At 43.7% G+C, this 115,343-nt stretch carries 109 protein-coding genes; 61 read left to right on the top strand and 48 right to left on the bottom strand.

The window, feature by feature from the left end:
- Nucleotides 1-140: 140 nt before the first annotated feature.
- The 3 genes from BG260_RS07275 to BG260_RS07265 are packed head-to-tail and all read right to left on the bottom strand — an operon-like array spanning nt 141 to nt 6,162.
- Nucleotides 141-1,196: a SusE domain-containing protein gene (locus BG260_RS07275; protein ID WP_069131293.1), complete on the bottom strand. Its 1,056-nt coding sequence runs from the start codon at nt 1,194-1,196 to the stop codon at nt 141-143.
- A gap of 30 nt (nt 1,197-1,226) precedes the next feature.
- Nucleotides 1,227-3,146: a RagB/SusD family nutrient uptake outer membrane protein gene (locus tag BG260_RS07270; protein WP_069131292.1), complete on the bottom strand. Its 1,920-nt coding sequence runs from the start codon at nt 3,144-3,146 to the stop codon at nt 1,227-1,229.
- Between the two features lie 25 nt (nt 3,147-3,171).
- Complete coding sequence (locus BG260_RS07265) at nt 3,172-6,162, bottom strand: SusC/RagA family TonB-linked outer membrane protein (RefSeq protein WP_069131291.1); 2,991 nt, start codon at nt 6,160-6,162, stop codon at nt 3,172-3,174.
- Nucleotides 6,163-6,732: 570 nt separating this feature from the next.
- Here BG260_RS07265 and BG260_RS07260 point away from each other — a divergent pair.
- On the top strand, nt 6,733-7,737 hold the full coding sequence (locus BG260_RS07260; protein WP_069131316.1) for a PTS transporter subunit IIC: 1,005 nt from the start codon (nt 6,733-6,735) through the stop codon (nt 7,735-7,737).
- Nucleotides 7,738-7,810: 73 nt separating this feature from the next.
- On the opposite strand, the gene BG260_RS07255 is transcribed toward BG260_RS07260, so the two are convergent.
- Genes BG260_RS07255 through BG260_RS07225 form a run of 7 tightly spaced genes read right to left on the bottom strand, consistent with a single transcriptional unit; the run spans nt 7,811 to nt 14,281 of the window.
- Nucleotides 7,811-8,524, bottom strand: coding sequence for an SAM-dependent methyltransferase (locus BG260_RS07255; protein ID WP_069131290.1), 714 nt, complete (start codon nt 8,522-8,524; stop codon nt 7,811-7,813).
- Nucleotides 8,517-9,017, bottom strand: coding sequence for a hypothetical protein (locus BG260_RS07250; protein ID WP_069131289.1), 501 nt, complete (start codon nt 9,015-9,017; stop codon nt 8,517-8,519). The genes BG260_RS07255 and BG260_RS07250 overlap by 8 nt, the downstream gene beginning before the upstream one ends.
- A gap of 11 nt (nt 9,018-9,028) precedes the next feature.
- On the bottom strand, nt 9,029-10,246 hold the full coding sequence (locus BG260_RS07245) for a hypothetical protein (RefSeq protein ID WP_069131288.1): 1,218 nt from the start codon (nt 10,244-10,246) through the stop codon (nt 9,029-9,031).
- Nucleotides 10,247-10,274: 28 nt separating this feature from the next.
- Nucleotides 10,275-11,558: a type IX secretion system plug protein gene (locus tag BG260_RS07240; protein WP_176719454.1), complete on the bottom strand. Its 1,284-nt coding sequence runs from the start codon at nt 11,556-11,558 to the stop codon at nt 10,275-10,277.
- A 4-nt stretch (nt 11,559-11,562) separates the two neighbouring features.
- On the bottom strand, nt 11,563-12,393 hold the full coding sequence (dapF, locus tag BG260_RS07235; protein ID WP_083750158.1) for a diaminopimelate epimerase: 831 nt from the start codon (nt 12,391-12,393) through the stop codon (nt 11,563-11,565).
- 6 nt (nt 12,394-12,399) lie between these two features.
- Nucleotides 12,400-13,599: a DNA polymerase III subunit gene (locus BG260_RS07230; RefSeq protein ID WP_069131286.1), complete on the bottom strand. Its 1,200-nt coding sequence runs from the start codon at nt 13,597-13,599 to the stop codon at nt 12,400-12,402.
- Nucleotides 13,600-13,618: 19 nt separating this feature from the next.
- Entirely contained in the window at nt 13,619-14,281 is a 663-nt protein-coding gene (locus tag BG260_RS07225) for a heme exporter protein CcmB (RefSeq protein WP_069131285.1), read from the bottom strand.
- 205 nt (nt 14,282-14,486) lie between these two features.
- Here BG260_RS07225 and BG260_RS07220 point away from each other — a divergent pair, with 205 nt between their 5' ends.
- The 7 genes from BG260_RS07220 (at nt 14,487) to BG260_RS07185 (ending at nt 21,468) form a co-directional block, all read left to right on the top strand.
- Nucleotides 14,487-14,957: a PTS sugar transporter subunit IIA gene (locus BG260_RS07220; protein ID WP_069131284.1), complete on the top strand. Its 471-nt coding sequence runs from the start codon at nt 14,487-14,489 to the stop codon at nt 14,955-14,957.
- An 11-nt stretch (nt 14,958-14,968) separates the two neighbouring features.
- Nucleotides 14,969-16,426, top strand: coding sequence for a D-alanyl-D-alanine carboxypeptidase/D-alanyl-D-alanine endopeptidase (gene dacB, locus BG260_RS07215; RefSeq protein WP_069131283.1), 1,458 nt, complete (start codon nt 14,969-14,971; stop codon nt 16,424-16,426).
- Between the two features lie 8 nt (nt 16,427-16,434).
- The gene (locus tag BG260_RS07210) at nt 16,435-17,805 is read left to right on the top strand and encodes a sigma-54-dependent transcriptional regulator (RefSeq protein ID WP_069131282.1); all 1,371 of its coding nucleotides are present in this window, start codon (nt 16,435-16,437) and stop codon (nt 17,803-17,805) included.
- Nucleotides 17,806-17,852: 47 nt separating this feature from the next.
- Nucleotides 17,853-18,743, top strand: a complete 891-nt coding sequence (folD, locus tag BG260_RS07205) for a bifunctional methylenetetrahydrofolate dehydrogenase/methenyltetrahydrofolate cyclohydrolase FolD (RefSeq protein ID WP_069131281.1) — start codon at nt 17,853-17,855, stop codon at nt 18,741-18,743.
- 9 nt (nt 18,744-18,752) lie between these two features.
- Nucleotides 18,753-19,673: a hypothetical protein gene (locus BG260_RS07200; RefSeq protein ID WP_083750157.1), complete on the top strand. Its 921-nt coding sequence runs from the start codon at nt 18,753-18,755 to the stop codon at nt 19,671-19,673.
- Nucleotides 19,674-19,681: 8 nt separating this feature from the next.
- Nucleotides 19,682-20,428 (top strand): tRNA pseudouridine(38-40) synthase TruA, encoded by a 747-nt coding sequence (gene truA, locus BG260_RS07195; protein WP_069131280.1) that lies wholly within the window; start codon nt 19,682-19,684, stop codon nt 20,426-20,428.
- A gap of 473 nt (nt 20,429-20,901) precedes the next feature.
- On the top strand, nt 20,902-21,468 hold the full coding sequence (locus BG260_RS07185; protein WP_069131278.1) for a DUF4168 domain-containing protein: 567 nt from the start codon (nt 20,902-20,904) through the stop codon (nt 21,466-21,468).
- A 64-nt stretch (nt 21,469-21,532) separates the two neighbouring features.
- On the opposite strand, the gene BG260_RS07180 is transcribed toward BG260_RS07185, so the two are convergent.
- The 6 genes from BG260_RS07180 to BG260_RS07155 all read right to left on the bottom strand — a co-directional run bounded on the left by BG260_RS07180 (nt 21,533) and on the right by BG260_RS07155 (nt 29,114).
- A complete protein-coding gene (locus BG260_RS07180; protein WP_069131277.1) occupies nt 21,533-23,659 on the bottom strand; it encodes a hypothetical protein in 2,127 nt (708 codons plus the stop codon).
- A gap of 39 nt (nt 23,660-23,698) precedes the next feature.
- Nucleotides 23,699-24,694 carry an AAA family ATPase gene (locus BG260_RS07175; RefSeq protein ID WP_069131276.1) on the bottom strand — a complete coding sequence of 332 codons (996 nt, stop codon included), beginning with the start codon at nt 24,692-24,694 and terminating at the stop codon, nt 23,699-23,701.
- Nucleotides 24,691-26,112 carry a peptidylprolyl isomerase gene (locus tag BG260_RS07170; protein WP_069131275.1) on the bottom strand — a complete coding sequence of 474 codons (1,422 nt, stop codon included), beginning with the start codon at nt 26,110-26,112 and terminating at the stop codon, nt 24,691-24,693. Before BG260_RS07170 ends, BG260_RS07175 begins: the two co-directional genes overlap by 4 nt.
- A gap of 29 nt (nt 26,113-26,141) precedes the next feature.
- Nucleotides 26,142-27,029 carry a peptidylprolyl isomerase gene (locus BG260_RS07165; RefSeq protein ID WP_176719453.1) on the bottom strand — a complete coding sequence of 296 codons (888 nt, stop codon included), beginning with the start codon at nt 27,027-27,029 and terminating at the stop codon, nt 26,142-26,144.
- 112 nt (nt 27,030-27,141) lie between these two features.
- Nucleotides 27,142-28,473 carry a NupC/NupG family nucleoside CNT transporter gene (locus tag BG260_RS07160; protein WP_069131273.1) on the bottom strand — a complete coding sequence of 444 codons (1,332 nt, stop codon included), beginning with the start codon at nt 28,471-28,473 and terminating at the stop codon, nt 27,142-27,144.
- A 5-nt stretch (nt 28,474-28,478) separates the two neighbouring features.
- On the bottom strand, nt 28,479-29,114 hold the full coding sequence (locus BG260_RS07155) for a thymidine kinase (protein WP_069131272.1): 636 nt from the start codon (nt 29,112-29,114) through the stop codon (nt 28,479-28,481).
- A gap of 274 nt (nt 29,115-29,388) precedes the next feature.
- Between BG260_RS07155 and BG260_RS07150 the strand changes: the two genes are divergently transcribed.
- A complete protein-coding gene (locus BG260_RS07150) occupies nt 29,389-31,896 on the top strand; it encodes a choice-of-anchor D domain-containing protein (RefSeq protein WP_176719452.1) in 2,508 nt (835 codons plus the stop codon).
- Nucleotides 31,897-32,120: 224 nt separating this feature from the next.
- Nucleotides 32,121-34,562 carry an SLBB domain-containing protein gene (locus BG260_RS07145; protein ID WP_069131270.1) on the top strand — a complete coding sequence of 814 codons (2,442 nt, stop codon included), beginning with the start codon at nt 32,121-32,123 and terminating at the stop codon, nt 34,560-34,562.
- A gap of 85 nt (nt 34,563-34,647) precedes the next feature.
- Here the strand turns inward: BG260_RS07145 and BG260_RS07140 are convergent, their stop codons facing one another.
- Nucleotides 34,648-35,685 (bottom strand): glycosyltransferase family 2 protein, encoded by a 1,038-nt coding sequence (locus BG260_RS07140; RefSeq protein WP_069131269.1) that lies wholly within the window; start codon nt 35,683-35,685, stop codon nt 34,648-34,650.
- Nucleotides 35,686-35,779: 94 nt separating this feature from the next.
- Here BG260_RS07140 and BG260_RS07135 point away from each other — a divergent pair, with 94 nt between their 5' ends.
- Together BG260_RS07135 and BG260_RS07130 are read left to right on the top strand one after the other, a co-directional pair.
- Complete coding sequence (locus tag BG260_RS07135; RefSeq protein WP_069131313.1) at nt 35,780-36,283, top strand: metallophosphoesterase family protein; 504 nt, start codon at nt 35,780-35,782, stop codon at nt 36,281-36,283.
- A gap of 131 nt (nt 36,284-36,414) precedes the next feature.
- Nucleotides 36,415-37,896 carry a phytoene desaturase family protein gene (locus BG260_RS07130; RefSeq protein WP_069131268.1) on the top strand — a complete coding sequence of 494 codons (1,482 nt, stop codon included), beginning with the start codon at nt 36,415-36,417 and terminating at the stop codon, nt 37,894-37,896.
- Between the two features lie 80 nt (nt 37,897-37,976).
- Here BG260_RS07130 and rlmD read toward each other — a convergent pair whose 3' ends face one another.
- The 4 genes from rlmD to BG260_RS07110 all read right to left on the bottom strand — a co-directional run bounded on the left by rlmD (nt 37,977) and on the right by BG260_RS07110 (nt 42,941).
- Nucleotides 37,977-39,383 (bottom strand): 23S rRNA (uracil(1939)-C(5))-methyltransferase RlmD, encoded by a 1,407-nt coding sequence (gene rlmD / locus BG260_RS07125; protein ID WP_069131267.1) that lies wholly within the window; start codon nt 39,381-39,383, stop codon nt 37,977-37,979.
- 81 nt (nt 39,384-39,464) lie between these two features.
- Nucleotides 39,465-39,995, bottom strand: a complete 531-nt coding sequence (locus tag BG260_RS07120; protein WP_245683921.1) for a cyclic nucleotide-binding domain-containing protein — start codon at nt 39,993-39,995, stop codon at nt 39,465-39,467.
- A 41-nt stretch (nt 39,996-40,036) separates the two neighbouring features.
- Entirely contained in the window at nt 40,037-42,406 is a 2,370-nt protein-coding gene (locus BG260_RS07115) for a BamA/TamA family outer membrane protein (RefSeq protein ID WP_245683920.1), read from the bottom strand.
- Nucleotides 42,407-42,686: 280 nt separating this feature from the next.
- Nucleotides 42,687-42,941 carry a DUF2795 domain-containing protein gene (locus tag BG260_RS07110; protein WP_069131265.1) on the bottom strand — a complete coding sequence of 85 codons (255 nt, stop codon included), beginning with the start codon at nt 42,939-42,941 and terminating at the stop codon, nt 42,687-42,689.
- A gap of 312 nt (nt 42,942-43,253) precedes the next feature.
- Here BG260_RS07110 and BG260_RS07105 point away from each other — a divergent pair, with 312 nt between their 5' ends.
- The 3 genes from BG260_RS07105 to BG260_RS07095 all read left to right on the top strand — a co-directional run bounded on the left by BG260_RS07105 (nt 43,254) and on the right by BG260_RS07095 (nt 45,691).
- Nucleotides 43,254-43,958 (top strand): PIG-L deacetylase family protein, encoded by a 705-nt coding sequence (locus BG260_RS07105; protein ID WP_069131264.1) that lies wholly within the window; start codon nt 43,254-43,256, stop codon nt 43,956-43,958.
- 78 nt (nt 43,959-44,036) lie between these two features.
- On the top strand, nt 44,037-44,753 hold the full coding sequence (locus BG260_RS07100) for an alpha/beta hydrolase (protein WP_245683919.1): 717 nt from the start codon (nt 44,037-44,039) through the stop codon (nt 44,751-44,753).
- 224 nt (nt 44,754-44,977) lie between these two features.
- The gene (locus BG260_RS07095; RefSeq protein WP_245683918.1) at nt 44,978-45,691 is read left to right on the top strand and encodes a response regulator transcription factor; all 714 of its coding nucleotides are present in this window, start codon (nt 44,978-44,980) and stop codon (nt 45,689-45,691) included.
- Nucleotides 45,692-45,730: 39 nt separating this feature from the next.
- On the opposite strand, the gene ftsE is transcribed toward BG260_RS07095, so the two are convergent.
- From ftsE to BG260_RS07075, 4 genes are read right to left on the bottom strand one after another with little or no spacing between them, the layout of a single operon-like run.
- Nucleotides 45,731-46,408: a cell division ATP-binding protein FtsE gene (gene ftsE, locus BG260_RS07090; protein ID WP_069131263.1), complete on the bottom strand. Its 678-nt coding sequence runs from the start codon at nt 46,406-46,408 to the stop codon at nt 45,731-45,733.
- Nucleotides 46,405-47,184, bottom strand: a complete 780-nt coding sequence (locus BG260_RS07085; protein ID WP_069131262.1) for a class I SAM-dependent DNA methyltransferase — start codon at nt 47,182-47,184, stop codon at nt 46,405-46,407. The genes ftsE and BG260_RS07085 overlap by 4 nt, the downstream gene beginning before the upstream one ends.
- Nucleotides 47,174-48,184 carry a 4-hydroxythreonine-4-phosphate dehydrogenase PdxA gene (pdxA, locus tag BG260_RS07080; protein WP_069131261.1) on the bottom strand — a complete coding sequence of 337 codons (1,011 nt, stop codon included), beginning with the start codon at nt 48,182-48,184 and terminating at the stop codon, nt 47,174-47,176. Before pdxA ends, BG260_RS07085 begins: the two co-directional genes overlap by 11 nt.
- Nucleotides 48,185-48,225: 41 nt before the next feature.
- The gene (locus BG260_RS07075) at nt 48,226-49,617 is read right to left on the bottom strand and encodes a GWxTD domain-containing protein (protein ID WP_069131260.1); all 1,392 of its coding nucleotides are present in this window, start codon (nt 49,615-49,617) and stop codon (nt 48,226-48,228) included.
- A 120-nt stretch (nt 49,618-49,737) separates the two neighbouring features.
- Between BG260_RS07075 and BG260_RS07070 the strand changes: the two genes are divergently transcribed.
- The 10 genes from BG260_RS07070 (at nt 49,738) to fbp (ending at nt 62,323) form a co-directional block, all read left to right on the top strand.
- Nucleotides 49,738-51,345: an acyl-CoA carboxylase subunit beta gene (locus BG260_RS07070; RefSeq protein WP_069131259.1), complete on the top strand. Its 1,608-nt coding sequence runs from the start codon at nt 49,738-49,740 to the stop codon at nt 51,343-51,345.
- A 99-nt stretch (nt 51,346-51,444) separates the two neighbouring features.
- Entirely contained in the window at nt 51,445-52,812 is a 1,368-nt protein-coding gene (locus tag BG260_RS07065) for an acyclic terpene utilization AtuA family protein (protein ID WP_069131258.1), read from the top strand.
- A gap of 248 nt (nt 52,813-53,060) precedes the next feature.
- Nucleotides 53,061-54,104, top strand: coding sequence for an NAD(P)/FAD-dependent oxidoreductase (locus tag BG260_RS07060; RefSeq protein WP_069131257.1), 1,044 nt, complete (start codon nt 53,061-53,063; stop codon nt 54,102-54,104).
- A 54-nt stretch (nt 54,105-54,158) separates the two neighbouring features.
- On the top strand, nt 54,159-55,961 hold the full coding sequence (locus tag BG260_RS07055) for an ABC transporter ATP-binding protein (protein WP_069131256.1): 1,803 nt from the start codon (nt 54,159-54,161) through the stop codon (nt 55,959-55,961).
- Between the two features lie 67 nt (nt 55,962-56,028).
- Entirely contained in the window at nt 56,029-57,285 is a 1,257-nt protein-coding gene (gene rnz, locus BG260_RS07050) for a ribonuclease Z (RefSeq protein ID WP_069131309.1), read from the top strand.
- 12 nt (nt 57,286-57,297) lie between these two features.
- On the top strand, nt 57,298-59,079 hold the full coding sequence (locus tag BG260_RS07045) for an ABC transporter ATP-binding protein (RefSeq protein ID WP_069131255.1): 1,782 nt from the start codon (nt 57,298-57,300) through the stop codon (nt 59,077-59,079).
- A gap of 166 nt (nt 59,080-59,245) precedes the next feature.
- Nucleotides 59,246-59,497: a hypothetical protein gene (locus BG260_RS07040; RefSeq protein ID WP_069131254.1), complete on the top strand. Its 252-nt coding sequence runs from the start codon at nt 59,246-59,248 to the stop codon at nt 59,495-59,497.
- Nucleotides 59,498-59,505: 8 nt separating this feature from the next.
- A protein-coding gene (gene prfB, locus BG260_RS07035) for a peptide chain release factor 2 (RefSeq protein WP_176719451.1) occupies nt 59,506-60,631 on the top strand; the annotation gives its coding sequence in 2 pieces (ribosomal slippage) (nt 59,506-59,574 and nt 59,576-60,631; 1,125 coding nt in all).
- Nucleotides 60,628-61,236, top strand: coding sequence for a dephospho-CoA kinase (coaE, locus tag BG260_RS07030; protein WP_069131253.1), 609 nt, complete (start codon nt 60,628-60,630; stop codon nt 61,234-61,236). The genes prfB and coaE overlap by 4 nt, the downstream gene beginning before the upstream one ends.
- Before the next feature lie 55 nt (nt 61,237-61,291).
- Nucleotides 61,292-62,323 (top strand): class 1 fructose-bisphosphatase, encoded by a 1,032-nt coding sequence (fbp, locus tag BG260_RS07025; RefSeq protein WP_069131252.1) that lies wholly within the window; start codon nt 61,292-61,294, stop codon nt 62,321-62,323.
- A gap of 2 nt (nt 62,324-62,325) precedes the next feature.
- On the opposite strand, the gene BG260_RS07020 is transcribed toward fbp, so the two are convergent.
- Nucleotides 62,326-62,808, bottom strand: coding sequence for a DUF192 domain-containing protein (locus BG260_RS07020; RefSeq protein WP_069131251.1), 483 nt, complete (start codon nt 62,806-62,808; stop codon nt 62,326-62,328).
- Nucleotides 62,809-63,030: 222 nt separating this feature from the next.
- Between BG260_RS07020 and BG260_RS07015 the strand changes: the two genes are divergently transcribed.
- From BG260_RS07015 to BG260_RS06945, 16 genes are all read left to right on the top strand, one after another.
- Nucleotides 63,031-63,489, top strand: a complete 459-nt coding sequence (locus BG260_RS07015; protein ID WP_069131250.1) for a ribosome maturation factor RimP — start codon at nt 63,031-63,033, stop codon at nt 63,487-63,489.
- A 30-nt stretch (nt 63,490-63,519) separates the two neighbouring features.
- On the top strand, nt 63,520-64,773 hold the full coding sequence (gene nusA / locus BG260_RS07010; protein ID WP_069131249.1) for a transcription termination factor NusA: 1,254 nt from the start codon (nt 63,520-63,522) through the stop codon (nt 64,771-64,773).
- A 68-nt stretch (nt 64,774-64,841) separates the two neighbouring features.
- Nucleotides 64,842-67,658 (top strand): translation initiation factor IF-2, encoded by a 2,817-nt coding sequence (gene infB / locus BG260_RS07005; protein WP_069131248.1) that lies wholly within the window; start codon nt 64,842-64,844, stop codon nt 67,656-67,658.
- Nucleotides 67,659-67,749: 91 nt separating this feature from the next.
- Nucleotides 67,750-68,121: a 30S ribosome-binding factor RbfA gene (gene rbfA / locus BG260_RS07000; RefSeq protein ID WP_069131247.1), complete on the top strand. Its 372-nt coding sequence runs from the start codon at nt 67,750-67,752 to the stop codon at nt 68,119-68,121.
- Between the two features lies 1 nt (nt 68,122).
- Complete coding sequence (gene truB / locus BG260_RS06995; protein ID WP_083750155.1) at nt 68,123-68,869, top strand: tRNA pseudouridine(55) synthase TruB; 747 nt, start codon at nt 68,123-68,125, stop codon at nt 68,867-68,869.
- A gap of 53 nt (nt 68,870-68,922) precedes the next feature.
- Nucleotides 68,923-69,885: a bifunctional riboflavin kinase/FAD synthetase gene (locus BG260_RS06990; protein WP_069131246.1), complete on the top strand. Its 963-nt coding sequence runs from the start codon at nt 68,923-68,925 to the stop codon at nt 69,883-69,885.
- A gap of 50 nt (nt 69,886-69,935) precedes the next feature.
- A complete protein-coding gene (gene rpsO, locus BG260_RS06985) occupies nt 69,936-70,205 on the top strand; it encodes a 30S ribosomal protein S15 (protein WP_069131245.1) in 270 nt (89 codons plus the stop codon).
- Between the two features lie 142 nt (nt 70,206-70,347).
- Nucleotides 70,348-72,465: a polyribonucleotide nucleotidyltransferase gene (gene pnp, locus BG260_RS06980; RefSeq protein ID WP_069131244.1), complete on the top strand. Its 2,118-nt coding sequence runs from the start codon at nt 70,348-70,350 to the stop codon at nt 72,463-72,465.
- Between the two features lie 115 nt (nt 72,466-72,580).
- Complete coding sequence (locus tag BG260_RS06975) at nt 72,581-73,834, top strand: M16 family metallopeptidase (protein WP_069131243.1); 1,254 nt, start codon at nt 72,581-72,583, stop codon at nt 73,832-73,834.
- Nucleotides 73,835-73,980: 146 nt separating this feature from the next.
- Complete coding sequence (locus tag BG260_RS06970) at nt 73,981-75,477, top strand: asparagine--tRNA ligase (protein WP_069131242.1); 1,497 nt, start codon at nt 73,981-73,983, stop codon at nt 75,475-75,477.
- Between the two features lie 130 nt (nt 75,478-75,607).
- The gene (locus BG260_RS06965) at nt 75,608-77,476 is read left to right on the top strand and encodes an LpqB family beta-propeller domain-containing protein (RefSeq protein WP_218089742.1); all 1,869 of its coding nucleotides are present in this window, start codon (nt 75,608-75,610) and stop codon (nt 77,474-77,476) included.
- The gene (locus BG260_RS14350) at nt 77,373-77,591 is read left to right on the top strand and encodes an alpha/beta hydrolase family protein (RefSeq protein ID WP_408005553.1); all 219 of its coding nucleotides are present in this window, start codon (nt 77,373-77,375) and stop codon (nt 77,589-77,591) included. Before BG260_RS06965 ends, BG260_RS14350 begins: the two co-directional genes overlap by 104 nt.
- 194 nt (nt 77,592-77,785) lie before the next feature.
- Nucleotides 77,786-78,010 carry a Sec-independent protein translocase subunit TatA/TatB gene (locus BG260_RS06960; RefSeq protein ID WP_069131241.1) on the top strand — a complete coding sequence of 75 codons (225 nt, stop codon included), beginning with the start codon at nt 77,786-77,788 and terminating at the stop codon, nt 78,008-78,010.
- A 12-nt stretch (nt 78,011-78,022) separates the two neighbouring features.
- A complete protein-coding gene (locus BG260_RS06955; protein WP_069131240.1) occupies nt 78,023-79,552 on the top strand; it encodes an amidase family protein in 1,530 nt (509 codons plus the stop codon).
- A gap of 3 nt (nt 79,553-79,555) precedes the next feature.
- Nucleotides 79,556-80,326 carry an SDR family oxidoreductase gene (locus BG260_RS06950; RefSeq protein ID WP_069131239.1) on the top strand — a complete coding sequence of 257 codons (771 nt, stop codon included), beginning with the start codon at nt 79,556-79,558 and terminating at the stop codon, nt 80,324-80,326.
- A gap of 1 nt (nt 80,327) precedes the next feature.
- Nucleotides 80,328-81,308: a M28 family peptidase gene (locus tag BG260_RS06945; protein WP_069131238.1), complete on the top strand. Its 981-nt coding sequence runs from the start codon at nt 80,328-80,330 to the stop codon at nt 81,306-81,308.
- Between the two features lie 41 nt (nt 81,309-81,349).
- Here BG260_RS06945 and BG260_RS06940 read toward each other — a convergent pair whose 3' ends face one another.
- Nucleotides 81,350-81,904: a hypothetical protein gene (locus tag BG260_RS06940; protein ID WP_069131237.1), complete on the bottom strand. Its 555-nt coding sequence runs from the start codon at nt 81,902-81,904 to the stop codon at nt 81,350-81,352.
- A gap of 56 nt (nt 81,905-81,960) precedes the next feature.
- Nucleotides 81,961-83,232: an acetyl-CoA hydrolase/transferase family protein gene (locus tag BG260_RS06935; RefSeq protein WP_069131236.1), complete on the bottom strand. Its 1,272-nt coding sequence runs from the start codon at nt 83,230-83,232 to the stop codon at nt 81,961-81,963.
- 267 nt (nt 83,233-83,499) lie between these two features.
- Here BG260_RS06935 and BG260_RS06930 point away from each other — a divergent pair, with 267 nt between their 5' ends.
- The 4 genes from BG260_RS06930 (at nt 83,500) to BG260_RS06915 (ending at nt 86,792) form a co-directional block, all read left to right on the top strand.
- Entirely contained in the window at nt 83,500-84,306 is an 807-nt protein-coding gene (locus tag BG260_RS06930; RefSeq protein ID WP_069131235.1) for a hypothetical protein, read from the top strand.
- Between the two features lie 161 nt (nt 84,307-84,467).
- Nucleotides 84,468-84,962 (top strand): putative metallopeptidase, encoded by a 495-nt coding sequence (locus BG260_RS06925; RefSeq protein WP_069131234.1) that lies wholly within the window; start codon nt 84,468-84,470, stop codon nt 84,960-84,962.
- Between the two features lie 64 nt (nt 84,963-85,026).
- Nucleotides 85,027-85,869 (top strand): 50S ribosomal protein L11 methyltransferase, encoded by an 843-nt coding sequence (gene prmA / locus BG260_RS06920; RefSeq protein ID WP_069131233.1) that lies wholly within the window; start codon nt 85,027-85,029, stop codon nt 85,867-85,869.
- 5 nt (nt 85,870-85,874) lie between these two features.
- Nucleotides 85,875-86,792, top strand: a complete 918-nt coding sequence (locus BG260_RS06915; RefSeq protein WP_069131307.1) for a Ppx/GppA phosphatase family protein — start codon at nt 85,875-85,877, stop codon at nt 86,790-86,792.
- Nucleotides 86,793-86,847: 55 nt separating this feature from the next.
- On the opposite strand, the gene BG260_RS06910 is transcribed toward BG260_RS06915, so the two are convergent.
- Entirely contained in the window at nt 86,848-87,375 is a 528-nt protein-coding gene (locus BG260_RS06910; protein ID WP_069131232.1) for an outer membrane beta-barrel protein, read from the bottom strand.
- Between the two features lie 129 nt (nt 87,376-87,504).
- On the opposite strand from BG260_RS06910, the gene BG260_RS06905 reads away from it, so the two are divergent.
- Complete coding sequence (locus BG260_RS06905) at nt 87,505-88,140, top strand: RNA polymerase sigma factor (RefSeq protein WP_069131231.1); 636 nt, start codon at nt 87,505-87,507, stop codon at nt 88,138-88,140.
- An 11-nt stretch (nt 88,141-88,151) separates the two neighbouring features.
- Here the strand turns inward: BG260_RS06905 and BG260_RS06900 are convergent, their stop codons facing one another.
- Complete coding sequence (locus tag BG260_RS06900) at nt 88,152-90,209, bottom strand: acetate--CoA ligase family protein (RefSeq protein ID WP_069131230.1); 2,058 nt, start codon at nt 90,207-90,209, stop codon at nt 88,152-88,154.
- Nucleotides 90,210-90,399: 190 nt separating this feature from the next.
- On the opposite strand from BG260_RS06900, the gene BG260_RS06895 reads away from it, so the two are divergent.
- The 3 genes from BG260_RS06895 (at nt 90,400) to BG260_RS14150 (ending at nt 93,503) form a co-directional block, all read left to right on the top strand.
- Nucleotides 90,400-91,794, top strand: a complete 1,395-nt coding sequence (locus BG260_RS06895; RefSeq protein WP_069131229.1) for a tryptophanase — start codon at nt 90,400-90,402, stop codon at nt 91,792-91,794.
- 93 nt (nt 91,795-91,887) lie between these two features.
- Entirely contained in the window at nt 91,888-93,252 is a 1,365-nt protein-coding gene (locus tag BG260_RS06890) for an aldehyde dehydrogenase family protein (protein WP_069131306.1), read from the top strand.
- Between the two features lie 110 nt (nt 93,253-93,362).
- Nucleotides 93,363-93,503: a hypothetical protein gene (locus BG260_RS14150; RefSeq protein WP_176719450.1), complete on the top strand. Its 141-nt coding sequence runs from the start codon at nt 93,363-93,365 to the stop codon at nt 93,501-93,503.
- Nucleotides 93,504-93,509: 6 nt separating this feature from the next.
- Here the strand turns inward: BG260_RS14150 and BG260_RS06885 are convergent, their stop codons facing one another.
- The 18 genes from BG260_RS06885 to BG260_RS06800 all read right to left on the bottom strand — a co-directional run bounded on the left by BG260_RS06885 (nt 93,510) and on the right by BG260_RS06800 (nt 107,822).
- The gene (locus BG260_RS06885; RefSeq protein WP_069131228.1) at nt 93,510-93,926 is read right to left on the bottom strand and encodes a hypothetical protein; all 417 of its coding nucleotides are present in this window, start codon (nt 93,924-93,926) and stop codon (nt 93,510-93,512) included.
- Nucleotides 93,923-94,372, bottom strand: a complete 450-nt coding sequence (locus BG260_RS06880) for a heme-copper oxidase family protein (RefSeq protein WP_069131227.1) — start codon at nt 94,370-94,372, stop codon at nt 93,923-93,925. Before BG260_RS06880 ends, BG260_RS06885 begins: the two co-directional genes overlap by 4 nt.
- A gap of 50 nt (nt 94,373-94,422) precedes the next feature.
- Entirely contained in the window at nt 94,423-94,911 is a 489-nt protein-coding gene (locus BG260_RS06875; protein WP_069131226.1) for a CopD family protein, read from the bottom strand.
- Between the two features lie 82 nt (nt 94,912-94,993).
- The gene (gene ric, locus BG260_RS06870) at nt 94,994-95,716 is read right to left on the bottom strand and encodes an iron-sulfur cluster repair di-iron protein (RefSeq protein WP_069131225.1); all 723 of its coding nucleotides are present in this window, start codon (nt 95,714-95,716) and stop codon (nt 94,994-94,996) included.
- Between the two features lie 6 nt (nt 95,717-95,722).
- Nucleotides 95,723-96,154: an RrF2 family transcriptional regulator gene (locus BG260_RS06865; protein WP_069131224.1), complete on the bottom strand. Its 432-nt coding sequence runs from the start codon at nt 96,152-96,154 to the stop codon at nt 95,723-95,725.
- A gap of 31 nt (nt 96,155-96,185) precedes the next feature.
- Entirely contained in the window at nt 96,186-96,653 is a 468-nt protein-coding gene (locus BG260_RS06860) for a plastocyanin/azurin family copper-binding protein (protein ID WP_069131223.1), read from the bottom strand.
- 49 nt (nt 96,654-96,702) lie between these two features.
- Nucleotides 96,703-97,089: a cupredoxin domain-containing protein gene (locus BG260_RS06855; protein WP_069131222.1), complete on the bottom strand. Its 387-nt coding sequence runs from the start codon at nt 97,087-97,089 to the stop codon at nt 96,703-96,705.
- A complete protein-coding gene (locus BG260_RS06850) occupies nt 97,086-97,718 on the bottom strand; it encodes an SCO family protein (protein WP_069131221.1) in 633 nt (210 codons plus the stop codon). The genes BG260_RS06855 and BG260_RS06850 overlap by 4 nt, the downstream gene beginning before the upstream one ends.
- 1 nt (nt 97,719) lies before the next feature.
- Nucleotides 97,720-98,511 carry a formylglycine-generating enzyme family protein gene (locus BG260_RS06845; RefSeq protein WP_069131220.1) on the bottom strand — a complete coding sequence of 264 codons (792 nt, stop codon included), beginning with the start codon at nt 98,509-98,511 and terminating at the stop codon, nt 97,720-97,722.
- A 4-nt stretch (nt 98,512-98,515) separates the two neighbouring features.
- A complete protein-coding gene (locus tag BG260_RS06840) occupies nt 98,516-99,730 on the bottom strand; it encodes a multicopper oxidase domain-containing protein (RefSeq protein ID WP_069131219.1) in 1,215 nt (404 codons plus the stop codon).
- A 58-nt stretch (nt 99,731-99,788) separates the two neighbouring features.
- Nucleotides 99,789-100,163 carry a hypothetical protein gene (locus tag BG260_RS06835; RefSeq protein WP_141691536.1) on the bottom strand — a complete coding sequence of 125 codons (375 nt, stop codon included), beginning with the start codon at nt 100,161-100,163 and terminating at the stop codon, nt 99,789-99,791.
- Nucleotides 100,164-100,631: 468 nt separating this feature from the next.
- Nucleotides 100,632-102,911, bottom strand: a complete 2,280-nt coding sequence (locus BG260_RS06830; RefSeq protein ID WP_069131217.1) for a hydroxymethylglutaryl-CoA reductase, degradative — start codon at nt 102,909-102,911, stop codon at nt 100,632-100,634.
- Nucleotides 102,912-102,982: 71 nt separating this feature from the next.
- Nucleotides 102,983-104,059 (bottom strand): mevalonate kinase family protein, encoded by a 1,077-nt coding sequence (locus tag BG260_RS06825; protein WP_069131216.1) that lies wholly within the window; start codon nt 104,057-104,059, stop codon nt 102,983-102,985.
- Between the two features lie 4 nt (nt 104,060-104,063).
- Nucleotides 104,064-105,110 carry a diphosphomevalonate decarboxylase gene (mvaD, locus tag BG260_RS06820; protein WP_218089741.1) on the bottom strand — a complete coding sequence of 349 codons (1,047 nt, stop codon included), beginning with the start codon at nt 105,108-105,110 and terminating at the stop codon, nt 104,064-104,066.
- A 193-nt stretch (nt 105,111-105,303) separates the two neighbouring features.
- Complete coding sequence (locus BG260_RS06815; RefSeq protein ID WP_069131215.1) at nt 105,304-106,053, bottom strand: DUF2249 domain-containing protein; 750 nt, start codon at nt 106,051-106,053, stop codon at nt 105,304-105,306.
- A 34-nt stretch (nt 106,054-106,087) separates the two neighbouring features.
- Nucleotides 106,088-106,363 (bottom strand): hexameric tyrosine-coordinated heme protein, encoded by a 276-nt coding sequence (locus tag BG260_RS06810; RefSeq protein ID WP_069131304.1) that lies wholly within the window; start codon nt 106,361-106,363, stop codon nt 106,088-106,090.
- A gap of 89 nt (nt 106,364-106,452) precedes the next feature.
- Nucleotides 106,453-107,073, bottom strand: a complete 621-nt coding sequence (locus BG260_RS06805) for a helix-turn-helix transcriptional regulator (RefSeq protein ID WP_069131214.1) — start codon at nt 107,071-107,073, stop codon at nt 106,453-106,455.
- An 11-nt stretch (nt 107,074-107,084) separates the two neighbouring features.
- A complete protein-coding gene (locus BG260_RS06800) occupies nt 107,085-107,822 on the bottom strand; it encodes a hypothetical protein (protein ID WP_069131213.1) in 738 nt (245 codons plus the stop codon).
- Nucleotides 107,823-108,033: 211 nt separating this feature from the next.
- On the opposite strand from BG260_RS06800, the gene BG260_RS06795 reads away from it, so the two are divergent.
- From BG260_RS06795 to BG260_RS06740, 12 genes are all read left to right on the top strand, one after another.
- Nucleotides 108,034-108,279, top strand: coding sequence for a DUF2249 domain-containing protein (locus BG260_RS06795; protein WP_069131212.1), 246 nt, complete (start codon nt 108,034-108,036; stop codon nt 108,277-108,279).
- Between the two features lie 51 nt (nt 108,280-108,330).
- Nucleotides 108,331-108,669 carry a metal-sulfur cluster assembly factor gene (locus BG260_RS06790; RefSeq protein WP_069131211.1) on the top strand — a complete coding sequence of 113 codons (339 nt, stop codon included), beginning with the start codon at nt 108,331-108,333 and terminating at the stop codon, nt 108,667-108,669.
- Between the two features lie 128 nt (nt 108,670-108,797).
- Nucleotides 108,798-109,877, top strand: coding sequence for a hypothetical protein (locus BG260_RS06785; protein WP_069131210.1), 1,080 nt, complete (start codon nt 108,798-108,800; stop codon nt 109,875-109,877).
- 59 nt (nt 109,878-109,936) lie between these two features.
- Nucleotides 109,937-110,320, top strand: coding sequence for a group III truncated hemoglobin (locus BG260_RS06780; RefSeq protein ID WP_069131209.1), 384 nt, complete (start codon nt 109,937-109,939; stop codon nt 110,318-110,320).
- Between the two features lie 17 nt (nt 110,321-110,337).
- The gene (locus tag BG260_RS06775) at nt 110,338-110,796 is read left to right on the top strand and encodes a hypothetical protein (protein ID WP_069131208.1); all 459 of its coding nucleotides are present in this window, start codon (nt 110,338-110,340) and stop codon (nt 110,794-110,796) included.
- A 65-nt stretch (nt 110,797-110,861) separates the two neighbouring features.
- Nucleotides 110,862-111,440: a Crp/Fnr family transcriptional regulator gene (locus BG260_RS06770; protein ID WP_069131207.1), complete on the top strand. Its 579-nt coding sequence runs from the start codon at nt 110,862-110,864 to the stop codon at nt 111,438-111,440.
- 91 nt (nt 111,441-111,531) lie between these two features.
- Nucleotides 111,532-112,038, top strand: a complete 507-nt coding sequence (locus BG260_RS06765; RefSeq protein ID WP_069131206.1) for an NAD(P)-binding domain-containing protein — start codon at nt 111,532-111,534, stop codon at nt 112,036-112,038.
- Between the two features lie 77 nt (nt 112,039-112,115).
- Nucleotides 112,116-112,748, top strand: coding sequence for an NAD(P)H-dependent oxidoreductase (locus BG260_RS06760; protein ID WP_069131205.1), 633 nt, complete (start codon nt 112,116-112,118; stop codon nt 112,746-112,748).
- A 130-nt stretch (nt 112,749-112,878) separates the two neighbouring features.
- Nucleotides 112,879-113,454: a YceI family protein gene (locus tag BG260_RS06755; RefSeq protein WP_069131204.1), complete on the top strand. Its 576-nt coding sequence runs from the start codon at nt 112,879-112,881 to the stop codon at nt 113,452-113,454.
- Nucleotides 113,455-113,568: 114 nt separating this feature from the next.
- Nucleotides 113,569-113,994: a MauE/DoxX family redox-associated membrane protein gene (locus tag BG260_RS06750; RefSeq protein ID WP_069131203.1), complete on the top strand. Its 426-nt coding sequence runs from the start codon at nt 113,569-113,571 to the stop codon at nt 113,992-113,994.
- The gene (locus BG260_RS06745) at nt 113,987-114,721 is read left to right on the top strand and encodes a DsbA family oxidoreductase (RefSeq protein WP_218089740.1); all 735 of its coding nucleotides are present in this window, start codon (nt 113,987-113,989) and stop codon (nt 114,719-114,721) included. Before BG260_RS06750 ends, BG260_RS06745 begins: the two co-directional genes overlap by 8 nt.
- Before the next feature lie 93 nt (nt 114,722-114,814).
- Nucleotides 114,815-115,309: a VOC family protein gene (locus BG260_RS06740; RefSeq protein ID WP_069131202.1), complete on the top strand. Its 495-nt coding sequence runs from the start codon at nt 114,815-114,817 to the stop codon at nt 115,307-115,309.
- Nucleotides 115,310-115,343 lie beyond the last annotated feature (34 nt).

Genomic DNA, 115,343 nt, shown 5'->3' with positions numbered 1-115,343 from the left:
AGAGATACGCGGATTTATCAGATTTAAGGATTACACAGAATACTCGTGGCACGACTCTAAGGCTTGCCACGAGTGGTAAAAAAAAGCCCGTCCAGCTTTCGCCGGACGGGCTTTCAGGTATCATTACTTAACTACACTACTCAGTTAAGTTCTAACGAGTATCTGTAAATTGGACCTGTAAGATCAAGCTCAATTGTATAGTTTCCTGCAGTTTCAACAGGAATGTTTCCACCGCCCGGTTGCAGTGTGCCATTTGCGTCGTCAGAACCATAATTCAGATCCCAGGCATCATTTGCTCGGAACTTCATTTCACCTTCGTTAAGGTTAATGGTTATTCTCCAGACCTTATCGTCTACATCATAGGTCATATCTGTATCAGCATCCCAGCCACCCGGAGTTGCATCACCGATAATTCCCCAATCAGTAGAAAGCAGAGTATAAGTGAAGTTGTTGAGGTCTACATTAACCTTATAGTATCCTGCATTTTCCATTACGATATTCGCGCCGTTTTCTTGCAGAGTACCATCGGCACCGTCATCACCCCAGTTCAGATCCCAGGATCTGTCTGCTGTGAATTTGAACTCTTGGTTATCATTAGCATAGTAGACATATCCCTCATAGCGGTCATTGCTATTGATAGAGTAAAGGGCAGGTGCGTCTTCAGGAGTCCAATCATTTCCGTAACCGCTCGCCGACTGGTATCCACCCGGTACATAAATTTCGGGATAAGTTACTTCAAATTCATAGGGAGTAATTCCCACTTGAACCGGCTGTGAGTATACTGCACGTACATTGCTGCTCACTTCTGCTTTGATTCGAAAATGAACTAAAGACTCTGTTCCAAACGGAAGACCTGCTGCCAGTAACTTGGTATTCAAATCTCCAACAGTAGGAGAGTATTTGTTCCCTCGTACTTTGGCAATTTCAACAGGCTCTTCAAATGAATTTCCTTCCATGTCCATTTGGATGGTGTATTCAACAGCAGCACTAAATCCAAAATCTGCTGCTGACCACTCCATCATGTCCATTTCTACGTCCATGTCCTCTTCGTTTAATACAAAGGAAGAACCGGAAGTTGGCTCAGTAATTTCGGGTGCTTCGGGAGCCCCTTCCATCACCGGTCCCGCTGTATCTTCACACGAGGTGAAGACCAGCAGTCCGAAAATCGCTAATAACGATATAATTGATTTTTTCATGACTATAATACTTTAAAATGTTTGTTACGATTAGTAACCCGGATTCTGGGTCAGGTTCAGATTTGAGTTGATATCTGAAGATGGAATCGGGAATATTTCGTAGTGGTTGCTAGTTCCACTTCCTTCCTGAGATGAACCTTTCCATGACCACACATAATCGCTGCCTGTGTATAGACCGAATCGTCTGAGGTCCGTACGTCTGTGTGCTTCCCAATAGAGCTCTCTGGTACGTTCTTGAAAAATCAGGTCCAGATCGAGATCGGATGACGTGATGTTTGCAATATCACTTCCGTAAGCTCTTTCACGCAGTTCATTAATGTAGTTAGCTGCAGTTGTTGAACTTCCGCCTGATGCACCGCGTACAGTTGCTTCTGCGTAGATCAAATACACATCAGCTAAACGGAACATTGGAAAATCGGTGTCGGCAAATTCAAGACGCTTACCCGGTTGTCCGGTAGAAGTGATGTTCTTCCACTTGGTTACTGCGTAACCATTGGTAAATTCACCGAGTTCATCAATTTCAAGTGACTGCCCATCTGTGTAGAACATAGCACGTCCTTCTGAAGCGGATATCTCGAGTTGGTACGTCATGTTGTTAAGATCAACAGTGATTTCATATAGGCCGGCCTCACTTACGGTTATATTGTCACCACCGTTCGTTAAGGTTCCATTTGATCCACCATAATCACCATCGTCCCAAGAAGGAGATGGGGTGAACTTGAATTCAGAACCGGGGTTTGCAAAATAAACCAAACCGGTGTAAACATCATTGCTGTTTTCAGAAATCAGAGCCGGTGCATCTCCAGGTGACCAATCACCTCCATAACCACTGGCAGCCTGGTAGCCACCCGGAACATAGATTTCAGGGTATCCTCCGGTATTCTCTGTTTGAGTACCTTCAAAAAGGTCTGAATCATCAAAGAGTGACACAAATTCAGGAGTTACTCTGTGACCGGCCCAACCACCGTCCATACCAAAAGCAGATGCACTCATATTACCACCAATCGCTGCGTGGATAATGAAGTTTGTTCCACCGAAAGTCTGAAGGTTATCTCCATCAAAACGGATAGGGAAGATGATTTCATTTGTTCCCTGATTTGTATCGTTGTCAGCAAGAAAGAGATGCTCATAATTGTCAGCTAATTCGTAGCCGCCTTCATTTATGACTCTTTCGGCATAGGTGAGGGCATCACTGTTGCGATCCTGGCCTATATAAACTTCAGCGTTTAAGTAGAGTTTTGCAAGAAGTGTCCAGGCAGCACCGCGATCGGCACGACCATACTCATTCTGGCCGGGTGCTGCAAGTTCATCCTGAATTTCAAGCAACTCACTTTCAATATAGTTGAATAGATCCTGTGAATTGGTTGGTTCAGGCATGTAAGCTCCAATCGGATCTTCTTCTGTTACAAACGGAACATTGCCGCCAAAGAGATCCAGAGCATGCCAGTAACTGAGTGCACGAAGGAAGCGAGCTTCAGCTTCCATCTCTTTGATGATATTCTCATCACGTTGTTGTGCTTCCCTTATAAACTCGTTGGTAAGAGTTACTTCGTAAAAAATACGAGAGTACATTCCCATCACGAAGTCGTTGGAGGGGGTCCAGGTGTGGTAATTGAATTCCGGTAAACCTTCATCATTCCAGCCAACAACTGCTTCATCAGTTGTAATGGTTTGGTGGACCCAAAGCTGACGAATGTAACTTGAGAAACCTTCGTCAATTCCCTGGATATCGGCATTACCGGCCGGTCCTTCTTGGCCGGTAGCTGCAAACCCTGCATATAGTTTTGCTAAAACCTGGCGGAAATCGTCAGGAGTATCATACACATTAGCAGATGTGACAACATTGTCGTCAATCGGCGATGTGTTCAGATCGTTTACACATGACGTGGCGAACGCAACCGTTAGCCCGACAAGTGCGAGTATTAAGAATCTAAATTTGTTAATCAACATAATCGTCAAGATTAAGGTGTTTCAATTAAAAGTTGAGATTGAGTCCCAACAAAAAGGTGCGTGGCCGTGGATAGAGGTTGAAGTCAATTCCACCAAATACCTCCGGATCCTGCCCGCTGTACTCCGTAATTGTAAATACATTTTGTACCGTAGCAGATACTCTCATTGAAGAAACCAGATCAAACAGACTGTCAAATGTGTATCCTACTGAAACGTTGTCCAGTTTTACAAAAGATGCATTTTCAACATAGTGGTCGGATCTGTATTGAGCCGTTCTGAACCCTGTTTCATAAATGTACTCAGTAGGATTCATCGTGTATCCTGCAGTGTTATACACTGAATTGTAGAAGCCTCGGTCAGACGCTACATTGTTATAAACGTAGTTCCCAACGTTTGCTCGTGCAGAAAAAGATGCATCCCACTGCTTGTATTCAAAACGGGAGGAGAGGCCAAATGTTAAGTCCGGATTAGGGCTCTTGTATCGATATTTGTCTGCTTCATCAATAACGCCGTCTCCGTTTCTATCTACATACAGCCCTTCAATTGGAGCACCTGTTTGATCATATACCTGCTCATAAACGAAGAATGAATTTCTTGGATAGCCTACACTGTGTACCTGTACCATGTTACCGGTACCGCCGGCAATTCCACCAACTTCCACACCCACATATGTTGGATCGTCAGCTGTTGTAAGCTTGGTGATCTCATCAATTGTATAAGATGTGTTGAACGTTACCTGCCAGAAGGTGTTCTCGGTTGATAACAGTCTAGTTGTAATGTCAAACTCCAAACCCTGTACCTCAAGTGAACCTACGTTTGAAAGAATTCGGTTCGTAAAGTTTGTACCTGCAGGTACAGGAATCACGTTAAGCAGATCATCTGTTTCACGGAGGTAGTACTCAATAGAACCGAAAACCTGCTCGTTGTTGAAACTGTAATCAAGAGCTACGTTGTATGTGGTTGTCTCCTCCCACTTCAGCTCAGAATTGTATCCTTCTGGTCGCAGTGTTGTAATAAATTCAGTGCCAAAAGGATAGCGAGCAGTATTCTGTCCGTATGTGTACTGCGGCAGGTAAGGGTAGTTACCCTGTCCAATTCGCTGCTGACCGGTAACACCGTAACCTAATCGTAATTTCAATTCACTCAGGTTGTCATACTGCTCCAAAAAGCTCTCTTTATGCATCTGCCATGCAAATGCAAAAGATGGGAAGAGTCCCCAGCGATTATCTTCAGAAAAACGTGAGGTACCATCATAACGCAACGTACCTGTAAACAGATACTTGTCCATCAGCGTGTAGTTGGCACGACCAAAGAATGATGTGATGTAGTACTCAGTTTTGTATTGAGTATCTGAGTCTACACGTACAGCCTGGGAGCGGTCGAAGTTTGTTGAGTAGTTTGAACCCTCCTCATAGTGGTGTTCCCATGAATAACCGGCCGTTAAATCCAGACGACTTTCAATGGAAGGCAGATCTGTATTGTAGTTCAGGTAAAAGTCGAGAAGTTCATTCTCCTTTTTCTGATCATAATCGGTCTGAACACCGGAAAGTCCTTGTCCGTCAAAAGCATAGGCTGCTTCATCACTTACCAATACTTTCCCATCTCCAACATCAGAGTAGTCCATTCCAAGGTTAAGAGTTGCTGTCAGATCTTCAAAGAAAGAAGGATTGTAATCCAGTTTCACGTTACCGATTAATCGGTAAACAGTAGACTCATCTCTGCGCTGGTCAATCAGTGCAACCGGATTGGCCGGTGCAATTGGAATTGGATTTCCATCACCGTCTAACCAAGCGGTATACCCGCCATACTGGCTGTTACCGGACATTACAGGTTGAGTCGGGTCGTAGTTGATAGCAGTGTTAATGGCACCCTGATCAGCAAATCTGTTGTCAACTCGTGTTCCTCTGGCGTTCAGTTCGATGGAGAATTGGTCATCAAACAGAGTCGGATTCAATGCAATGGATCCTGTTAATCGATCATTATAAGAGGTTTTAAGTACACCTTGATTTCCTGAAAATCCTAAAGATGCACGATAAGGAAGATCTCCGACTGCACCACTTACACTAATGTTATGATCCTGGCTGAAAGTGTTTCGGAAAATTTCATCCTGCCAATCAGTTTGGCTGTTGCCCAATGTGTTCAGAGCACCTGATGGAATATTGCCGTTATTAACACCAATTTCTACAAACTGCCGGAACCTTTCAGCACTTAGTGCATCAATTCGATCAGAGTTTGTCTGATATGAGTACCGTCCGGTGTAATTCACTTGAATATCCTGTCCGGTTTGTCCTCTCTTGGTGGTAATGATAATCACACCGTTTGACGCACGAGAACCGTAAATGGCGGTTGCAGAAGCATCCTTCAGTACGGTGATTGACTCAATGTCGTTCGGGTTAATGGAGTTCAAAGGACTTCTCATACCGGAAATGCCGCCGTCATCCAGAGGAATGCCGTCTACAACGTAGAGAGGGTCGTTACTGGCTGAGAGGGAAGAGCCACCGCGAATACGGATCGTTGCTCCGGCACCGGGTGCACCGCTGTTTGTTGTAACCTGAACACCGGCTGCACGACCCTGGAATAGTTCTTCCGGAGAGGTGATAGCGCCCTGATTAAAGTCTCTGGAGCTAACTACCCGTACGGAACCGGTATTATCACCACGTTCCTGAACACCATAACCGATAACAACCAGTTCTGACAGTGCTTGAACATCCGTGCTCATTTGAACATCAATTTGTTCCCGACCGTCAACCGGTATTTCGCGAGTTACGAAACCTATATATGAAAAGACCAATACTTCATCGGCTCCCACTCTAAGTGAGTATTCACCATCGAGGTTTGTTGTTGTACCCCGATCCGGCGATCCCTTTACGGTGATGTTCACACCGGGTAAAGGTTCACCCGTTTCTAATTCTGTAACCGTACCACTGACCGTAAGTTCAGATTGTGCATGCGCCGGCAGAGCGTATGAACAAAAGAACAGGATCAAAAGCAGGCTGAGTAGCTGTTTTACCTTCATAAAATCTACCTGTTTTTTTAATTAATGGAATAGATTAAAATTTTGATGTTCTTGAAAGCGCTTCAATTCCCGTAATTATCCTTTTTCTATTTGTGATGACTTTTCCAAGCCAATAAAAAATGTGTTAAATGAACGTCAATTCGATGAACTTATGAAAACGCTTACATCATCTGTTATTAAACTAATAATTTTTTGTGAAGAATCCTTAAAGAGTATTTACAAATAATGCTAACTATCGTAAAACAATGAGGTTAAAGTCATCGGTTGAATTGAAATTCGATATTTGGCTAAAATACTCTTAATTACTGTTACTGATAAAGTTACAGAAGAGGTAATGAAAGCAATTTTTACTTCTCAGAATTGTTCCCGGGTGCGGTGAGATATAATCGATGTAAATGGATATAAAATATTTGCGCGCGAAATTATGACTGTGCAGACTGGATCGATAACGGTATATTTGCATGCCTCAACAAATACCCTGTAAGATGGTGTGAAATTTCGGAAAGTGAAGGAAGTAAATTTCTTCAGGATGATCCACAAACTTGAATGCACAAACCTGATCCAAACAGAATGAAATTTTTGAAACAGAAGGGGATTGACTTATCGCTGAAGACGTACGTCATAACTGCATTATCCTACATGGCGCTGGGCTTGTTCTCTTCACTCATCATTGGTTTAATTATCCGAACTGCGGGGCAACAGTTTGAACTGAAGTTTTTGATTGATATTGGCCAGATGGCAATGGATCTGATGGGGCCGGCAATTGGGGTTGCTATTGCCTTTGGATTGAAAGCACCTGCACTGGTTATGTTTTCTTCGGCAATTGCCGGGGCTTTTGGCGCATCTGCCGGAGGTCCTGCGGGAGCCTATATCGCATCTTTACTGGCTGTTGAGTTTGGTAAACTGATTTCAGGTTCAACCAGGGTAGATATTATTGCCACCCCTTTGGTTACGATATTTGTTGGATACTTTGCTGCCGAATATGTAGGGGTATTTATCAACCAGGGGATGCTGGCATTCGGCGAGTTAATCAACTGGTCGGTTGACCAACATCCATTTGTGATGGGAATTCTTGTTGCATCTTTAATGGGACTTGCGCTTACGGCACCTATTTCCAGCGCAGCCATTGCAATCATGCTGGGGCTGGATGGATTGGCAGCAGGTGCCGCAACGGTTGGATGCTCAGCTCAAATGGTGGGATTTGCAGTAAGCAGTTACAGAGAGAATGGCGTGGGTGGGCTGATCGCCCAGGGAATCGGTACATCCATGCTTCAGATTGCCAATGTCATTAAAAGACCGATGATTATTCTGCCGCCAATTATTGCCGGTGCTCTACTTGCTCCGGTATCAACGCTTCTGTTTTACATGGTAAATATACCGGAAGGTGCCGGAATGGGAACAAGTGGTTTTGTAGGTCAGATTTTTACCTTTACTTCAATGGGATTTGAAACAGATGTTCTTCTTAAGGTATTGGTCCTTCATTTCATAGGTCCTGCGGTGATCAGCTGGCCAATTTCCGAGTATTTAAGAAAAAAAGGTTTGATCCGGCATGGTGATATGACACTGCAACGTTGAGTATTCCAAGGTTCTGATAGATTTGTCCATCAACCGATACATTTTTCTCGACAAGCAGTTAACCCATTGAGAATCAGTTTCCAGTGTAAATCAAAAAAAGGCACGGTTTTTTCTGCAGATCTGGCTTCTCTGATTTATTCCAATGATGAACCGTTTTTGTCTGAATAAACTCATCTTTCTGGGTGATATTGGATGCTACGCAGAGTCGGGTTGCCGGCCGAAGTTTTTTCAACAGAAGGTCGAATAGTTGTTCGTTTCTGTGAGGCGTTTCCATGAATATCTGAGTACGGTTTTTTTGAGATGACTCCTGCTCGAGTTCTGAAATCTCCCGGACTCGTTTCCCTTCGTTGATGGATAGATACCCGTGAAATGTGAAGGATTGGCCGTTCATTCCCGAAGCCATCAGAGCCATCAGAATAGATGAGGGACCCACAAGCGGCACAACATCAATATTGTTGTCGTGGGCAAGTCTCACCAGTTTTGCACCCGGATCTGCAACGCCGGGAGCTCCCGCTTCAGACATTAGTCCAACATCCTGTTCTTTGAGTAGCTTCAAAAAGCTATAGATCTCCTGGTCGGGAGTTTTTTTGTTGAGAACCCGCATTGTCATTTCATATGGCGGGGTTGGATGCTCAATCCATTGAAGAAAACTTTGAGATGTCTGCGGTTTTTCAACCACAAAACAGCGGATCTTTTTAATGATATTCAGCGTGTGTTCGGGCAGGGAGATATTCTCTTTTCGCTTGCTGATGGGTGTGGGTATCAGGTAGAGCGTATGCTTACTCATTGTCTGTCTCCGGATCTAATCGTTCAATTTCAATCACCTCTTCTCCATCCCGCAGTTTACGGCCGGCATATCGTGAACCATAAAGTGCGATGATAATGGTTACAATCAATCCAATACCGGTGACGCCAAGGTTCACTTTAATGACACTTTGCTGAAGTTCATAAACGGGCATCAGTACGATGGGTTTGAATGAATCAGCCTTGAAGCGGACAGGTATCAACTCAGACTCCATGAGAACCTGTGCCATCTGGACCGGAAGAGCCAGCTGCTCTTCGATGATTTCATTCGAATTGGTTGTGAACTTAATTACAACATAACCGTTGGTTTGAGCTGCAATCTGCTTCACGTCAAAGTCGGTAACTTCAGATATGTAGCTGTCACCGTTTTCGAACGTATCCTGCAGCCCCAAATAGGTTACAGATTGATAGCCAATTTGATAGAGAAAGTAGGCCGGCAAAAGCCATATGAGATAGATAAATCGATATTTTGTCATAATATAAGTGCTTAATTCGAATCTGAATTGGGGTGGTTATCCGCGACTTTTTCCATCAGTTCAATGAGTGCGGGGTCATAAATGAGTCGCTGTTGAAAATCCTGATGCATATGATTACCCGACATATGAAACCAGAAGCCAACCGGTAGCTGATCAAAAATGATAGCCTGGAATTTGGTTTCACCGGTGTAAATCAGTGTTCCGAAATCGATGCCGTTTAGCAAGCCGATCCGGTTATCGAATAGTGCTCCATAGCGTGTAAAATCTCGCTCAATTTCTGATCTGCCGATGTAAGGAGATTGAAGCCAGTCAAAAATCTGTTTTGCAGCTGCATCTGAAATTTTTTCGCGATTCCAGAGATCCTGCAAAAAGTAGGCAAGCTCTTTGGCAGTACCCCGTGGAAAGAGGTTGAGAGCGTCGCGCTCTTGGATGAAGGAACGGCCAAGCCTGTCATCTTCAAAACGATTGATGATTTCATTTCTGAAAATTGAGTCGGCTTGAAACCGTTCAGCTTTTTCAAAAATCAACTGCCTGTAATTATCCTCAGAAAGATTATTCCGTTCATCAATCAAATCTGCAATGTCCCGGTTTTCTTCGTGTGCAGAGAGATATATGTATAAACCTGAAAAGGGCAGTGGCATCTCGGTTTTTACAAGATTATGTCGTTTCTTGAAATCATTCCAATTAAAGGGCTGAAGTTTCATCCATAAATAATCGGCCAGTGCGGGATCGTTGAAGTGAACCAACAGTTCAAGTGCCCGATGAAGAGGGATTCCGTCACCATTCAGCCAGCCTCTGTTTGAGGCAAAGCGCAACCCGTCGGTATGAAGCGTTCGATTGATCTGTGGCAGCTGATAATTTTCAATTTCATCAACTTGAATGCGTTCGTTCGGATCAAAGCGACCATCATCCATCTCTATTGCGTAAGCAGTGAGCAGAAAGAGATTGGAGATTGTGCCCAGAGTACGGGGTGTTTCTTCTTTGATGAAAAGGGTAGAGTCAGGGTGCTCCAAAACGATACTTGCAACGGAAACCTTGTCAGAATTTTCATCAATATATTCAGTTAATCCGCGAAGAGACTGTGTTTTTGGAACCCATTCGGAGCCCTCTTCAAACGCTTCCCTGTTATTCAGGAATATTTCGAATGACTTCCAATTCCAACCGATGACCAAAGCAAACAGTACAATTCCGGTACCCACAAATGCCAGAATAAACTTAACTATTTTCATATCAGATTCTTTATAAAACTGAGCATTATTAACGATAGAATGTGTTGACCTGAAGTAACCGAGTGTAGAACTCTCTGACGTCCTGAAAGTAAACAAAAGAGTGATACTCCTGCCTAATTTCCCTAAATAGGGTATCAAACCAGAGATCATCTATTTCACCGTTCTCCACCAACACATATTTATATCGGTACGTGCCTTCTTTCATGATTGTCTCTGTTCTCCATCTGCTTGTTGATGAATCAAACTTTAACCGATTATTTTCATGAATCGCCCAGTGATTGAAATCTCCTACAAGATAGATAGCGCTGTCACTATCCGGGGTAATATCCGAATCAAATCTGAATTCAACGTTAAGATAGCGGTTGTTGAGTGATTCAGACGGACCGTTAGTATTCTCTGGAACTGAAGAGGTGGCTGTAAATCCTTCCGCATCATCAAAAAGAGTAATTTGAGTGATACTGTCGGTCTCAATCACATTCAAGGTGTTACTCCGGGTGTCAGACAGGTTTGTCAGATTTAAAACTCTGAACTCGTAATCCCCAATAAAACGATCATGTGAGTCGGTTTCGAAACGAACTTCTGCAGGGTCAGAAAAGTCGAGCTCGGTTGCCTTTCTGCTTCTGCTCCAGAATCGGTTTTGAGTGATATAGAAAGAGAGATCGAACTGAGGCTGATCAACAAAATCGGGAAGTTCGTATCTGTTGACGGGTCGATGAAGAATCCTCAAATCCTGCCTGAAAGCCCGGGTTACTTCTACGGAGGAACGGATGACCCCTCTGTTCTCATGCACAAAGAAGGGCAGTGAAAAAATGGTTTCACCTGTATCGCTGTTTTCAAGGTGAATCATGTAAAATCCGCTAACGCGGAATTGTACATTTTGGTTTGGAATCTGAACCTTAAACTGCCGGTAATATGGATGGCTGCTTCGGCTGACTTCGCCGCCTGTGATAAATGTTGAAGAAAAACCCTCCAGGAATTGATCAGGAGAGAGGCCGGATTCTGTACCATCGGGGTTGTGATGAGTAAATCGGTATCGAAAGGATCGCGACTCAAATCCAAGAGTTTCAAAAATAAGCTCCAGGCGATCAGAGCTATTGTGTTCAATAATCGGTGCGCGGTTTTGGTGTCCTGATGGATAGAGCTGAACAGAATAGACCGGATGAGCCGGAGTTACAGTGTTGGAGAATAGAAATGAATTTTGAGGTTGGTATGATGTGCTGATTCGATCAGGTTGAGATGATGATTGAGTGGTACCGCAGCCCGTGGCAATCAGAATAAAAATGGGAATGAGGCTAAATAGGGATAGATTCAAATCGTCAGTGTAAATAGTATTGGCCTTCAAATACAAAAACAGCAGGTCCTTTCAGTTCGATGCCGGAGTATAATTTATTTGAAGAGTTATAGGTAAACAGTACCTGAAGTGTCCCTCCCCGAACCTTCACAGAGTAATCAAACTCTCCGTTTCCGGCCTGCTGCAGGTAGTGCCAGGAGATGGCCGATGCTATAGCACCGGTTCCGCAGGCAAGGGTTAGGTTCTCTACACCTCGCTCGTAGGTTTGCAGGCACAGTTCGTTCGATTCAACACCTGAAATGAAATTAACATTGGTTCCACCCGGTTGATAGTAATCGTGGTAGCGCAGATAGCGTCCGTCAGTTATCAGCTGCTTCTCATCTTCAAGCTGTTCGCGCTGAACCGGACAGACAATATGCTCGGTGTTAGTGTACACGTTTAAAACTGCTTCAGATCCAACTTTCTCCTCTTTTACTTCTGTTTCGAGGGGAAAGCGGATACTAACCAGTTCTTCACCTACATCGGCCCGGTACACGTTGTCGTGTACACGAAAACTAAACTGACGTGGTGAACCGAGTGTGACGGCGTAAGCAGCAAAACATCGTGCTCCGTTACCGCACATACCGGCATCGCTGCCATCCGGGTTTTTGTAGTTCATTACAAGATCAGCTTTTTTGGATGTGTCATAACAGAGAGCAATGAGCCCGTCACTGCCAATACCAAACTTTCGGTCGCAGAGTGCAGGAGCTATTTTTGACAGCTCATCATCCGATAGTTTCAATGTGCGGTTATCAATCAGGATAAAATCGTTTCCCGCACCCTGCATTTTGATAAAATGTAAACTGTTCTGATTCATATAGATCTACATTTCTGAAAAGGCCGGAAGGTGTTTCCAGCTCTCATCTTCGGGGATTACGGGTTCAACTCCACGCATCAGGCTGCTAAACCGCATGGACAAGACGGAAAAAATATACTTTAATTGTACGTTTTGGTAGAGTAGCTGCTTCAGGTTTTGCAGGTGCTCAATCATATCTATAATTCGGGCATTCTGCATTGAAGCGGTAAATTTTTTGATTACGTCAATCTGATCCACATTGGTGACCAGTTCAGAATCCTGCCGCTCTCTGTAAACCAGAATATCTCTAAGTAGCTGTTCCAGGGAGTTACAGACAGCAATCTGGTTTTCGGTATTCAGTTTTTTGTTCCACTCATTGATTAAGGTAAGCAGTGCCGGTACATCCTGAGTGTACGAATATCGTAAAAAATCGATGATCTCCTCCCGGGTTCGTTTCAATGTTTCTACATCAAAAAAACGGGAGAGTGAGTAGTTACCATCCGCCATTCGTGCCAGGAACGATGCATCCGTTTCTGACTTATGATCATACCGGACCAGGGCGTCTCGGATTTCATCTTCTTCTAATGGATTCAGCCGAATCTGTTGACATCGTGAGATGATGGTTGGCAGTAGCTGATCTGTTTTTGTGGCGGTCAGAACGAATACCAGACGGGAGGATGGTTCTTCCAGAAACTTCAAAAATGCGTTTGCAGCTTCTTTTCGCATAGTATCGATCTCTGTAATGACAACAACCGTACGGCGGCCCTCATTCGGGTTATACTTCATCAATGGCTGAATGTCTGAGCGGTAGTAATCTATCGGGTAAAACGCCCGTCTGTTTTTGGAGACTTTATCGCTGTTCAGAGCAGGACGTACAGCAAAATCAACAATTTCGTAGGGATCTTGTGCCAGCATCTCAATGCGTGGCTGGATTTCATTCTCACCCTTGGATGGAAACGGTATAAACAGATGAATATCGGGGTGTGCAAACCAGCTCGATTTTTTGGATACGCCCGTACCCTTAAGGTCTGTTAGATTATCGATTCCGTTTATGGCTTCTGCCATGGCAAGGGCAAACGCCGTTTTACCGACTCCGGACGGTCCGGTGATCAGATAAGCGTGACTCAGCCTGTTGCTCTTCAGAATTTTTTCAGCTTTGTGTCGTGCGTCGCTTTGCCCAACAATTCTGCGGTCACCAAATGATATGTGGTCTTCGATAAAACTCATGTGTTACATCAAACCTAATTTATTCATCCCAGATGTAGTCAAAAAGCATCACTCCGGCGGCTATGGTTGTTCCACAATAGCCTATCAATGCTGCCAGATCGTTTAATTCTGATCCATCCGGTCCATTTACCAGTGCCATGGTTGTGGTTCGGGTCAAAATCAGCAGTAGGGGGACCAGAAGCGGAATACATAAAACGGAAAAAACAGCACCCTTTCGATCTGCCTTGGCAATCATTGCAGAAACGAGAGTGGTTACGCTCGAAAGCCCCGCAGCCCCAAACAGGATGGAAGCCATCAGATAGAGCGGACTCACAATGCTCATGTTCATCATTACAATGTAGAAGAAAAATGTGAACAGATGGAGAATCAAAAGAAAAAGAAAATTGTAGATCAGTTTACCAACATACACTTCTGTTGCTTCGGAATTGAGGCGTAACAGTTCCCACGTTTTCTTTTCCGTTTCGTGCACAAACGATCGCATCATTCCGGTCATGGCTGCAAAAAGAATGACAATCCAGACCAACCCGCTTTTTGGGGTCGGGTCGAGCTGTTGAGCGCTCAGGGTGAAGAGAATGAGCAGCAAAGCAGCACCGGTAAAAGCAAGCAGCGTGTTGATTGCGTACTTGGTTCGGAGCTCCTGCGTGATCTCTTTTTTTAGTATTGTGAGCGATGAACTGATCATAAAACAGTGGTGATGATTGAACGCATGAAAGGTACAAAAATTTACGTGTGGGAAAGAGGGAAATCTTCGGACAGTTAACACCTCTATTGACCACATTTTTCAATCAAAAAATTATTCTTACAGGTACCGGGAATATTTTTGAAGAGTATGCGATATGCTCCCTATATTCCGACGTACAAAAAATCGCTGAGCTTGAATTAATTTTATGAATATCTATTCACTACTCGATAAGTCAACTATTTTGGCCAATCTGGACGTATCATCTAAAAAAGAACTGCTCGATGAGATGATTGAAGTTTTATCCGGCCGGGTAAGTAGTGAACAGCTTGAAGATATTCGGACAGCGGTTTTTGAACGTGAGGAGATCATGTCAACCGGGGTGGGGAAAAGCCTTGCAATTCCGCACGGAAAAGTTAAGTCGATTGATGAAAATCTTGCCAGTTTTGCAAAGCTTAAACATCCGATCGAATACAATTCTATTGACGGTGAACCTGTGCAGATGGTGTTTCTGCTCGTCGGGCCGGAATCAAAGCACACCGTTCATATTAAATTGCTGAGCAGAATTTCCCGATTGATGAACAGCGTTTCATTCCGTGAATTGCTGAACGACTGCGACAATCCGGAGGATATTTACGAAGCATTTTTACAGGAAGAACAACGCTATTTTGCAACGTGAGCAAAACGCCTATGCAGAAATTTAAATGGTTGATCGGTTTACTCTTTGCCGGAATTTTCTGCTTTTACTTACCTTTTACGGCAACCGGACAGATTGCTGCTGAGATCGATTTTTTGATTGACCGAAGCCGGGCAAACGACGCTTTTTGGGCCATTCAGGTTACCGACAGCACCGGCAAAGTGATTGAAAGCCTGAATGGAGACAAACTGATACGTCCAGCCTCTAACCTGAAATTGATCAGTTCCGGTGCATACCTCGATGAACTTGGAAAAGATTACCGATTTGAGACGAAACTGTACGGCCGCGGAAAAAAGGTTGAAAATCGTTGGGTTGGTGATCTGATTATTGAAGGCAGCGGTGATCCATCAATTAACGGAGAATTTTACGAAGATCCGCTATTCCTATTTGAAGAGTGGTATCAACTTCTCGATTCATTGGGTATCGATCAGATTGACGGCAGCATTATCGGATATGACGGTCTTTTTGATGATGTTCCCTATCCAAAAGGGTGGGAGTGGGATGATCTTTCCTACTATTACGCACCGGAAATAAGTGCACTCTCATTTAATTTTAATGTGGTGGATCTGGAAGTGGTAGCGGATGGGAATATTGGTAGCAAACCAACGATCCGGTGGTTTCCGTTTAATACGCCATATGTAGAATTTGTCAATGAGCAGACCATCACCCCGCCCGGCACAAAGTTTAATGAATCGTACAGAAGAGTGCTTGGTACCAATACAATCATTCTCAGAAGTACACTTCCCCAGGGTTATTATGAAACCGAACCGTTGTCGGTTATGTCTCCAACCGATTACTTTATTGATACATTTGCACGCTATCTTGAACAGAGCGGCATTCGTGTTCGCGGTCAATTGATCACAGAGAGTGACTTTTACACCTGGAGTACCGATAATTTGGAACTGTTTGCCACACATCAATCACCGCCGCTTTATGAACTGATTTACTGGATGAATCGCGAAAGTGATAATCTTTTTGCGGAAATGTTGGCTAAGAAAGTGGCTCAGAAAAAGTATAATACACAGGGTACAACGGAGCTTGGGCTTCAAGTGATTAAAGAGCACATGCACACTGCTGGAATTGACACATCGGTGGTGCGGATGAGGGATGCGTCCGGAATGGCTCCGGCAAACCTGATTCGGGCTTCCGATTTAAATCACTATCTTCAATTTGTGAAGGGAAAACCGTGGTACGATTCGATGGTTGAGTCTCTTTCTGTCAGTGGGTTAAACGGAACGCTGGGTCACCGGTTTCGCAACAGTTCGGTCAATCAGCGCTTTTTTGGAAAATCCGGGTTTATGGCCGGAGTTCGTACACTTAGCGGATATTTAACAACAGAATCAGACAGTCAGTTAACGGTAACCATAGCCACCAACAACTACACGACCTCCACATCGCATGTGGACTGGGTGCATGAGCAGATTCTCGAATTTCTCTACAAAAATTATTAATACGCAGCATGAGCAAGAAACCGCAGATATTGATTACAGATGATGAGAAGAGCATTCGGAATATTTTGCGGGATATTCTTGAGTATGAGTCTTACGGTGTTTTTGAAGCAGAGAGCGGGGCAGACGCACTAAAACAGATCGAGAAAGAGGAGATCGATCTTGTTATCCTGGACATCAAAATGAAGGGGATGGACGGGATTGAAACCCTCGAGAGAATTAAAGAGATGAAACCGGAGTTGCCGGTCATCATGATATCCGGTCACGGCACCATTAAAATTGCAGTAGATGCTACCAAAAAAGGAGCATTTGACTTTCTGGAGAAACCGCCGGATTTGAATCGACTGTTGGTAACGGTTCGTAATGCACTGAATAGCAGTGAACTGGTCCGAGAAAATAAACAGATGCGTACGAAGCTTCATGGCGCATCTGAGATTATTGGTGAAAGTCCTGCAATTCAAAAGATTAAGGACACCATATCGAAGATTTCTGCAACCTCATCCCGTGTATTGATAACCGGTGAAAACGGAACAGGAAAAGAGCTAGTTGCCCGTTCCATCCACAATCAAAGTCGACGTGCTTCCAAACCTTTTGTAGATGTAAATTGTGCGGCAATACCTGCCGATTTGCTGGAGAGCGAACTTTTTGGCCATGAAAAAGGAGCGTTTACCGGGGCGGTGAGTCAGCGAATTGGGAAATTTGAACAGGCAGACGGGGGCACACTCTTCTTGGATGAAATCGGTGATATGAGTCCGGATGCCCAGGCAAAAGTTCTTCGTGCACTTCAGGAGAATAAAATTACCCGCGTTGGCGGTTCTGAGAATATTGAGGTAGATGTACGGGTGATATCGGCTACAAATAAGGATCTGCAGCAGGCAATTGAAAATGGAGAATTTCGTGAAGACCTTTACCACAGATTGAGTGTGATACCGATCCACATCCCATCGCTTCGAGACAGAAAAGAGGATATTCCACTGCTTGCTAAGTTTTTCCTTGAAAAACTTGGGGAAGAAGAAATACTCTATTCCGGAAAATCATTTTCGGGAGAAGCCATAGAGGTTTTGAAAAGTCAACAGTGGACGGGTAATATTCGGGAACTTCAGAATGTGATTGAACGATTGGCAATACTTGCCCCGGAGGATGAAATTACCGGTGAGGACGTGAGCCGGCTTGTTGTGGGTAACCGGAGTTCTAAGAAAGTTGTTTCGGAGCTGATTGAGGATATGGATAGTTTTCAGGAGTTTAAAGAACAGGCCGAACGGATGTTTTTGGTAAAGAAATTGGAAAAGTATGACTGGAATATTTCAGCAACCGCGGAGGCGATTGAGATTCGCAGAAGTCATATCTACAACAAAATGAAAAAGTACGATATTGAACGGTAATGCCTGATGAAGGCAGATATCAATATTTATAAATACGTAAGACTGGCATGGCAGCAAAATTGATAGATGGGAAAAAGGTGGCATCGGAATTGAAGGTTCAAATCCGCGAAGATGTTGAAAACTGGGTGGAAGCGGGACATCGACGGCCGTTTTTGAAAGTTCTTCAGGTTGGGAACGATCCGGCTTCCTCAACCTATATTGCCGCAAAAACACGCGCCTGCAAAGAGGTTGGCATTGACACGGATACCACTCATCTGCCCGATACGGTTTCGGCAAAAGAGCTGAAAAATGTGATACAGAGTTTTAATGAAGATGACTCCATCGATGGAATTTTGGTTCAGCTTCCGTTGCCGTCCCATCTTTCCGCCCACGCTGTCATCGAAAGTATCGATCATCGAAAAGATGTGGATGGTTTTCACCCGATGAATGTGGGGCGCCTGTCGGTCGATCAGCCAACGTTTAAGTCGTGCACACCGGCCGGAATTTTTGAGCTTTTCAAATACTATAGCATTCCTACAAAGGGCAAACACGCTGTGGTGGTGGGAGCAAGCAATATTGTGGGAACACCAATGGCAATTATGCTCTCACGAGAGAACTCATCCGGGAAGGCAACCACTACCATTTGCCATAAATTCACGAAAGATATTACACAGCACACAATTTCTGCAGACATTCTGGTTGTGGCTGCCGGTCAGCCAAATTTGATAAAAGCGGAGATGGTGAAAGAGGGAGCTGTGGTGATTGATGTTGGAATTAATCGTGTTGCAGATGAAACCTCTGAGAAGGGGTATAAACTCACCGGAGATTGTGATTACGAAAGCCTAAAGGAGAAAGTGAGCTGGATCACGCCGGTGCCTGGGGGTGTCGGGCCGATGACGGTAACCATGTTGATGAAAAATACACTGCTGGCCGCTAAAAAATCGATCTATCCTGATTAATCCCGATTTATGAGAAGAGCCTGTACATCGGCGGATAAAAGTGAACATCCCGACAGTTTTGGGATGGTTTCAAACCCATACAGCTTTGACAGTTCATCCGATACATTGTGCAAACCTCTGAAACGAATGGCAAATTGCAAAATCGCTGATTGGAATAACAGAGAGAAAAAGCGGAATCAGGTTTGCCGAGAATCACCAATAACTATTTGTGCCGTCCGGTGGAGCCTTGCAATCCTAACTGTTTTTCTTCTCAATTTGGAAGGTTTAACAGCGCAAAATCTTTATGAAACAGGGTCAACAGCACAGGTTCAAAATAGCAGTAGCGTAACAGTTAAATCACCCTCCGGAGCATTTCTTCGATCGATGCTGGTGCCCGGCTGGGGACATTTCTATGCAGGTGAAGCTCACCGTAATCGAGGTTATATTCACACCGGCTCAGACCTCACCTTACTTGGTGCGATTTTTGGTTTTAACCTCAAAGCTAATCGCATAGAGAACGATTTTGAAACGTATGTGAGCCTAAATGCCGGAGTGGATATCTCATCCAGAAGCCGATCGTTCCGGCTGGCTGTGGCTGACTTTAACTCATTGGAAGAGCATAACGATTATCAGCTTAGAAGCCGTAACTGGAACCGGCTGATTGATGATATTCCCGAAAATCGATGGTTTTGGAATTCAACTGAAGAGAGGGGGCGATACGTAGATATGAGATCAGAGGCTGAGAGTATTCGAAATCAGCTTCCTGCCCTGGCCGGCTTGATGGTCGTGAACCGGATTGTTAGCGGAATCAGTGCCTATAACAGAGTCCGAAAAGATCTGGAATCGAATCGGGTGAACCTCTCATTTCAGCCTGTTACTGTTCGTGGTATCAACTCAAATAGCACCGCAATTTCGGGCGTGACTGCTCAGCTCAATCTCTATTTCAATTAGCATAGTCCATGCAGCGATATCTATTAACATTTGAGTTTGATGGAACGGATTTTAACGGATGGCAGCGTCAGCCGGAGGGCAGAACGGTGGAGGGGGTAATCGAAAATGCCTTGTCCCAAATGTATCAACAGGATGTGAATATTATTGGGCAGGGACGTACCGATGCCGGTGTGCACGCAAAACGACAAACGGCTCATGTTGACCTTCCGGATAGATATACGACTCAGAGAGTAATTTATGCAATGCGGGGACTTCTGCCTCATGATGTTGCATTGATTGATATGCAAGAAGTATCATCTGATTTCCACGCTCGTTTTCATGCAACCAGTCGATCCTACCAGTATAGAATATCAACAAAGCCAATACCGCTGCAGAGGAATACGGTTTGGTTTAATAATGTTGAACCAGACCGGGATTTACTTCAGAGATGTTCCAAATTAATTTTTGGGGAGCATGATTTTATCAATTTCTGTATTCCCAACAACGAAGATTTTGGCACAACACAATGCAACATTATCCGGAGTGAATGGGAAGAGTATGAAGATTTGCTTATTTACAAAATTGAGGGTAACCGATTTTTGAGGCATATGGTAAGGCGCCTTGTTGGAAGTATGATGCAGGTAGCCTCAGGTCGTCTTACATTTGAACAATTTACCCGGTTGTTGAACGAGGAGGAGGTGGATGAGAAAGCTTTTGCAGCACCTCCAACCGGGCTTATTTTAGATGACGTTCGCTATCCGGGCAACGTCGAGTAACAATGAATTAATGTTTAGGTAACCTTTTGATAAGGTGTATTTGGTTTCTTTTGTAAACTCAAATAAACCTTATCGCATGTTAATCGGTTCATCATTTAATAAGAAGTTAGAGCACATCATTCTTACAACTTATAAACTTACTGTTCAGCGTTCATGTAATCGATTACCCGTTGAAGATCTTAACAAAGAGTTATCGTTCGACAAAACGGAACTTAAAAATTACCTTGAGTACCTAAGTGACAAGGATTTCATTAATTTACCTACGATTGGAGGACCATTCTTATATGGACATTTAGAGCTGACTGTGAAAGGTGAGAGAAAAGCTCAGGATCTGCTGTCGAAAAGATGAATAGCCGATATCCGCTTCGTAAATCGAGGTAAATTTGATTTAAATCCTATAAAAGAGGAAACAGTAGATGGTTTATTCTGTTAACACTATACAATTGATCTAATAAATAAAAAAACTCTACAGAATGAAGACATCAGTTTTATCCATGATCATCGTGCCACTTACAATGCTGGCTTGTCAGCCGGATTCGGAAGAAATGTCGATGGATCAGCAGGCACAGCAACAAGACCAAATGCAGGAACAGTTTCAACAGCAACAACCGGCAACAGCAGTCGATGTATCAGATGAGGAATTACGTGAATTTGTTGATGTTTCCATGGTTGCACAGGAAATTCAGATGGGCGCCCAATCAGAGATGATTGCAGTTGTTGAAGAAGAAGGACTGGATGTGGAAACCTACAATTTGATTGCAGAAGCCAGATTTAACGGACAATCTGATGAAGATTTGGATGTAAATCAGGAGGATATTGAAAAGTTTGAATCTGCTTCGGAAGCGGTTAGTGAACTTGAGCAGGAGCTAGATGCACAAATGACCGAAGCCATTGAAGCCGAAGGGATGGAAATGGAGCGATTTATGGAGTTGAATATGGCACTTCAGCAAGATCCTGAAATGCAACAAAGAGTACAAGAGATGATGATGCAATCCCAGATGGAAGAGCAGGGAGCAGCTCCGCAAGGTGAAGGATTCTAAGGAATCTTAACATTAAATGATGTATAAAACCGGTCTGAGTTAAGGCCGGTTTTTTTATTCCCCGCTATAGAAGTGAAAGAGATCTGCGAAGAATCCACTCTGCAGTTAGCAGACCAAGAACCAGTAAAAACCAAATCAACTCAAAGTCCCGTATGTAAGAATTTTGTCGGTTGACACTCTCATCAGCTTCTAATAGATCTCGATCATTTAAAAAAACGTCGAGTTTTGTAAAGTCGCGATCGGAGAGAAAAATACCACCGCTATTTTCTGCCAGTGCACGTAACAGTACATCATTTCGCTGAGTGTTTACAAGCTCAATATTTGATCGACCAACAGTAATTCTAATCTCATCCCGGCCGATCATTCGACCTCCAACTTCTGCGGTGCCCTTAACTTCGTAAACTCCTTCAGGCAGCCGTCCAAGGTCGGAAGTGTAGTTTCCGCCACGGCTGTGTCTCATTCTGTACGAACGACCTTCACCCGTTTGATCCAGACCTTCAACCTCAAGTTGTATGATTGCATTCGTTTCCGGTTCGCTGCGTTCATTGTTTAAAACTGCCCGAACCCGGATATTCTCATTTTCGGTAAACTGATCTTTTGCAGGGGATAGGATTAAATTTCGTTCATCTGGTGCTGTTGATGTCCACGATACAAGGTTAGTGATTAAATCATCATAAAACCCTTGTGTCGATTCTTGCCGGTTTAATTTGTATCGATACCACCCAAAAGCATTGACAGCGGCAATACGGTTGGATCGGGTCTCATCAACCACCAGAAGTGGAATATCTGTTGGAGCACCCTGAAAGTTAGAACGTAATAAAATTTCTGCCGAAGCAGTGGTTGAATACGTGCCAGAGTACGTATGAAGTGCAGGGAGTGTTCTTTCTGAGGGAATATTTAGCTCGAGCAGGGAGTGAGATCTGTTATCAGATTGCAGTACCGGTCTGACCTCAATTGACGATTCAAGGTTTTCGGGTATGACGGGCCTCACGGTTTGAAGGTTACCATTTGCGAAAGAGACGGGCAGTGAAAATAGTAACAGAGGGGTATCTGATATCAACTCTTCGATTCTGTTCAGAATTTCCGAATTGTTTGGCGGCAGTCCATGCAGAATTACCAGGTCAATCTCATCAATTTGCTCATCCGACTCCAGTATATTGTAGCCTGAGAATCGGGTTCCTCCCAACCAATTGGTCTGTGTTAACTCATTTTGGATATCTGTAGCTATATGATTACGGATCGCTGCTACATCGGGATGAATTTCAAACGCGATAGAAAGGATGTCAGTTTTGTCGTCAAGAACCTCAACGGTGTAGGTATATCGGTTATTCTCTTCAGAAAATTCATCGGTCAGCGGAATAGCTTCAAGAGTTACATTGTAAAACCCGGGATCCTCAAATTCACTCGAAAATTCAACGATTTGAGAACCGGAAGCGGATTGAAAAGTGATTGGAACTGTCTCTACGATTTCACCGTCTCTGATGAGTCGAAATTCTGTCTCTTCTCCCTCAACCTGTCTGTGCTGTATCTCTGCAGTTATTCGGTTAATCGTATTCGTATAAACTGGTGAGTTATAACGAACATCGGAGATGGCAATATCTCTGACTGTAGTTGTATCGCCGAGTGGATACGTTATTACTGGAGTAGAGAGTTCCGTTGAGGCAAAAAGTGGATTTCGTCCGCTAGTGTTGATTCCATCGCTGAACAGCACTGCAGCACTAAACTGATACTCATTCTCCAGAAGATGTGTAAAAACTTCATTCAAGCGGGTATCTGCACCGGTTCCGTTAATTGTATCACCTGAAACCACTTCAGAATCAAATGTATGATAAATGTACCGGGCACGATCATCCCTGCTTTGCTTAAATTCATCCAGCAGCAATTGGTACTCTTCCAATCCTCTGTACGTACCTTTTTCAATGGCTACACTTTGGGAATTATCAAGGTAGACGGCAATTTTTGCCCGACTAACTTCAGTCTGTTCAACGGTGAGGTATGGATTAAACAGCAGCAGGAGAAGAATCAGAAGGGAGAGGGATCGAAGAGTAATCAGCGTCCACTTTTTTAACGTTCCGGCCTTGTCGAGAGAACTGTAGCTGTAGTAGGCAACGGCAATAGATAATAGGGCTCCAACAAGAAGCAAGAGAACGGGCAGAACCGGATTTAAACCATTAAATATTGCGAAATTCATACATACGGATTACTGATGTGAATCGCACTAAATTGAATTTTACAGCTCTTTAAGCAGCTTTAGGATAACACCTTCTGTGGTAAACCCATCCGCTTCGGCTGCGTAGTTTGTTACAATACGATGACGTAACACCGGTACAGCCAATGCTTCGATGTCCTGTATCTCCACATTCATCCGGCCTTGGGAGAGCGCGCGAGTTTTGGCTCCTAAAATCAAATATTGTGATGCTCTTGGCCCGGCTCCCCAGCTTAGATAGGAGTTAACCCATTCTTTGGATATTTCTGTATTTGGGCGGGTTTGTGTAACAAGCTTGATGGTCTGATCGAGTACATGCTCCGGTACCGGAACTTCACGGATCAGTTTTTGGAATTCCAGTATTTGTTCTTTTTCAAGTACAGCATTTACTTCCGCCTTTCGGGCAGATGTAGTCTGTTTAACTATCTGTTTCTCTTCATCCGGATTGGGATAATTTAAATGAATCTGGAACATGAACCGGTCGAGCTGAGCCTCCGGTAGAGGATAGGTCCCCTCTTGTTCAATCGGATTCTGTGTAGCCAGAACAAAAAACGGATCGTCTAATTTAAAAGTCTGTCCGGAAGCTGTAACCTTATGCTCCTGCATTCCTTCGAGTAGAGCTGCCTGTGTTTTTGGCGGGGTACGATTGATCTCATCTGCCAATACAATATTGGCAAAAATTGGCCCTTGAATAAACTTAAAATGTTTTTTGCCGGTTTCTTTGTCATCCTCTATGACCTCGGTTCCGGTAATATCACCCGGCATCAGGTCAGGTGTAAATTGAATTCGGCTAAAACTTAGATTTAAGGTTTCAGCAACGGTGTGAATCAGAAGAGTTTTAGCCAGTCCGGGTACTCCTACAAGCACGCAGTGACCCCCTGAAAAAAGTGAAATTAGCAGCTGATCAACTACATCGGCTTGACCAACAACTACTTTTGATATTTCACGTTTGATATCGGAAAATGACTGGCTGAATGTATCCGCAATCACTTCCGGTTCTTCTGACTGGAGTGAACTCATTGCTGAATCTCCATCTCAGCTTCTGTCTCTACCGGTGTGTCCATAAGCGGGTCTTGGAGTGCATCTACATCCGGCATTGGGATTTTAAATTCGATGAAAAATTGATCCCGAAGATTTTCAAGCCAGGTGGAAAACTCCTGCATCTGTTTCTGTTGCAGAGCAATAGCTCTGAGTCTTTCATAATCCTGTTCCAGGTTTGCTTTATGCTCGGGAACATGCCGGTCGAGCCGAACAATTCTAAATGCCCGGTTTACATTCTGCTGGGGTGGATTGAAAGAGCGGGGTTCAGAAATTTGCCCTTCTTCTTCAAGTAAAAGCACAATTCGGTAGAGTGAGGGTTCCAGCTGGTTGATCGGTATGAGGCGCTCACCGGTCTGTGGATTAGAAATCCTTCCGCCCAAATCTTTAGTACGCGGATCTTCAGAATGTGCTCGTGCCATATCACTGAATGTCTTTCCATGGTTGAGTACGCTGTCTCTGATAGCTTCCAGCTTCTCAATTGCCGAATCTTCGTCAACCTGAGTATCGTCAATTTTTATCAGAACGTGACTTGTTGCAATTTGATCCCCTCTTCGTTCATCAAGCCGAATAATGTGATAACCAAACTCTGTTCGCACAATTTCAGAAACTTCACCGGGATTGAGTGCGGTTGCCGCTGCAGAGTAGTTTGCTACCAGGTCATTTATCGGCATGAGTGGGAGAGAGCCGCCACGCTGAGCGGAAACGTCTTCACTATGTCGTCTGGCAATAGCTTCAAACTCTGCACCATGGTTCAGAATTGAATCCCGGAGCGCTTCAGCTTTTCGAAATGCCTGGTTTTGTGCATCCTCGAGGGGTTGGGGGATGATCACAATTTGTGAAATACCAACCTGTTCCGGGATCATGGGAAGTTCGTTGTCGGGAATGCTGTTGAAAAATTCAATTACTTCAGGCCGGGTAATGGTGATTTCTCCCATTTTCTGTTGCTGAACGCGCTGAACGACCATCTGTTCACGAAACTGGTCACGGAAATCTGCTCTTAGCTGAATAATACTTTTTCCAAAAGCCTCTTCGAGTGCTCGTTCACCACCTGCCTGGCGTACAAGTTCATTTATCCTAATGTCCATCTGTCGATTCACCATCTCATCTGAAACGGTGATGGAGTCAACTTCGGCCTGCTCAAGCATTACATAGTTATCGACCATGCTCTGAAGGGCACTATACCAAAGGTCTTCAGAGAACTCTACGTTTTGCCCCTGAGCCTGCGATTGATTCATATAGTTTCGAACTTCATCATCAACATCGGATTTCAGTATAATTCGGTCGTTTACAACAGCCACAATCCGGTCTGCAACTTGTCCCTGTCTGGCGAAAAGAGAGGAGGCGAGAATTGTGATGATAGCCGTTAAAAAGAGGAGTGATTTTAAAAAATGTGTCATTACTTCCTTTTAATATTAACTTATTGAATTCAATTTCGGTTGCCGGATAGTATGTTTTCGATATCGCTAACGTTAGCACGCTCTATTTCATTATTTGAGGAAGCCTCAAGATACAGATTTCGTACGTAACTGTTGGTGATTCTTCGGGCTTTCTCCAGTTTAAGCCACTGCTCTATTTGAGGGATTAGCCAATCGAGATTTGGATTGTCGCCTGCAGGTCTCTCTTCCATAAGCTGTATTAAATGATACTGTCCGCCATGAATAAAGATTGGGGATCGTTCCGAGAGCCCCATTCTGTTCAGGTATCGGCGGATGATGGGAATATCTCCACCGGCAAGTGAAATTGGCCAGAATTGCTGGGACTGACGAAATTGCAGATCCGGATTTATGCTGTATTCATTTACAATATCTCTCCAATCTTCACCACGCATCAACGCACGGTTTGCATTGTCGGCATCTGTTCGTGTATTTGTAGTGATATGGCGGTACCTTACAAACTTCTCATTCAGGGTAAACTGGTCTTTGTAAGTCTGGTAATAGGTCTGCGCTTCTTCGGTAGAGACTTCTATCTGATTCAAATTTTGTTCAATCAGATAATCTTTCAAAGTCTGTTCCAGTAGTTGGTTTTTTTGCCGCTGCAAACGCCTGTTGAACTCATCGGTTCGGTCCAGCCCGATATGCTCGGCATGCTGAACCGTTACGGCTTGGTTAATCCACTGATCAACATAGTTTGAGATCGCTTCGATGCTGTCTTGCTGCAACACAGATTGAGGTATTTCATTCAGAGCCATTTGAAGAGTGAGAGACTGCCCACCGGCTCTGGCCAGCACCGGAGTGTCATCACTTTCCTGCCCGATGCTGCAAGCTGATATGAGGAGCATCAACAGGGCGAGAGTTGTAAGTAAGAATTTATTCATGAGCATAATACCAATTTCAGTTACTCAGCTTTTTTTATACTGAAAACTGTGATATGAGCATCAAAATACCATTTAATAGAGGTATTAGAAAACAATAAAATGAACAGCCTGTTTAGAAAAGAATCCCTGCAATTGTTGCAGTCATCATATTGGCCATAGTACCTGCCAAAACTGCCATCAGCCCAAACCGGGCCAAATCTGATTTTCGATTGGGAGCTAATCCTCCAATTCCGCCTATTTGAATGGCAATAGATGAGAAATTGGCAAATCCACAAAGTGCAAATGTAGCCATGGTAATGGTTTTAGGCGAAAGCATACCTTCAGAAACCATATCGGCCATCTGCAGATAGGCAACAAACTCATTCAACACCACTTTTGTACCCAGTAGGGAGCCCAGGTTTACAGCATCCTCCCAGGGTACTCCCATTAAGAAAGCGATAGGTGCAAGTAACCAGCCGAGCAGGGTCTCAATAGTCAGGTCAAATTCCGGAAAAAGAGAGTTGAACCCGGTGAGTTCTCCAATTTCAAACAGAAAGTAGTTAGCCATGGCCAGCAGTGCAATAAATGCCAAGAGCATAGCCCCCACATTTGCGGCCAACTTTAACCCAACACCGGCTCCGGTTGCGGCGGCATCAATACCGTTGGCATCAGTTTTTTCCACACTCATTTTAACATCCCCCTTGGTGGCAGGTTCAGATGTTTCCGGATAGAGAATTTTTGCAATAACGAGTGCTGCGGGAGCCGCCATCAAACTGGCTCCTAAAAGTTGTTCAGCAAATAACAGCCGTCCCACATCAAGAGGCACATTGTTGGCAAGTGCGTATGAATTGCCAAGCATTTGAACATAGGCGGCCATCACACCGCCGGCAATTGTAGCCATACCGCCGGTCATAACTGTCAGAAGCTCCGACAGCGTCATTTTACTAATGTATGGTTTAATAACGAGGGGAGACTCGGTCTGACCCACAAAAATATTCGCAACAACAGAGAGGGACTCCGCACCGGATGTACCCATTAATTTTTGCATCCCTTTCGACATTAAACTCACAATTTTTTGTAGGATGCCATAGTGGTATAGTATCGCTGTTAAAGAGGCGAAAAAGACAATGGTCGGCAAAACCTGAAAGGCAAAAAAGTTACCCAAACTACCTTCCATTCCCGGACTTTTAGCCAGGTCTCCAAATATGAATTCAGCCCCGGCGGTGGTAAAATCCAGAACAACGACGAAAAAGCTGGATACCCAACTGAAGAAGTCTTTAGGCCAGCCGAGTGGTGTCCAAACTTCTGCCATGTCCGAACCTTTGAGGATGAAGATCGCCAGACCAAACTGAATGGCCAGTCCGGTAGCAACCAGTTTCCAGTTAATCGCCTTACGGTTTTTGCTCAGCATCAGTGCGATTCCGATGATGACAGCCATTCCAATAATTCCACGAAGTATGTTCATGCGATTTACTCGTTAGGTTCTTCTGTTGATTCAACTGGATTCATGCGGGGAATCGGTTTCCCACGTTTTTGATCGACCGGCGGACGAAAGCAGTGGCGTGCACGGGGTTCGTAGGCATCTTTTTCACCAACTAAAACTTTATCCTGATTTTCCACCACTCGTTGCGAAAAGTTGGCAATCATTCCACTCTCCGAACAGATAGCATGAAGCTTGGTTACGAATTCAGCAACAGCCAGCAGTTGTGGCATCGGCTCAAAAGGTTTTCCCTCAAAATCCATATCTAAACCGGCAATTATGACCCGTTTACCGTCATTCGCCAGGGTATTGGCCACATCTACGATCCGGTCATCAAAAAACTGAGCTTCGTCTATACAAACAACTTTTGCCGTAGAGGTAAGTAGGATAATTTGATCAGCCGTATCAACCTGGATTCCGGGGAGAGCATTTTCGTTATGCGAAACCACTTCTGTGTCGCTATATCGGTTGTCAATGGCCGGTTTTACAACCACAACACGCTGACCGGCTATATGAGCGCGTTTGGCTCTTCGAATCAGTTCTTCGGTTTTTCCACTAAACATCCCGCCGCAGATCACTTCTATCCATCCAACCTGATCTGAGACAAAACCGGGTTCGTTTATCATTTTTTTCGATTAGTCGTGCAAATTACTGCGTGGAATATATCCTTGTAGGGATAAAGACAAAAGTTTTCTTTTCATCGGGTTTTACCCTTCAATCCGTTCAGTCGTTTTGTGAATAAATTGCTACCTTTTAATCCATTATCGGGAAGAAGTTCACTTATTATAAAAATCATATACATCAGACTGACTATTCAAAATGTTGCCATCTAACCGTTTCAAAATATCCTTACTCACAATCTTTTTTACATTATTCACTTCAGTAACACTGTTTGCCCAAATGGCCGAAGATTTTGAGTCGGGTTCGAAAGCCGGTTATGCAACGGGTACGGTAGAGCTTAAAACCGGTGAGTGGATGCTGGATGACGCTCTACTCGGAAATCTGGATGGAGATCGTAAAAACGGTGAACAATCAGTAAGGTTGAGAGATGGCAAGCTGGAGATGTTATTTGATTTTGATGACGGAGCCGATGAGGTGAGTTTTGTTGCATCAAATTCGGGATTTACAAATGATACCGGAGGAGTCATAAGCCTTCACTACTCTACAGATGAGGGAGATACGTGGCAGCAGGCAGGAAATAATACCGAAATGACCGATCAGCTTGAGCCGTATTCCATTTCAGTCAATATATCACAGCCGGTTCGGTTTCGTATTGCGAAGGAGGCAGGTGGGCGTATCAATATTGATGACTTTTTTATCACACCGTTCCAAGAGCTTGCAAATCAACCACTGTTAGAAATTACCGTCTCAGGCTCGAGTTTAAGTCCTGGGGATCTCCTGGATTTACCAATTGTGAATCCGAATCAAAGTTCTAAGTTGGATTTACGAATCAGAAATGGAGGGGAGCCTGACCTGAATGTATCTGAAATTATTCTTAGCGGTTCAGATCATTCAGCTTTCACTCTGTCTTCATCATTAGAAGGGGTAATTGAGGGAGGTGAAAGCGTGTTGGGCAGTTTACAGTTTCATCCTTCTGAGGCTGGGGAGTTTTCTGCAGAAATTACATTCAATAGTAATGATCCTGATCAGCCTGAATACAGGTTAATGTTATCTGCTGAGTCAATTGATGAAAATTCAATCATCCCCATTAAAAAAGCATACGACGTTCGTTTTGGTACCCGGGTATCGATTGCCGGACGTGTTTCCGCGGGGGATGAATTTGGCGGCCCTGCTCATTTTCAGGATCAAACCGGGGGATTTGCTGTATTTGAATCCGAATTGACAAGTCAGATTGTTCGAGGCGATTCGATTCGAGTTTCGGGTCCTGTAACGGAATTCAATCCCATTAATGGAACTCCGGGCACATTTCTGAGACAAATTGCTCCTACAGATGACGACAATAAGATTCTTTTCGAAATTTTCGATGTCGATCGTGTTAACCCTCATCCAGAAAATATATCCATAGCGGATTTGAATTCCGGAATGTACGAAAGTAAGCTCGTTCGACTGGAAGGGGTTTCTATAGAAGAACGAGGTCTTTTTTCCGGAGATACCAGCTACACAATTGAGGATGATACCGGTACTGCTCAGCTCCGAATTGACGGAAATGTGGAATCTTTAATTGATGCTCTGATTCCCGGTGACCCCATTGATATAACCGGGGTTGTGGATCGGTTTAATGGAGTTTATCAGATTAAACCGAGGGATAACCAAGACCTAAAGGCAGAATCCTTTACCCCTGAAGGTGAAGATATCGATAAAGATCTTACTTTTGATGTGGTTACGTGGAATATTGAATGGTTTGGCTCGGACGGAAACGGCCCCGCTAATAATGATCTTCAAATGAACAACGTAATTCGGATAATTGAAGAAATTGATGCGGATGTTTATGCTTTTCAGGAGATTGCGAGCCAAACAGAATTCTACTCTCTGGTTGACAGTTTGGAATTGTACAGAGGTTTTACATCAACTTACGGACAGACGCAGCAAACAGCTTATCTGTTTAAACCTACTGTGGTTGACTCTCTCGACTCCGGATTGCTCTTCGACGGGCAAGATAGTTTCGATTGGGCAGGCCGTTTGCCTCTCTATTTTGAAGTAGAAGTTACTGTGGATGGAAGAACCAGGCAGATATTTCTTTATAATATTCATGCAAAAGCATTTGGAGATCAGCCTTCCTACAACAGGCGCTTAAGTGCAGCCAATTCACTCAAGGCATACCTTGATGATGAGCGAATGAATGATCGTGTCATATTTCTGGGTGACTACAATGACGAGCTCACGAAATCAACCTACGAAGGTGCAGATTCATCTCCCTATCGGGTATTTCTTGAAGATGAATTCTACAAAGTGTTAACGCTGCAGCTGGAAGAGCAGGGGTTTGTTAGTTATGTTGGAAGTTCAAACCGGAGTTTTTTGGATCATATAACTATTAATGAGCTAATGGCAGAGTACCATATCGATGGGGCACAGCGAGTTGAATCAGTTTCGTATGTTGATGACTTTTTCAATACCACATCTGATCATGCTCCCGTTTGGACACGATTTCAGTTTACAGGCGAGGCCGTGGAGCTTCCAAATGAAATTGTAGTAGAACCGAACTATCCAAACCCGTTCAACCCATCAACGATCATTCCATTTACCCTGCCTGAGTCAACGGAAGTTAGCTTGGACGTGTTTGATATTTTAGGCAGAAAAGTGGCCTCACCGGTAAGAGCGCAGACTTTTGCGGAAGGTGATCACGAGATCAGTTTTGTTGCAGCGGGTCTCTCGAGCGGTGTCTACATCTACCGGATACGGTTCGGTGATGGGACAGAAGTGACTGAGAAGATGATGCTGGTGAAGTGATAAGAATTCCTGCAGCCTGCAGAGATTATCCAGAAATAATTAATCTGATTTCCCGGTTGCGGAATCATATAAGTCGGGCTTCATTTCCGGACGCAGTAGCCGCAAGGTTCAGAATTTGGGCTGTCAGAGTACCATAATTTTATGTATTTTTCCCGCTTCAAAAAATACGGGATACGATCCCTCAAAAAATTGTGTAAATATATCCGGAGATTATACCTACAGATATGAGATATTTCATCATATTATTGACAAGCCTGTTAATTAGTTTAGCCGCTTCTAACCTATATGCTCAGAGTTTTAACCCATCAAACTTGAGTGGAGTAAATGTTAATGAACTCAGTGAAGAGCAAATTCGTCAGGCGGACAGAGAGATTAGAGACAGAGGTTTAAGTTTAAGCGAATTTCAACAGCTGGCTGTGGCACAGGGGGCATCTCAGGCTCAGGTAAGTCAGCTAATCTCAAGAATCCGGCAGATTCGAAATCAATCTCCACAATCTGAAGGGGTGAGTTCAGATACCGAACGATCGGCCGTAACTGATGATACCTTGAACTTTCAACAGGTTCAGGAACGAACCTCAAGCCGTGAGGAGATTTCCGATTCTCTGAAAGTTTTCGGTATAGATTTATTTAGGAGAACATCACTGAGTTTTGAGCCTTCATTTAATGTTCCCACTCCGATAGATTACACACTTGGATCCGGTGATGAGATTATTATCGATATTTGGGGTGCAGCAGAACAGACTTATAGACTCTCTGTCTCTCCTGAGGGGAATATTCGTATTCCAAATTTGGGACCCATCCACGTTAATGGGCTTCAAATGGCGGAGGCGGAATCGCGTATACTTAACAGGTTAACCGACATCTATTCGGGATTACGTCCAAACAACCCGGAAGATGGCAATACATTTGCCCAGGTAACATTGGGTGACGTCAGAAGCATAAAAGTAACGGTTTTGGGAGAGGTAAGTCAGCCCGGAACTTACTCCATTTCTTCACTTGCAACTGCATTTAATGCTCTATATGCAGCAGGTGGACCGAATCGTAATGGAACCTTTAGAAATATTCAGATTATTCGGGATAAGAAAGTTCACACAGTTCTCGATATCTATGATTTTTTGATTGATGGAAACCAGGAAAGTAATATCAGACTTCGGGATCAGGACGTTATTAAGGTGGATCCGTATGTAAACAGAGTCCATGTTTGGGGAGAAACCAAACGAAACGGTTTTTTTGAAACCCTGGAAGGTGAAACACTTGAAGACCTCGTGAATTTTGCCGCCGGTTTTACGGATGAGGCATACACCCGAAGAGTCACACTCGAAGGTATGACGCCGACAATGCGAAGAGTAACATCTTTGATGTACCCTGAAGAACAGGATGTTGAAATTAAGAATGGTGATAAACTTCGCGTTGGTAAAATTTTAGACAGGTACGAAAATCGCATTACGGTTAGAGGTGCTTTCTTTAGACCCGGCACCTACGAATACGAAGATGGTCTTACCCTTTATGATATTATTGAGCAAGCAGATGGCCTGAAAGAGGATGCATTTCTTGAGCGGGGAGTTATTGAAAGAATTAATGAAAGAAGAGAGCCAATATCGCTTTCATTCAATGTTGAGAGAGTAATGAACGATCCCGCTGCATATGATATACCGCTTCAGCCGGATGACGTTATTAGAGTTTCTAGTATTTTTGACCTTCAGGAAGAGTACACAATTGCAGTTCGGGGTGCGGTAAACAGCTCAGGTTCCTTCCAGTTTAGGGAGGGAATTACTCTGAAGGATGCCATCTTAAGAGCGGATGGTTTCAGGGATAATGCCGCCGCTTACAGAATTGATGTTGCAAGACGAGTTACGGATGGCGGCCAGACCCGTCAAATGCAAACGGCAGAAACATTTCGATTTGATGTTGCCGAAAACCTTGGATTTGACGATCAGGATGAAGATTTTGAGCTCAAGCCATTTGATCAGGTCTATGTTCGAACCAAGCCAAACTATCAAACCCAGCAGACAGTACGAATTGAAGGTGAAGTCCAGTTTCCAGGAACATATGTTTTGAGCAGTCGCAATATGAGATTGTCTGATTTAATTGAGATGGCGGGCGGACTGTCAGATTTCGCCTATCCTACAGGTGCGTCTCTTGAAAGAAGATTAAATGACGAACTGGAAGAAGACCTGGAGTTTTTAGCAGAAGATGAAAGATCAGAAAGTTTAGGGTCAGCAAATACCACATCTGTTGGAATTCGTTTGCAGGATGCTTTGCAGAGACCGAATTCAGCTGTGGATCTAATTTTAGAAGCAGGAGATGTTGTCAGTGTACCTAAAGAGTTGATGACGGTAAGAATTGAAGGGGAGGTTCTCAATCCAACCAGTGTACGCTTCGACTCCGGTAGATCATTTAAATCTTATATAAATGCGGCCGGTGGTGTTACAGATAATGCTAAAGGAAGCCGAGCATATATTGTATATGCAAACGGAGAAGTAGACCGAACCAAACGGTTTCTCTTTTTTAGAAATAACCCCTCGGTTGAACCGGGTGCTACAATCATTATTCCGCGGAAACCTGAAAAACGTGAATTAACGGTTCAGGAAAGAATCAGTATTACGGCAACGCTTGCATCTACAGCCGCAACGATTGCACTGATGATCGATCGATTGAGTAATTAGTAATTTAAAAGTTCAACGGGTCGCTGACCCGTTGAATCTTGATAAATGGATACTTTGAAATTTCACAAACACTTTTGAAATAAGGTTACCGAAATTTCAGCTCTGAAAACCTCTTTTTGCCTTTTAAAAAGTAATCAGCGACGATACTTTTCTGATAGACCAGGTGAGTTGGAGTAGTAGCAGTAAGTTTGGCTTTTAATTCCCGGCGTTTATTTAGGGTAAGGGTTAACGAGCCGTATAAAGCGAAATGAGCGCGAATAATAGCCCATGTATCTTTAAGATTTCCAGATAAAATGGCTTTGATACCGGCAACCCCATCAAGGACGAGCCGTCCAAAAATTCTAAAAAACGGGTTGCCGTCGAGGTTTTTAGTCAGCATCAAAAGATTGTTGCGGTAGTTATAATAGACTTTCCGCGGATTTCCCATCGGCAATGAGCCACCCCCAAGATGGTACACAATACTTTCGGGTTGATACATAACCGTATACCCCGATTTGTGAACCTGCCAGCAGAGATCAATCTCTTCCATATGAAATTCAAAGTCTTCATCAAAGCCGCCTAAACGCTCAAAAAGAGTTTTTCGAATGGCTAAAGCTGCACCCGATGCCCAGAATATTTCAGAAGGTGTGTTGTACTGCCCTTCATCTTTTTCAACATAATCAAAAATTCTACCTCTGCAGAAAGGATAGCCCATCTTGTCCAGGAATCCACCGGCTGCTCCGGCGTATTCAAAGTAGTCGGGTTGTTCCACCGATAGAATTTTGGGCTGAACGACTCCAACTTCTTTTTTCTGAAAAATGCTTTCTAACCCTGCTAACCAGTGAGGATCAGGGTAAGCATCATTGTTTAAAAAAATAAGAATGTCACCCTTTGCCTCTTTAGACGCCCTGTTATTTCCTCCACAATACCCGTAATTCCGGTCAAAAGTAGCAACTCTGACTTCAGGGAACTGTTGTTTTACCCACTCGACCGAACCATCATCCGAAGCGTTATCGGCAATGATAATTTCAAAGTTTGGATAATCAGTTTTTGCAACTTGTGGTAAAAAGCGTTTCAGATGATGCAGTGCATTCCATGTAACGATGATGATGCTGAAAAATGGTCTGTGTTTGGTTTTGGTCACGTCAGGTTAGCCGGTTTAATTTATGATTTCCGATAAAAGATTTTGCGCTAAAACGAAGAGTTCATATACTCAGAAAAAGATCATTGATGACGGCATGACAAAGATAGGATTAATATCCGACACACATAACTATTTTGACCCTCAAATCGAGGAGTACTTTTCAGACAGGGACGAGATATGGCACGCCGGTGATTTTGGAACGATCGAAATAGCTGAAAAATTAAAAAAGATTGCTCCGCTTGTGGGGGTCTATGGAAATATTGACGGACAAGATATTCGGAAGCAATATCCTCTGCATCAGAGATTTACCCGTGATGGCGTGGATGTATGGATGACTCACATTGGCGGAATTCCCGGAAGATACTGTATCCCTATCCGCGAAGAGATCGAAAAGAATACTCCCGATCTGTTTATTTGCGGACATTCCCATATTTTGAAAATTGCACGGGACCAAACACTTGGTAAAATGCTCTATATAAATCCTGGGGCAGCAGGAAAGCAAGGATTCCAGGTGCATCGGACAATGGTTCGATTAACTATCGATGAAGGAAAAGTACACGATGTGGAAGTGATAAACCTTGGGAAACTGGGAGACTAGATTGGTTTAGTATTCAATTTTTCTTCAGCAGAACCTTTAGAATCTCTTTGAGCGAATTCATGCGATGAACAATTTGGCCTCAATTTCAGTTTTCATTGCATGATAGATAGAGACTTTTATAACCTGAAATAATGCGTAAAAAAGCGGTTGTTATTGGAGCCGGACTTGGAGGGCTTGCAGCTGCATCACTACTTGCCAGTCGGGGTTTAAGAGTTACTGTATTTGAAAAAAACGATACAGTAGGTGGGAAGATGCAGGAGTTTAAAAAGGATGGATTTCGGTTTGATACCGGGCCCAGTCTGTTCACGATGCCATTTATTCTTGAAAACCTCTTTGAGCTGTGCGGTGAATCTCTGCAGGATTATTTGACATATGAAGAACTGAGCCCGATCTGTCGGTACTTCTACTCGGATGAGACAGTATTTGATAACTATTCTGACAGAGAAAAGAATTTTGCTGAGATTGAAAAATTTGCTCCGCAAGAAGTAAAACGATATTCAGAATTTTTAGACCGATCTGAGAAGTTATATGATCAAACCGCTGATGCATTTCTATTTAATCCGTTATATGATCTGTCCGATCTGAAGGGTTTGAAACTGACTGATTTCATGGGTATTGACGCATTTTCAACAGTTTCAGATAAGGTGGATGACTATTTTGAATCATCCTACTTAAGGAAGTTTTTTAAACGATTCACAACATATAACGGCTCTTCGCCATACCAGGCTCCGGCAACGTTGAACGTAATACCACATGTAGAGCTGAATCAAGGCGGGTATTATGTGAACGGCGGAATGTATAACATAGCCAGGGCAATGTATCATTTGGCCATCAAACAGGGAGTGTCATTCAAAATGGGTTGCGCGGTTCAATCCATTCAGGCAGACGGTTCAAAAGTAACGGGAATCATAACGGCGTCGGGTGAACAAGTGGATGCCGATCTGTTTATCGCAAACAGTGATGCAACAGATACACTCCTGAATCTCTTAGATAAAAAAGCGATATCGAACCGAAAACGTAATCGACAAAAGAGAATTGAGCCATCCTGCTCAGGATTTGTTTTGATGCTGGGAGTTGAAAAGACGTGGACACACCTCCGGCATCACAACATCTTCTTTTCGGAGGATTATCAAAAAGAGTTTAAACAGATCTTTGAAGAGAAGGTGTTGCCTGATGATCCGACCATCTATGTAACGAATACGTCGTTCACAGATAGCTCTCATGCTCCTGAAGGGTGTTCCAATCTGTTTGTTCTGGTTAACTCACCGTATGTAACGAACGATCAAAACTGGGAGAAACTGTCAGATTCATATTCTACTTTTCTTATTGATGAACTTGAACGCCGTTCTCTTACCGGTCTCAAAGAGGCTGTTTCATTTCAAAAAGTTATCACACCGAAAACGTTTCTGAAGCTTTATGGCTCAAACAAGGGGAGTATATACGGTACATCATCCAACAATCTTTTTTCCGCATTTGTCAGGCCGAGAAACAAATTACGGGGAATTGATAATCTGTTTTTGGTAGGAGGGAGCACTCACCCCGGGGGTGGAATTCCGCTTGTTGTTCAGAGTGCGTTTAATGCAATGAAGTTAATCGAACGCAGTAATATTTGATGTTTTGCAGAAACTGAATCAGATTCTGTAACCTTTAGAGAGATCGATCTCGTTTAATTACATGAATACTGAACCTGAATTTACTTTCTAGTCAGTTTGGCTACGGCTTCAATATGATATGTTTGAGGGAACATATCAACAGGCTGTACAGACTCTACATGGTAGAACTCCTTCAATATTTTCAGATCGCGGGCCATGGTAGATGGATTACAGCTCACATATACGAGTCGATTTACATCCAGTTTGCAAAGCTGATCCACTACATCCGGATGCATTCCGGATCGGGGGGGATCCGTAATAATACAATCCGGCCGTCCATTTTTCTCCAAGAATTCGTCATTGAATGTGTCTTTCATATCCCCCAAAACAAATTCCACATTTTCGACGCCATTCTCTTTTGCGTTAAATTTCGCATTCTCAATTGCGACGTCCACAATTTCAATTCCGGTAACTTTATCAGCTTTATCAGCCATAAAAAGTGAGAGCGTTCCAACTCCGCAGTAGAGATCAAACAGATGTCCGCCGTTGTCTAACTCTGCAAAATCCCTCGCCACGGAGTAGAGTTTTTCTGCCTGGCGCGTATTTGTTTGGAAGAATGCATTGGCATGAATCTTAAACGAGTGGTTGCCTATTTTGTCAACAATGAAACCCGGGCCATGGAGAACATTCTCGTATCGTCCCACTGCCGTCGGGTTGTACTGGTCATTGATGTTGTTGACAACAGTTGTGATGGATAGAAATTCCTCCAAGAGTGCATCTTTCAATGAATTGATGAGCTCTGGACGATCTTCAAACGTTACGATGTTCACCATCAGATCTTCGGTAAAGTGGCTGTTTCGAATGACCAGGTGTCTGATAAATCCCTCTTTTTTAAAAATGTCAAAAGCAGGAATCTCATTTTTGATACAGTAATTACGTACAAAATCGAGAATGTTAAACGATATGGGATCCTGTAAATGGCACTCTTGAAGGTTCAGCAGTTTGTCAAATCTTCCGGGAGCATGCATACCGGCGGTAAATGCGGTGTCATCAACATATTCATCCCTGTTGATCTCTTCCTCGGTCAGCCATCGTTTGGTTCCGAAGCTGTACTCCATCTTGTTTCGGTAATAAAAGTCGTTCTCGCATGCTAAAATAGGCTTTACAAGGCCCGGATCGAGATGGGCAATCCGTTCTATGTGATCCCGCACGTGCTGCTCTTTATGCTTAATCTGCTCGGAGTAGGGCAGATGCTGCCAGGTACAGCCTCCACAAACATTAGCGTGGCGGCATTTGGGCTCAATCCGATCGGGTGAAGGCTTCAGAATTTCAAGCAGTTTAGCCTCTCTCCAGGTTTTCTTTTTTTTGATGATTCGTGCTTTCACAACATCGCCGGGAGCAGTACCTGAAACAAATACTGCTATACCATCTTTTTTTGCGACTCCCTTGCCCTTAAACGCAGTAGATTCAATTTCTAATTCAACTTCTGTTCCTTTTTTTAACGACATGTAAAAATTTTTCCTCTGTGAGAATTAAAATTGAGTCCTATACGATCAGCAGATATTGCTTTTGAAAGTAGATTGATGTTGTTAATCGCTTTCAGCTTTTGATTTGTACTGGGTTTCAAACTGAATCTGAAATGCAGTTTTAACATCAGAGAGTTCAATAATCTTTTGCATCGAGAGATCGAGCTGTTTCATGATTCGGTTTGAAGATGCTTCGAGAAATTTAACAGCGGTTTGAGGGTTTCGTTTTTTCAGTGTTTCAAAGTCCGGTGTAAAAAAACCTAGAAGAGTGCAATCCGTAAGGCACTGAGCAGAGGAGAGTCGTCGCGTTTCATATCCAATGGATACGAGTCCTATTTCCTGAGGAGATTCTACGGTAATGGTATGAGTTTCTTCATTTTCAGAATTTGGGATGCCACCTTGATTTTTTACCTGCAGCTGAATCTGCCCCTCTTCAATAAAATAGAGCCCGCTGGCGGGATCGTTTTGATAATAAACATACTCTCCGCTCTTATAGGTTCGTCTATGGCAAAGTTGCAGCAGTTCGTAACGCTCGGTTGGGGAGAGATTTTTCAGAAGATCTGAATTTTTAACAATGTTACTTTGCTGTTTCATTTTTTGGAGTTTGCTATTATTTCCAAACATAATCGATTGATTTAGAATGAATGTCCGATGCCAAAACTGAAATACATTTGTCGGTTGTTGAACCAGCCCTGTTCCAGATCGTGGGCTCTGAAGGTAAAGTCGAATCGTGCCACGATAAACTCCCAGTCTAAACGAATTCCTAAACCGGATCCAACAGCAACCTGGTTGTAAAATTCATTAAGCCGAAATCGGCCGTCCCGAAGTAAATCGGTATCCTGTTCATCAATAAATGTATTGCCGGGTCCGTACCAAACATTTCCGGCGTCAGTATGCCAGGCAAGATACCAATCTGCGCTTAAAACATTTTTCATAAATGTCTGACGAATTTCCGTAAATGCAGCCAGTTTAACTTCTCCGCCCGGAATGGTCACTTCGTCAGGTGGAATACTTCCCGGCCCTAAACGAAACGGACTCCAGCCGCGGATATCGTTACTGCCACCGGCAAAAAAACGGCGGTTGAGCGGAATATTATCACTTTGTCCGATTGGATGGGCATATCCGCCGAACAACCTGAAGGCAGCTACGGCATCGGGCGACAGACTGATGTAGCGGCGATAATCTGCTGAGAGTTTAAAGAATCGACTGTAAGCCAGGGAGTTAGATGAGATATTTAAAGGGGATGGAAGGGTACCCTCAATATCCCCGGGTGTAACCAGATAGCGGTCAATTAAGTAGGGAATATTACCCCCTAAAGCCACAGAATATTCACTGAAATAGCCGTAATTCCGTTTTATGATATTGGTATTTTGTGCTCGAAATGTATACCGAATGACGGATGAAAACTGCGGTCTGAAATCCTCTTCAATTCGCAGAAGTTCGATTGAATTTTCTCCAAATTCATTAATCAGATTTTGCCGGAACTGAGAGGATGGATCGGTATCAACCACATCCAGTTCAAACATATCGATCAAGCTTTGAAATCGGCGTGAGTGGCGAAGTTCATACCGGAGGTTAAACCGAACATCAGAGTTGATATCAAAGAATAATTGGTTGCTCTGGCTATAGCTGAGTGAGTATCGGGTTCTGGCACTTTCTATCCAAGCTGCATCGCTTAAAGGTGATAGCGGCCAATTTAAACGGGGAAGGGCGTACTCTACCCTGAATTCATAACTTTGGAAAATCGCTGAACCTGTGGTTGTTCGATTGCCATCTTCGTCCCGGGGAGAAATTTCGTTTAACGTGTTGGAGGTAACAAATTCCAGATTTGTATTTAGAGCCACCGTTAAATTCTCGGCTCTTCCCAGCAGGTTGTTGTTATTGTAATTAAGCCCGATTCCCGTACCAAAACCGTACCGTCTCATCCCAAAAATTTCTGTTCGGATTGAGTGTTTGGGAAGGGTTTGAAGATCAAAATAAACGGGAATTTGTTCTTGGCTGTAGTCGGGCAGAGATCCATCTGCACTAAGACCAAACCGATTAATAAGTAGCATACCGAGGTTTTGGTAGGAGTTTACACTCCTCAGATAAGCCGATTGATCGAACGTGTCGCCGGCTCTGAATTGTAACTGTTCCGTTAACAGGTCGAATTTTGTATTGGCGTTTATCTGTTTCTCCATGTTAACAGAGAATCCCTCCTTTACAAATTGAGGGTCAATTTCTGTGAGACTTTCTTCGTACATGCCATTTCCATCAGGTCCGGCCAGCTTAATGTGCACATCACCAAAAGTGTAAAAATCCCCCGGACGTATAGAGTACAGGACATCCATTGTGTAGGTGTCATCCTCGTCACGTTTGATAAGAGCCCGGACAGAATCCCGCTGTGCCGCAGCAAACCCGTGATTCTTTAAGAAATCAATAATTCGACTCTGTTCCTGACGAAGTTTTTGGGCATTATACTGTTCATTGACGGAAAAAGTGGAATCATTCTCGGAATTTCCGGAGTAGAGACTTTCAGAGAAAAAATCCTCTTTCAAATTCTCTTCTGTTCTAAAATCAGGAAGTCCTGTGTAGGAAACAGAGCGTAGACGGGACGGACGGCCCTCCTCAATAATGAAGGAGACTTCAAAACGATTGGGGCGGTATTCAATGATCGTGGTATCAACACGGGTGTCGAAATAGCCCATATTTTCATAGTAGAGCCGAATTCTCTCCATGTCGCTTGCTACAGTTTCTCGATCGAGTAGCGTTGGGGATTCTCCAACTCCCACCAATTGATGAATGTAATACCACGGTGTAAAACGGGGAATACCTAAAAACTCTCGGTTGTTACGGGTACGAACCAGTGTACTCAGGGATCGATTACTCACATTGTCGTTTCCGGTAAAACGAACCAATCGTACAACTTGATCCGAACTCTCCTGAACTTCTTCAGAATTGGAACTGTCATTTTGATTCTGCCCGGACTGCGCCACAGATATCTCGGCGGCAGTTATGCAAAACACCAGTAAGAAAGTCGCCAGAATGGAGTAGCGCACGCAGGATCGAAGTTACAGATTAGAGTATATATTGATCCTGAAAATAGGACTTTTCAGGGAAATAATAAGGAGCAATCCTGTGTGATTGTAAATCAATAAAATGGGTTCTTTTTTCTGTAGCAGGTTAGGATTATTCTTGAATATGTAACGAAAATATGTTGATATGTTGCCCGGAAAAGCAGAAATAAAAAAACGCGGAGCCTCGTAAAAGGTCCGCGTTATTAATAATCGGGAAATTATCAATTTATCATACATCATCGTAATCAAAACCTTCATCTTCTTCACCGTGGAAGAAATCTTCCTTGCGAATATAATCCGGCCAGATATCTTCAATACCTTCATAAATGGTTTCTTCTCCCTCTTCAATTTCGTCTAGTTCGTACAAATTATCAATCGCCTGTTGTGGTAAGCCGTTACGCTCCGCCCATTCGATTAATTCTTCTCTTGTTGCCGGAAAAGGAGCATCATCAAGTGCAGCGGCTAATTCTACAGTCCAAATCATAGTGTTATATCAGTAGGGTTAATTTTAAAATTTCTTGCCTGTTGTCGAATTCTATAAAACGTTTCCTGATGAGAAATGCAAATTATTTCGGTGATAATCGATAAAAAAAATAAAATTCTTAATATTGTTTACTTGCATCCGGTTTTCATTTTTCAATCTGACCGTAGATCATCAAGAAGATGAACTTTAGAAGTAACACAACGATCAAAATGTTCCGTAAATCAAAAAATACCGGTCTGATTGTTTGAACTGATTGAAATTTTCTTTTTACTGAAACCTGTTAATTATTGAACTCATGAAGTAATATCGATTATGAAAATTCTATACATCTTTCCCCATCCCGATGATGAGTCGTTCGGCCCGGCTCCGGCTATGCATGCGCAACTCAGGCAGGGCCACGAAGTATTTCTGTTGACTCTCACCAAAGGTGAAGCCACCAAGCAGCGATTTAGGCTCGGTGTGGATAAGAAGGAGATGGGGGAGATTCGTTTTAAGGAGATGAAGTGTGTAGAACAAACACTGGGATTGACCGGGATGACGGTTTTAGATCTTCCGGACAATGAGTTAAAACAGATGGACCCCATTGAGATTGAAAACACGATAGAAGATCATATTCGTCATATTAAACCGGATGTTTTAGTAACATATGCGGTGCACGGGGTCAGTGGTTTTCATGATCACCTCGTAACACATGCCGTTGTTAAACGGGTATTTTGTAAAATGAGATCTGAAAACGAGAAATTTCCAAAACGTTTGGCTCTGTTTACGAGAATGGGTGAAGTGAAAACAGATGGGAAGTTTCGTCTGGAAGCTTCGTCTGATGATGAAATTGGGTTTGTGGAAGTGTGCAGTGATGAGGATATGGAAAAGTTTTATCAGGCACTCGATTGCTATCAGACCTATCAGCAGGTAATTGAAGACAGTAAGGTGAAAGAAGTAGTTGACAACCGGGTTCCATTTGAAATTTTTGGTGAAAAAGTAACCGGCAGACTGAAATCGATAGTGGAAGACTTGTAAGATTTGTCAGATATCATGTCATAAATTGGCTATTATCAGCCATTGGAATTAACAGACAAAAAATATTGAGTAGAATGAATGATGCAGGATAGAGATGTACTGATTTCGGGAAAAACCTCTTTTAAGGTTGAGGTACCGTATACTTTGATTGAAACCGGAGCAAAAGGTGAAAAGAAACCACTGATTGTCTATCTGCACGGTTTTGGACAAAATATGAAGACTTTCATGCAAAAATGTGATCATTTAATGAGTCTCAAGGCTTATCATCTTTTCATTCAAGGGCCCTATCCAATTTATGATCGAAATCGAAAGAAGAACGTTACGGATTGGGGGAGAGCTTGGTACCTCTATGATGGAAACAGGGGGCAGTTTATCAAATCACTGGAGCTGGCTTCAGAATTTGTTCAGGAGGTGATTGATAAATTGTTACCCATGATTGAAGAGAATGTTAGCAGAATAGGAGTTCTGGGCTATTCGATGGGAGGGTACCTGGCCGGATATTTTGCGTTAACTCGCTGGAAACATGTAAATGATTTGGCAGTGGTGGGAGCGAGGATAAAAACGGAAGTGCTAAATAATAATTGGCAAAATATTCAACATATTAATATTGCAGCATTTCATGGAAAGAAAGATGATCAGGTTTTAGCTGAACCACAAGCAAAAGAGATTGAACGGCTAAAAGAAAAAGGTGTGCAGGCAGAGTTGAATTTATTGAATGAAAATCATTCATTTAGTGAGAAGTATTTGACAGAGATTCTAAACTGGTTTATTCGATTAGGTTATTCCAAAAATTGATGGAATATTGAATTTGCTAATTGGGAATAGTGTAATTTTTTTGTAAACCTTTAAAACAAAACAGTAGTTAGCGGAAGCAATATTCATCATATTGTTACTGGCAGACTGAAGTATCTGATTTATTTTATCAGGTAAAGCTTTAAAAAATTGTACTTTGAATAAAATAAATTTGTAACCTTTAGCAGATTCATCTTTATTATACCATTCATTGAAACGATATCATTATGTCTACAGCATCGACGGATACAAAAAAGAAGATGAAAATATTGGTCGTAGAGGATGACCCAACGGTTAGAACTCTCGTAAAGGCAGTTCTTGAACACAGGGGAAACGACGTTGCCGTTGCTGAAACGGCAGGAGAAGGAGAAGATAAGGCGTTGAACACAAAGTTCGACATGATTATCCTCGACTTACGCCTTCCTGACGGGAATGGTTACGACGTTTGCGCAAAGATCCGCGATGAAGGGGTGACCACGCCGGTTCTTGTTCTTTCGGCCGAGCACGAAACAGATGTAAAAGTAAAAGTGCTAAATGTTGGGGCAGATGACTATCTTACAAAACCGTTTAACAGTGATGAACTTATGGCACGTTTGGATGCCATTGCACGCCGTAGCAACAACAAAGATTCTGAAAAAGAACTTACCTGCGGAAGTTTGACAGTTGACCTGATCTCCAGAAAAATGATCATCAATGAAAATGAGGTTGACCTAACGAATAACGAATTCAACCTGTTGGTCTATTTTGTTCGAAATAAGGGACGAATTATTTCTCAGGAAGAACTGGCAAGCAACGTTTGGGATATTCACTTCGACACTCAAACGAACTACATCAACGTTTATATCAGCTATCTGCGTAAAAAGATGAGAGATCACACGGAGTTTGACTACATTGAGACGGTCCGTAAAAAAGGATTTATGTTTCAATGTGATGAGGAGTAATCATACCGGAATCATCAATACACTGCCTTCGTGTTTTGGTTACAGCACGTGAATTTTGTGTAAGCCGCCATCTCTAATTTGAACCGTACGATGCGGATATTTTCTCACCATGTCGTAATCATGTGTGACCATCAGAACTGCCATTCCGCGATTATTAATTTGTTGTAAAAGCTCCATGATAGAACTGCTGGCTCCCGGGTCTAAATTACCCGTAGGCTCATCGGCAAGCAGAAGTCTCGGCTCGTTGGCAAGTGCCCGGGCGATTACCACCCGCTGCTGCTCTCCGCCGGACAGATCTTTCGGCATAGCTTTGCGCTTATGGCTCAAACCTACCAGTCCCAAGACTTCAAGAACACGATGTTTGATAAACCGCTTATTGTGGCCCGTAACGCGAAGCGCAAACGCTACATTTTCAAATACATTCCGATCCGGTAATAACTGAAAGTCCTGGAATACTATTCCAATTTGGCGGCGAAGCATCGGTACTTTTTTGTCGGGCAAGCTGCTTACACTGTAATCTCCAACCCGGATCATTCCGTGGTTGGGGCGAATATCACTATAAAGAAGTTTCAAAAATGAACTTTTTCCGGCTCCTGTCTTCCCAATTACATAACAGAATTCACCTACCCCGAGAGTAAAGTTTACACTATCCAGCACCGGTGTACGATCATACGCAACCGTAACATCATGCATCTCAATTACATCACTTTCACTCATTGTAGTACCATTGTTATTCTTAAACTTTTTCTGTGAGCAGGCTTCAGTTCAAAGCCATCAAATGAATCTAAAATAGAAAAATCTGTCTTCTTTATGATGCTTTCTATTTCCGGCAGTGTATAGATATGCTGACGATGCTCTTCCCGGAATGTTTCCTGTACGTTTCCATTCTCATTGTCCAGTTTATCTATTGTAAATCTGTTGGTATGAATCCGGTTTTCGGCATCATAACGACTCTCTCGGTGATATCGATAGAGATTGTTTACACGCCGCTTTTCATTGTTCAGATATTTGATGGCAATACGTGAATTCCGAGGCGTTGTAAAATCGTAGATAAAGATTCCACCGGGGTTGAGAACTTTACGCACCTCATCATGAAGTTTCAGAATATCATTTTCATCATGCAGATAGTTTAGGCTGTCAAACACCATAAAAACTACGTCAAATGTTTGATCGAGCCGGAGATCGAGAAAGTTTCGGGAAAGGAATTGAACGTTGGAAAATGTGGCATCTGCTTTTCGTTTTGCTACTTCAATCATCTCAACCGAACCGTCCGTTGCCGTTATTCTGTAATCTGCCAACTCTTCAAGGGAAAGGGCCATGGTTCCGGTGCCGCACGCAAGCTCCAGAACAGTTTCGGCATCAGGGTGAAATTGGTAGATAATCTCATCGATGTAATCCGTCCAGGTCTCATAATCCACTTCAACCATCACATCATCATAAATATCTGCCAGGACAGAGTAGGCTCGATTAAGCTGCTCTTTCTTATGTTGCATGCTGACTAACCTCCTTAAACTTGTTCCGGGCCATTTCAACAGCCAGGGTGTAGGCTGCCTGGAATGAGTCGGAGTTCGCTCTATTTTCACCGGCAATATCGTATGCAGTTCCGTGATCGGGTGATGTTCGAATAATTGGCAGGCCGGCCGTAAAATTAACACCCTTTCCGAAGCTGAGGGATTTAAACGGGATCAAGCCCTGGTCATGGTAGGTAGCTAAAATTGCATCGTATTGATTCTGTTTTTGGCTTCCAAAAAAACCATCGGCAGGGAAGGGGCCGTCAACCTCTATGTTTCTAGCTTTTGCTTCAATCAATGCCGGTTTTATCAACTTATCCTCCTCATCTCCCAACACGCCTCCATCACCGGCGTGGGGATTGAGTCCAAGCATTGCAATTTTAGGTTGTTCAATACCAAAATTATTCATCAGGCTGTGATTCAAAATGACTAATTTCTGAAGAATCAAATCTACAGAAATCGATTTGGAAACAATTTTTAAAGGGATATGACCGGTCAGTAATCCCACACGCAGTCCACCCGAAGCGAGAATCATCATATAGCGTTCGGTATTGGTTTTTTCGGCCAGAAATTCAGTATGGCCGGGGTAACTGTATCCCGCTTTATGAATTGCTTCTTTTGAAATTGGTGCAGTAACAAGCGCGTGGGTTGTACCTGCCATGCAGCTGTTAATTCCATATTCGACTGCCCTCATAGCTGCCTGGCCACCTTTTTTGGTGATTTGGCCTGGCTGAACATCCGTTTCTGCTACAGAGTCAACTTCAAGCAGATTGATTTTGCCTGGCTGAACATCGTTACTTTTTGAAATTCTCCGGATGGTTAAATTTGTTTGATATTTGTTTTGGTAAACATCAAAAACAGATTGTGAACCCAATATCAACGGAGTGGATTTGTTTAGATCTGTCTGTGAGAGATATTTCAGGACCACTTCAGGTCCGATTCCATTGAAATCTCCCATACTTATTGCAATAATTGGTTTCATACCGGAAGATAGCAATGGTTATGCTTCATATAAAAATGCAATCAAGAATTTGAAATTAGGCGGAAATCTCCCAATCCGCTCACCGCTTCAAAGATGAGTTCCCGGTTTGGATATTCCCAAATTTCCCGTGTTGGCTGGTTAGGCAGCAGTCTGCGATCTATACTCACGGGCGGACCGTACAGTATGTAGGCTTTGCCTCGATCCGTATCATACCCGGGTGTTTGCAGAGATGAAAAATTTTGGAATGAAAAATCTATTCGACGATAGTACTCCGCCATTAATTCATTGTATTCCGTATCTGGTGTTGGATCTCTTTGGGCCCAAAACTCTCTGAACTTTCGCTCGCGCTCAGCCTGTGAACCGCTGTTCATTTCCCGAAGCTCCCTGTCACTCAAAATAAAGCGGAGCATGTTGATAGAGACGTCCAGACTGTAGAGTGATACCGGCATGTCTATCCAGCGAGATTGTACAGTTCTCTCAGCAAACGTTGAATCAGATTCTGTATCTACAAACGAGATTTTATAACCGGAGTTCTCAAATTCTGAATTAGGTACCCGAATAAACGCATACTGAGTACCGTTATCTCCCGGATTGAGTCTGAGTTTTATCTCATCATTCTGTTGAAATAACTCTGAAGATCCGGCAGTTATGATCTGATCAGTAGAGATGGATTCAGAAAAAACGGGGGCACTATCCGATTGAGTTTCACCGCTTTTTTGAATGTTTACCTTATATCGGTTCGGTGTACCATTTGCATTCTGTGGCAGCCGAACGAGTAGTGTGTAGTTTTGTCCATAGAGAACATTACTTCCGTAATTCAACAGAGTAGCTTCTGCATGGTTGGAGCCCGATGTCAGCTCATTTAACAGTAAAATTTCTGTCTTTTCGGTTGATCCCACTTCAGGAATAACAATAGTTCTGACTTGAGAGGGGCGTTCACGTTCAGATCCTCCACGTGCAAGCTGCAGTTGATAGTGGTAGGTACCAGGCTGTAGCTCAGTGTTCATAAAACCCTGAACATGATTAAATCGTGATCGGGTATCTTCAAATGTTTCAACCCAAACGGTATCACTCCAGGTATCTCTGAAAATTGAGATGCCGGAAGGCGTGTTGGATCTGCGTCCCTGTCGCGCTTCTCCCTCATAAATTTCGAGCCCCATACGCACGGGGGAGAAATACTCATACGTGTTATCAGGAGCGTCCATATTGGGACGCTTTCTCAAAAACGGTATGAAATCATGCTCAAGCCTGAAAATGACACTGACAGACGAAGTGCCATCCTGCTGCGGAATGATGATGTGATCGCTGTAGCCAGAAGGTTGATCAGATTGGCGAAGAAGAGATTCGTATGTTGTGCCGCCGCGCCGCTGGGCATCTGCATCAAAAAAGGTGAACAGCAAAATAGTAATGAGAAACAGTGCGATTCTTTGCATTTTAACGGGGTCTCAGAAAATTTTATGATTGAACGTACGAAAACATCGTCACATTTGGAACGTGAACGTTACAATCAGTATTATCAATCCGAAAAAAATAACATTTAAATCTACCATAAGATGAATGACTGGCTAAAAGAGTTACTTGACGAATTGAATTCGGAAGAAGAGAAGATAAAACAAGGCGGAGGAAAGAGACGCATAGAAAAAGAGCACAAAAAAGGAAAACTCACAGCTCGCGAACGCATTGAGTTGCTGTTGGATGAGGGTGAAGAGCTCAATGAAATGGGCCTCTGGGCAGCCTATGAGATGTATGAAGATGAAGGCGGGTGCCCGGCTGCCGGTGTTGTGATAGGAACCGGGAAAGTCAGTGGAAAGACATGTATGATTGTTGCAAATGACGCGACGGTAAAAGCGGGAGCCTGGTTCCCTATGACGGCAAAGAAAAACCTTCGAGCCCAGGAGATTGCGATTGAAAACCATTTACCCATTATCTACCTCGTGGATTCTGCAGGAGTTTATCTGCCTATGCAGGATGAAATTTTTCCCGATAAAGAGCACTTTGGACGCATTTTCAGAAACAATGCGGTGATCAGTGCAAAAGGAATTCCTCAAATAGCGGCAATTATGGGAAGTTGTGTTGCCGGAGGCGCCTATCTGCCGATTATGAGTGATGAGGCTCTGATAGTTGACGGAACAGGCAGTGTTTTTCTGGCCGGAAGCTATCTTGTGAAAGCAGCAATAGGTGAGGATGTTGATAATGAAACACTGGGCGGGGCTACCACGCATACGGAAATCAGCGGAGTTACCGATTACAAGATGGAAGATGATTCCGAATGTTTGTTAACCATCCGAGATCTTGTAGATAAACTGGGACCGCAGCAACGGGCCGGTTTCAATAGGAAAGAGTCTGTAAAGCCGGAAATTTCTATTGAAGAGATGCTCGAAGAATTTCCTGCAGATAGAACCAAACCGTATGATATGCACAAAGTGATTGGCAGCATGATAGATGCGGATTCGTTTACAGAATTTAAGAAAGGATATGGAAATACATTAATTACCGGATACGCGCGAATTGATGGTTGGAGTGTGGGGATTGTAGCCAACCAGCGAAAAATCGTGAAAAACAAACAGGGTGAGATGCAGATTGGTGGTGTAATCTACTCCGACAGTGCCGACAAAGCCGCTCGATTTATCATGAACTGCAACCAGAAAAAAATTCCAATAGTATTTTTACAGGATGTAACCGGCTTTATGATTGGCAAGCGGAGTGAACACGGGGGGATTATCAAAGATGGGGCAAAAATGGTGAATGCCGTTGCAAATTCAACCGTTCCAAAAATCACGGTTATAGTTGGTAACAGCTATGGGGCAGGCAATTACGCAATGTGTGGAAAAGCGTACGATCCCCGATTTATTTACGCATGGCCAACGGCTCAGATAGCTGTGATGGGGGGGACTCAGGCTGCTAAAGTTCTTACACAAATACAGGTTTCTTCGTTAGAAAAACGAGGTGAGGAACTTTCGGAGGACGATAAAGCAGAAATTCTTCAACGGATAAAAAGCCGTTACGATAGGCAGACCGATGTGCGTTATGCCGCGGCACGACTTTGGGTGGACGAAATTATTCCCCCCGGTGATACCCGAAAACGAATTTCACACGCCATTGAGTGCGCGGATCATAATCCGGAATTACCTGAGTTTAAAACCGGTGTTATACAGGTATAGAAGCGTTTACCGGACTTGATCTAATTCAATTCCCGTTTCGCAACTTTGGGGAAAATTCCGATATTTTACTACGATGTCTAAATAAAAAATGGAGCTATTTTGAAAGAGTATATACGAATTGCGTCTGGTCAGGGGTTCTGGGGTGATCTGCCCGATGCACCTGTTGAGCAGGTTAAACGAGGCGAAATTGACTACCTGGTGATGGATTACCTCGCCGAGGTGACTATGTCAATCATGCAGAAACAGCGCATGAGAAACGAAAATTTCGGCTACGCCCGGGATTTTGTAACCGTGATTGAACGAACACTGGATGAGATCAGCAATGACGGTGTTAAAGTGATCTCAAATGCAGGCGGTGTAAACCCAAACGCCTGTAAAGATGCCATCCTGAAAGTGGCAAAAGAGAAAGGTGTATCCGGATTGAAAGTGGCTGTGGTAGATGGCGATGATATTCTGCCCGACCTGGATCAGATTATCGGTAATGGCCATGAGCTCAACAATATGGAGACGGGAGAGCCCATCGCAAAAGTGAAAGATGAACTGCTCAGCGCTAATATCTACTTCGGTTGCCGCCCAATTGTTCAGGCCCTTGAGGAGGGTGCAGATATTGTGATTACCGGCCGGGTAACCGATACAGGTTTAACTTTAGCTCCCATGGTGTATGAATTTGGATGGAATTTTGAAGACTATGATTTGATGTCGACCGGTACAATTGCCGGACACATCATTGAGTGTGGGGCACAGGTATCCGGCGGGAATTTCACCGACTGGGAAGAGGTAGAGGATTTTGTGGATATCGGGTTTCCGATTATTGAAGCACATCCGGATGGAACCTTTTATGTGACCAAACACGACAACACAGGCGGGCTGGTTTCTGAAAAGACCGTCAAAGAGCAGCTTTTGTATGAGATTGGAGATCCGTCAAGCTACATTACTCCTGACTGTATCGCCGATTTTACTTCAATCCGGTTAAAACAGGAGGGCAAGAATCGTGTGAAAGTTTGGGGAATTACCGGAAAACCCGCCACACCAACTTATAAAATATCTGCCAGTTACATAGACGGATATAAACTCTCTTCCACATTGGTTTATAGCTGGCCGGATGCCGTGAAAAAGGCCCGGGCTGCAGGAGAAATATTATTGAAGCGAGCTGAAAAAATTGGCATTAAATTCAGGGATACAAATGTAGAATATGTAGGACTTAACGCCTGTAATGAAGATTCGGACCTTCTGAATGATAACTTAAGTGAGATGAATGAAGTGCAGCTCCGGATCTCGGTTCATGGCGATTCCCGCGATGATCTGAATCGTTTTGGAATGGAGATCGCGCCGTTAATTTTAACCGGTCCGAGCGGGGTGACCGGATTTGCAGGCGGTAGACCCAAGGCAAGTGAAGTGGTAGCCTACTGGCCCGCTCTGCTTGATAAAGAGGTTGCAGAACCACGGGTTACAGTTTTTGAAGTCTGATGTTTTGAAAACGGTAAGTTGAGATTCCAATTTCTGATGAATTTTTACTAATACTGCAGGGACTCGGTCTCATCTCATCATGCAGTAAAGGGGGTAACTATTTTAATGTATGATTGGGGCTTTGAAAGCAGGGTACTATTCGACCGGAAAATTTAAAAAATTAGACAAGAAGTAGAGTGAATAGTTCTTTAACTTTAGATTTACATTTTTCTACGATCATTAATTACTAACTGGCATTAAGGATTTTTATGGTTATTGGGATTATCGGAGCAGGAATTGCAGGATTAACAGCCGGGCGAATTCTCTCAAAAGCGGGACATGAAGTGACAATTATTGAGAAGAGCAGTGGATTTGGCGGCAGAATGGCTACCCGTTATGCAGGTAAAGATCTTCAGCTGAAGCTTGATCACGGTATTTCATACTTCACGGCCAAATCGCCTGAATTTCAGAAGTTTACTGCAGAACTTCTCGAAAAGAAAATCATCAAATTATGGGGAGACAACTTTCTTTTTTATGATGGTGAAAAAATTCTTGAACGTAATCCTAATCAGAAAGAGGGTGTTACCTTTACTGCAGCCAGTGGAATGAACAGTATCGGGAAATATTTGAGCCGTTGGGTAGACGTGAAAAATAACACTCAGGCCGGTGGTTTGACTCACATTGGGGAGAATAGGCGAAAGAAACGTTCCTGGATGATCAACCTGCTTTCGAGTGATACCTTTGAAGCGGATGCTGTGATTATCGCGACCCCTGCACCGCAGGCTTACGGGCTTCTTAACACAACTGTTGATGAAGTGTCCACACTGAAAATTATCCGTGAGATTGATGAAATCTCTTACAACCCTTCCATCTCTCTGATGCTGGGGTATGATAAATCCAATACTCCTGATTGGGATGGGATTCACGCTTCAAATAGCTCTATTCGCTTTATCTCCAACGAAACATCCAAGCGTGAAGATCAAGATGAGTGTACTCTAGTCGTGCATTCAACGGCTGATTTTGCCCGGAAACACAGAAAATCAGACGAAGAAACGATTAAGAAAGCTCTGCTGTCTGAATTAGCTGATATTGCCGGCGGCTGGAGCGTAACCCCCAACTGGAGTCAGTTACACTACTGGAAATTCAGTCAGCCGGTTAAATCACTCAACAGGCCTTACTTTGAAATTGAGGTGGAAGAGACGCCGCTTGCACTAATTGGGGACTACTATGAGGGGGATGATATTGATGCGGCTTACCGGTCCGGTTATAAGCTTGGAAAACATTGGGAAGAGAAGTTTAAAGGCTGGGAATGATAACGACATACTGCAGGTTCTTTTAGCATCTGCTAATTATCTAAAAATCCATCAGTGGATTCATTTAAAAAACTGAATCGATATTTACGGGATTACAAGGGCATCATTTTCCTGGGCGCTCTGTTTCTCACAGGTTCCAACTTTTTTCTGATTTGGATACCTGTATTTATCCGTAAAACAATGGATGAAGTTGAGGCTCTCGTCGGAGACTATTCAGGTCAATACTCCTCAATATTTGAAGTTCTCTTTAGCAGTGAGGCAGGTGTTTTACTGGCTTATAATTCTCTTCTGCTAATTGGCACCGTGCTGATGTACGGTATTTTGTTGTTTGCCACTCGCCAGACGTTAATCGTCAGTTCTCGTAAAATTGAATTCGATATACGAAATCGAATTATCGATAAACTGTTTTCGCTTCCTCAGCGCTATTTCGCTTCCAATAAATCCGGAGATGTTTATGTTCGTGCCACGGAAGATGTTGGGCGGGTGAGGGAATATTTTGGCCCTGTTTTGATGTACACCATCAATACATTCACAAGAGCGGGTTTTATCATAACAATGATGGTAATTGTAAGCCCCGAACTAACTTTCTGGGCTTTGGTGCCGCTTCCTTTTTTATCGGCTTTCGCTTATTGGGTGAGCGGTTTCATCAATAAATATCAGCTAATTATTCAGGAGCAGTATTCCGAGGTGGCCGGCAGAGCGCAGGAAACATTTAGCAGCATCCGACTCATCAAAGCCTTTAACAGAGAGGAGTATGAACAGGAGAGATTTGAGGAAATCAGTGACTCCTACAGAAAGAAAAAACTTCGACTCGATTTGGTTGAATCCCTTTTTCATCCAACATTAAATCTCCTGATTGGTGCTTCAATCGTTATTGTTATATGGCAGGGTGGGTTGATGGTCATAGATGGAGCAATTACGATCGGAAATATTGCGGAGTTTGTAATTTACGTAGCCTATCTTACCTGGCCGGTAGCTTCTTTAGGTTACACTGTAAATACACTTCAAAAATCACTTGCATCGTGGGAGAGAATCGATAAGCTCCTTACAGAACCTGTTGAGATCAGAGATACAGAAAAAACTGCAGATAATATAAATGAGAAGGTGAATGGAAGAATCGAGCTTAAAAATGTGAGTTTCAAATATCCGGGTGCTGATGAATATGCTTTAAAGAATATCAATATGACAATTGAACCGGGCAGTAAAATAGCTGTAGTGGGAAGAACCGGTTCAGGTAAAACAACTCTGGTAAATTTGATACCGCGCCTGTTTGATCCGACCAAGGGTGAAGTGATTGTGGACGGTGTAAATATCAAGGAGTGGAATCTGGTTCAGCTCAGGGATATAATCGGTTATGTACCTCAGGAGACATTTCTTTTCTCAACGACCATAAAAGAGAATATAGCGTTTGGCGTTGAGAATGCTTCGATGGAGATGGTTGAAGCGGCGGCAGAAAATGCGCAGGTACTTGAGAATATTTTGGATTTTGAGAAAAAATTTGAGACCATGGTAGGTGAACGGGGTATAACACTTTCCGGCGGACAAAAGCAGCGAATCGCAATTGCAAGGGCGCTCATTAAAGACCCTAAAATTATAGTCTTAGACGACTCTTTAAGCGCTGTAGATACAAATACTGAAGAAGCAATTTTAAATCACCTGAATGAAAAACTGAGCGGCAGAACCACGATTATGATTTCCCATCGGATATCTACTGTTAAAAACGCCGATATAATTTTTTATATTCAGGACGGTTCAATAACCGAAGAAGGTTCTCATGACGAATTACTTGCACGGAAAGGACAATACGCAAGGATGTACGAAAAACAACTACTCGAACAAGAATTAGCTCAAATATAAAGTAAATGCAAAACGGGTACCTTTTGTTTGAATGGCAAAAGGCCTAAAACATACAGCGGGAGATACTATGATCATTGTACCTTTAGGTGTTGCTTCAGCAACCCCAACAGCCACCAGACACCTTTCATCAGTAGCGCTATGGCGCGAAGGCGATGTTCACCTATTCGATTGTGGTGAAAACGCTCAGATGAGAATGCTCCAAGCCGGCTTAAAGCGATCAAAAATTGAAAACATTTTTATATCGCATTTTGATGTGGATCACTATTCCGGTCTCATTGGCCTTATATCCACTCTGCAGCTTCAGCGGCGTGATCGCGACTTAACCATTGTGGGCCCAAAAGGCATTCAGGAATTTATGGAGTGGAACATTCAGTTTGCTAAACTGGAACTCGGATTTGGAATCAATTACGTAGAAGTTGAGGAAGATGCAGAATCTACACGTGTGGTGGATGAAGATGAGTATTATGTTGAGGCTCGTCCATTGAACCATACCAAATTTTGCCTTGGGTATCGCTTTCAGGAGAAAGATAAACCCGGTAAAGTGGATGCAGAAAAAGCTGAACGACTTGGCATTACTGAGGATGAACAGTATAAGGCATTGAAAGCCGGCGAAGACGTTGAACTGGAAGATGGAACGGTTGTAAAGTCTTATGAAATTGTGGGACATCCAAGGCCCGGTGACAGTTTTGCTTACATTACCGACACCAAGTATTGCCCGAACTCTGTGAAACTGGCAATGAACACGAACATCCTGTATCACGAAGCAACATTTAGTGAAAACCTCGCAGATAAAGCGGCGGAGACGGGACACTCCACTTCTGTAGATGCTGCACGTGTAGCCAATGAAGCTCAAACCAAGCTTTTGGTAATCAGTCATTTCTCTGCACGCTATACAAACCCATTTATCTTGCTACGGGAAGCCAGAGAGAAATTCTTCCCGGCATGGCTTGCTACCGAATTACGCCCAATTTTTACCAATCCGTCACAGGAGAAGGGAATTGTTCAGGCCAAAGTTTATCTGAAGGAGATAGATGACAATAAGAGCGGCAGTTCTCGCAGTGGAGGCAGCAGGCGTGGAAATGATAAAGGAAAAAAGAATTTCAGAAAACGAAAGTCTTCCTCCGGAAGGGGACGAAGTTCCGATCGCGGATCCAGCAGCAGGCGAAGCCGAAGTGATCAAGGCAGAAAAAGAAAGGAGCGTCCCAGTCGCGATTACAATGACAATCGTGACAGGCGTGAGCAAAATGACAGTAATCAGGGAACGTCGAGGCCTCCAAAACACATTACACCAAGGACACCCTTCGACGATTTTGACAGATTCTAAAATTAATCTGGTTTGAGTAATAAACAGGACTCTAAAGCCGTCGATTCTGTACTGATTCGACGGCTTTACTACTTTTTTGAACCCTACAAATGGTGGGCGGTATTGGCAATCGTGCTTACGTTGTCTGCCGCCTTCCTTGGCACCATTCGCCCAAAACTTACCCAGATAGCTGTTGATGATTACATAGCAGTTGATGACTACTCAGGTCTTCTCTGGATTATCGCTCTTTTGGGTATGGCACTTATCGGGGAGTTCATCATTCTTGTAGCCAATACCTACCTTACCCGATGGTTCGGACAGGGCGCACTATACCGATTAAGAAATTCGGTGTTTGAAAAAATTCAGTCTCTGCACGTTCAGTTTTTTGACAAGAACCCGATCGGCCGGCTCATTACCCGAACAACCAACGATATAGAAGCACTAAGTGAACTTCTTTCGGACGGGATAGTGAATATGATCGGAGATCTGTTCAGAATCTTCTTCATCCTCTACTTTATGTTGTCGATGAGTTGGGAACTGACCGTGATTGCCATTCTTGTACTTCCTATTCTCTTTTACTCCACTTTCTGGTTTAAAGGTAAGGTTCGTTCCGCATTTTTGGACGTACGCGATCAGATTGCAAGACTAAACTCGTTTGTTCAGGAGCACATAAGCGGTATGTCGGTTGTTCAGCTTTTCAACAGGCAAAATAAGCAGAAGCAGCAGTTTGAATCCTTGAATAAGCAGCACAGGGAAGCCCATATCAGAACCATCTTCTACTTTTCGATTTTCTGGCCGGTGGTTGAGGTTTTGGCAAGTCTGGCAATGGCTCTTGTGGTGTGGTATGGCGGGGCAAGGGCACTGATGGACCAGGTGTCGTTCGGTGTGCTTCTGGCTTTTATTCAATATGTAAGGCAATTTTTTAATCCAATTCGGGGTCTTTCTGAAAAGTATAACACACTTCAATCTGCATTGGCATCCTCAGAACGAATTTTTGATGTACTGGATACCGAAAAAGAGGTTGTTGAATCGGACCAGCCGGTTGAGATTGAGAATGTTAAAGGGAGGATCGATTTTAATCGTGTCTGGTTCTCTTACAATAAGGATGATGAAGTTATTTTGCGAGATGTATCCTTTACTGCAAAACCGGGAGAACTTCTTGCGATAGTGGGAGCTACCGGTGCAGGTAAATCTACAATCATTAATCTGTTGATGCGGTATTATGACATCAATGAAGGAGAAATATTGCTGGATGGTCAAAATATCAAACAGTTATCCCTTAAAGATTTAAGAAAAAATTTCGGTCTTGTTTTGCAGGATAATGCACTTTTTTCAGGGACAGTTCTGGAGAATATCACACTTGGCAATTCTGATATATCCCGTGAAGATGTTATTAAGGCTTCTAAAGAGGTGGATTGCCATCGCTTTATATCAAAATTACCGGGAGGATATGATTACGTCCTGAATGAACGCGGAGCATCCCTTTCGATGGGGCAGCGACAACTGATCTGCTTTGTCCGGGCAATGGTTTACGACCCTAAAATTCTGATACTTGACGAGGCTACTTCCAGTGTCGATTCAGAAACCGAAGAACTGGTTTCTAAAGCGTGTGAAAAAATGATGAAAGGAAGGACTTCTATCGTTATAGCACACCGGCTTTCAACGATTCGCGGTGCCGATAAAATTCTGGTGATGCACAAGGGCAAAATCAGAGAAGAGGGGGCGCATAAAGAGTTGATGGAGAAGCAGGATGGAATCTACCGTAAACTCTATGAGCTGCAGTATCGCGACCAGGATGTAACCACAGCAGACTAATCAGCAGATCTGAGTATTTGTGCTCCCTGCAAGAGGCTGTTGGTGGAGGTAAACTTTTTGAAAGATCGATTTGTTAATTGTAAGAAACTCATGCAGTTTCTTTTGCATAGAAGCTGATAAAAGTAGATTTTTAAACAGAGATAATAACCATTCACGGAGGCCCAATATGGACAACGTAAAAAAGCTTGAGAAAGAACTAAAAGATGTAATTGATAGAGAGAAAGAAGCTCTGAATGAAGCGTATGATGATTTGGTGATCAAACTTCAAAAAGAGCGCGACAGACTTCAAAAGGAGTTGAGGCGTGAATATAAGCAAGCCAAAAAATATGTGAAGAAGAATCCGGAAGTGAGCCTTGGAGCTGCACTTGCAGGCGGACTTGTAGCAGGAATTATAATCGCAAAAATTTTAAACCGATAATTTTACAAATGGAGAACATCCAGTCAGACAAAATCAACGAATTATTTGAGCGCCTGGACACGCTCAGGGGGTATCTTTGACTACGATAAACGAAAAGTCCGAATCATAGAACTTACTGATCAGACTCAGGACCCCAATTTTTGGAATGATCCGGATAAGGCTCAACAAATTATGCAAGAGCTGGACCGGGAAAAAGGATTGGTTGATAAATGGGATGAACTGGATGAACTCCGGGAAAGTATCCGGGTGTTTCAGCAATTTCTGGAGGAGGGGGAAGAGGTTGTAGATGATCTGAAATCAGAACTCTCTTCATTCAGAAAGAAACTGGAAGATCTCGAGCTTCAGAACATGTTAAGCGGTGAGGATGACCATCGTAACGCGATTGTAACGTTTAACCCGGGAGCCGGGGGAACGGAGAGCCAGGATTGGGCATCGATGTTGTACAGAATGTATACACGATGGGCCGAAAAGAAAGGCTATAAAGTTTCTGTTGTGGAGTATCAGGATGGCGATGTTGCAGGCTTAAAAAGTGCAACGATAGAAGTGAGCGGTCCCAATGCCTACGGATATCTGAAATCGGAAAGCGGAACCCACCGTTTGGTTCGAATTTCGCCATTTGACAGTAATTCACGTCGTCACACATCGTTTAGTTCAGTCTTTGTATCGCCTATCATCGATGATACGATAGAAGTGAACCTGAATGATTCGGACATCGAGCTGCAGCGTTTTCATGCCAGCGGTGCGGGTGGTCAGAATGTGAACAAGGTTGAGACCGGTGTCCGACTGATTTGGTCAGGAAAGTTGAGTGACGGATCTGAAGATCGTGTAGTGGCGGAATGCCAGCAGGAGCGGTCTCAGCTTCAGAATCGTGAGAAGGCGATGGTGATGCTGAAATCAAAAGTGTATGAGCTTGAGAAACAGATAAAAGAGCGGGAGAAACAGAAACTCGAAGACTCAAAAAGCAGTAATGAGTGGGGATCACAAATACGTTCCTATGTTTTCCATCCCTACAATATGGTGAAGGATCACCGTACCAATCATGAAACAGGTGATGTTCAAGGAGTAATGGATGGTGACCTGGATGAATTTATGAAGGCGTATCTGCTGGCCACCAATGTTGGAGAGGCCGCATGATTGTAGCCGGGGTTACCGGAGGGATTGGGTCAGGAAAAAGTACACTCTGTAAAGTGTGGGAATCTTTAGGCGCTCAAATTGTATATGCAGACGATCTCGCAAAAAAGTTGATGGTAGAGGATGAGGCTGTTATCAACGAGTTAAAGAGAACATTTGGTGAGAAGACCTACCACCGGGATGGCACTCTAAATAAACAGCATTTAATTCGCGAAGCATTTCAACAGGGAAGAGTTGAAGAGCTGAACCGGATTGTTCATCCGGCTGTTGCAAGAAAATTTAGGGAGATTGCAAGAAAGGCATCCGAAACGGATGTGAAAATTCTTGTTAAAGAGGCTGCTCTTTTGCTGAATAAAGGGCGTCCTGAGGATCTGGATATCGTTATTTTAGTGCTCGCTCCAAAAAATGATCAAATTGAAAGAGTTAAACAGAGAGACGACATTTCTGAGTTGGATGTGATGAGCCGAATGGAGAAGCAACCCGACTTTGAAAATTTAAAAAGTATTGCCGATTATACCGTCGAAAATATTGGTACGCTAAAAGAGTTTAAACAGAAATCAAAGGAGCTTTTTTATAGAGTATTGGAAGACTATCGGGATGCTGTGTAAGCCATAGCAGATAGCCAAGCTTATTAAGGAAGTTGAAAACAACTGAACTGCAGCTATGGAAGCTACGTCTACCGCTAAATCCAGAAAACTGGTAACACTGGATGAGTACATCATTCAGGCACAAAATAAGTTTCCCGGTGCAACCGGAGAACTTTCTCAGCTTTTACGTGATATTGGGCTTGCTGCCAAGATTATCTCTCGTGAGGTAAACAAAGCGGGTATCACAAATTTGTTAGGAGTTGACGGATCAAAGAATGTCCACGGTGAATCTGTAAAACGTCTGGATCTATTTGCAGATCAACAGCTTATTTCTGCATTAGACCGTTCAATGATTACCTGTATGGTGATCTCTGAAGAGAATGACGGTATCGTAAGGCTAAATAGCGAAGGGGGAAAATATATTGTGTATATGGATCCACTTGATGGGTCATCCAACATCGATGTAAATGTTTCGATCGGCAGTATTTTCTCAATTTATATGCGCCAGCCGAGATTTGATAGAAAGCTGGTTGAAGATGATGCACTGCAGCCGGGAATTCGACAAGTTGCAGCCGGTTATGTTCTATATGGATCCAGTACTATCATGGTTTATACAACAGGCTTGGGCGTGAGTTCTTTTACACTTGATCCGAGTATCGGAGAGTTTATTCTTTCTGAAGATAATTTCAAGATCCCCGAGAAAGGAAATATTTACAGCATAAATGAGGGGAGCTACAACTCCTGGCCATTGGGATTGAAGAAGTACATCAAATATTGCCAGGTTGAAGATGAAGAGACTAATCGGCCCTATACTGCACGCTATATCGGCTCGATGGTTGCAGATCTTCACCGTACACTTATTAAAGGGGGGATTTTTATCTATCCAGCCAGTACAAAATACCCAAATGGAAAATTGAGGCTCATGTACGAGTGTAATCCGCTCAGTTTTATTATTGAACAGGCCGGCGGAAAAGCGATTGATGGCAAAGGTCGAATAATGGAGATTCAACCCACGTCCATTCATCAGCGCTGCCCGATCTACATCGGGTCGCCCGAGAATGTGAAAAAGGTTCAGTCCATGTTAGAGGAGTATACCGAAGAGACGTAGCCTTACTGACGTGTGAGTTGAATCATCATCCCTTCAGTGATGTCATGTTCCATTGTATAACCGGCATTTACTTCAACAACATATTTTGCAGGTGCTTCAGAACGAATATTTTCATGAGAATAGGGTGGAGTATTTCTGTGTATCCTCACAATCTCCATCTCTGAATTTACGTAGATGATATCCAGTGAAATTGGTGTATTTGCCATCCAGAAACTTCTGGGTGCATCTTCATCAAAAATAAAAATCATGCCGGCATCTGAAGGTAAGTTGTGTACATTCATTAAACCTTCACTTCGGGAGTGATCATCATCAGCCACTGCAGCTCGAATAGATGTAACTTCTTCACCGGCACTATTTATGAATGCCACATCGGCTGTGTAGTCGAGCTGCCGGGTTTCGGTAGTCTGCTCATTCCGGGGCGATTCTTCACCACATGCTGTAATCAATAGTGATACAAAAAGGATCGAGGTAATAAATTTAAACATGGATTCTGTTATTGCTGTGGTTCAGTACAGTACAAAAAGTTTGTGGTTCTCAATTGGATGTACCTGCTATCTGTGGAAACAGATCTGAATAGTACATCTAAAGAGGTGAATTCTCAAGTTTTATTAGTTGGTTTTTTCAACAATTAGGCTTAATTTTCAGGCCTGAAAAGTGAGCGCCGTAGCAGGCCCTCACTTTTTTTTGTACTTAGATCAAATAGCGATATGAACCAGACCGTTAAAAACAGAATTTTAGAGTTGGTAGAGCCTATTGTAGAGCAGGAAGGGATCTTTCTTGTGGATGTAGAGGTGAAAAATGCCAAGGTGATGGAAGTTTGGGTTCTGGTTGATTCGGAAAAGGGCGGTGTAAACCTGGATACTTGCGGACGTGTGAGCAGGGAGTTAGGCCACTTGTTGGAAGAAGAGGAGGTATTTTCAAAAGCCTACAGGCTGAACGTATCATCTCCCGGTTTGAGCAGGCCGCTTAGCGATAAGAGGCAGTATCCAAAAAATGAAGGGCGTATCGCCAAGGTAAAGTATAAGGATCAGGAAAATTACCTGACGGTGGAAGGCGTGTTGACATCCGTATCGGATACGCAGATTGAAATTACACCGAAAGATGATAAAACGGTTACTATTCCGTTTGATCATATAGTGGAAACTAAAATAGTACCGAAAATTTAGCCGGCAACGAACGTTAAAACCTATTTTCAGATGCAAAACGAAATTTCAAAGCAAATAATCCAGTCGTTTGCAGAAATTGCAAAAGATAAAGGCATTGATAAAGATCTGCTTTTATCGATTCTCGAGGATGTATTCCGAACTATGATTCGGAAGAAGTATGAGTCAGACGAGTCTTTTGAAGTGATTTTAAATGCAGATCGTGGAGAGATTCAGATTCTTCATATTCGTGAGGTTGTACCTGCCGAGGAGTTGACAGATCCGGTAACGGAAATTTCTCTTGAGGAAGCTCAAAAGCACGATCCTGATTTGGAGCTGTATGATGAGTATGCCCAGGAGATTTCCATTACCGATTTTGGTCGGCGAGCAGTATCCATGGCACGTCAGCAGCTTGCCCAGCGTATTCGTGAGATAGAAAAAGATAACGTATTTGAAGAGTACTCCGACAGGGTTGGGGAAATTGTTCTGGGGGATGTATATCAGGTGCGGCATAATAAAGATATTCTTGTAAACCACAATGGCGTGGAACTGCTGCTCCCCAAAAATGAGCAGATTTACAAAGACCGTTATCGAAAAGGAGATACCATTCGTGCGGTTGTATCTGAAGTGAAACGAATTGGTGGAAATCCTACGGTTATTATTTCAAGAACATCCCCGCTGTTTTTGGAGCGACTGTTTGAAAATGAAATTCCGGAAGTATTTGATGGAATTATTGAATTGAAGCGAATTGCTCGTGAGCCGGGAGATCGATCTAAAGTTGCTGTTGTTTCTTACGACGAGCGTGTTGATCCGGTTGGGGCTTGTGTTGGTATGAAGGGAATTCGGATCCATGCCATTGTTCGTGAGCTTCAGAACGAAAATATTGATGTCATTAACTACAGTGATGACAAAATTGAATTTATTAAGCGTGCACTTCAGCCTGCAAAAGTTGTAAAAGTTGAAATCAGCGAAGATGGAAAGCAAGCGAATGTGCTTGTGCCGGCTGATGAAGTTTCCAAGGCTATTGGTAAAGGCGGTGTAAACATCCGGCTGGCTTCTAAGCTTGTTGGGTGCGAAATTGACGTATATCGAGAAGTAGAAGAAGAAGACGATATCGACCTGGCTGAATTTGAGGTTGATTTTGGCAAAGAGACGATCGATCTGCTCTTTGAAATTGGCTGCGACAGTGCTCGCGCAGTTCTCGATCTTGATGAAGATGAAATAGTTCGCCGAACCGAAGGTAAAATCACCAAAGAGGAAGCGGAAAAAATCATCGATATCATCGCTTATGAATTTGAGGACGAATAAGATTGATCGTACCTTTCAGTCTCGATTCTTTTAGTTTATAATTTGACAACCGACGCAAACAGATATATATGACGGACCAAAAACCGAAAAAGCTCTTTAAGGTAGCATCAGAATTTAACGTTGCCACTCAATCTATTGTAGATACATTGAGTGATAACGGCTTCGATGTTGCTAACAGGCCTAACTCCAAGATTACACCTGAAATGTACGATGTACTGGAAGGTGTATATGGTGATGACAAAGCCAAGAGTATGGAGCATGAGAAAGCCAGAGAAGAGTATGAAAGCCGTCGGAATCAAATCCTGTCAAGCAGAAACGAAAGTGTATCGATAGATAGCTTTCTGGAGCCTATAGATGAGACTCTTGAACCTGAAGACGAAGAGCCGGAAGAGGCAGAACAGGACGTTGAAGAAAAATCGCAGGAACCATCTTTAGAGCCACAGGATGAAACTGAGGAAGAGGATCAACAGGAAGAAGAGGCTGAAGAACCCGAAGAGGAGCAAGAACCTGTTGCCAAAAAGGAGTCGCCAGATGAAGCAGAAGATGTTGAAGAGTCTGATGATGACGAAGACGACGAGGAGTTAGAAGAAGACGATTCAGAGGAAGACGAAGATTCTGATGAACAGGATGATGACATCGATGATGAAGATGATGAGGGAGAGGAAGATGATGAAGACATCGATGATGATGAAGATGAGGACGACGAAGAAGAGAGTGAAGAGGACGAATCTGATGAAGAAGAGATTATCCGAGGTCGTTCATCTCGCAAATTGACCGGTACAAAGGTTGTCGGTAAAGTAGAGTTTTCGAAAGAGCCACGTAAAAAACGTAAAACGCGTAAGCGTAAAAAAGATCTTAAGGACGACGGTTCCGATACAAAGAAAAAGTCTCTACCAGCTAAAGAAGAGAAGTCATCCAAGAAAACGAAGAAGAGCAAAAAGAAGGGCCGACGCTCTCGTGTAGATGAGGAGGATGTAGAGAAGAAAATGCGCGAGACGATGCAGAAGATGAAGACCGGTGATACCGTCGGTAGTAAGCGTCAGAAGCGTCGTCGACAGCGAAAAGAGGAGCGCGAAGAGGAGCGTCAGCTTCAGGAAGAGATGGAGCAGCTTGAAGATCAAATTCTTGAAGTTGCTGAGTTTATCACGGTAAGTGACCTTGCTGATGAACTTGATGTGAAGCCAACCGATGTGATTACCACATGTATGAATCTCGGTATGATGGTTTCTATAAATCAGCGCCTGGATGCTTCTACTATAGAGTTGGTGGCTGCAGAGTATGACCACGAAGTGAAATTTGTGGATGCCGAAGAGATGATTGAAGAGGAGATCGAGGTTGAGGAGGACGATCCGGAAGATCTGCTTCCACGAGCTCCGATTATTACCGTAATGGGACACGTAGACCACGGTAAAACATCTCTGCTTGACTACATCCGTAAAGCTAAAGTAGCAGCCGGTGAGGCTGGTGGTATTACCCAGCACGTTGGTGCTTATGAGGTCGTAACCGAAGACAACAAGAAAATTACATTCCTGGATACACCCGGTCACGAAGCATTTACAGCTATGCGTAGTCGTGGTGCCCAAGCTACAGATATTGTAATTCTGGTTGTTGCGGCGGATGATTCTGTGATGCCGCAAACAATTGAGGCGATTAACCACGCCAAGGCTGCAGGTGTTTCTATAGTTGTTGCGATCAACAAAATGGATAAGCCGGAGGCAAACCCGGATAAGATTAAGCAGCAGCTATCTGAGCACGGTGTAATAGTTGAGGAGTATGGTGGAACAAATCAGGCTGCAGAGGTCTCAGCCCATACCGGTCAGGGAATTGATGATCTGCTTGAAAAGGTATTGATTGAAGCTGAACTGCTTGAATTGAAAGCTAACCCCGATCGGCTGGCACAGGGAATTGTACTCGAATCACGGGTAGATAAAGGGAAAGGAACAGTTGCGAATATTCTGGTACAAAACGGTACACTGAAAGTTGGTGATCCATTTGTTGCGGGGCCGGTATTTGGCCGTGTACGAGCGATGGAAAATGAGCATGGTCAACGACTGCAGGAAGCCGGCCCGTCTACTCCTGTTCAGCTTATCGGTTTCGACGGTACACCGCAAGCCGGTGATCGACTGATTGTGCCGCAGGATGAGAAAACAGCCAAAGATGTTGCGAATCAGCGTCAACAGATCAGAAGAGAACAGTCTCTGCGTCGTGTGAAACATATGACACTGGACGATCTCTCCAGAAGAATGGCGCTTGGTGAAGTATCTGAGCTGAACATAATTATCAAAGCGGATGTTGACGGTTCGATTGAAGCACTTTCCGGAGCACTTCAGAAACTGAGTACAGAAGAGGTGTCTGTGAACATTATTCATACAGGTTCCGGTGCGATTACCGAATCTGACGTGCTGCTTGCTTCTGCTTCCGATGGTATTATCATCGGTTTCCAGGTACGGCCATCAGCCGGTGCAAGAAAACTTGCAGAGGCAGAAAGCATTGATATTCGACTCTTTAGTGTGATTTACGATGCTGTAGATGAGGTACATGATGCACTTGAAGGTATGCTGAGCCCTGAAATTTCGGAAGAGATGAAAGCGATGGTTACCGTTCGTGAAGTCTTCAAAGTATCGAAGGTTGGTACTATTGCCGGTTGCTATGTTACAGAAGGAAAACTGAATCGTAACAATCCGGTACGAATTATTCGTGACGGTGTAGTAATCTACGACGGTGAAATTGACTCTCTGAAGAGATTCAAAGATGATGTGAAAGAAGTACAGGCCGGTTACGAATGCGGTATCAGCATCAAAGGATTCAACGACATCAAAGTTGGTGATGAATTTGAAAGCTATGAAGTGGTAGAAGAGAAACGAAGCCTGGATGATGCCCGGTAAACGGTCCATCACATCTGTATCAGTAATTTGAATGACTGAATGTGTGCAATTTGAACCTGCACACATTCATGTAATCTAAGCCATCACTATTATGAGTATTCGAACAGAGAGACTCAGTTCTGTTATTAAAAAGGATCTGGGGCAAATTCTGCAGAGAAACTACCAGCCATCCGGTACATTTATTACGGTAACACAGGTAAGAATGACCGATGACTTGTCGATTGCCAAAGTATATTTGAGTGTATTTTCTCCAAACCGAGAAGTTGAATCGGTGTATAAATATATCGATGATCATCAGGATGAGATTCGATATGAGCTTGCCTCAAAAATCAAGAACCAGGTACGCCGAATTCCGGAACTTCTATTCTACGAAGATGATACGGCTGAGTATGTAAACAAAATTGAGAACCTTTTTAGCAAGGTTCGCAAGCAGAGAGAAGAGAACAACAAAGACGAAGAGTAATATGGCAAAAGCCATCCCACTCTCTGAGTTGCCTGTTGTGGATCGACATACGGATCCGGCAGACTTTTCTAAAGAGAACTTTTCGACAGGAGCGGTTATTTTAATCGATAAACCGCTGGAATGGAGTAGTTTTCATGCTGTGAAATTTGTTCGTTATCGGGTGCCTCCAAAAAAAGTAGGGCATGCCGGCACGCTCGATCCGCTTGCAACGGGCCTTCTTGTTATTTGTACCGGTAAAGCCACAAAGTCTATTGAGCAGGTTCAGAAGATGCCGAAGGAGTACATCGCAAGAATCACGTTTGGTTCATCAACTCCATCGTATGACGGTGCCTTAGAACCCGATGAAACAGCACCATGGCAGCATATCACAAAAGAGAAGATAGAACAGAAGTTGGGTGAGGAGTTTAGCGGAGAGATTATGCAAAAGCCGCCTATCTATTCAGCCATTCGCATTAAAGGGGAGCGACTTTATAAAAAAGCCCGCCGCGGAGAAAAAGTGGAAATTGTAGCCCGGCCTGTTCAAATTTATGAAACAGAGCTTTTGGATGTGAATTTGCCTGAGATTACGCTGCGAGTGAAATGCGGTAAAGGAACATATATTCGTTCTATAGCTCACGATTTAGGGATCTCTTTGAATAGCCGGGCTTATATGTCGGGACTTGAACGGACAGCCATTGGATCGTTTCATGTAGAGGATGCATTTACCACTGATGAGTTTAGGGATTTCATGAAAACGTATGAAACCTGAACTGTGTAAAAATTTATTTGATCATATCTGCCTTAACCAACAGATAAAAAATAATGTCTGATATAGTTTTTTTACAGAATGTTCGTCGAAATCCCAATACGGTTCTAACGGTTGGAACATTTGACGGGGTTCATGCCGGCCACCGGGTTTTGATTGAAACGGTTGTGAATAGAGCCCGAAATGAGGATGCACGAAGTGTAATTGTTACATTTGATCCACACCCGAGAGATATTATCAATCCGGGCAGCGATGGCATTCGTCTGCTGAGTACACTCGAGGAGAGGGCTGAACTTTTGGCCGATCTCGGTGTTGATGAGATGGTGGTCATTCCTTTTGACCGTGATTTTTCGCTTCTCACATCTGAAGAGTTTGTTCGGGATATCATCTGGCAAAAGATTGGGGTGTCAGAGTTTGTAATTGGTTATGATCATCATTTTGGTCGAAACCGGGAAGGAACCATTGAGACGGTTCAGAAACTTGGTAAGGAGCTGGGTTTTGAGTCTAAGGTAGTTTCTAAACAGGAAGTAGGAAACAGGACCGTGAGCAGCACGGCTGTTCGCAACGCTATTCAGAAAGAGGGGGATATGCAGCTGGCATCAACCTTCCTGGAGCGATACTACATATTAAACGGTACTGTTGTACATGGCGATAAACGGGGAAAACAGATTGGCTATCCAACAGCAAATATATCACCTCAAAATTCAAAAAAAATTATTCCAAAACGCGGGGTGTATGCCGTATGGGTTAGGGTGGATGAGAAATACCACGGTGGGATGATGAACATTGGAGTTCGTCCAACGTTTGATGGCGAACAGGAAACACTGGAAGTGAACATTTTTGATTTTGACCGGGATCTATATGGAAAAAGTGTACAAATTCAGTTCGTGGACAGAATCCGTGATGAACGCGGTTTTAGCGGAGTTGAGCAACTTACAGAGCAGTTAAAAAATGATGAGAAGGCCAGTCGCCGGTTACTGAAGAAGCATTCTCCGGATATTGCAAAACAATTTAAATAAGCTTATTTTATCACGCTATAAGAGTTTAATAGAACCTTCATAAACAACAGATGAGTATTACAAAAGAACAAAAAGCAGAAATTATTGAAAAACACGGCAAAGAAGCCGGAGACAGTGGTTCAGTTGAATCGCAAATCGCTATCATGACAGCGAGGATCAACGATCTGACTGAGCACCTCAAAGAGAACAGTAAAGATCACTCTTCGCGAAGGGGCCTTTTGAAATTAGTAGGTAAGAGAAGAAGACTTCTCAATTACCTTATGAAGAACGATATTGTAAAATACCGTGAGCTGATTAAGGAGCTCGGTATTCGTAAATAAGCATTTCTCTATTGGGTACGCTTACCGGCGTACCCTTTTTTATATCCTCAAACAGTGTTGGTAAAATCATATTCTCATTGTTTGTTTGAACTGCTTTACTAAAAGGATAGTCGACGTAAGAAAAACAGAATAGATAGTTATTATGAAAGAAGATTTTAAAAGTGTTGAATTTGCACCCGGTAAAACGATATCGGTAGAGACCGGTCGATTAGCCAAACAAGCGGACGGTGCAGTTGTGGTAAGAATGGGAGATACCATGGTACTCTGTACTGCGGTTAGCGCCAAAGAGGCAAAGCCCGGACAGGACTTTTTTCCACTCGTAGTTGATTTAAGAGAAAGTTTTACAGCCGGTGGTAAATTTCCCGGTGGATTTTTAAAGAGAGAAGGCCGTCCATCTGATGGTGAAACATTGGCCAGCCGATTAATTGACAGAAGTTTACGCCCTCTGTTTCCGGATGGTTACTATAACGATACTCAAATTATCTGTCAGGTATTTTCATCTGACGGACAGAATGAAGCAGATGTTTTAGGTGCCGTAGGAGCATCTGCCGCACTGCACATTTCAGATGTGCCTTTTGACGGACCAATGGCTCAGGTTAAAGTTGGTCGTGTGAACGGCAATATTGTCATCAATCCTACCATTGATGAGCTCAAAGAGAGCGAAATGGACTTGATTGTTGCGGGTACTGCCAGCAGTGTCATTATGATTGAAGGTGAAATGAGTGAAGTGAGCGAAGAAGAGATGCTTGATGCGATCAAGGAAGCTCATAAATCGATTGTGAAACTTTGTGAATTTCAGGAAGAACTTCGAAAAGAATATGGAAAGGAAAAACGCGAGTTTGTTCCTGAGAAGAAGGATGAAACACTTGTACAAAAAGTAGAAGATGCTGCAACTTCGAAAATAAAGGAGATTGTTGAAATGGGCCTCAATAAAGAGGACTACAACGGTAAGCTCCGCGAATTGAAAGACGCAGTTATTGAAGAACTGACCGCAATTGAAGAATACGAAGAACTCGGTGGAGAAATTTCCGACATCTTTGGTAAAATTGAGAAACGTGAACTCCGTAACATGGTTGTTACGAAAAGACGCCGAATTGATGGACGTAATCCGGAAGACATTCGTGATATCTGGACTCAAATCAATTACCTGCCAAGAGCACACGGTTCGTCGGTATTCACACGCGGAGAAACGCAATCTCTTGTATCTGTTACTTTAGGTACCAAGCGTGATGCGCAAAGCGTTGATACACTGTTTTATGAAGAGGATAAAACCTTTATGCTGCACTACAATTTCCCACCGTTTTGTGTAGGTGAAGCAGGTTTTATGCGCGGACCGGGTCGTCGTGAAATTGGTCACGGCCACCTCGCCGAGAGAGCACTGAAGAAGGTAATGCCATCTTTTGAAGACTTTAGCTATGTGATTCGGGTGCGTTCCGACATTCTCGAATCCAACGGTTCTTCGTCCATGGCGTCCGTTTGCGGTGGTTCCATGGCACTGATGGACGCAGGTGTTCCGCTTCCAAAACCGGTTGCAGGAATTGCAATGGGTATGATTGTGGAAGGAGACGACACCGTTGTACTTTCAGATATTCGCGGCGAAGAGGACTTCATGGGCGATATGGATTTCAAAACTGCCGGTACTGCAGACGGAATTACAGCTACCCAGATGGACATGAAAGTTCAGGGTATCAGTTTCGAAGTGATTGAAAAGGCTCTTGCTCAGGCAAAAGAGGGACGAATGCACATTCTTGAAAAAATGGCAGAAACCATCTCCAAGCCAAAAGAGAAACTCTCACAATATGCGCCTCAGTTTATTAAAATGACCATTGACGGCGACAGTATTGGCGCAGTGATTGGACCGGGCGGTAAAGTAATTCAAGCACTTCAAAAAGAGACCGACACAGAAATCTGGATTGAGGAAGATGAACAGGGTAAAGGACAAATTACCATTTCTGCTGACGACCTTGAAAAAGCAGAAGCTGCCAAAAAACGTATTCAGGCAGTTGCCGGTCAGCTCGATGAAGGTGCTACTTACAAAGGAACCGTGAAAGCGATCAAGGAGTACGGAGCGTTTGTTGAAATCGTGCCCGGAAAAGAAGGATTGCTTCACATCTCCGAGCTTGAGCATGGTCATGTGAAAAAAGTGGAAGATGTGATTTCCGTAGGAGATCAGATCGATGTGAAACTGTTGAAAGTTGAGCATGGAGGAAAGCTGAGACTTTCACGAAAGGCACTGCTTCCTAAGCCGGACGAAAACTAAATCTACCGGCTTTAAAAGATTAGCGTCATCGGAATCCGGTGGCGCTTTTTTTGTTTTACATACCAATGTATGATTACAATTTTTCCATAATTAGAAGTTCATCAATTATAAATTTATGCAAACTGAAAAGAGCCTTACCGATATTCAAAAAACCGTTTTGTCCAATGGATTGAAGGTAGTCACAGAAAATATTCCCGGCGTGAAAAGTGTAACGGTTGGTTTTTGGGTGAAAACCGGAAGCCGCCACGAATCGAATGAACTGGCCGGTGTAACGCACTTTTTGGAACACATGCTGTTTAAAGGAACCGAAAAACGATCGTCCTATGACATCGCTCAAAGCATGGAATCGGTTGGCGGTTACCTGAATGCGTTCACATCTACAGAATATACCTGCTACTACTCCCGATGCCTCGATACACAGCTTGATCGCGCAATTGATGTATTAAGCGATATGATACAGAATTCACAATTTCCTGAGGATGAACTACAGAAGGAAAAAAAGGTAGTTCTGGAAGAGATGAAAATGTATAAGGACAGTCCGGATGATTATATCTTCGAAATTTTCAGTGACAATGCGTTTAAAGATCATCCTATTGGCAGGCCAATCATTGGGTTTGAAAATACGGTTTCCAACTATTCCCGAGAGGATTTGTTTGACTATATGGCGGATCGTTATCGGCCGGATAACCTGTTGGTAGCCGTTGCAGGTAATGTGAACCACGACCATGTATTGAAGCTTTTGGATGAAAAGTTAGAGTTGAACGGAGCTGAACCTACTGTTGATGAGGAACAGCCGTTAACCTCATACGAAAAATTTCAAATTAAGGAATCGAAAGCGATTGAACAGACTCACATGGTAATCGGGAAGCGAGCCCTGAACTTCGATCATCCGGATAAATATCTCTTGTTGTTAGCCAATACGGTTTTGGGCGGAGGAATGAGTTCACGTCTGCATCAGAACATTCGGGAGAAATATGGGTACTGTTATGCGATCGGTACATTTAATCAGTCGTATACAGACAGTGGTCTTTTCGGCGTATACATCGGTACAGATAAAGATTATGTAACTCACGTAAGGGATCTGATCAACAAAGAGTTTGAGATAATCCGAAACGAAAAAGTGGGAGAAAAAGAGCTGAGTGAAGCCAAATCTCAATTAAAAGGAAAGTTGCTGCTCTCTCAGGAAAGTACAAGCAACAGAATGAACCGTTTGGCGAAAAGTGAACTTTATTTCAACCGATTTGTCACTCTCGATGAACTGGTGGAGAATATCGATTCTGTGACGGCAGATTCACTGCTATCTTTTTCCCAAGATTTCTTTAATCCAGAAGATTATTCAGAGGCACTACTGCTGCCTGAAAATCGATAGGTTATTATCCGTCTGGCCGCTTCAAGCGGTCTGACGGATATCATTTACCATTCGGATATTTTATGAATTAATCCCGATATTTGGCTTTCTCCAAAACGATTTTTGATAAATAATTTAATCAACATCTAAACTTTACAAAATCAGACATGACCTACATCAAACAGTTAGCTGATCATCAAGATGAAATTGTGACATTAAAGGGTTGGGTGTATAACAGCCGAAGCAGTAAGGCTCTTCACTTTATTGAACTGCGCGACGGGTCCGGACTTTGCCAATGTATTGTCTCACTTGATGAGGTGGGAGAGGAGATATTTGAAGCCGCCGGTACGCTGAAGCAGGAGAGTTCAGTAGAAATTAGCGGGAAGGTTGTAAAGGATGATCGGAGTGTTGGCGGATATGAACTACATGCAACGGATGTAAAGATTCTCCAGGTTGCAGAAAATTATCCTATTACGCCAAAAGATCACGGCGTGGAATTTCTGATGGAAAATCGTCATCTCTGGCTGAGAAGCCAGCGCCAGTGGGCAGCCATGCAGGTACGGAACACCATACAGTTTGCCATACATCAGTTTTTTCAAAAAGAGGGATTTATCCGAATGGACGCCCCGATTTTTACAGGAAACGCGGCAGAGGGAACAACCACTCTTTTTGAAACGGATTACTTTGATGAGAAAGCCTATTTGACACAATCGGGTCAGCTTTATGGTGAAGCGATGGCAATGGCGCATGGTAAAATCTATACCTTCGGACCAACGTTCCGTGCTGAAAAAAGTAAAACCCGCCGACATCTGACGGAATTCTGGATGGTTGAGCCGGAAATGGCGTTTTATGATTTGGACATGAATATGGACCTGGCGGAGAGTTTTATCCGATTTATCGTGAAGAGTGTACTCGATAAACATGAAAACGAATTGAACATCCTGCAGCGTGATACCACGCTTCTGAAAAAAACAGCGGATGAACCTTTCAAACGAATTTCATACACCGAAGCTGTTGAGCAGCTTAAAAGTGATGAGACCAGGAAGCTGCTCGAAACGATGGAGAAAGATCGAAAAGAGGAGCTGGGTTCCATCAAAAATGAGCTGGAAGAGATTAAAAAGGAGCACGGATCTGCCAAAAAATGGCGCAAAGCTCAAATTGATCAGAGAATCAAAGAGATTCATGCCCGAATTGATCAGGTTGAAGAGGATCTGCGAAATATTCCGGTATGGAAAGAATCTGCCGCGAACTTTGAGTGGGGGAACGATTTTGGCGGTAGTGATGAAACCATTCTAACCATGCAGTATGATACACCGGTTCTGGTTCACAGATACCCGGCGGAAGTGAAAGCATTTTACATGAAACGAGATCCGGAAGATGAAAAACTGGCTCTTGCACTCGACGTTCTTGCACCTGAAGGGTACGGTGAGATTGTCGGTGGCAGTCAGCGGGAGGAAGATATCGATGTTCTGAAAGAGAGAATTGCGGAGCACGATCTTCCCGAGGATCTCTTTAGCTGGTATCTGGATCTTCGAAAATATGGTTCTGTACCTCACTCTGGATTTGGCCTTGGAATTGAGAGAACGGTTGCGTGGATTTGCGGATTGTCTCATGTAAGAGAAACCATCCCATTTCCAAGAATGCTAGGACGACTTAGACCTTAATATTTATTTCTTTATTCATTTTGAGCAGAGTGTATGTATGCACTCTGCTTGGAATGATGTTTCTCCCCTTAGCAAATTTCATCAGCATTGTGTAACCTTAAGGGTACTCACAACAAAGTAAAATTTACTGATGAAAATATTACGTTGCTCACTGTTTACCACGCTCATTCTATTTCTCACCTTTTCCACCTTATTTGCTCAAACAGATCAACGGCCGGTTGAAATTGAAGACTATTTTAGTTTAAAATCGGTTGGATCTCCCGCTGTAAGTCCGGATGGCAATTGGATAGCATACACAGTATCCGAAACGGATTATGATGAAGGATCCTCCGAGTCAAGAATCTGGATGGTCTCAAAAGATGGCTCTGTTCGTTTGCCTATGACCGCAAAAGGATACTCAGCAGGCAGCCCGCAGTGGACGCCTGACGGAAACTATCTGACATTCAGTGCTTCCAGAAATGAGAGTAAAACCCAGGTGTGGAAGCTCGATATGCGTGGCGGCGAAGCGCAGCAAGTTACGGACATTGAGCAGGGGATCAACGGGTTTGAGTGGAGCCCTGATGGTTCCAGGCTACTTTTGATGATCCGGGATAAGGATGAAAACGAGAGTGAAGATCCTCAGCCGTATGTGATAGATCGACTTCAGTTTAAACGAGATTATGTCGGCTATCTGGATCGAAGAAGGGTTCACCTATACACCTACACCCCCGGCGACAGCACAGCTACTCAGCTCACATTTGGAGATTATGATCACTCATCCGCAACCTGGAGTCCGGATGGAACAAAGATTGCATTTGTCAGTAACAGAACCGAAGAACCTGACAGTAATGACAACTCAGATATCTGGGTGGTTGATGCCAATCGGGGGGAAGAGGGCGGACTTGTTCAGGTTACAAAAAATGAAGGAAGTGACGGATCGCCTTCCTGGAGTCCTGATGGGCGGCACATTGCATATACCACAGGGATTGAGCCGGAGAAAATCTGGTATGCAACGACACACCTTGCCATCACACGTGCAGATGGCAGCGGTCCTGAACGGTTGATTACACAGGAGCTGGATCGAAATGTGAGCAGCCCCGTTTTTTCAGAGAATGGAAATCAGATCTGGTTCCTGTTTGAGGATGGCGGAGAGCGTCAGCTGGTTACCGTAAACAGAAACGGAACGGGATTTGAGCGAGTGATCCGTGATGAAGTGAGTGTGAGAAGTTTTGATATAAATGGCTCCACCACAGCCATCTTAATGGGACGATTCAACAAGCCACATGAAATTTATGCCGTTAATGGAAACAACCTTTCGCAGCTTACTGATGAAAATGGAGAACTTTTAGCTCAAATTGCATCGCCTGATGTTGAGGAGATCCGGTTTAATAGTAAAGACGGTACAGAAGTTCATGGTTTCTTAGTTAAACCGATCGGATACGAAGAAGGAACGCGCTATCCAACGATTCTATGGATTCACGGTGGACCGGTTGCACAGTTTGAGCACAGTTACGGTTTTGAACCCCAGCTATTTACCTCCAAAGGATATGCTGTGGTGATGGTGAATCCCAGAGGTTCTTCAGGTTATGGACAGGAGTTCTCAGAGGTACTTTTTGCCGATTGGGGCAACAAGGATTTTGAAGATGTGATGGCCGGTGTGGATCATGCAATTGAGATGGGGGTTGCCGATCCCGAAAGATTGGGAGTAGGCGGATGGTCCTATGGTGGAATTCTAACCAATTATGTGATTACAAAAACAGGACGATTCAAAGGAGCCATCTCCGGTGCCAGTGAAACACTCTATCGCTCAAATTATGGGCACGATCACTACCAGCAGTATTGGGAAAAAGAGCTGGGTCTTCCATGGGAAACACCTGAAAAATGGGAGAGAATATCACCGTTTAACGCTGTTGCCAATGTTACCCACACCCACCCTCTGGATAGGCGGTGCAGAAGATTGGAACGTGCCTATTCTTGGTTCAGAGCAGATGTACCAAGCCATGAGACGGCTGGGAATTGAGTCCAAGCTGGTGGTTTACCCCGGCGAACATCATGGAATTCGAAGACCTTCGTTTCAAAAAGATCGTTATGAACGATACCTTGAGTGGTTTGATCACTATGTAAAAGGTGAATAACCACCTTCTTCCTCGGTGTTTACCATAAACGGAAGATTCAATGTTTTAGAAAAGCCCCAAACCGGCGCTGTTTTGTTTTAAAATGCCCAATCCGCTCTTCAAAAGAATTTGGTTTCTGATGCAAATGGGTCATAAATATTTTTTATCTTCAAACAATCAGATAAACAATTTCAAAAACCTAAGTTTTATACCATATGGGTTCTATAGGTGGTTTCGAATGGGTGTTAATCATCCTGGCGATTTTACTTCTTTTTGGCGCAAAACGTATTCCTGAACTTGCTCGTGGAATTGGTCAGGGCATTCAGGAGTTCCGCAAAGCTTCTGACGATATTAAAAAAGAGATTGACCGTGGCAAAGACGACGTAAACAGCTCGGTTCAAGACTCTGGCGAGAAGACAAAAGAAGAATCAAAAAATTAAAGTCAATTCTCAATGAAGAATCTGCTCTCGACTCAAGAGCAACTTAAATCCGGCAAGATTAAACTTCCGGACCTTGCGCAAACTTATCTCGATGTAATCAAATCTAAAAACTCTGACATCAATGCTTTTGTAGCGTATGATGAGGAGTCTGTGCTGAAGCAGGCTGCTGACATTCAGAAAAAGATTGACAGCGGTTCGGCAGGAGACCTTGCCGGTGCAGTAGTCGGTGTGAAGGATGTAATCAGCGAAAAAGGAAAAAAGCTGACCTGCTCAAGCCGGATGCTTGAAAATTTTGAAGCTGTCTATAACGCAACCGTTATTGATAAACTGCACGCGGAAGATGCTCTTTTAATTGGCCGGCTCAACATGGATGAATTTGCCATGGGCTCATCAACGGAGAACTCTATCCACGGTGCTACTAAAAACCCCCACGATACCTCAAAAGTGTCTGGCGGATCGAGCGGTGGAAGTGCGGCAGCTGTTGCAGCGGGAATGTGTAACGTATCCCTGGGGTCAGACACGGGCGGTTCTATTCGTCAGCCTGCTTCCTATTGCGGGGTTGTCGGTTTGAAGCCAACATACAGCCGGGTTTCTCGGTATGGTCTGGTAGCGTTTGCCTCATCATTCGATTGTATCGGTCCCTTTTCAAACAGTGTGGAAGATGCAGCTTTGATGCTTCAACATATTGCAGGTCATGATCCCATGGATAACTCCTCGGCTGATGTGCCGGTTGAAAATTATGCGGAAGCGATCAAAAGTGACAGCGGTAAACTTCGAATCGGAGTTCCTGAAGAGTATTTTGGGGATGGATTGGATGATGAAATCCGCGAGATGATCAATGACCGGTTGAAGGGTATGGAGCGTGATGGGGCGGAACTGGTTCCGATCAACCTTCCTCACAGCAAATATGGAATTGCCACTTATTACATTTTAGCAACTGCCGAGGCGTCCAGTAATCTTGCCCGATATGATGGAGTTCGATACGGGCACCGGGCAGATTTCAAAGAGATTGAAAAGGAGCTGGGTAAAGAGCGCGAAGCAATTGAGAAAGAGATAAAAGTAGCTGTTGGAGCTGATAAAGAGGAGGCGCTTGAGAGACTTGGTAAAGTTGACTCTCCACTGGCACGATTGTATAAAAAATCCCGAACAGAGGGGTTTGGCAGTGAAGTGAAACGACGAATCATGCTGGGTACATACGTTCTCAGTTCCGGTTATTATGACGCTTACTATGCAAAAGCTCAAAAAGTTCGCCGGCTCATCAAGCAGGACTTCGAAAACGCATTTGATAACGTTGATGTAATTGTATCCCCAACAGCACCAACTACAGCGTTTGATCTTGGCTCAAACCAGGACGATCCTGTACAGATGTATCTCAATGATATTTATACTACAACGGCCAATCTGGCCGGAATTTGCGGCATTAGCGTTCCCGCAGGCACGCACTCTAATGGGCTTCCGGTTGGAATTCAATTCCTCGGTAATAGTTTCAGAGAGGCAGATATCTTAAGAGCAGGCAGAAGAATTGAACAGCTAAACGGGTAACAAATGGCACACCAACGGTTGAAGGGGAAATGGGTTCTGATTACAGGAGCAACATCCGGAATCGGAAAAGCGTGTGCCTATCATTTCGCTGAGGCAGGATCAAACCTGATACTGACCGGCAGACGGAAAGACCGACTCAAAGCGATCTCAACAGAGATCAATGAAAAACTTGCTGTTCAAATTAGTACGTTTGCGTTTGATGTTAGAGATAGAGATGCCTGTAAACAGTGTGTAGATTCCATTTCCCAGCCAATTGATATTCTTGTGAATAATGCGGGTTTAGCTTCGGGTAAGGATCCGATTGATCAAGCTGATTTTGACGATTGGGATAAAATGATCGATACCAATATCAAAGGTTTACTCTCGATGACCCGTTTTGTATCTGAAAAAATGAGAGAGCAGAATAGCGGGCATATCATCAATATTGGATCTATAGCCGGGCATGAATCTTACCCGGGCGGCTCTGTATATTGCGGAACCAAACATGCTGTAAAGGCAATTACTGAAGCTACAAAGAAAGATTTGCACGGAACTGAAATTCGCGTTAGTGCAGTTTCTCCCGGGCTGGTCGAAACTGAATTTAGTGAAGTGCGTTTCCATGGGGATAAAGAGGCCGCTGATAAGGTTTATAACAATTTACAGCCTCTTACTGCCGATGATATCGCAGAGATCGTTTTCTTTACCGCATCACGTCCGCCTCATGTAAATATTATGGACACCATTGTTCTGCCCACTGCGCAGTCATCATCAACCATGGTTCACAGGTCGGAATAATATGAAACGAACGTTCAGCTTGATTGTAGTTGCTCTATTTCTATTCTCCTGTTCGGCGTCAGAAGAGAGGCTGGAGTTCAGAGAACAGGGCAACGAAGTGCCGGAGTTTCGTTCTGAAAATACCTTCCAATATATTGAAGAGCAGCTTGCCTTTGGGCCGAGGGTACCGGGAACGGAAGCTCACCGAAATGCAGTAGAATATTTTAGAGATCACTTTCAAGCTACCGCCGGAAGCCGGGCCGTTTATATTCAGCAGTTTGAACAGGAGATCTATGGTGATACACTTCCATTTTACAATGTTCTCGCATCATTTGGAGGAGCCAATCAGGATCGAATCGTATTAGCTGCTCACTGGGATTCCCGACCTCGCGCTGATAAAGACAGCCAAGACCGGGATCAGGCTATTTTGGGGGCTGATGACGGTGGAAGTGGTGTAGCGGTTTTGATGGAGTTGGCAAATATTTTTTCTGAACACGATCTACCCATCGGTGTAGATATCATTCTGTTTGATGGGGAGGACTACGGCGAAGAGGGGGATCTGGCAAATTACTTTATCGGTTCAAGGTACTGGTCGCAAAATCCTCCTGTACCCGGCTACAGTCCACGGTTTGGAATTCTACTGGATATGGTTGGCGGACAGGGTGCACGGTTTCCAAAGGAGGGACACTCCATTTCATTTGCACCAAATTTGGTGGATGAAATTTGGGCAATTGCAGCCAAAAAAGGATTTGAAGATCTGTTTTTAGATGAACGTGGTGGGAGAGTAGCAGATGATCACATTATTGTTGAGCAGTACACCGGAATCCCGATGATCAACATCATTCACCACAATTTAAATGAGAACGGAGTGATTGAGTTTCCACCTTATTGGCATACTCATCGTGATAATATTGATATCATAGACCGTGATGTGCTGCAGGCTGTAGGTGAGGTTATGCTGGAGCTGATCTACAATCGAATTCCGAAAGAGGAGAGTAACTAAAAAAGAAGCTCCACATTGTGGAGCTTCTATTTCGATAGAGTTTATTTTTTGAGAGGCCTCTTATTCTCAAACGTGTGACCATGTACACTTACGTTCTTCAAGTTCCAGAACAGTCTTCCCAATCCACCTTCAGGTGCATGAAAAGTAATAACAGCATCGGATATTCTCTCAAGACGATTGGTTACGTTTGCTTCATCGAGCAGATCTAAAATAAATTTACCCTTACTTTCCTCAATCTTTTTTAGGAGAAATTTCTCTTGAGGAGTGGCATAACGGCGAAAAGAGTATGTGTTTCCGGTATACTCACCGTTCAATACATCGCCATTTTCCAGATAGATCAGATTGTCACCGTCAAAAGAATTGAAAAGTGCTTCGATATTTTCATACGTCTCTTCCTCAACCGTAGATACAATGTCCCGCAAATCGATCTTTTTTACTGATTTACTAAGCTTGTCCACATAACGCTTTTTGTCGGACCTGTTTTTACCGGCAAAAACGAGCAATTTACCGCTGCTGTCGCTCTTAAAGTTGTTGCTAATGTCATTCGCCTCTTTGGAGCCTGCAGGAATTCGTTTTTTATGTTTAGAACTGTTCATGGTTCTATAGAGATTAAAGTTTTTAAAATTCGTTTACCGTTAACCAATATAGTGAATTATAGCGACTTGAACCTCTCGTGCGCACGCTTGTTCAACTCCTCTCTGTGGTCAGGGTGTGCAACCTTAATTAACTCTATGGCACGTTCCTTTAAGCCTTTGCCATATAGGTCTGCCGCACCAAATTCCGTTACAACATAGTGTACGTGAGCACGGGTGGTAACGACACCGGCACCCTCTTTTAAAAAGGGTACAATTCTGGAGATTCCCTTTCGGGTTGTTGACGGGAGGGCGATAATTGGTTTCCCGCCTTTTGAAAGAGATGCTCCGCGGATAAAATCCATCTGTCCGCCCACACCGGAGTACTGTATCGTACCGATTGAATCTGCGCATACTTGTCCGGTCAAATCCACTTCAATTGCACTGTTTACTGCGGTTACTTTATGGTTTCTTCGGATAACGGCCGTATCGTTTACGTAGGCACAGTCGAGCATAGCCAGGTTTGGGTTATCATCCATAAAATCGTACAGTTTACGCGTTCCCACTGCAAATGATGAAACGATACGATTTGGATGAATTTTCTTTTTACTGTTATTAATCACGCCCGATTCAACCAGGTCGATCAAACCATCGGAAAACATTTCGGTGTGAACACCCAAATTTTTATGATTTTTGAGTGATGCGAGAACTGCATCAGGAATACTACCGATTCCCATCTGCAAAACGGCACCATCCTCAATCAGTTCTGCACAGTTCTTTCCTATCTGAAGTTCAATATCAGTTAAATCAGCAGGCTGGTGTTCGGGCAGTGAATCCTTTACTTCTGAGCCAAAATCTATTTCACTTTCATGGATAATACCGTCTCCATGCGTTCTTGGCATATTCGGGTTGATCTGAGCAATGACAGTTTTAGCATTGTTAACGGCCGCCCGCGAAGCATCAACAGAAACCCCGAGAGAGCAGAAACCGTGTTTGTCGGGCGGGCTTACCGAGATCATGGCCACATTCAGCTGAATAATGCCCCGATTAAAGAGATGTGGAACTTCACTTAAAAAGATTGGGATGTAATCTGCATACCCCTCAATGATTGCCTTTCTGACATTAGATCCTACAAAGAAAGCTTTCGTGTTGAATGAGTTTTTGTACTCCGGCTGCACGTACGGTGCCGGTCCCTCGGTGTGTAAATGATAAATGTTTACCTCTCTCAGCTCTTCGTGACGATCAGTCATCGCCTGAATTAGTTTTAAAGGCGCTGCTGCAGCTGTGTGAATATAAACGTTACTCTTTGATTGAATCTGTTTAACAGCCTCTTCTGATGATACTATTTTCATAAAGTCCCCGAAGTTTAGTGTGAGTCTATAAAATTTTCTGAACGTTGATTTTCTCTTGCATGATGTGGCAGATAGTTAAAACAAGCATTCTAAAGATAGTGGCTAACCGTTAAGTATATATGAACTTAATGGATAAACCAATATGAAAGCCGGGGAAAAGGGTGGAACCGATTAAAAATAAAAATTCAATAATATATGACACCTTCCGGAACTGTCTTTCGCATATAAAAACAGAAGACAATCTTTAAGTAAAAATTAACTCAGTAGATGATGAAGTTCACAAATAGATTAATACAACTGTTAGCCATCAGTACAGTTGCCTTTTTGTTGGCAACTGCTTGTTCGGATGACACCTCAACTGGCCCGGATGAATCTGATCCGCCGGAAATTCCTGAAGTGGAGGAGATTACAGTCGATCGATCCTACTTTGAAAGTGCTGATGCAGGCACTTCAGAAGAGTATTACACTTTTAATTCGGCTGATAACTACTCAGCATCAGCAAATTCTGCTTTACAGAGTTATCTGAATTTAGGTGGATTCTACTATCAAATGATTGAGTCTACCGATGACGCCAATTATGAAAATGGAATGTGGGTTTGGGAATACACGTATGATACCATAACCATTCGATACACATTGGAGCAAACCAATGCCGGTTCTGAGTGGAATATGTATTTAGACGGAAGCGATCCTGAAACGGGTGAAAATTATGATAATGTGAGACTTATGTCGGGTTTTACTTCTGCTGATAATGACAATGGGGAGTGGGCGTACTACGATCCCGAAACTTCTCAAACCACTCCGGTTATCTATTATGAATGGAATTACGATTCGGACGATGACTATTGGATGGAATTGACGTTTACAGAAGACGGGGCAAATGAACAGGTTACGTTATCCTATGTTAAAAATGGCCCAAACAACACTGTTGAGTCAAACAATATGTATGGCAGCGGTTTAACGACAGTGTATTGGAACTCAGAAAGTTTAACCGGCTATTTCGACGAAAATGGAGAGCGCACTTGCTGGAACGACAGCTTTGTAACAACAAGTTGCAGTGAACTTGGGTACTAACGGGCATTAGAGTGAACACCTAAAAGTAGGCCGTAAGCGTTGATAGCGTTTACGGCCTTTTTTAATATTCGGAATGTTCGCTACTCTTTTGATCTTTTGATATCTTCGGCATCCAAATAACAGAACGAGATATTTTTAATTTTAAACGATCTATTTGACGTATGGCCGATAACGATTTTTTAAAACCTGAAGGCGAAATCAAACTGACTGATAAACAGTTAATGGAAGCTCCTGAAATTGAGGAGATTGCTAAAGAGGTGATCGAAACACACAAAATTGAATTGGGACCGTCCCAAATAGGATATCTATTGGTTTATCCGAACATCAGTAAGACACGTGCCGCAAAGTGTATGAAGGCGACTCGGGAAGTAAAGCACTACTCCGGCAACGACTATCTGATTGAAATCTCAGGAGACTTATGGGATATGCTCGATAAGGATACAAAAATGATGTTGCTCTATCACCAGCTTCTGCATATCGACCCGGTCTTTAAAGCGAAAAACCAAGAGTGGAAAATGAAAGTTCGAAAGCCTGACTTTTCCGACTTTTATGAAATTAATGACAAGTATGGAAATGAGTGGTACAAAACCATACAGGCCACCGTATCTTCTCTTCACGACCTCGACCCTAAACAGGAGAGTAAAGTAAAAGTTTGATAGAGAAAGATTCTTCTTTAAAAAACCTCTCTTTCTTCGGATCATAAAAAACAAAACAACGACCATGGATTACATCAAACTGGTGTTTAAAATAGATGACCGCTATCAGGAACCGCTGATTGCGGAGCTGATGGAGATGGACTTTTACGGTTTTGAACAGTTTGATGATCGTCTGATTGCTTATGTGCAAAAGCCTCGCTATAACGACTCTAACAGGGAGAAGATAGAGCAGTTAATCGGAATTTATCCGGATGCGGAGTTTATCGAAACCGAGGATGTGGAGGATAGAAACTGGAATGAGCAGTGGGAGCAGACAATCCAACCTCAGGTAATCGGGAAGTTTTTGGTGAGGCCAACCTGGTCTACAGTTTCTCCCTCAAAAGGTCAGACGCTGTTGGAAATTGATCCGAAAATGGCGTTTGGAACCGGGTATCACGCCACAACGCGTTTGATGCTGAATCGATTTAGCTCCATCAATTTTAAAGATAAATTTGTACTCGATGCCGGAACCGGAACCGGAATCCTGGCAATTGCAGCAATCAAACTTGGAGCTACGTATGCCGTTGGATTTGATGTGGATAGCTGGAGTGAAATTAATGCAAAAGAGAATGCATTGATCAACGAGGTAAATGAGAAAGTGGATATTCGCCATGGCAGCGTAGAGACCGTATCGGAGCGTGAGCAATTTGATATCACACTGGCAAATATCAATCGCAACGTAATTCTGGAAATCATTCCGTTTCTTGTAAAGAAGACAAATCCTGGGGGTACAATCTTTCTGACCGGGTTACTCGACACCGATGAAGAGGTTGTTACTAATGCACTGAATGTTCAACCTGTTGAGATTGTGAAAATTACAGGAGAAGATGAGTGGATTTTATTTCATCTTACAAAAAGCGAATCGTGACGGAAATGGAATCGAGAAAAGTAAGGGCTTCCATAGATATCGGAACAAACTCAGTACTTTTACTGGTGGCTGAGATTTCTGAAGGAAAGCTTAAAATTTTGGAAGAAAAACAGGAGATACCGCGTCTTGGCAGAGGAGTGGATCAAGATCGTAAACTTCATCCGGATAGCAGAAATCGTGTTCTGAATGTTTTGTCCGACTATCGCCATTATCTTGAAAAAAACTATCCTTCATCTGTAGACCACACCATGGTTACTGCTACCAGTGCCGTTCGTGATTCCTTAAACCGGGATCAGTTTTTGAATGAGATTATGGAAGCGACAGGCTGGCGGGTAAGACTGCTTAGCGGTGATGCAGAGGCTGAAACAACCTATAAGGGAGCTATCTCGGTATTGAAAGATCGGAGTCACCGTTTTGCTGTGTTAGACATCGGCGGCGGAAGTACTGAAATCGCAATTGGAAGTGGGGAGAAATTTGAAAGGGGACTCTCTCTTGACATGGGAAGTGTCCGATTCTCTGAGCGATATTTGAAACAAAATCCGCCGTTGGAAGTGGAAGTGATGGAAGCCCGAACCGCAGCCCGGAAGTTGATAAAGGAGAACCATCAGGAGCTTAAATCCTATCAATTGGTTGGAGTAGCAGGCACCGTTACATCCATTGCAGCGATTTTGTTAACGTTGGATTTTTATGATGCAGATAGGGTAAACGGTTTCAAGGTAAAGAGAGGTCAGATTTCAAGTTTCATTCAGGAATTTTCAAAGATGATTGCCGAAGACATTGAAACGAAGTACGCACCATTTCTAACCGGTCGAGGAGATGTGATAACCGGCGGATTGATAATCCTGGAGGAATTTATGAGTATCTATGGATTTGATGAACTTACTGTTTCCACAGGTGGAATCCGGCACGGAATATTAATATAAAAAAAGGGCGTTTACCTGCTCGATAAACGCCCGACTCTGCCTTGATTAAAGACCGTTAGTTAATTGGAAATCGCAAACCTGCAGAAAGCACAAACTGATCGGCATTTCCTCCAAGATTTCCTAATTTCGCTTCAGCAAACAGATCTGCAAAATCTAGGTCATACTCTAGGCCGGCTCCTAAATTTAAACCGATTTCTGTGTCACTATCGTCAAATCCACCATCTCCGCTAATATTCAGTCCTGTAATGTTAATACCGGCTAAACCATAAGCCACTAAGTCAGTTTCATTATAAAAAACATAGTTTCCGTTCAAATTAAGCTCCCAAACGGTTACGTCTACTCCACCTTCGCTTTTCGGTAGATAAAAAGTAAAATCACCACCCCCCCGAATTTCATCGGTAAAGGAGTAGTATCCGTCCACTCTAATACCTAAGTCATTATCTAAACCTCCAAAGCCAACGCCTGAGCCAAAGCTTAAACCGGCTCCAAGTTTAAAATCTCCTTCCTGTACCTGCGCAGTTGCTGTCGAGTGAAATCCAAAAGCGAGTGCTATTACGAATAATGCTGTAAGTAATTTTTTCATTGTGGTAATGTTATGTTTATTTTTTCGGTTAGACTTATTCTTCTGTAGATTGAGTCTCTATTATTGTTATGCGTAATGAATTGATATAAACTGTCATCCATCGACCTCATTTTTTTGAAATAATTTTAGATGCCGGACGAAACGAAGAATAACAACCAGCAACTGTCAACCAGGGAAAACGCATCTGCCAGCAGTTTAGAAGACGATAAGCTGGTATTGAGAGCCGTTTCCGGCGATCAAGTGGCATTTCGAACACTCACCGAAAAGTATGAGACACCGCTCTATTTTCATGTGTTGAAAATGGTGAAAGACAAAGAGCAAGTGCGCGACTTAGTTCAGGAAGCTTTCATCAAAGCGTTCGATAATCTTGAGTTATACAATACCAATTACGCATTTTCTACCTGGCTCTATCGTATTACCACAAATCACGCCATCGATTATCTGCGAAAAAAAAAGCTGCAGACGACATCTATTAATGAGCCGGTGAAAACCAAAGACGGTGAGATGAATATTCAGTTGGAGGATGAGCACGCATCATCAGATCAAAAGATCATCCGAAAGCAGCGTAGTGATATTATCCATGAAGCGATTGAAGATCTGCCGGAAAAGTACCGGGTTGTTATAAAACTCCGTCATTTTGAGGAGCTCAGCTATGATGAAATATCCGAACAGCTTGATCTGCCTTTGGGAACCGTCAAAGCGCATATTTTTCGGGCTCGTGAAATGCTCTACAAAGAGCTGAAGGACCGAAGAGGGGAATTTTAAAAACACACCTTTCAGCGGTTGTCCACTCCACGCACATCAATGGCAAACGAACCCTCTCCATCTTTCAATACATAGAGCGGATTGATCTCGAGCTCAGTAATTTCAGGATGATTGACGGCCAGATGGCTCATGTTTATGAGGGCATTGATCACTGAGTCGATATCAGCCTGCCGCAGATTTCGCCATCCTTTTAGCTTTTTACCTGCAATTGTAGATTCGATCATTTCGCGGGCTTCCTGTTCACTTAACGGAGCGAGTGACGTGTAAACATCTTTGTACAGCTCAACGTCGGTTCCCCCTGTTCCGAATATAACCATGGGACCAAATTGTTCATCTCTTTTCATACCTATGATGACTTCCTGTCCGTTTTGGAGCATTTTTTGAACCAGAGCCCCGCTCATTTCTATATTGTTTGATTTGGCGATGTCAATGAATCTATTCCAGCCATTTATGAGCTCATTCTCGTCTGAAATATTGGTAATAACCCCACCGATATCCGATTTATGACTGTGATTGGGAGATAACAACTTTAGAACGACTGGATAGCCGACCTTCTTCGCCGCCTCAATTAAATCTTGTTCAGTGGTAACCGTTTGCTGAGGTGGAAGGTGAATTCCATAAGCTTCTACCAACTCCTCGAAATTGTTGTTAGCTAACAGCCGATCCGTATCCGGAGGCAGATGAGAAGATGATTTCCCCGGCTGTTCACTTACCGAATTCAGCCAATCTTTTCTTTGTACCATTGCAGAGAGAATGGATGCAGCACGCTCGGGGAAAGCCACATTCGGTACTCTTCGCTTATGGAGGATATTCAGAGCTTCATCAACGGATGCTTTCCCCATAATGGAGGCAATGACCGGCTTTTTATGAAGACCGGCCGTTTCCCCGACAACCTCCGCCAGGCTTGCCGGCAAAAACCAGTCTTGTGGAGCCTGAATAACTACAACCGCATCCACTGTTTCATCGGTTAACAGTGCTTCGAGTGCAAGGGTATAAGTTGCGGGACCGGAACCCGCTAATACGTCAACAGGGTTCTTGGAACTGGCCGCTTTTGGAAGACGGCTTTTCAGGTAATCCCGAGTGGTTTGAGTTAGATCGGCGAGCTCCAATCCGGCCTTTTCCAATGCATCAACGGCAAGAATAGCCGGCCCACCCGCATTTGTTAGAACGGCTACGCGTTTTCCCTTTGGAAGAGGCTGCCATGCAAGCGCACGAGCCCAGTCAAACATCTCTTCCATCGTACGGGCTTCCAGCACCCCTGACTTTCGAAACGCTGCGGAGTAGGCTTCTTTGCTGCCCGAGAGTGCACCTGTATGAGATGAGACCGCTTCGGCACCCTTCTCACTTTGACCGCCTTTCAGAATTACAAATGGCTTCTTCCGCGAAATTTTCTCTGAAATATTGAGAAATTTACGGCCATCAGAAATTCCTTCTGCATAGGCTGTGATCACTTCAGTCTGGCGATCGTTTCCAATCAGCTCAATCATTTCCGTTTCGGTAACATCCATTTGATTTCCAAGACTGACAATTCTGGAGAATCCAACACCGGCACCTCGTGCCCAGTCAATTACTGCAGCCACCATTGCACCGGACTGGGATATAAAGCCAATGCCTCCTTGTTCGGGCATACCAACCACAAAAGTGGTATTAACCGGTGTATGCGTATCAATAGAGCCAATACAATTCGGCCCAATAATGCGAATCCCATACTTATTCGCACTCTCTTTGAGTCTTTTTTCAAGTTCGCGGCCATCCTCTCCTGTTTCACTGAACCCGCCACTCACCACTATCGCCGTTTTGATTCTTTTCTCTCCACACTGTTGAATGACTTTTGGTACGTGAACAGCCGGTACCACAACAACTCCTAAATCTATACCCTCAGGTAGTTCATCAATAGATGGGTAACAAGGTAGATTTAGAATTTCCGTTGCACTGCGATTTACAGGGTAGATGTTGCCTTTAAAATTGTATTTCAGAAGATTTCGGATCACTCCGTACCCAAGTTTATGGGGATCTCTTGATGCGCCGATAACCGCTATTTTTTTCGGGGTAAAGAAGGATTCAATCATTGTGAAAAAGTTATTAGGATATTTTTATCTTAAATTAGATAGTGTACGTACAAAAGGCAAAATTTTGATAGCAGTATTAGAAGACTTTGTTAAGTATGCGATTCATTGATTGGAAATGAATTTTTAGTAACGGCACTTTCAAAGAAATTTGTTATTTGAAACATCATTCATCAATAAACTTATATAAAGTATGGAGCTAAACGACTTTACCCCGAATACGATTATCGAACCATTTCGCATCCGGTCGGTTGAACCGATCCGGTTTACCAGCCTTGAACAGAGAAAAGAGCTTCTGCAACAAGCCGGCTATAACCCCTTTTTGCTGAAAGCCAAAGATGTATTGATTGATCTGTTAACGGATAGCGGAACCGGAGCAATGTCATCCAACCAGTGGTCCGGAATGATTAGCAGTGACGAGTCGTATGCGGGCTCGGAATCGTTCTATAAGTTTGAAGCGGCAGTCCGGGATATCACCGGTTTTGAGCACGTTATTCCCACTCACCAGGGAAGAGCGGCTGAAAATATTCTATTTACCACCATCGCCCGGAAAGGGGATGTCATTCCCAGCAACACACATTTTGATACAACCCGTGCTCATGTAGAACACAATGGTGCTGAAGCTCTGGACCTTGTCATTGATGAGGGCAGACAACCGCTCACAATTCACCCTTTTAAAGGGAATATGAATGTTGAAAAATTAAGGGAGACCATTGAATCAATCGGCCGTGAACGAATACCTGTCATTATGCTCACGCTTACCAACAACTCAGGCGGCGGACAGCCGGTTAGCATGCAGAACATCAAGGAGGTCTCTGAGATTGCCAGGGAATTTGATATTCCATTTTTTATTGATGCCTGCCGATTTGCGGAAAATAGTTGGTTTATCAAAACCAGGGAAGATGGATATGCAGACAAGTCTCCCATTGAAATTGCACGGGAAATTTTTAGCTATGCAGACGGTTGCACAATGAGTGCCAAGAAAGATGGAATGGCAAATATCGGTGGATTCTTAGCTCTGAATGATGATCAGATTGCGCAAGAATGTCGCAGTCTCACAATTTTAACGGAAGGTTTCCCGACCTATGGCGGCATGGCCGGTTATGATATGGAAGCGGTAGCAGCAGGTCTGTATGAGGCATTGGATGAAGGGTACCTCAGGTATCGGATTCGTTCAACAGCCTATTTCGGGGAAAAACTGACAGATGCAGGGATCTCAATTGTTCAGCCAACCGGCGGTCATGCCGTATATATTGATGCGAGGGAGATGCTTCCGAATATCAAACCACTGGAGTATCCTGCCTGGAGTTTGACGAATGCTCTATATCTGATTGGCGGTGTTCGTGCCGTAGAGATTGGAAGTGTAATGTTTGGACTACAGCCGGATGGTACAGAGAAGCCCGCTGCGATGGAACTGGTGAGACTTGCTATTCCACGGAGAGTTTATACGCAGAGTCACATCGATTATTTGGCGGAGGTAGTTATCAACACATTTGAGCAAAGGGAGAAACTGAATGGATACAAGATTGTATCAGCCCCTCCGGTATTGAGACATTTTTCTGCAAGGCTTGAACCGTTTGAATCGTGAATGTTGTTTTCAACTTTCCATGAAATGGAGTGACTGAACTGTTACATTTGTTATTAGAAAAATTATCAATCGAAATTCTTAGAGTAAAAAATGATGAAATCCATAAACCCTGCAACCGGAGAAGTAATTGCTGAGTATCAGCCTCACACAAATGCCGAAGTTGATCAAATTCTCAACAACAGTGAAGAGGCTTTCCGGGAATGGCAAAGTGTTCCCTTCAGCGAAAGATCTGATCTGTTAAAAAGAGCAGGGGAGATTCTTAGGAATCGAAAAGCTGAGTTTGCGAAACTCATGACTCTGGAGATGGGAAAGCCGATTGCCGGGGCTGAAGCAGAAGTTGAAAAGTGTGCATGGGTATGCGATTATTACGCAGAAAATGGAGAATCATTTCTTGCGGATCAGATAATTGAAACAGATGCAAAAAAGAGTTTTGTAACGTTCCGGCCTTTGGGCACTGTACTGGCAGTGATGCCCTGGAACTTTCCATTCTGGCAGGTTTTTCGGTTTGCTGTACCCGGAATGATGGCAGGCAATGCAGGAGTTTTAAAGCACGCGTCAAACGTCACCGGATCCGCGCTGGCAATTGAAGAGATATTTAAAGATGCCGGATTTCCTGAAAATCTCTTCAGTACTCTTAAAATAAGCAGCAGTGATGTAGCGCGCGTTATTGAGAGTCCAATCGTGAAGGCTGTAACGCTTACGGGAAGTGTGCCTGCGGGTAAAGCGGTGGCGAAGAAGGCAGGAGCAGAACTCAAGAAAACTGTATTGGAATTGGGCGGTAGTGATCCCTACTTGATTCTGGAAGATGCAGACCTTGAGAAGGCAATTCCAACATGTGTAAACAGCCGGCTCATCAACAACGGGCAGAGCTGCATTGCAGCCAAAAGGTTTATTGTTGTGGAGTCCAAACTGAAAGCGTTTGAAGAACGTTTTGTATCAGAGATGAAAAAAAGAACGATGGGTGATCCGATGAGCCGTGATTATGATTTAGGCCCTCAGGCACGAAATGATCTTCGGGATGAGCTTCATGATCAGGTTAAGCGAAGTGTAGATAAAGGTGCTAAATGCCTGTTGGGTGGAAAGATACCGGATCAAAAAGGTGCCTGGTATCCGCCTACTGTTCTTACAGATGTGAATCCGGGTATGGCTGCCTACGAAGAGGAACTTTTTGGCCCGGTGGCTGCAATCATCAAAGCACGGGATGAAGAGGATGCCGTTCGAATTGCAAACGATTCTATCTTTGGACTGGGGGCTTCTGTCTTCACAGAAGATTTGGAAAAAGGAGAGGAGATCGCATCCAAAAAATTGAATGCCGGAAACTGTTTTGTGAACTCTCTGGTGAAATCAGATTCGAGACTTCCGTTCGGCGGTATTAAAGAGAGTGGTTACGGACGCGAGCTGTCACATTTTGGGATACGGGAATTTGTGAATATTAAGACTGTTTATGTAGCGGAATAGTTCAAAGGCAAGAATCTGATTCTGTTAGATTAGATTCCGGGTACATAGCAATTGTTTTGTAACAGTTCATCCCCTGAAAACTCTTTATTGCTACACAAAACAATTTACTTATGGATTTGCTCACACGCTTACTCGGACTCTATATGTTGATCGACATCATTCGATACATCGCGAAACTTTCGGTTCAGCTGCTGACACTGCGAATCAAAGAGAGAATTCCGGTGCCGATTTTCAGGCAGAATGACCGATGAAGTCTTTCAATGAGAGTGGTTACGGTAGGTAACAACCCGTTTCCAGGTCAGGGTAACAAAAGCAAGAATGCTCAACAAAATCAGACCTCGCCCTAGTTTTGGCAGATAACCAAACTGTGGCAACACAGAACTAATCAGGGAAATCACTCCTGCATTTAGAAGGACGACAACAGACCACGCAGCCCATTCGGGGCCTCTTCTGGTTCCTGTCAGGAATTTGGGGAACATCCAGTAGGCAGTACCGATGATAAATTGAACCATCCATCCCCAAATAGCCAATTCGTAATGAACTGAGAGTAATCCCCAGACAGCCGGAAGAACTCCAGCGGCTTTCTCAATGAGTATCAGTCCTCCTATGAAAATCGAGATAAGAAGCCACATCAGGGAGATTTTCATCATCCATATCGATTGAAGCGGCATCATGCGTTTACCTCTCTTTTCTTTGATTTTTGCCGTCTTTTCTTCCTGGGTTGAAGCCTTGGCCAGATTTCGGCGATGTAACAAAGAAATGCTGTGACCTGGAGAAGAGCAGATAGAATGACAACTCCATTGAGCAGAGTGCTGCCGGGATAGAGGTGCAAGATCGGTTCAGAGATGAAACGTAAAATCAACCCGAGGTTGAGGGACCAGAACGTAGTCCAGACCAGTATAGACTCTCTCTTTTTCTTGTCGCGATATTTTCGAGGAAACATCCAGACGGATACACCAATGATCAACTGTGTAATCCACCCAATCACTAGCATGTGCCAGTAAACGGGCAGGAGTGAGATTTTACTGAAAAGTTCAAACTCACTTAAAAAAGCGAGAATTACTCCAAGCAGAAAATAAACCATTCCGGAACGGACAAACCAGCGCGTGGATGTAGGCATGGGTTAGAAAATTTATTAATAGAATTTGTAAGTATCAGTTGGCATAAAAGTTACCATCTCACCAAAGATACTGCAAAGTACAGGATAACGAGCCCCAGAACTAAATTTATTCTGCCACCCCAGCTGGATGCCTTTCGATATGTTTTGGTGAGGTCACTATCCGGTTTACTATCCATCAGCGTTGCCGCTTTGGGACCTAGCCAGAAATCGTGGATCGCCGTTACAATCAGCATCAGCGAGAATACAGTCAGTTTATTTAGCAGGGTAGTGCCATACATGCTTTTCCAAAAGGACATGGACAGTAGATCCTGGATGGAGTATCCGCGGCCAAGCAGCGCGGTGATTCCCGTAATAAAAAGAATAGGGAAGAGAAGCCAGCTCATTCGGCTAAAACGAGTGCCCAGTTCAGTGAATAGTAGTCCGCGTTGTGAAGCAAGTTTATTTCGGGTGGCCGGAACCAGAATAGCTACCATAAAGAGCATTCCACCGATCCAGAAGCAGGCAATGATGATGTGAATCAGTGCAGACCAAACGTACATTTAGATCGCTTTTGTGATATTAATTGGTAAATCGGACCGGCCTTTCAAATCCGGCCCGATAGTCATTTACAGCAATCGTCTCTTAAGCTGCGGGTATGAACCGTTCAGCCTTCTTGAATAAAATATTGTTCTCGAGATGAACGTGTCGGTGCAGGTCTTCCTCAAACCCTTTCAGGTTCTGATAAAGGATTTGATAAGTGGCACAGGCATCAGCAGGCGGTGTGAAACCGTTGCTGAGCTCATGAATCGCTTTCATCAGATCTCCGGCAGTTTCATGTTCATCTTCCATCAGTTCAAGCTCCTTTTTGAGCTTCTTAATCAACTCCTCGTCCGGAGTTTCTCCACTCTTCAAGCGTTCATGAATATTTTTGATAAGAGGGAAGACTCGCAACTCTTCTGATTCAAGGTGTTCAATCATTTCATTAGCCAGAGTTATAAAGTGCTGGTAAATCTCAATGTTTTCAGGATACCGTTCACCGTGCACTTTGGCTACTTTCGCAGCGTAGGCCGAAATTTCATCCACCTTTTTACGGACATAGGAGTGATGATTATTTATGATGTAATCGATGAGAAAATCGGGTTCCCAAGCTGTGAATTTATGATTTGAATTACGTTCATCTGTAAGATTTACAATTTTGAAGGTAACTTGATCTACATCAGCGCCATTCTTTTCGCAAGCAGTTGCGAGTGGAAGTCCTCCTCCACAGCAAAAGTCAATTCCATACTCTTTTAATACGCCCGCAGCATTGTAATTTTCTGCTACAATATCGCCTACGGTCATTTCTGATAAGTTCTTCTGATTCATAGATATTTAAGGATTTTTAGTGGTTATAGGCAGACCGCCGGAACGGCTATCTGCAAATTCTTTTAAAGTTGTATTTTTGAGGAAATTCTGAACATCATGAACATGGGTAATCAACGATGTGTAAAGTTTGTCGTGTCTATTTTTTAGCACATGGATATCAACCGGGTTTATAATCTCCAAATAAGAGGGGTTTGTCGCTTTGATGATTCGATAAAGCGTAATGGATGCGGCATTCATGTTTAATTGAACACCTCCGGCCGCTCCCTTTTGCGACCGGATAATGCCATTCTTTTTCAGTTTCTGAAATACTTTAACCAGGTATTCATTTGACAAGCCAAGTTGATGACTGATTTTCCGGGTCGGACAGACTTCATCCTCTCCGATGTTGGCCAGATACTCACAGGCTTTTATTGCGTATATACCTGATTCAGCAAGCATAGGTGTTCAGTGTAAAGGAATAATTGAACGGTTACTGTACCCGAAGAATACCTACCATTCCGGCCATATAGTGCCCCGGGAAGGTGCAGACAAAGTCGTAGTCACCTTTGGTTTCGGGCACGGTAAATTCCATCTCTACAGAGTCACCGCCACCAAGCATTGGGGTGTTGAAAATTACCTGATCTTCATAATCTGGCGCGATGAACTCATTGTCACGGGCCGACATGGAAGCTTGTGCAAACGCATCCGTATCTGTTCCAAGATCTACAATAGCTATGTTATGAGACATCGCCTGAGGCGGCATATTGCTCACTGTCTCAAAGATGATTTTAATCGTTTCACCGGGTTTTGCTTCAATCAGTTCCACATCAAATTTCATGTTGTCCTGTCCTTTGATGTGAACAGTTCTGATTTCATCACTTTCACCTGTGGCAAAAGCTGGTAGAGCGATTATAAGTGCTGTAAATAGTGTGATAAGTGTTTTAATTGTACGTTTCATGATTCTGTTAAATTTAGATTTAGTAAACTGTTTCTTTGATTTTGTCCGGTTATCGGACGATAAATTTTCCTTTGTGTCCCATTCGTTCGTGGGGGCGGCAGAAGTAGTTGTATTCTCCGGCTACATTCGGCTGATAAAACCAAACCTCACCTTTTTGAAGAATATCGGAATCAAAGGACTCTGCCTCTTCAGGTATACCAATTGGTCTGCGGTTATCGGGGTGGTAAGCCGTAACAGTATGTACACCTTCCTCCACAATAAACTTTAGCAGGTCTCCTTTACGGATTTCAATTTCAGCCGGTACAAACCTGGAATCTGCCATTGATCCCACAATTCGGATGGTAACGGTATCTGTTTCTGTTGGTTGAATTTGTTGTGCGTTCACTTCGTTAGAGGTCAGAAACATCAGGGCAATATGGAAGATGATCCATCTCACTGAACCAGCGATTCTATAAATTTTAAGTCATCATTCAGATCTCCGATAATTCCTTCAATCCTGCGGCTGATATTTCCAAACTTGTCTAAAACCGTAATCAGGTTTGAGTGATCGAAATGACCGTCGCTGCGTTCACGGTATTGAACTCCCAAAAGGGCGGCAAGCTGACGGATATCCGTCTGGCCGGCGGTTACAAAATTCCATCCGGGCAGATCGAGCTGCTCGTACTCTGCATACTTTTTCAGTGCCTCTGGTGTGTCATTTTTGTAATCAAAGCTGACTGCCAGAACGTGGACTTTCTCCTGAGTCTCTTCACTCAGAGAGGAGTAGAGTTTCCAGGTTCGCTGAATCAACATCGGGCAGGTTTCGGTACACTTACCATAAAACATCACCACGATCAAAGGTTGACCGGCAAAATCCTGAATCTGTACTTCTTCTCCGTTCTGGTTCATCCATAAAGTCGGAACCTGATAGAGTGATTCAGAGTGAAATGTATTGTCAGACTCCATCACTTTAGCGTGATGCGCGGCCTGACCGTGATCGTGCCCGTCTGAGTGACTGTGCTGGGCAGTTACGGCAGTGACCGAAACAAGTAACATCCATATTGAAATGGCTTTTAAAAATTTCATGTTAAATCTCCTTTTCATTGGCGCTCATATCGTAAGCACATCGGAATCCTAACATACCGGTTGTGCTTTTAGGTTTGAAGCTCATACGGGTAATGTACCGGATAGACATGGCGTAACTGTAAACAGTTGGGTCACCCTGCATGCGTCCGACAGTCCCGCAATCGAGAGAGATGTCATCTGCCACCGGAGGGTTAAAATCTTCGACCCACTCCATGATCAAACCGAAGAGATCTTTCACTCCGTATTGATTCTCAATTCCCGTTGATCCCACCTCACTTTTTGAGTTGGTATCCACAGCCGAGTACCACCCAATCAGCTCACTGCTAAATCGGTTGGCTTCGGTTGAGTTTTCAAAGTCCATTGCCTGTGCTGCAAACTCCCACTCATTAAGAGTTGGAAGTCTTCCGCCTTGCCAGCCGCAATAAGCATTAGCTGCAAACCACGAGACACGGGTTACGGGTTGATCCGGACTCTCTTTATCGCCAATCCGAAGATCCTCTTCCCAATGCCGCAAATAGTCGCTGCCTGCAAAGAGGGGAGAAATTTGTGATCGTCTCCATTCAGGGTTGGCTTTCAGAAATTGCAGATACTCTCCATTTGTTACTGCGGTAGTATCGAGTTTGAATGCATCAATCTGATGGGGTTCCCCTTCAACTTCCGGAAGTACTGAGTGAAAACTGCCTTCCGGTATGGTTACCGCGCGTTCCTGTGCCTGTACTCCTGCTGCCAGAATTAGAAGCAGGAGAGTCAGGACAGGTATCAGTCGATGATATGTCTTGAAAGGCAGTTTCATGACTTTACTTCTTAGGGCCGGCAACCAGGGTTCCGGTTGCACCTTTTTCGGCATCGGCGAATTCGTGGTCAATGAGAATATATTTGCCCTCTTCAGGAACTATAAATTCAATCGTAGCTGAATTTGAAGCGCCAAGAAGAACGGTCTGCATTCCGCGCATTTCATTAAATGGATGTCCTTCCATCCAGACGCGATCGAAAATTCCGCCAATTACGTGGAAACTGGACGTAAGGCTAGGGCCGTTATTTGAAAAGTGAATCCGTACTCTTTCTCCTGCATTGGCAGTGAGCGGCTGATCGTGAAGAATGGTTTGGTGACCGTTAAATACAACATGTGACGGTCTTTTATTCTGGGCAGCATCAAAGTCGTATTGGTAGAGATCGCCCGATCCTTTTTTCAGGTAATATTCAGACTGAACAACTACGTACTCTTCGTCTACTTTTTCATCGGTTTCGTAACCGTCTTTTGGTGAAACAACCACAACACCGTGCTGACCCATTGCAGTATGCATCAACACACTGGGAGTTCCGCAGTGATAAATATATGTTCCCGGATAGTTTGCCACCCAGTCAAACTCAATTGTTTCACCCGGAGCAATTGTTCTCCACTTATCATCTTTTGCAACGGTTCCGGAGTGGAAGTCCATGGAGTGGGGCATCGGCATGATTGCAGACTTTGTCCCCATGTAGTTATTCTCACGAATTTGTCGAAGGTAAGGGGATGGGTCGGCAGATTCAGATCCGTTCACACTTGCCTGAACCTCAAGATTTGCACTGGGTCCTCCCTGTCCTTCACTTTGCTGCATCATTTCAGCAATAGGCTGAGTGATTTCAACCATCTCGTCTGAACGGTTTTTCATGGTAAAGGTGATTCGATCACCTTCTTTCACATGAATAACCGGACCCGGCACCATTCCTCCGAATGTCCATGCGCGGTAACGGACTCCGCTGGCTACTTCTATTTCCTGTGTAAATGTGTCGAGACGAACGTGATGATGCTTGTTACCCTCATAATCCAGTTTTGCAAGTTTTGGCAGCATCGTTACATACTCACCCACAACAGGTGGTCCGTCGTAGTCGTCGGTATAGACTTTTGCTTCCGGCATACCAAAGGTCATGCCATCTATTTTGTACTCCTGTGTTTGCGCCTGCAGGTTCATCAAGCCCGCGATAAAAAATAGGATGAACGTTATAATTGATATGTTTTTGAAAAATTTCATAGCTAATATCTTTTGTTATTTCCGCAAAAGCGGATGTTTGTAGTGAAAAGGTTATGTATCAGCTATGATGCCGGGGAGGGGGTGCATTGGGCAGTATGTAATTCGTAAGCAGATTCTCTCCAATTTGAATGTATCTTCCATTTTGACTTGGCAGCAAGCCCAAAGCCGGTGAGTTGCTCATTTTGAGCGGAATCGGATAGTAGTCTACATCCAGTAGTTTTTCATCCTCCTCATGATCCATCTCACACTCTTTCTGAATATTCGTCAGGGCACACTGTAAAGCACAAACAACTCCTTCGCTTTCTGAAAGATCAACTTGTATTAATCTGCTGAAATCGTGGTGATTCAGTATAGACTCAATCATAGGCAAGGCCGGCTGAATTGTGCCCACTGCTATTGAGAGAATTAATATGATTGAGTAAATGCGTTTCATTGTTTGCTGTGAACCATTAAAAGACATCTTTGTCTTAAATATCGCAATTGAATGTTAAGAGATTATAAAGATAAAAGACAATCTTATCTTTTTATTCTAATAAATAAATCATTGAAAGAGTGGAAACAACTATTTGATGTCTTGTAAACATCACTCATTGAAAAGAGTCAATTGGGGTATTATCTACGATATATCAAAAGTCTAATTGAGATAACCCATTGAGAGTGAAAGAAGAGACAGAAAGTGAGAAAATCAAAGGCAGGAAGTTTGATGTGAGACGGGTGAAGTAGGAACTTATAATTAATGTACAGCGTAAACCGGGCACCATTAATATATTACAAGTCTTAAGAGCTGTAGCCGTCGGTGAGGGTTCATTGGCCAAACAAATTTTAAATAGCCCAGATCTGACAGGTTTTCGGTAACTTGTCAGGCCTCCGTTGTATCATAAACTCGTCTGACGAGGGTGGATTAGGGTGTTGATGGTTTGATTTCGGCAATCAGCGCGTCATATCCGGCTTCATGCATCTTCTTCTGAATTTTCTTCTGCATCTTGTCTGAATCACAAAGGGCAATCATGGCTCCGCCGCCACCGCCACCGGTCAGTTTGGCTCCCAGAGCGCCACTGTTTCTGGCGATTTCAATCAAATCCTCAACTTCAGGATAGGAGACACCCAATGTATTGAGATAGCCGTGATTCATATTCATAATCATACCTAATTCATTCAGATCACGTTTCTCAATTGCCAGTTTGGAGGCAAGTGCCAGCTCATCCATCTGCTTAAATATCTTTTCATACCACTGCGGATATTTCTGCGCCTGTTCTCTTACCTGTTTCACCATTTTGGATGTCATACTCTCCACACCGCTCAATCCGATGACGATTGGTATTGGCTCATTCAGGGAGAGTGTCTCCATTTTGGGAGGTGTTCCCTTCTGAAACATGATCAGGTTTCCATAGGTGGAGACGGTGTTGTCTATACCGGATGCGCCGCCATGCACAATATTCTCAGATTCAAACGAGAGTCGGCGAACATCGTCATCACCTAAGCCAAGCTCAAAATGCTTATCCAGTGCCCGGATAATGGCCACAGCAAGTGCTGCCGATCCACCCATACCCATAGCACGGGGTACCTCGGGAAACACCTCTATATTCATTGGTCTGTTTCTCAGATCCAGATGATCCAACATCATCTCCAGGGATTTATAGATTGAGTATTTGTGATCCGCTCCAAATTCTATGGTCTGCTCCACTCCCCATCTTGGAATCAAAAGCCGCACACCCTTATCGTGATCCCAAACCTTTGCCTTCATCTTCAGGGTGATGGGAGCTGCAACAGCGTGTGTACCGTGAACGACTGAGTGCTCACCGGTCAGAATTATTTTTCCATAACCGAAAGACATCTCGCTGTCATCATCAGGCAGGGAAATTTTTCCGGTTGCACCAACTTTCTGCTCTCCCTTCAGCTCTTCAATAATTTCCTTCGCTTTCCAGACTTTGATCTCCCCGCTTTCTACAAGCCGTTCCAATACTTTTTCAAAGAGTTCAGCCGGAGCACCGGCAGTGCTGGCCACACTGCGCGCATGGAGGGTCATGTGTCCGCGCTGGATACCCTCCGTGCCGAGAGAGCGAAGTGCGGAGAAGTTTTGCGCCAGCCCCACAGCTCCCATCACTTCGGCCAGTTCAGTGGCAGATTCAATTCCCAATATTCGATGAGCAATCCCTACAGCCCTATTTGATTTCAGAGACCCGCCAACGGTTCCGACTTTCAGCGGTATATCGATGGTGCCGACCAGATCGCCGTTCTCGTTTTTGTACCAGTTGGTGAGCGATGTGTATCGTCCGCTCCGGGCAGCATAGGCATGAGCTGCCGCTTCAATGGCGCGCCAGTCATTTCCTGTGGCAATGGCCAGCGGATCAATTCCATTCATGATTCCCTTATTGTGGGTCGAAGCCCGGTAGGGATCGATTGCTGCAAATTCTGCAGCACGGATAATTCCATCGCGTACCTCTTTTCCTGAGGAGTCGTTGAAATCCAGATATTGAGTTGGAATTACGCACTTTGACCGAACCATGGCGCGATCGGTCAAATTGGAGAGTATTCTAAGATACACTTTTGATCCCGACGTCTTCTCGATCAGTGGGGCAACTCCCTCACACATACTGTTCACCAAATTGGCTCCCATTGCATCGCGCGTATCCACCAACAGGTGAACCACAACCATGCTGCCCGGATGACGATCCTGCTGATGAATCATCACCTCGAGATCGATTGCGCCACCACCGCGCTTCACCATGTTGGGGTGGAGACTGTTGGCTAGATTCAGAATTTCCTGCTTCTCCTGCAGAATAGCGTGACGAACCTTCATCGGATGCCGAACATCCACAAGCTGAATCTGCCCGATCAGGATCGGATCATCCGATTCTGACTCAAACCCACCGGCATTTCGGACTACTTTTGCAGCAGAGCTTACCGCAGCCAGAATAGAGGGTTCCTCAACAACCATCGGCACCACATAGGGCTTTTCATTAATCAGAAAATTGAGGCCGAGTCCCATCGGCAGGCCGAACACCCCGATTACATTTTCAATCATCTTGTCGGCATCATCTTGAGAGAGAAGATGCATCTGTTCACGGAGAGCTACATAATCTTCCTGGTTCAGAATCTCTTTCTCGCGGAGTACGTCAAGGCGGTTTTCAACACTGTACTTGTAGAACTTGGGGATTCGGGATTTGTCGTTGTTGCTCATTTGTAAATTCAGCCAGGCGTTAAATTTAAATCAATTCGAAAAGGGGAGAGTTAGGTGAATTCAGCGAAGAGTTACTCAATATTCATGGTATGTACAACTTTCATACCGGTCGGATTCATTCGGAGATCCATCACATCAAACATACTTTCACCAATAATCTGTCGGATTTGATCGGCAACAGCTGCACTTTTGCAAAAGGCCACACCGATATCACCGCCACCGGCACCGGACGGCTTGTACACTCCGCCAAAGCGCTGTACCAACCGGCAAATCTCTTGATGAACATCTGAGATGATCTCCGTACCACTCTCTTTACCAAGTAGATACTCCTGATCCTTGAATAGATTTACAATCTCGAGAAAGGAATCCGTATCGCTATTGGCAAATGCCTCAGATCCCCGGTATGAAAGCTCCATCATACTTCTCATAATAGAGTCGTAACGGAGTGGGTTCCGATCGCGAAACTCGTTTACATTGTTTACGAAGCTTCGAGTAGAGGCAGCGTAACCGGCCCAGATTGTAACCATATGAAGATCGTCCGGCCACTCATGCGGTACCACCTGGCCATTCAGTTTATCGATCGATTCCGGCATGGTGTAACTCATCACACCGCCGGTTGCACTGGCTGCAATATCGGTTCCGCTTCCGAGTTTACCCTGGGCATGCCGATGGGCCAAAAAAGCTTCCCTGTAAAGATCCTCAGGTTCAATATGTTGATTCATGTACTCCATCAAAGCTGAAAGGATAGAGACTGTCAGGGCTGCGCTTGAACCGAGGCCGAACTTATGCCCGGTGGTTTTGTGATAAAATGGAACGGTATCTATTTCGATATAAGCACCGGGAATTTTACCGTATCTCTGCGTTACATACTTAATCATCGAGAGTACGAATCGAAGCTGATTCGCCTCTTTTGTTGAGAGTGGATTCCGGAAATGTGCATCACCGTCGGAATCGAGGGTAAACTGAATTTCCGGGAGTTTCAGGTTTTTAGTACGAATCTGAAATGTGCTGTTATAGAGCGGTGCTACTTTTACAATACAATGGCGATCAACAGCGGTAACGAGTGCCGGAGCGTGTTCAAGAACGGCATATTCACCAAGTAGAATTAGCTTGCCGGGTGATTTTACGCAAATGGATGATTCGTGCATTCTGTTAATTATTCTTTACGGTTTGTTGATCATCAGATACAATGGTGGCACCCGGTCCCGGTTTTGCTTCAATAATTTGTTTCACACCTTCAACGGATAACATCGCCTGTTTAACCAGCTCGGCTCGTCCCGGCAGACACAATACTTTCACCTGAGGGCCGGCATCCATTGTTACATAGGCTGCTATACCTTTTTTTCTCAGGTTCCAGATGGTATGAATCATTTTTGTAGTTGCAGCATTCCAATATAGAATGGGGCTTCTTGCAGACATTGCCAGTCCATGCATTTTAAAACAGCTATGTTCGGTTAGTTCTCCAACCTTTTCAAAATCTTTATTGCTGATGGAACGCCGCATCTCGTCCAGATCCTCATTCTGACTCTCCACCCACCCCCGATAAAAAGGGGAAGTTTTTGCAGTTCGAACCATTCCTTCGGTTGAACCGATCTCCTTTTTATTGGCTGATGTGACGGCTATCAGCAGGCGTAAATCCCAGTAAGAGTCGTTATAAAGACCCTGGGCAAAATCATCTGAATCATCGTTGAGGGAGCTACCGCACCTCATTTCAGCAAAACCGCCATAAATTGAACGGGCGGCAGATCCGGAACCCTGCCTGGCCAATTTTGATAACTCCTTATCCGTTAACTGTAAATTCATACCTTGATTGGCCGCGATTGCAAGTGCTGCAAAACCGGATGCTGATGATGCCAGTCCGGCTCCGGTAGGAAAATTATTGGAAGTAGAAATTTTTGCTCGGGGCCGCTTAATGGTACCTGCCGCTAGATCCAGAAAAGTTGAAACCCTCTCCAGCGGTTCACCTGCTACAATACGATGATCCAGTTGCAGGATGTCATTTTCCAGGTGGTCATCAAACTGAAGTGTTGTGGTTGTCTGAAGGGCGTCGAGGGTGAGTGAGATAGAACCGACAGCCGGCAGATTTAAATCAACGGATCGCTTTCCCCAATACTTAATCAGGGCAATATTGGCATGAGCCTTTGCTGTAACCGGATTGTATGTAAAATCTGCGATGATTCGTTTCCTTTTGCTGTTCACAAACGTTGCTTCGTGATATCAAAATAGACTTACTAAGATACGTGATTTTCATCAGCATCGGTAGGACTTTTTGAACATCAATAGGTTTGGAAATCGTTCGGCAGACATTGGAAGAGTATCGTCTAAAAATCATCGTTAATCATTTTGATGACACATGTTCTACTAAATGATGAAAACCTGACAGTTCTGACTTTCACTTATCCTTCAGCTTCATCACTTTCACTTTCCACTCTTCAGGGAGTGTCATCAGGTATTCCCATTTGAAGGGGGTATCGTTCTCAGCCTCCATCTGGTAGTAGAGCGGTTTGGGGTCGTGGTCATTAATAAACACAAATGCTTCTCCCGGTTTCAGTTCCTCAAACGCATCAAATACCATATCGTGCCGTTTAGCGGGAGGGAAGGGGCGAACATCGAACTTGTTTACCACGGTGATATCCGTTGCATCGATATCATTTTCGGCATTCTTTGTGATATGAATAACGGTTTCACTCTCATCCTGTTTTTTGTATTCCCAGCTATGCTCGCCTTCAAATTTCTTTTGAAAGATAGAGTGGATCTCCTCCGGACTTTCAGAAGCCCTGATCTCCATCGTATCACCCGGCAACATCATCCCGTAGCGGTGAAAGATGGTGTATTTCCAATCCTTTTTGTCCGCTTTTTGAAGATCAATCAGAGTTGAAACGTTATCGGATTTGTCTGATTCTGAATCAGCCGTTCGCGTTACTTTAACCTTCCACTCTTCAGGATCTCGTTTAATATACTCCCAGTCTACCACATCGCCGAAAACGGATCTGAATTCGTAATAGAGCGGTTTGGGGTCGTGATCATTGATGAACGTAAAACTCTCTCCCGCAGGTAGTTCAGAAAATAATTTGTGAAGCTTTTCATGTCGTTTGATGGGTACGAGTGTCCGTACATCGAGAACGTCTTTAATTTTGTTCATAGTAAACTGATAATGATGAATAGTTTTGTTTCTGTTACTGATCTTCGTTTTCCTGACGCCAATAGTTATTTGCGGCAGCTACGGTTTGAAAATGGATCGCAATAACCTGGGAACTGGCAATCAATGCATCGGGATCTTTTGAATAGACATCACGCAGCATAAAAAGCACATCTTTATCGGGCTGGGTGGAGGTGACTCCTTTACGGGCTAGTTGTATCGCAACTTCAAATCCCTCTTCAGCTGTTTCTGTAATAAGACTTAACGATTGCTTCTCCTCCTGATTTGGATTTTCTGTCTGTTGAGCGAATATGGAGAATGACGTTCCTAATAAAAAGAGATTAAGCAGGATGACAATTTTCATAACTATCTATATTGTATGTAAGGTTTTAGGATGAATTTCTATCTTATCTTGATGCAGTAGGTACACGAATGGTCACCTTCAGCAATAAATTTTGTCCGTTCCACGGGTCCGTCAAAGAGCTTTTCATAAAACTCAGCTTCAAGCCGGCAGGGCAGGCGGGTCTCTTTAATCACTTCACTAAACGGGCAGTTGCACTCCTTAATCGTAACCTTGTCTTCATTGATTTCATGTTCCGGCATAAACCCCTCTTCACTCAGCATCTCATTCAGCTTTATAAGCTTTGACGCCTGATCCGGTTCGTTCTCCATCAGGTATGAAGCCCGCTGAAATCTCTTGTCCCAAAAACGAGTAAAAAATTGCTCAATCTCCTCATCATTTCCGTTCTCTTTCAGGAACTGAATCAGATCTCGCAGCATGTTAGACTCCTGACTTGGAAAAAGTTGCTGTCCCTTTTGTGAAAGTGAATACTGCAGGCTGGGGCGGCCGGGGCCCGATCGTACAAATTCGCGGATGATGTACCCATCCCGTTCAAGTTGTAAAAAGTGTTCTCTCAACGTCGTTTTCGCAAGATCGGTTAGCTCAACGGCCTCATCAAGCTGAAGTGTGCCCCGTGCTTTTATCAGATTTAAAATCTCCTCTTTTGATCCGGATACCATCATTTTGTCAGGGTTTAATTTTTATTTATTTCACGATTCAGTTTCGGGATAATCCCGGTGCGAAGAAGTCGAAACAGTGCATCCGTTTGTGAGAAAAAGTTCTCCATATCCTGAAATACCGTTTTCATCGTTGCGCATACTCCCTCAACCCGCTCAGGGTGAGAATTTATCTCATTGATTTTTTGGATGTGATCTGTGATCTGATGCTCATCCTGGACGATCAATTCGATGGTTCGATTATAATTTTTTGCATCCCTATCCAGTATGGCACTGTTGCTCGCTTGGATTGAAGTTAATAGTGGATTGATTGTTTTATTCAACATCATAAAAATCAGCTGAATCTTTTGTATGATCTCATTCAGGTGCCAGTGCATCTTTTTGATGATGGGATATTGAATGCCGTGAACTTTGCACACACGGTGAAAGTTTGATTCTAAATCTCGACACTGTTTGATTAAATCCTTCTCGTACCCCCTGAGGGTTGTTTCTAACTCTTTCGGTGACCGTATTTTATAGTCCTTCTCTTGATTCTGATATTGATTTTTGTCTGTCCTGGCCTGTTTTCTTAACCACTTGAGCAATTCCTCCTCATTCCACTGCTTTTCAGAACAGATTTGCAGAAGGGTTTTATTCTCATTCAATTCTGTTTGAATTCCTATGGAGCGAAGTAAATCTTCGGTTGTCTCATGGGCAGAGATAATCTCCTGAAGGGTAGAGTGTGTTTTTAGTTGGTGTAAAGCTCTTGTTTTCATAGTGCAGAAAGATTTCGTCTTTTTTCACTCACATAAAATAAGAGGAGATTCAGGTAAAATCAATAAAAACGTAAAAAACCGATTTTAAAGTTGAAAATATCTGAAGCTCTCAATACCTTTCATTTGGATATAAAAGTAGGGGCGGGTTGGATCCAAAGATGGAGCTGGCCGAGAGTTTCAAGCAAGAAATACCAAATTTTAAATTCGAATTATGGCAGAAACAGAACAGATCCTTGATGTAACAAAAATTGCTCCTCCCAAAAAGCATTCAACCATTTTTCAGACTTTTGATGAATTGAATCCGGGAGATGCATTTATCATCAAAAATGATCACGATCCCAGACCACTGAAATTTCAATTTAAATTTGAAAGGGAGGGGCAGTTTGAATGGGATTATCTCCAAGAGGGTCCTGAGAAATGGAGAGTGAGAATCAGTAAAATTATATCTTATAAGTAATAGACCTTACAGGTTTTGAAAACTTGTCAGGTCTCAATTGGTAATAAAAAAATGTCCATTCAAACAGGACACATACGACGCAGGGTGGTCCGGAAACTGAGGAGTGTCATCGATCCGGAGCTGGGTGTCAACATCGTTGACCTGGGGTTGGTATACCAGATCCGCTTCGATGATCAAAAGATCGCGGTTGAGTTCACAACCACGACGCCGGGCTGCCCTATGCGTCGTTATCTGCAACAGCAGGTTGAAAAAGCCGTTAAGGAGATCATCCAGGAAGAAGAACAGCTATCTTCATTCGAAGTGAACATGGTCATGAAACCGGACTGGAAAGTTGAAATGATTAAACCCGGCGTGGAGTTTTTTGCCGTACCGCCTCCGCCAAGGGGATGATCTGACAGCGTGGTTCTGTGCCTTTTTTGAACCTCCTGTCAGCGTCAGAAATTTTTGATTTTAATTCCAACGCTCACAGATCCTCCGGATGCTTTCAGGTTGATTGAACCACAGTAATTTTATCCAAAATGAACAAAACAACGGTACTGAATACGCTTTTCGGAGTTCTTCTTTTTACGGCCGGTATCGGGCTGCTGCTGGGACTCTATGCCGGATTGATCAGGCTGGGAATTCTGCTTCCATCGGCTCTTGAGATCGGCGCGATGGCACACGGTCCGCTCATGATAAACGGATTTTTGGGAACGCTGATCTCCCTGGAACGGGGCGCAGCCCTGGAAAAACTGTGGACCTACATCGCTCCAATGTCATTTGCACTCTCCACCATTTTATTGATGGTCGGGTTTGCACCACTCGGTGGTTATTTTCTCATCCTTGGCACCATCACACTTTTTCTGATAATGGGCTATCTCTGTTACATACAGAGCGTCAACCACCACTACATTATGGCCGGCGGTGCACTGGCTCTGCTAATTGGTAATCTGCTCTTCATTTTTCAAGTGCCAATTTATGGATTGATCGGTTGGTGGATTGCTTTTCCGCTCCTCACCATTTTTGGTGAACGGCTGGAATTAAACCGGATCATGCGTCCGCCACAGAAAGCCGTAAATCTATTCTCTATTCTCATTATCGGCTGGTTCCTGACATTGGCAGGTGTTCATTTTCAAAGAAACCTGTTCTGGATGATCGGCTCGCTCTTTTTAATTGGAATTGCCGCCTGGCTGATCCGGTATGATGTTGCCCGAAAAACAATCAAAATGTCGGGATGGACAAAATACAGTGCCTGGAGCCTGCTTACTGGCTACGGATGGATTATTGTCGGTGGCATGATTGGGATTGTTATTGGAATGCCCAAAGCCGGGGCTTTATATGATGCGATTCTGCACATCTATTTTGTAGGATTTGTATTTAGTATGATCTTTGCCCATGCGGCCGTGATCATCCCTTCATTAACCGGAAAAATTGTACCCTATAGCCGATATTTCTATCTGCCGCTGATTCTGCTGCACGGCTGTTTGATTCTGCGAATTGCCGGTGACCTGTTCTTTTGGGATATGATTAGGAAAATCGGTAGCTACGGAAATATTGCGGCAATACTGCTGTTCCTGGGAGGAATTATGATTCAACTGATCCGAAGTCGATATGAATGAAATAATGAGTAATCAAAAATCTCCCCTCGAGGGGAGATTTTTAACTGAAAACAAATCACATGAATAAAACAGACATCCGCAACAAGGAAGATATCCGAACGATGGTCTATGCATTTTACGGAAAAGTAAGAGAGGATGAACGCCTCGGATATATTTTCAACGATGTGGCAAATGTTGATTGGGGTTCTCACCTGCCGAAGATGGTTGAATTCTGGTCTAAAATGCTGTTTCAAACGGAGGGTTATCGTGGACGGCCGTTCAGGAAACATATGCCGTTACCGATTAAACCGGCGGATTTTTCCATTTGGTATGGGCTGTTTCGGGAGACGGTGGATGAATATTTTGAAGGAGAAAAAGCTGAATTTGCCAAAGATCTGGCGGGACGCATCGCCGCGTCTTTTTCAGTGCGAATGGACATGGCGGGCAAGTTTAATCAAGATTAATATTAAAAAAGGAGAAGATGATGAATAATCGAATGGGAATAATTGGGGTTGTCACAGTTATCATTTCAATTTTTATGGGAATGTCGCTCTATGAATCGAACGAATCAGAGAAGGCAGAACCTGAATCCCAGGAGTTGCACAACATTATGCGGCTGCTGATGCTGGATATCCACACAATTAATGAAGGAATCTATACTCAAAATTTTGATCTGATCGAGACCGGTGCTGCAAATATTAATCAGCATGCGCCCCTCTCTGACCAAAGCAGGCAGCTGGTCATGGACACCCTGGGCGAGCGCATGGCACAGTTTGGAGAGTTCGATGATGTGGTCCATAGCTACGCTGATTCTATCCGTGATGCCGCGATTGAAAAGAATATGGGGCGTGTACTTGAACAGTACAGAATTGTGGAGCAGGGTTGTGTGAGCTGCCATGCGGCGTTTCAGAACGAAATACGTCAGGCCAGAATTCAGTAATTGTACTGTGATTCCATACCGCAAACTGATATTTTCAGGTTGATTTTTGAACCTGATGGACCCGCATGTACGAACAGCTCTATAATAGTATTCATGAACACGTTACACTGAGCGAGGAGGAGTGGGAGCTCTGTAAGGCGAGTTTTATTCCCAAAAGAATGCGAAAGCGCCAGTTTCTGCTCCAGAGCGGTGATGTTTGCCGTCGGCTTGCTTTTATCGAAAAAGGGGCGCTTTTTTCCTACTCGCTGGATGAGAATGGGAATCAAAATGTGATACAGTTTGGGTTTGAAGGGTGGTGGATAGCCGATCTCTACAGCTTTTTAACGGATGAACCTTCTGAACTGAACATTGAAGTACTTGAAGAGAGCGAGCTGCTGATGATTGACCGGGATCAGAATAATGAACTGATGGAGAAGGTGCCGGCTTTTGCAAATTACAACCGAATTCTATTTCAGAATGCATTTGTGGCCCTACAGCGCAGAATCAAAAACACCATTGGTCTCTCGGCTGAAGAGAAATACACTCGTTTTCTTGAAGACTATCCTCAAACAAAAGAGAGAGTACCCCAGCATTTAATTGCATCATTCCTTGGCATGACACCGGAAACCCTAAGTCGTGTGCGCCGCAGTCTTACTAAATCTTGACATAGATCAATACAATTTCTTGATCTGTATCAATGTCGCCTCACTGCATGGTTTTTATCATAAGTTAGATTAAAAAAAGACTCAACAAATCATGCCAATTACAAAACAGACCGTTGCTATTATAGGCAGTAAATCGATACTGGGTGTGTCCATTGCAAAAGGGTTATGCAGTGAAAATTACAAGCTGCTCCTCTTCGATGAAGATGATACATTTGCAGGTCAACTATCTGATCAGATATGTGCTGAAATTGAAGGGGCAGAAGTAGAAGTGATTGAGTGCCAGCATATGGCATGCTGGGAAGCTGATGTTGTTGTTATTGCAAACCCCGTCAATGATATAAACAGATTGTCTGAAAAAATTCGAGAGGTAGCAACCCAGAAAATTGTTGCAGTTCTATTGAAAGAAACCGACTTGCAGCAGCTTGAGTTGGTGGAGCGTGGTTTTCCCCATTCAAAAGTGGTAGGAGTTATTCCGTCCGATTACGATAAAGAGTCTGTTCAACTGATGACAAAGCACACAAGGGCTCTGCGAACCGTTAAGGAGATGGTAGAGAAAGCCGGTTTCAAGCCCCTTCTAAAAGAATTAAAGCCTCACTAAGGAATTGGTAAGAAAAAGATTAGACAAGAATATTTACAGTACAAAGATTCAACATTAAAAAATATATCATAGAAACAATGAACTTAATAGATGCACTGAACTGGCGATACGCCACAAAACGCATGAACGGTCAACAGGTTCCTGAAGAGAAAATTGAAAAAATTTTAGATTCCATTCGGCTTTCAGCTTCTTCGATGGGACTTCAGCCGTATACCATTTTTACGGTGACAAACGAAGAGTTGAAAAAGAAACTTCAACCGGCTGCATACAACCAGCCGCAGATTGTTGAAGGTTCCCATCTGATTGTATTTGCGGCCTGGGATGACATCAGCGAGCAGCAGATTGACGAATACATGCAAAATATCGCCGATGTGCGCGGTGTAACCCTCGATTCGCTGACAGATTTCAGAAATTCATTGATCAACACAGTGCAGAGCCGAACACCTGAAGAGAGATATGAATGGGCAGCGCGGCAGGTTTATATCGCATTGGGTACCGCTTTGACCGCTGCCGCCGTGGAGCAGGTGGACGCCACGCCAATGGAGGGGTTCATTCCGGAAAAAGTGGATGAGATTTTAAATCTGCGTGAAAAAGGATTGCGCAGCGTCGCAATGATGGCATTAGGGTACCGGGATGAAGAGAATGACTTCCTGGCCGGTGCAAAAAAAGTCCGCCGAGAGAAAGAGAAACTGATTCTGCATCTGAATTAATGTATGATTTCGTCTCCAATCTTGTATGAAATATGATAAAGTCTCCCCTAACAAGGGGAGATTTAGAGGGGTGTACAAAAGCTTTTAAAAAACTAACAATCAAACAAACAACACAAACCAAAAACCAATAATGAAGAAGATAACAGCACTTTTAACATTTTTAATTCTACCATTAACGATCATCGCTCAGGATACCTGGGTTGAAGATCCGGCACACTCTGCTCTTGGATTTACAGTAACCCACCTGGGTATTGCAGATGTTCCGGGCACTTTTGATGATTTTGACGTAGTCATCACCGCATCTGAAGCTGATTTTAGCGATGCACAGGTTGAGCTGACGGTTCAAACCGCATCGGTAAACACGCGGGTACAGGATCGTGATGATCACTTGAGAAGCGACGATTTCTTCCACGTAGAGCAGTATCCGGAGATGACCTTCAAAAGTCACTCAATCAGAGAAGTGGAAGAGGGAGTCTATGAACTGACCGGAGACCTGACACTGCTGGAAACCACACTTGAGGTAACCGTAACGATGGTGCATCGCGGAACGATTGAGAATCCAATGGCCGATGGAGCACCGGTAGCCGGTATCCAAATCACGGGTGTGATTGACCGTTCCGACTTCAACCTTGGAAACGGATTTCCACCGCCAATGATCAGCAATCGCGTTGAGATCAAGGCAGACGGCGAATTTATGATTCAGTAAGAGAATCAGTTAATCTCAAGCTGATTAGATATTAGCCACGGAAGCACGGAGTAGATCTACATTTCCGTGCTTCCGTGGCATTACTTTTATTCACAAAAATCAAATAAAATTACATTGAATCAACCGATTAAGACACCACAAAAAATTGCTTATTTCATTTTCAGAGTAACCCTCGGCGTTACGTTTGCAGCATTCGGAGCATCCAAGATATTTATTCAGGGAACCGGTAATTTTGCCGAGTATATGATGAATCAATTTTCGGGACTGTTACCTGAATTTCTACTGATTCCGTTTGTATACACATTGCCTTATGCTGAGCTACTGCTTGGTCTGATGTTAATCGCGGGCCTTTTTAGTGTGTTCACATTAACCGCTACCGGTTTATTGGTTGTTGCGCTGACTTTTGGCGCTGTAATCGGTGTGGATCCCGCTACCACGGCAAACAACCTGATTTATGCAATCATCATATTTTTTCTGCTCTGGAATATGGATGCAAATTTCTGGAGCATCGACAACAAAATAGGACGCACGTATGAATAACTTGAAAAGCCTGAATCCCGAAACAAAAAATGAGCCGATCTACGTAGATATCTGGTCGGATATTGTCTGCCCGTTCTGCTACATCGGCAAGCGAAACTTTGAAAACGCAGTGGAACAGTCCGGATTGAAGGATTCGGTGAAAGTCGTGTGGCACAGTTTTGAGCTGGCGCCCGATGCAGAGACCAATCCGGATGCTTCAATCTATAAAGAGCTTGCCAAACGAAAAGGATGGAATATGGAGCAGTCGAAGCAGATTCACAAACAGATGGAGCAGCGGGCAAAGGAGTCGGGATTGGATTATAACTTCGATAAAACGATCCCCGCTAACAGCTTTAAAGCACACCGGCTGCTGCACCTGGCAAAGATACACGATGTCCAGAATGAGGTGAAGGAGTTACTCTTTAAAGGATATTTCACAGATGGAAAAAATATAGATGATGATATCTATCTGATTGAAGTCGGAGAAGAAGCCGGTTTGAAAGAGAAAGAGATCCGATCGGCTATGAATCGTGATGACATTGAAAAAGAGATTGAAGAGGATATCCAACATGCCCGGAAACTGGGAATACAGGGGGTTCCGTTTTTTGTGCTGGATCAGAAGTATGCCGTTTCCGGAGCTCAGCCGGTTGAAGCGTTTGTTCAGGCTCTTGAAAAAGTAAAAGAGGAGAGAAAGGAAGCAGATTCTACCATAGAAGGTGAAGTCTGCGGCCCTGACGGGAACTGCTGAAAAATAGTGAACAAATAAGCTCCCCTCCTTATAAAGGAGGGGAATCGTTAAATAAATTATCATAGACTACTATTTAATTTTCGATTACTAATCATGAAAACACCATACAAAGCCCCGGCCGGAACATCGGTCGGGCACATACACCTGAAAGTGACCGATTTGGATCGTGCACTGAAATTTTACCGTGATCTGCTCGGTTTTGAACTGACTACCATGTACGGGGATCAGGCGGCCTTTTTATCGGCCGGCGGTTATCATCACCATATTGGACTGAATACGTGGCACAGCAAGGGAGGTCCACCGTCACCGCAGCGTGCGGCAGGACTCTATCATACCGCTTTTCTCTATCCAACACGAAAAGATCTGGCCGTTATTGTAAAGCGGTTGATAGATGAAGGATACCCGATTTCGGGCGCGAGTGATCACGGTGTCTCGGAAGCGATCTATCTGAATGATCCGGATGGAAACGGAGTGGAGCTCTATCGCGACCGGCCCAAAGAGGAGTGGCACTATCGGGATGATGGCTCCATTAAGATGGTTACTGAACCGCTTGATTTGGCAGATTTGTTGAATGAATTGGATAACTAATTATTTAGATTTTTAAAACCCTCCAAGGGTTTGG

It is taken from the genome of Rhodohalobacter halophilus (genome assembly GCF_001715195.1).
GTDB lineage: Bacteria > Bacteroidota > Rhodothermia > Balneolales > Balneolaceae > Rhodohalobacter > Rhodohalobacter halophilus.
The sequence above is the reverse complement of the archived record's forward strand: the minus strand, read 5'-3'. Positions and strand labels throughout refer to the sequence as shown.

What these genes read in the sequence shown, in the direction of transcription:
- BG260_RS07275 (WP_069131293.1), bottom strand. Translation starts at nt 1,196, where the DNA reads ATGAAAAAATCAATTATATCGTTATTAGCGATTTTCGGACTGCTGGTC.
- BG260_RS07270 (WP_069131292.1), bottom strand. Translation starts at nt 3,146, where the DNA reads ATGTTGATTAACAAATTTAGATTCTTAATACTCGCACTTGTCGGGCTA.
- BG260_RS07265 (WP_069131291.1), bottom strand. Translation starts at nt 6,162, where the DNA reads ATGAAGGTAAAACAGCTACTCAGCCTGCTTTTGATCCTGTTCTTTTGT.
- BG260_RS07260 (WP_069131316.1), top strand. Translation starts at nt 6,733, where the DNA reads ATGAAATTTTTGAAACAGAAGGGGATTGACTTATCGCTGAAGACGTAC.
- BG260_RS07255 (WP_069131290.1), bottom strand. Translation starts at nt 8,524, where the DNA reads ATGAGTAAGCATACGCTCTACCTGATACCCACACCCATCAGCAAGCGA.
- BG260_RS07250 (WP_069131289.1), bottom strand. Translation starts at nt 9,017, where the DNA reads ATGACAAAATATCGATTTATCTATCTCATATGGCTTTTGCCGGCCTAC.
- BG260_RS07245 (WP_069131288.1), bottom strand. Translation starts at nt 10,246, where the DNA reads ATGAAAATAGTTAAGTTTATTCTGGCATTTGTGGGTACCGGAATTGTA.
- dapF (WP_083750158.1), bottom strand. Translation starts at nt 12,393, where the DNA reads ATGAATCAGAACAGTTTACATTTTATCAAAATGCAGGGTGCGGGAAAC.
- BG260_RS07230 (WP_069131286.1), bottom strand. Translation starts at nt 13,599, where the DNA reads ATGAGTTTTATCGAAGACCACATATCATTTGGTGACCGCAGAATTGTT.
- BG260_RS07225 (WP_069131285.1), bottom strand. Translation starts at nt 14,281, where the DNA reads ATGATCAGTTCATCGCTCACAATACTAAAAAAAGAGATCACGCAGGAG.
- BG260_RS07220 (WP_069131284.1), top strand. Translation starts at nt 14,487, where the DNA reads ATGAATATCTATTCACTACTCGATAAGTCAACTATTTTGGCCAATCTG.
- dacB (WP_069131283.1), top strand. Translation starts at nt 14,969, where the DNA reads ATGCAGAAATTTAAATGGTTGATCGGTTTACTCTTTGCCGGAATTTTC.
- BG260_RS07210 (WP_069131282.1), top strand. Translation starts at nt 16,435, where the DNA reads ATGAGCAAGAAACCGCAGATATTGATTACAGATGATGAGAAGAGCATT.
- folD (WP_069131281.1), top strand. Translation starts at nt 17,853, where the DNA reads ATGGCAGCAAAATTGATAGATGGGAAAAAGGTGGCATCGGAATTGAAG.
- BG260_RS07200 (WP_083750157.1), top strand. Translation starts at nt 18,753, where the DNA reads ATGAGAAGAGCCTGTACATCGGCGGATAAAAGTGAACATCCCGACAGT.
- truA (WP_069131280.1), top strand. Translation starts at nt 19,682, where the DNA reads ATGCAGCGATATCTATTAACATTTGAGTTTGATGGAACGGATTTTAAC.
- BG260_RS07185 (WP_069131278.1), top strand. Translation starts at nt 20,902, where the DNA reads ATGAAGACATCAGTTTTATCCATGATCATCGTGCCACTTACAATGCTG.
- BG260_RS07180 (WP_069131277.1), bottom strand. Translation starts at nt 23,659, where the DNA reads ATGAATTTCGCAATATTTAATGGTTTAAATCCGGTTCTGCCCGTTCTC.
- BG260_RS07175 (WP_069131276.1), bottom strand. Translation starts at nt 24,694, where the DNA reads ATGAGTTCACTCCAGTCAGAAGAACCGGAAGTGATTGCGGATACATTC.
- BG260_RS07170 (WP_069131275.1), bottom strand. Translation starts at nt 26,112, where the DNA reads ATGACACATTTTTTAAAATCACTCCTCTTTTTAACGGCTATCATCACA.
- BG260_RS07165 (WP_176719453.1), bottom strand. Translation starts at nt 27,029, where the DNA reads ATGAATAAATTCTTACTTACAACTCTCGCCCTGTTGATGCTCCTCATA.
- BG260_RS07160 (WP_069131273.1), bottom strand. Translation starts at nt 28,473, where the DNA reads ATGAACATACTTCGTGGAATTATTGGAATGGCTGTCATCATCGGAATC.
- BG260_RS07155 (WP_069131272.1), bottom strand. Translation starts at nt 29,114, where the DNA reads ATGATAAACGAACCCGGTTTTGTCTCAGATCAGGTTGGATGGATAGAA.
- BG260_RS07150 (WP_176719452.1), top strand. Translation starts at nt 29,389, where the DNA reads ATGGCCGAAGATTTTGAGTCGGGTTCGAAAGCCGGTTATGCAACGGGT.
- BG260_RS07145 (WP_069131270.1), top strand. Translation starts at nt 32,121, where the DNA reads ATGAGATATTTCATCATATTATTGACAAGCCTGTTAATTAGTTTAGCC.
- BG260_RS07135 (WP_069131313.1), top strand. Translation starts at nt 35,780, where the DNA reads ATGACAAAGATAGGATTAATATCCGACACACATAACTATTTTGACCCT.
- BG260_RS07130 (WP_069131268.1), top strand. Translation starts at nt 36,415, where the DNA reads ATGCGTAAAAAAGCGGTTGTTATTGGAGCCGGACTTGGAGGGCTTGCA.
- rlmD (WP_069131267.1), bottom strand. Translation starts at nt 39,383, where the DNA reads ATGTCGTTAAAAAAAGGAACAGAAGTTGAATTAGAAATTGAATCTACT.
- BG260_RS07120 (WP_245683921.1), bottom strand. Translation starts at nt 39,995, where the DNA reads ATGAAACAGCAAAGTAACATTGTTAAAAATTCAGATCTTCTGAAAAAT.
- BG260_RS07110 (WP_069131265.1), bottom strand. Translation starts at nt 42,941, where the DNA reads ATGATTTGGACTGTAGAATTAGCCGCTGCACTTGATGATGCTCCTTTT.
- BG260_RS07105 (WP_069131264.1), top strand. Translation starts at nt 43,254, where the DNA reads ATGAAAATTCTATACATCTTTCCCCATCCCGATGATGAGTCGTTCGGC.
- BG260_RS07100 (WP_245683919.1), top strand. Translation starts at nt 44,037, where the DNA reads ATGATGCAGGATAGAGATGTACTGATTTCGGGAAAAACCTCTTTTAAG.
- BG260_RS07095 (WP_245683918.1), top strand. Translation starts at nt 44,978, where the DNA reads ATGTCTACAGCATCGACGGATACAAAAAAGAAGATGAAAATATTGGTC.
- ftsE (WP_069131263.1), bottom strand. Translation starts at nt 46,408, where the DNA reads ATGAGTGAAAGTGATGTAATTGAGATGCATGATGTTACGGTTGCGTAT.
- BG260_RS07085 (WP_069131262.1), bottom strand. Translation starts at nt 47,184, where the DNA reads ATGCAACATAAGAAAGAGCAGCTTAATCGAGCCTACTCTGTCCTGGCA.
- pdxA (WP_069131261.1), bottom strand. Translation starts at nt 48,184, where the DNA reads ATGAAACCAATTATTGCAATAAGTATGGGAGATTTCAATGGAATCGGA.
- BG260_RS07075 (WP_069131260.1), bottom strand. Translation starts at nt 49,617, where the DNA reads ATGCAAAGAATCGCACTGTTTCTCATTACTATTTTGCTGTTCACCTTT.
- BG260_RS07070 (WP_069131259.1), top strand. Translation starts at nt 49,738, where the DNA reads ATGAATGACTGGCTAAAAGAGTTACTTGACGAATTGAATTCGGAAGAA.
- BG260_RS07060 (WP_069131257.1), top strand. Translation starts at nt 53,061, where the DNA reads ATGGTTATTGGGATTATCGGAGCAGGAATTGCAGGATTAACAGCCGGG.
- rnz (WP_069131309.1), top strand. Translation starts at nt 56,029, where the DNA reads ATGATCATTGTACCTTTAGGTGTTGCTTCAGCAACCCCAACAGCCACC.
- BG260_RS07040 (WP_069131254.1), top strand. Translation starts at nt 59,246, where the DNA reads ATGGACAACGTAAAAAAGCTTGAGAAAGAACTAAAAGATGTAATTGAT.
- coaE (WP_069131253.1), top strand. Translation starts at nt 60,628, where the DNA reads ATGATTGTAGCCGGGGTTACCGGAGGGATTGGGTCAGGAAAAAGTACA.
- fbp (WP_069131252.1), top strand. Translation starts at nt 61,292, where the DNA reads ATGGAAGCTACGTCTACCGCTAAATCCAGAAAACTGGTAACACTGGAT.
- BG260_RS07020 (WP_069131251.1), bottom strand. Translation starts at nt 62,808, where the DNA reads ATGTTTAAATTTATTACCTCGATCCTTTTTGTATCACTATTGATTACA.
- BG260_RS07015 (WP_069131250.1), top strand. Translation starts at nt 63,031, where the DNA reads ATGAACCAGACCGTTAAAAACAGAATTTTAGAGTTGGTAGAGCCTATT.
- nusA (WP_069131249.1), top strand. Translation starts at nt 63,520, where the DNA reads ATGCAAAACGAAATTTCAAAGCAAATAATCCAGTCGTTTGCAGAAATT.
- infB (WP_069131248.1), top strand. Translation starts at nt 64,842, where the DNA reads ATGACGGACCAAAAACCGAAAAAGCTCTTTAAGGTAGCATCAGAATTT.
- rbfA (WP_069131247.1), top strand. Translation starts at nt 67,750, where the DNA reads ATGAGTATTCGAACAGAGAGACTCAGTTCTGTTATTAAAAAGGATCTG.
- truB (WP_083750155.1), top strand. Translation starts at nt 68,123, where the DNA reads ATGGCAAAAGCCATCCCACTCTCTGAGTTGCCTGTTGTGGATCGACAT.
- BG260_RS06990 (WP_069131246.1), top strand. Translation starts at nt 68,923, where the DNA reads ATGTCTGATATAGTTTTTTTACAGAATGTTCGTCGAAATCCCAATACG.
- rpsO (WP_069131245.1), top strand. Translation starts at nt 69,936, where the DNA reads ATGAGTATTACAAAAGAACAAAAAGCAGAAATTATTGAAAAACACGGC.
- pnp (WP_069131244.1), top strand. Translation starts at nt 70,348, where the DNA reads ATGAAAGAAGATTTTAAAAGTGTTGAATTTGCACCCGGTAAAACGATA.
- BG260_RS06975 (WP_069131243.1), top strand. Translation starts at nt 72,581, where the DNA reads ATGCAAACTGAAAAGAGCCTTACCGATATTCAAAAAACCGTTTTGTCC.
- BG260_RS06970 (WP_069131242.1), top strand. Translation starts at nt 73,981, where the DNA reads ATGACCTACATCAAACAGTTAGCTGATCATCAAGATGAAATTGTGACA.
- BG260_RS06965 (WP_218089742.1), top strand. Translation starts at nt 75,608, where the DNA reads ATGAAAATATTACGTTGCTCACTGTTTACCACGCTCATTCTATTTCTC.
- BG260_RS14350 (WP_408005553.1), top strand. Translation starts at nt 77,373, where the DNA reads ATGTTACCCACACCCACCCTCTGGATAGGCGGTGCAGAAGATTGGAAC.
- BG260_RS06960 (WP_069131241.1), top strand. Translation starts at nt 77,786, where the DNA reads ATGGGTTCTATAGGTGGTTTCGAATGGGTGTTAATCATCCTGGCGATT.
- BG260_RS06955 (WP_069131240.1), top strand. Translation starts at nt 78,023, where the DNA reads ATGAAGAATCTGCTCTCGACTCAAGAGCAACTTAAATCCGGCAAGATT.
- BG260_RS06950 (WP_069131239.1), top strand. Translation starts at nt 79,556, where the DNA reads ATGGCACACCAACGGTTGAAGGGGAAATGGGTTCTGATTACAGGAGCA.
- BG260_RS06945 (WP_069131238.1), top strand. Translation starts at nt 80,328, where the DNA reads ATGAAACGAACGTTCAGCTTGATTGTAGTTGCTCTATTTCTATTCTCC.
- BG260_RS06940 (WP_069131237.1), bottom strand. Translation starts at nt 81,904, where the DNA reads ATGAACAGTTCTAAACATAAAAAACGAATTCCTGCAGGCTCCAAAGAG.
- BG260_RS06935 (WP_069131236.1), bottom strand. Translation starts at nt 83,232, where the DNA reads ATGAAAATAGTATCATCAGAAGAGGCTGTTAAACAGATTCAATCAAAG.
- BG260_RS06930 (WP_069131235.1), top strand. Translation starts at nt 83,500, where the DNA reads ATGATGAAGTTCACAAATAGATTAATACAACTGTTAGCCATCAGTACA.
- BG260_RS06925 (WP_069131234.1), top strand. Translation starts at nt 84,468, where the DNA reads ATGGCCGATAACGATTTTTTAAAACCTGAAGGCGAAATCAAACTGACT.
- prmA (WP_069131233.1), top strand. Translation starts at nt 85,027, where the DNA reads ATGGATTACATCAAACTGGTGTTTAAAATAGATGACCGCTATCAGGAA.
- BG260_RS06915 (WP_069131307.1), top strand. Translation starts at nt 85,875, where the DNA reads ATGGAATCGAGAAAAGTAAGGGCTTCCATAGATATCGGAACAAACTCA.
- BG260_RS06910 (WP_069131232.1), bottom strand. Translation starts at nt 87,375, where the DNA reads ATGAAAAAATTACTTACAGCATTATTCGTAATAGCACTCGCTTTTGGA.
- BG260_RS06905 (WP_069131231.1), top strand. Translation starts at nt 87,505, where the DNA reads ATGCCGGACGAAACGAAGAATAACAACCAGCAACTGTCAACCAGGGAA.
- BG260_RS06900 (WP_069131230.1), bottom strand. Translation starts at nt 90,209, where the DNA reads ATGATTGAATCCTTCTTTACCCCGAAAAAAATAGCGGTTATCGGCGCA.
- BG260_RS06895 (WP_069131229.1), top strand. Translation starts at nt 90,400, where the DNA reads ATGGAGCTAAACGACTTTACCCCGAATACGATTATCGAACCATTTCGC.
- BG260_RS06890 (WP_069131306.1), top strand. Translation starts at nt 91,888, where the DNA reads ATGAAATCCATAAACCCTGCAACCGGAGAAGTAATTGCTGAGTATCAG.
- BG260_RS14150 (WP_176719450.1), top strand. Translation starts at nt 93,363, where the DNA reads ATGGATTTGCTCACACGCTTACTCGGACTCTATATGTTGATCGACATC.
- BG260_RS06885 (WP_069131228.1), bottom strand. Translation starts at nt 93,926, where the DNA reads ATGATGCCGCTTCAATCGATATGGATGATGAAAATCTCCCTGATGTGG.
- BG260_RS06880 (WP_069131227.1), bottom strand. Translation starts at nt 94,372, where the DNA reads ATGCCTACATCCACGCGCTGGTTTGTCCGTTCCGGAATGGTTTATTTT.
- BG260_RS06875 (WP_069131226.1), bottom strand. Translation starts at nt 94,911, where the DNA reads ATGTACGTTTGGTCTGCACTGATTCACATCATCATTGCCTGCTTCTGG.
- ric (WP_069131225.1), bottom strand. Translation starts at nt 95,716, where the DNA reads ATGAATCAGAAGAACTTATCAGAAATGACCGTAGGCGATATTGTAGCA.
- BG260_RS06865 (WP_069131224.1), bottom strand. Translation starts at nt 96,154, where the DNA reads ATGCTTGCTGAATCAGGTATATACGCAATAAAAGCCTGTGAGTATCTG.
- BG260_RS06860 (WP_069131223.1), bottom strand. Translation starts at nt 96,653, where the DNA reads ATGAAACGTACAATTAAAACACTTATCACACTATTTACAGCACTTATA.
- BG260_RS06850 (WP_069131221.1), bottom strand. Translation starts at nt 97,718, where the DNA reads ATGAAATTTTTAAAAGCCATTTCAATATGGATGTTACTTGTTTCGGTC.
- BG260_RS06845 (WP_069131220.1), bottom strand. Translation starts at nt 98,511, where the DNA reads ATGAAACTGCCTTTCAAGACATATCATCGACTGATACCTGTCCTGACT.
- BG260_RS06840 (WP_069131219.1), bottom strand. Translation starts at nt 99,730, where the DNA reads ATGAAATTTTTCAAAAACATATCAATTATAACGTTCATCCTATTTTTT.
- BG260_RS06835 (WP_141691536.1), bottom strand. Translation starts at nt 100,163, where the DNA reads ATGAAACGCATTTACTCAATCATATTAATTCTCTCAATAGCAGTGGGC.
- BG260_RS06830 (WP_069131217.1), bottom strand. Translation starts at nt 102,911, where the DNA reads ATGAGCAACAACGACAAATCCCGAATCCCCAAGTTCTACAAGTACAGT.
- BG260_RS06825 (WP_069131216.1), bottom strand. Translation starts at nt 104,059, where the DNA reads ATGCACGAATCATCCATTTGCGTAAAATCACCCGGCAAGCTAATTCTA.
- BG260_RS06815 (WP_069131215.1), bottom strand. Translation starts at nt 106,053, where the DNA reads ATGAACAAAATTAAAGACGTTCTCGATGTACGGACACTCGTACCCATC.
- BG260_RS06805 (WP_069131214.1), bottom strand. Translation starts at nt 107,073, where the DNA reads ATGATGGTATCCGGATCAAAAGAGGAGATTTTAAATCTGATAAAAGCA.
- BG260_RS06800 (WP_069131213.1), bottom strand. Translation starts at nt 107,822, where the DNA reads ATGAAAACAAGAGCTTTACACCAACTAAAAACACACTCTACCCTTCAG.
- BG260_RS06795 (WP_069131212.1), top strand. Translation starts at nt 108,034, where the DNA reads ATGGCAGAAACAGAACAGATCCTTGATGTAACAAAAATTGCTCCTCCC.
- BG260_RS06790 (WP_069131211.1), top strand. Translation starts at nt 108,331, where the DNA reads ATGTCCATTCAAACAGGACACATACGACGCAGGGTGGTCCGGAAACTG.
- BG260_RS06785 (WP_069131210.1), top strand. Translation starts at nt 108,798, where the DNA reads ATGAACAAAACAACGGTACTGAATACGCTTTTCGGAGTTCTTCTTTTT.
- BG260_RS06780 (WP_069131209.1), top strand. Translation starts at nt 109,937, where the DNA reads ATGAATAAAACAGACATCCGCAACAAGGAAGATATCCGAACGATGGTC.
- BG260_RS06775 (WP_069131208.1), top strand. Translation starts at nt 110,338, where the DNA reads ATGATGAATAATCGAATGGGAATAATTGGGGTTGTCACAGTTATCATT.
- BG260_RS06770 (WP_069131207.1), top strand. Translation starts at nt 110,862, where the DNA reads ATGTACGAACAGCTCTATAATAGTATTCATGAACACGTTACACTGAGC.
- BG260_RS06765 (WP_069131206.1), top strand. Translation starts at nt 111,532, where the DNA reads ATGCCAATTACAAAACAGACCGTTGCTATTATAGGCAGTAAATCGATA.
- BG260_RS06760 (WP_069131205.1), top strand. Translation starts at nt 112,116, where the DNA reads ATGAACTTAATAGATGCACTGAACTGGCGATACGCCACAAAACGCATG.
- BG260_RS06755 (WP_069131204.1), top strand. Translation starts at nt 112,879, where the DNA reads ATGAAGAAGATAACAGCACTTTTAACATTTTTAATTCTACCATTAACG.
- BG260_RS06745 (WP_218089740.1), top strand. Translation starts at nt 113,987, where the DNA reads ATGAATAACTTGAAAAGCCTGAATCCCGAAACAAAAAATGAGCCGATC.
- BG260_RS06740 (WP_069131202.1), top strand. Translation starts at nt 114,815, where the DNA reads ATGAAAACACCATACAAAGCCCCGGCCGGAACATCGGTCGGGCACATA.